We start from the raw sequence: 83,600 nt of genomic DNA on the forward strand, positions 1-83,600 counted from the left end.
ATTTAATTTAAAGGTAAAAATGAATTTCTAGTTAGCACTTTTATCAAGACTTCAAAATTAAAATATTTTAACTAAGTCAATCAACAAGTGCCCACACAGATTGTCTGATAAGTTGTTAAAGAACAAAAAGAAACGACGCACTGCATATCAATTTAAATCATTCACAACAGTGCGTCGTTGTGTGGGGTGCATTATAGAGAAAAATAAAACTCGTGCAAGCACTTTTTACAAAAAATTTTGAAATTCTTATTAAACGAACACATTTAATACAATTCGAACAAAACACTAGCTAAAAATGTCGATTAACTGCTCTTGCAACCCGCTTTGGCGTTGTACTTTCACTTTTATGCTTGACATCCACGTTTTTTCATCTCCAAATAGCGTAAATTTTTCTTTCGCACGCGTAATTGCCGTATACACCAATTCCTTCGTTAATACTGGTGAACTCGCCAATGGCATCACAAATAAAGTATGTTCAAATTCTGAACCTTGTGATTTATGCACCGTCATCACATAAGCAGGTTCATACGCTGGCACACGGCTAATCGACAAACTCAAATAATCGCCATTTACTTTCGTATCAAAATAAACCCGCAATGCACCTGTTCCATCAGGCAGAATAATACCAATATCGCCACTATATATATGATGCTGCGGTGCATTTTCGGTAATCAAAATCGGCTTTCCAACATAACTCTCTCGCGAATGCCCAAATTTGACTAATTTCGCATTTTGCAACGCCTCTGCAACCCTCTGATTTAACCGATTTACCCCCAACTCACTCACACGCAACGCTGCCAAAAATCGAACTTTTTGAAACGCCTTAAATATCTCTTCAATAGAAACAGATTCAGGCTGGCGTTCTCTTGCCTTTGCTTTTTGCAAATAATCGCGATATAACTCCACCGCTTTTTGCACCACCAAATCCGCACAATGTTGTATCCACTGGCTTTTCTCAGTAAATTCAGTAACCACTGGATATGCTACATATTCCAAGTCCTCACACTGACTATTTGCAATAGTTTGCCAAGATTTTACCGCTTGTTGTGCATTCACTTCTTTTGCCAATAAACCAATGCCCGAATTTTCATCAAAACGAAAACTTTTACGTAAATGACAAAGCGAATCACGAATCGCTAAGCCGTCAGATTGAGCCGTTAATCTATATCCCGTTACCGCAGCCACATAATCAGTATGTGCTTGGCTGTAACCTTGCGTAATAAAATAGCCAAGTTGAGCCATAATCGCCCCAGCCTCAACAGAAGCAAGCTGATCTTTATCACCCAACATAATCAAGCGTGTACTTGGCTTAAGTGCACTCATCAATTTTTCCATTAAAAATAGATCGATCATTGAAGCCTCATCTACTACCAAGAGATCCAAATGCAGTGGATTTTGCTGATGATAAAGCGGCTGATCGCATTGAGGACGCATTCCCAACAACCGGTGAATTGTCAAAGCATTAATTTCCAGTTTTTCTTTCATTACCAACGGTAAATCTAGCTCATCCAAGTTCGCAATAATTGACTCTTTTAAGCGAGCAGCCGCTTTCCCTGTTGGAGCAACCAACGCAATATTTAGTAAGCCATTATTTTCTGCTTCTTGTTTTAATTGCAATGCCGCCAACAAGCGAGCTACCGTTCTAGTTTTTCCCGTACCTGGGCCACCAGAAATCACGCAAAAACGTTTACGCAATGCTGTTGCAACCGCCACTTTTTGCCAATCAGTTTCATTTGCTTGAGCCGAACCAAATAAGCGTACCAAAATCGCACGATCTTCTTCCACATTTGCATTTCCTGTCTCCGTTTCAACCGCTTGTTGCAAGTAACGTGCAATTTGCTGCTCCGCTTGCCAATAGCGATAAAAATAAATTAACTCGCCTTGAAACAGCATTGGAGCAATTTGAGTTGCATCACGACTAAACGCAATGTGATCTGCCAAAATTTCTTGCCATCCAAGCGGTGAACTTTGTTCAATTTTTTGCAAAATCTCTACTAACCAAACCGCTTGCTCTGGATGATACTCTTGCAAGCCAAACGGATTTTTTACCGCATTCGAACTTAGTCGCACCGCACTATGCCCTTGCATCACATTAAACGAAACGAGTGCGGCTAAAAACACCGCCAAATTCTGTTGTAATGACGAGTAGTTGTAACCTTTCTGTTTACGATCAATCAATTTAGCAAATTGATAATTGATTTCTGAAATGATTTTTTGCTCTTTAAGCGTATGAAGAAGGGCTAGCATTGCGGTAATCCGTTAAAGATAGAGATTGAAAATGAGTACTTGAATTATCTAATTTTAGCAATCCCTTGTCCAGAAATGAAGTTCAGGCGTATAATGCTTTTATTTTTGAAGTGATAAAAACAAGATGAAACCAGCCATTGCAACCATCAATAGTGCGGCACTTCGCCACAACATTCAGCTCATCAAATCCTTCGCACCTAATCAAAAACTACTTGCTATGATCAAAGCCAATGCCTATGGGCAAGGTCTTCTTCCTGCAGCTCACATTCTAGCCGACCAAGTAGATGGCTTTGGTGTTGCACGGCTACGTGAAGCACTCGAAATTCAAGAAACAGGCTACACAGGCAAAATTTTATTAGTTGAAGGTTTTTTTGATCGTGAAGAGTTGCTCAAAACCCTTTCCCGTCGCTTTGACAGTGTAATTCACTGCTATGAACAGCTCGAATTGCTAGAGCAAGTCGCCAAAGAATGGGAAGAGGAGCAACAAAAAGGCTTTTGGAAACGCAAAACTAAGATCTATTTTCCGATCAATGTTTGGTTAAAAATCGATACAGGAATGCACCGACTAGGTGTGCATTCTGAACAAGTAGATGAATTTTATCAACGCCTTAAAAAATGCCCGTTGGTTGAAAACATCAGCTTTGTCAGCCATTTCAGCCGTGCCGATGAATTAGATTGCGGCTACACCGAAAAACAAATCGCTACCTTTGAACAAGCCACTCAAGCTTACCCCGAACATGCTCGCAGTATTTCCGCCTCTAGTGGTATTCTCTATTGGAAGCAAGCACATTACGAATGGGTACGCCCAGGCATTATTATGCACGGTATTTCCCCCCATTACGAACCCATCACTCATCTTGGCTTCCAACCTGTGATGACACTCTCCTCTTCGCTTATTGCTGTCCGTACGCACAAAGCGGGCGAACCTGTTGGCTATGGAGGCACTTGGGTTAGCTCGAAAGAGACTAAACTTGGCGTTATCGCGATGGGCTATGGCGATGGCTACCCTCGCAACGCCCCTGAAGGTACGCCTGTACTGATTAACGGTCGCAAAGTACCGATTATCGGACGTGTTTCAATGGATATGCTCACTGTCGATCTTGGTGCAAATAGCCAAGACAGAGTGGGCGATGAAGCAATCTTCTGGGGTAAAGACTTACTCATTGAAGAAGTTGCCAAACACATAGGCGTAATTAGCTATGAGCTAATTACCAAACTCACCCCACGCGTGATTTTTGAGTATAAATAACAAATAAAACCCCCTGCAATCTATAAAGTATTCAGGGGCTAAATAAGCGGTCAAATTCGACCTAAACTTTGCAAATTAACGCGTGCTTGTACTTGTGGTTGTACGGCTTGCACGTTTACGTTCAACTTCAGTCAGAAGTTTTTTACGAATACGTACAGAAGTTGGCGTTACTTCCACTAACTCGTCATCATCGATAAATTCTAATGCTTGCTCAAGTGTCATTTTCACAGGAGTAGTGAGCGTTAAGGCATCATCTTTACCTGAAGCACGCATATTGGTGAGTTTTTTACCTTCCAATGGATTTACGGTTAAGTCGTTTGAACGGCTGTGAATACCGATAACTTGACCTTCGTAGATTTCTGCACCATGCTCTACCATCAATTTACCGCGATCTTGTAATGCATAAAGTGAGTATGCTAATGCTTTACCTGTGCCGTTTGAAATTAATACACCGTTGATACGCTGACCAATTTCGCCTGGTTTCACATCATCATAGTGGCTGAAGCTTGAGTAAAGTAAGCCAGTACCTGATGTCATTGTCATAAAGTCATTACGGAAACCGATTAAACCACGACTTGGAATGATGTACTCTAAACGGGTGCGACCTTTACCATCTGGCACCATATCACGCACTTCACCTTTACGGATACCTAATGCTTCCATTACTGCACCTTGGTGTTGTTCTTCGATATCGATAGTCACTTGCTCGTATGGCTCTTGTTTACGACCATCAATCTCTTTGAAGATTACTTTTGGACGAGATACTGCTAATTCATAGCCTTCACGACGCATATTTTCGATTAATACAGATAAGTGTAATTCGCCACGACCTGATACGCTGAATACATCTGAATCATCCGTTTCTTCTACGCGTAATGCCACGTTGTGCACTAACTCTTTTTTCAAGCGTTCTAAAATTTGGCGCGAAGTCACATATTTACCTTCTTGACCACAGAACGGCGAGGTATTTACGCAGAAGAACATCGTTACCGTTGGTTCATCTACGGTTAATGCGGGCAATGCTTCAACATTGTTGATATCACATAATGTATCAGAGATATTGAGTTCGCCTAAACCTGTGATAGCAATGATATCGCCTGCATAAGCTTCTTCTGCTTCATAACGTTGTAAGCCTAAATGACCTAATACTTGACCGACACGACCATTACGAGTATTACCATCTGCATCAATGATAGTTACAGGTTGGTTCGGTTTTACCGTGCCACGTTTGATACGACCGATACCAATTACACCTAAATATTTGCTGTAATCCAATTGCGAAATTTGCATTTGGAAAGGTTCTTCTAAGTGAACATCTGGCGGAGAAACATGTTCTACAATCGCTTCAAATAGCGGATCCATATTTGGTGCTAAATCTTCGTGATCTAAGCCCGCAACACCGTTTAATGCTGAAGCGTAAATGATTGGGAAGTCTAATTGCTCGTCAGTTGCACCAAGGTTTACGAATAAATCGAATACTTGATCCACTACCCAGTCAGGGCGAGCACCTGGGCGGTCTACTTTATTGATAACTACGATTGGTTTTAAGCCGTGCGCAAAAGCTTTTTGGGTTACGAAACGCGTTTGTGGCATCGGACCATCGAACGCATCTACCACTAATAATACTGAATCCACCATTGAAAGCACGCGCTCAACTTCACCACCGAAGTCCGCGTGCCCTGGAGTATCTACGATGTTAATACGATAGTCGTTCCAGTTAATCGCTGTGTTTTTCGCAAGAATGGTAATGCCGCGCTCTTTTTCAAGATCGTTTGAGTCCATCACTCGCTCTTCAGTATCACCGCGAGAAGTATCTAATGTGCCCGAAAGTTTAAGAAGTTTATCAACGAGGGTCGTTTTACCGTGGTCTACGTGTGCGATAATCGCAATATTACGTAGTTTGTTTGTATCTAATTGTTGCATAAATAAAATGATTTTTGCCTATGAAGGAAAATAAAAAGGTGGGACAAGTCCCACCCTACGGAAATTTGAGGTGCTAAATTATACGCTAAATTCCACCTATTGGCTATGAAATAAGCGGTCTAATTTGGAAAAGTTTTGTAAATGCTTAATGTTGAGGATTTTGAAAAACTTTTTTCATTTTGCCGTTATCTTGCACCTTAAACATTGCTTGACACCCTTTTTGCTATAGCATTTTCTTAAGATCAAAACCATTTTTAGGTTTTTGATCAATTTGTTTATTCATATTTTCATTCTAAAAACTAAACATCCAACTCCGCTTCATCGCCACGGTTTTGTAGCCATTGTTTACGATCTTCTGCTCGTTTTTTCGCAAGTAGCATATCCATTGCCTCAATCGTACTTTGCAAATCATCTGATTCATCTTCGATGCTATCCGCTAACGTGAGCTGGATTAAACGACGAGTGCTCGGATCCATTGTGGTTTCTCGCAGTTGGCTTGGATTCATTTCACCTAATCCTTTAAAACGTTGTACATTGGGTTTGCCTTTTTTCTTGGCAAGGCGGGCTAAAATCGCCTCTTTTTCCGCTTCATCTAACGCATAATAGACATCATCTTTACCAATATCAATGCGGTAAAGCGGTGGCATTGCGACATAAACGTGCCCATTTTTAACTAAACTTGGGAAGTGGCGTAGGAACAAGGCACAAAGTAAAGTTGCGATATGTAAACCGTCCGAGTCCGCATCAGCAAGAATACAAATTTTGCCGTAGCGTAGCTCTTCTAAATTATCACTATCTGGATCCATCCCGATGGCAATTGCAATATTGTGCACTTCTTGCGAAGCCAATACTTGATCAGATGAGACTTCCCACGTATTCAAAATTTTCCCACGTAATGGCAAAATCGCTTGGTAATCTTTATCGCGAGCCGATTTTGCAGAACCGCCCGCAGAGTCCCCTTCCACAAGGAAAAGTTCGGTTTGGCTTAAATCTTGAGAGATACAATCCGCCAATTTTCCTGGTAAAGCAGGCCCATTAACCAATTTTTTACGTACCACTTTTTTCGCCGCACGCAAACGAGCCTGAGCTGAGCTAATTGCCATTTCAGCAATCTGTTTCCCCACTTGCACATTTTGATTTAGCCATAAACTAAACGCATCTTTAAGCGTGCTTTCTACGTAGCTTGAGGCTTGGCGAGAAGAGAGGCGTTCTTTCGTCTGTCCCGCAAATTGTGGCTCTTGAATTTTAAGTGAGAGCACATAAGCACAACGGTTCCAAACATCGTCCGCAGTTAATTTCACGCTTTTCGGCAATAAATTATGGATTTCGCAAAATTCTGTCATCGCTTTTAACAAACCGTTACGCAGACCATTAACGTGCGTACCACCTTGAGAAGTCGGGATTAAATTTACGTAACTTTCTGCCAATAATTCGCCTTCTGGCAGCCAAGTTAATGCCCAACTTACCGCTTCGGTTTCATCTACCACATCGCCAATGAACGGCGGATTTGGCAGACATTCATAACCGTCTAAAGCTTCATTTAAATAGTCTGAAAGCCCATCTTCGTAATACCAAGTCTCTTCAGTTTTATTGATATGATCTTTAAAATTGATGGTCAATTTCGGGCAAAGCACCGCTTTGGCTTTAAGCAAATGGCGTAAACGGCTGACCGAAAAATTCGGCGAATCGAAATATTTTGGATTAGGGTAAAAACGAACGGTTGTTCCCGTTTGACGTTTTGGGCAACTACCGACTACTTTCAAATCTTCTACTTTTACACCATTTTCAAACGCAATCGTATACACTTCGCCATTACGTTTAATCGCAATTTCTACACGTTGTGAAAGGGCGTTTACCACTGAAATTCCCACCCCGTGTAGACCACCAGAGAAAGTGTAATTCTTATTCGAAAACTTACCGCCTGCGTGTAGCTTGGTTAAAATTAACTCCACACCTGAAATTTTTTCGGTTGAGTGAATATCCACAGGCATACCACGCCCGTTATCAATCACTTCAAGCGAATTATCTTTGTGTAAAATAACATCAATTTGAGAAGCATAGCCTGCCAGAGCTTCATCCACGCTGTTATCGATAACCTCTTGTCCTAAATGGTTTGGGCGAGTGGTATCAGTGTACATTCCTGGACGCATCTGGACAGGTTCAAGATCTTTTAAAACCGTAATTTCATCCGCATCATAACGTTTCTCTGCCATACTTCTCTTCTCTATTTTTTCTGCTATAAATGGAAATAAAGCCAGTATTTTACACGGAAATAACTGGCTTTTCTATTGCAATTTTTTAGTGAAATTTAACCGCTTGTTTTCTCATTGCTTTCTACCTTCCAAGGTGCAACCTTAAATAACATCAACATTCCTGGAATTGCGACAAAGAAACAGATCCAGAAAAAGTGATAGTAGCCAAAAGCTTCAACCAGATGTCCCGTATAAGCTCCTAAGAATTTACTCGGTAAAGCGGCAAGGCTTGTGAAAATAGCCAATTGCATTGCAGTATAAAGAGGATTAGTTTCACGAGCCATAAAAGCAACAAAAGCGGCAGTGCCTAAGCCTACACCTAAGTATTCTCCCGCCATTACAAGTCCCAATTTTAAAAGCTCATTTGTGCCAATAGAAGCGGTCTCAAAATGCCCAAAACTTGCAAGATAGGCAAAGCCCAAGATGGTAACCAATTGCACGCTACCAAACAGCCACAAAGAACGGTTTACGCCAAGTTTAAGCATAGCTATTCCGCCCACAATACCGCCTCCGATACTACACCAAAGTGAAGTCATTTTTACCACAGCGGCAATATGTGATTTGGTAAATCCCATATCTAAAATAAATTTGGTTTGGAGCGAAGTGGCAAGCGAGTCGCCCAGTTTATAAAGAAAAATAAAGAGGATTAACCCCAAGGCTCCCATCACGCCTTTACGTGTGAAAAACTCCACAAAAGGATCAACAAAAGCGGTATAAAAGGGTTTGCTTTTATCTATGGGAGAATGTTGCGGTTCTTTGGCAAGCAGGGTAATCAACAAACAAGGCAATATAAAACTTGCAGTGATAATAAACACAGTTTGCCAAGGGTAATAATCTGCTAAAAAGAGTGATAATCCGCCAGGTATGAGTCCCGCAATGCGATAAGCATTTACGTGAATGGAGTTGCCCAAACCGAGTTCGTTGTCGCTTAAAATTTCGCGGCGAAACGCATCAATCACAATATCTTGTGTCGCTGAGAGAAATGCCAACACAATCGAGAGCAGTGTGATAACGCCAATATCTTGCACAGGATCAAAAAAGCCGTAGCTGATTAAAATCAGAAATAACCCGATTTGTGAGAGAAAAATCCAACTACGACGACGCCCTAAAAAAGAAGGAAAATAACGATCTAATAAGGCAGCCCAAAGGAATTTCCAGGTGTAAGGGAGTGAAGTTAATGTGAAAGCGGCAATGGTTTTTATATCCAAATTCATTGAAGTAAACCAAGCAGGCAGAAGTTGGATTAACACAAACAGCGGCAAGCCAGAACAGAAGCCTGTATAAAGGCAAAGCAACATATTCTTTGTGAAAATTTGTTGCCAGATAGATGGTTGAGAAGATGGGGAAGCGGTCATTTTTTTCTTCTATTTTGTAAAATTAAATTGGGCGTGTTCAACACGCCCCTACGATATATTAACCCTACTATATTAACCTTTATACCCATTCGGGTTATTTTTTTGCCAATTCCACGTATCACGCATCATTTCATCCAAGCCATGTTGGGTTTTCCAGCCTAGCTCTTCCCATGCTTTTTGCGGATTTGAATAGCAAGTCGCAATATCCCCTGGACGGCGATCGACTAACTTGTATGGCACTTCAATATTGTTCGCTTTTTCGAATGCTTTCACCATATCTAATACAGAGTAGCCTACGCCCGTGCCAAGGTTATAGATGTGACAGCCTGCATCATCTTGGTGTTTTTCTAATGCTTTTAAGTGACCTAACGCTAAATCTACCACGTGAATATAGTCACGCACGCCTGTGCCATCGTGGGTATCGTAATCGCTACCGAATACAGAAAGCTCTTTTAATTTACCCACCGCCACTTGGCTGATGTACGGTAGCAAGTTATTTGGAATGCCGTTTGGATCTTCACCAATTAAGCCGCTTGAATGAGCACCGACTGGGTTGAAGTAACGTAAGATTACTGCACTCAATTGTGGGAATGCTTTCACAGTATCTTCTAAAATACGTTCTACCATATATTTTGACGTGCCGTATGGGTTGGTTGTGCCACCTACTGGGCAAGATTCCACAATTGGGATAATTTGCGGATCGCCATACACCGTTGCTGATGAGCTGAATACAATCGTATTCACGCCTGCTTTAAGCATCTCTTCAACTAATACAATAGAACCAGTTACATTATTTTGATAGTAACGTAATGGCTCACGTACGCTTTCGCCCACTGCTTTTAATCCCGCAAAATGGATCACCGATTCAATTTTATTTTCTACAAAAATTTTGCGTAAAATATCGCGATCTAACACATCACCTTTGTAAAAAGGCACTTTTTTGCCCGTGATTTTTTCAACGCGCTCAAGTGAAATTTCAGATGAATTGCTTAAATTATCCAAAACTACCACTTCTCGGTTTGTATTCAATAATTCAACAATAGTATGCGAGCCGATATAACCTGCACCACCAGTCACTAAAATTGCCATAAAAAACTCCTTGTATGAATAATTTGGCTTATTTTACCCCGATTTTATTAAATAATCTTTGATTTTGTGCTAATTTAGTCACTCATTTTTTCACTCTGAGATCCCTATGTTAAAGCTACTCAAAGCACTCTACCGCGTGTTCCGTTTTATTCGTGAAAGCGTAGTCACACTCTTTTTCCTACTTTTCGTGATGGTCAGCTTTGCTTTTGTTTCATTGCTCAGTTCATTTAACAGCAAGGCTGAAACTGAAGCCATGGCAACCTTTGACCACGGTGCGTTAGTGCTCAATTTAAATGGTTATTTGGCAGATAATCGCGAAGAATACTCCGATTTCTACCGCTTGTTAGAAGCCGAAATGGGCAACGAACAACCGCAAAAATACTCAACTTTTGATGTGGCGAACGCCATTCGCCAAGCGAAAGTAGATGAGAAAATCACAGGTCTTGTATTGGATTTAGCCAAATTCGAAGGTGGAGATTATCCTTCGCTTGATTATCTTGGCAAGCTGCTCGAAGACTTCCAAGCATCAGGCAAACCCGTGATTGCAATTGGTCACAGTTTCAGCCAAAAACAATATTATTTGGCGAGCTTTGCCGATCAAATTTACCTTAACAGTGCAGGCTCGGTGGAGTTAGAAGGCTTGAAATATAGCACACTCTATTTCAAATCGTTATTCGACAAAATTGAAGCAACGCCATATATTTTCCGTGTAGGCACTTATAAATCTGCCGTCGAGCCACTGATTCGCGATGATATGTCTGCAGAAGCCAAGCAAAATGCGACCGCTTGGTTGTATCCAATGTGGCAAAATGTAAAAGAGAAATTGGCAGAAAATCGAAAAATTTCTGCCGAAAATATTGTACCGCCATTAGATAAACTGATTGAGATGCGAAAACAAACCCAAGGCAATGAAGCTGATTTTGCGTTAAAGCAACAATTCGTGACCCATATCAACAGTCAAGCGGAAATTCGCCAAGCTCTAGCGGATAAATTTGGAGCAGACAACAAAAAAGGATTCAAATCTATTGATTACCAAGATTACGCAAGCGGTCTGATTGATCGTTTTAATCGCAAAGGTGAAAACAAAATCGCTGTAGTCAATATTGAGGGCGAAATCACAATGGGTGAAAGCCTAGAAAACACAGCAGGGGCAGACACCATCATTGCTCAACTGCAAAAAGTGAAGCAAGATAAAAGCGTGCGAGGCTTAATACTCCGTATCAACAGCCCTGGTGGCAGTGCTTTAGCTTCGGAGCTGATTCGCCAAGAAGTGGAAGCGATTCAAAAATCAGGCATTCCTGTTGTTACATCAATGGGTGGAATGGCGGCTTCAGGTGGTTATTGGATTGCCGCGACAAGCGATAAAATTTTAGCCGACAAAAACACGCTCACAGGCTCAATTGGCATCTTCGGTGTGATGTTCAATTTAGAAAAAACCGCGAAAAATTTAGGCATACGAGAAGATGGTATCGCCACCTCGCCATTAGCGGAAATCAGCAGTTTAAAACCGTTATCTGAAGAGCAGAAAATGCTGATTCAAATGAGCGTAGAACAAGGCTACCGCGAGTTTTTAGATTTGGTCAGCCGTGGGCGTAATATTGCCAAAGCAGATGTAGATAAAATCGCCCAAGGGCAAGTTTGGTTAGGTGCGGTTGCCAAAGAGCAAGGCTTGGTCGATCAACTTGGCGATTTTGATGATGCATTATATGCAATGAGCGAGTTGCTGAAACAACAACCTTCAGAAGACAAACCAACTTACGAAAAATTAGTGCCACAATGGTTTGGCGACCGTGATGAGTCTCTTTTTGCCGAACTTTCACGTAGCTTAAACAGCAAAATGCAAATGAGTTTTGCCAAATGGTTAAACCTTCCGCTTGCCAAGCAAGCGGACGATTTTACTCAAACTTTTGCAAAATTTAACGATCCACAATATCGTTATTTGTATTGTTTGCAGTGTGGGATAGTTAACTAACTCAAATCTCACTCATCATATAAAAGAGGCTTAAATCTTATTGATTTAAGCCTCTTTTAGGCTTCATCATCTTTGCATTAAATATGCGTTACCACCCAACAATTATGAATATGTGGGTTGCGTTCAAAATCTAGCGGAAGCGTTTTTTTTGAGATATTTTCCGCTTTTAAGCCTAACTCCGCTAAGCCTTCCATATCCATTTTAAAGCCACGTTTATTGTTAGAGAAAATAATCGTGCCGTCTTGGGTAAGAATGCGTTTGAGTTGACTCATTAATTTGATATGGTCGCGTTGCACATCCCAGCTTTCGTTCATTCGTTTTGAGTTAGAGAATGTTGGCGGATCAACAAAAATCACTTCAAAACGTTCACGACATTCCGCCAACCATTGCAAGCAATCAGCTTGGAATAAGCGATGATTTCTTAATGGAATTTCGTTAAGCTCTAAATTCTGCTCTGCCCAATTAAGGTAAGTGTTTGACATATCCACTGTTGTGGTCGCTTTTGCCCCTTGTAATGCTGCATGCACCGTTGCTGAGCCTGTGTAAGCAAATAGATTGAGGAAGGTTTTGCCCTTCGCCATTTCACCCACCATTTTACGCGTTAAGCGGTGATCTAAAAACAAGCCTGTATCAAGGTAATCAGTAAGATTCACCCACAATTTCGCCCCGTATTCATTTACGTAGAAATAGTCGCCTTTATTTGCCAATTTTTCGTATTGGTTCGTACCTTTTTGTTTTTGACGCACTTTAAGCACTAATTTGTTGGTTTCTACGCCTGTCACATAAAGTGTTGCGGAAACCGCATCCAACAAGCGTTGGCGGGCTTTTTGCTCGTCAATATTTTTGGGTGCAGCATATTCTTGTACGACAATGTGATCGCTATATCTGTCCACCGCCAAATTATATTCTGGCAAGTCAGCATCGTATAAACGATAGGCATCTAAGCCTTGTTGTTTCGCCCATTTTTCGATTTTCTTAATGTTTTTAGCTAAGCGATTAGCAAAATCAGTTGCAACTTGCTGTTCTGGCTTAAATTCCAGCTCATTTTGTTCTACACTTTCAAGGCGTTGCGTGATGGAATAGTTTTTTTGCACGCAATCCAGCGGTCCATTTTTCGCTTTAAATTGACGAGCTGAACGCAAACGCAAGCAGTTAAGCAATTCAGGTTCGCCGCTGAAAATGGAGGCATTCCAGGCTGTGAATTGTTGTTTTAAGCGCTGACCAAACACTGAATAAAGAGCGATTAACGCAGGTGTTGTACCTAAACGTTCACCATAAGGCGGGTTACAAATCACAGTACCTATTTGCTCTAGGCAAGGATTCTTGAGGGCGACAATATCGCCTTGTTGCCAGCGAATTGCCTCGCCAACGCCTGCATTGATTGCATTTTGTTTAGCTTTTTGCAGCACGCGATGATCGAGATCAAAACCAAAAAATTGACCGCTTGTCAGTGCTTTTTCGGCTGATTTTGCTTCATTCCAAACCTCATCCCAAAGTGCCATATCATGCCCTTTCCAGGCATGGAAACCCCAATGCTTACGCTGAATCTGCGGGGCAATATTTGCCTGCATTTGCGCTGCTTCAATCAGTAGCGTGCCCGAACCGCACATCGGATCAACCAACGGCGTATCTTGTTGCCAGCCAGAGCGTAATACAATTGCTGCAGCTAAAGTTTCACGCAATGGTGCTTTGCCTGTGTCTGAACGATAACCACGCATATGCAACGCTTCACCACTTAAATCAAGCGAAATCACCATATCATCACGGTTTAAATAGACGTGAATACGCACATCGGGAGCAATTTTATCCACCGCTGGGCGCTCAAAGCCTTTGCGTTCGAAGTAGTCCACAATGCCATCTTTCACACGCATTGCACCGAATTGGGTGTTGCGAATTTCACGGTTTGTGCCGTTGAAATCGATGAAAAATGTATCACGAGGATCGAAAAGTTCCGCCCAGTTGTAGCCCATCACAGAAGCATATAAATCCAAATCGCTAAAGATTTTTGTGGTAACTAACGGCAGTAAAATGCGAGAAGCTAAACGGCTATGAAGCAAGGCTTGATATACGCCTTTTTGCGTGGTAGTAAAATGCACTCCGCCTTGAGCGACTTTACAGCTTGCGCCACAAATTTGTTCTAGCTCAGTTTTGAGCATCTCTTCAAAGCCACGTGCTGCAGTGGCAAAATAGGTTGTTTGAGTGGTCATAAATTCATTCTTTTAATCAAAATTGAGGCTATTATAACGGAACAAGCGGTTAAAAACTTGCAAAGTTTTGCAATTTTTATTGGGCAAGAATATTGCGTTTTTAGCCTAGATCAAAAAGAATGTAATCTACCTAAAATGGGTAACTTGTTTTAGGTAATAAGAGTGAGAGAATAGTCATCTTAATTAGTGTGTAATAAATATGAGGCAAGAAATGACTGAACCTTATAAAATTCTTTTAATTGATGATCACCCTTTAATGCGTAAAGGGATGCGTCAAATTCTTGAGCTCGAAACAGATTTTGTAGTGGTGGGGGAAGCGAGCAATGGCACAGAAGGTATTGCTAAAGCGTTAGACCTGCAGCCAGATTTGATTATTTTGGATCTGAATATGAAAGGTATTTCAGGCTTGGATACTTTGCGTTCATTGCGTACTCACGATGTAGACGCTCGCGTGGTGGTGCTTACTGTGTCAGACGAACAGTCTGATATTTTAGCACTAATGGATGCGGGTGTTGATGGCTATTTATTGAAAGATAGTGATACGGCAGAACTGATTGAAAATATCCAGAAAGCCGCACGTGGTGAAATGGCATTAAGCGAAACCGTGCGTCAGCATTTGCTTCGTCAACCAGAAAGCGATCCGCTTGCACAACTTACCGATCGTGAATTGGACGTTTTACAATGGATTGCAACAGGAATGTCGAACAAACAAATTGCCGCTCAGCTTTTTATTTCTGAAGAAACGGTGAAAGTGCATATCCGTAATTTACTTCGGAAATTAAATGTACATTCACGCGTTGCTGCAACAGTGCTTTACTTAGCTCAACAAAAAGGCTAATATTCGCCTCTTTTTTGAACAAGAGGATGACAGCCAATGGCATTGTTGATTACCGCAAAATGTACCAACTGTGATATGTGTTTACCTGAATGCCCGAATGAGGCAATTTCGGTAGGCGATGAGATTTATGTTATCGATCCGTTGCTTTGTACAGAATGCGTTGGGCATTATGAAAAGCCTACTTGCCAGAAAGTCTGTCCGATTACTAACTGTATTATTATTGATAGCAATCATCAAGAGACCCAAGAAGAGCTTTGGGAGAAGTTTGTGTTGATTCATCATGCAGATCAGCTGTAATTCTCAACCAATTAAACACCGTAAGCAAATGCAAGCGGTGTTTTTTATTGCTCATTTTCCAATATGTATTGAGCATATTTACGGAGGCAAATTTGAAAAAAAGTATTTACGATACGCCCATCTTTTTTGAACGCTATCAGCAGTTACGCCATAACCCTATCAGTATGAATGAAGTCGTTGAAAAACCTACCATGTTTGAAATGTTACCCGAAGTGAAAGGCAAAAAGGTTCTCGATCTTGGTTGCGGAATGGGTGAGCATCTTGCTTATTATTTAGAGCAAGGTGCAAGTCAGGTTGTTGGATTAGATTTATCTGAGTTAATGCTTCAAAAAGCGAAAGAAACGTTGTCTAAGAATTGGCAAGAGGGACATAATTTTAAGCTCTATTGTTCGCCGATGGAATCTCTCGATCAAATAACTGAAAATCAGTTTGACCTCGTTGTGAGTTCTTTTGCATTTCACTATATCGATGATTTTTCGGATTTACTTGCAAAAATCTCAGCAAAAATGGCCGCTTGCGGCACACTTCTTTTTTCACAAGAGCACCCTATTGTGACTTGCTATCGAGAGGGGTATCGTTGGGAGAAAAATGAACAAAAACAACAGGTTGCATATCGCTTAAATTATTATCGCGATGAGGGAGAGCGTAGCCGAAACTGGTTTCAACAATCTTTTAAAACTTATCATCGTACAATGGCAACCATCTTTAACCAACTCATTCGATCCGGCTTTGACATTGCTCAAGTAGAAGAACCTATGCTTGCGGATAAACTAGAATGGCATAACGAGTTTAAAGATTTACAACATCGCCCACCACTTTTATTTGTTAAAGCGGTAAAAAAATAACATTGTTTCGTAAAATCTGACTAGGGTCTATGGCATAATCTCGCTATAACATGTTTATTGATTTTATGCGAAAAAGGACGAGATTATGCCACAACCTCATTCTACTATTCAGTTACCTCTCGAAATCTTGCGTTTCATTCCTAAAAAAGGGGCAATCACTGCCGAGCAAGTTCATCAAAAACTCGCTGAACTCGGCATAAAACGTGAACTTCGAACCATTCAACGCCAAATGAAAAAACTTTGCGAGCAATTTGACATTGAATGCGATGAACGTGATAAGCCTTATGGATACCGCTGGAAACCAAATGCAAAAGGAATTGATTTGCCGATTTTAAACGAGCAGCAATCTCTTGTTTTAATGCTTGCTAAGCAATATCTCAATGGTATTCTCCCCGCCAGCATTATGAGCTCAATGGAGGGGTTCTTCCAACAAGCGGAATATAATCTGGTTTACGATAGCCACAAAAAATCGGGTGCAGAATGGCTTGATAAAGTCGCCATTGCACCAACAAGCCAGCCCCTTTTGCCTGCCAAAATTGAACCGAAGATTTTCACAGAAATTAGCACCGCACTTTATAATAACCGCCTATTAAATGTGCATTATTGCAATCAAACTGGCAAAGAACACAAAGCAGACGTTAAACCGCTCGCCCTTGTGCAGCAAGGGGCTGCACATTATTTAGTGGTGCAATATGAAGATGGCAATATTTTCCATCTTGCCTTGCATCGTTTTCTCAATGCTACTGCAACCACGTTCACTTTTGAACGCCCAAAATTCAACCTAAAACATTATCTCGCTGAACAACATTTTGGCTTTGGTAACGGCAAGAAAATCCGTCTGACTTTCCGAATTGGTAAGCCTTACGGTTTCCATTTAACCGAAACACCGTTGTCCACAGATCAAGAAATCACAGACGAAGGCGAAATTTATTTAGTTCGTGCAACAGTGGTGGAAAGTGAGATGCTAAATTGGTGGATTGCAAAGTTTGGGGAGGAGGTTAAGGAGATTGGAAGGGAATATCTTTAATACGACAGAATTTATCGCTAAATTTCTTATAATTATTTTAAATAGCTAACAGTGAGAAGGAAAATATGAAGGAAACTCTCAAAAATAAACTTAAACCATTGTATAAAAAATTATACCAAAAGTTTGGAAATGAATCCTTTGATAGTGAATTATCAGCTTTTTATGTTCATGTAGGTAGCGAATGGAAGCAAAGAAAAGGCATTCTCTTTGTTGGTAAGGCAACGAATGGTTGGAAAAGTGAAAAAGATCAAGATAAATTATTTGCTCATTTTGTGGAAGATAAAGAACCTATAAAATGGGTTGAAGATCAAATTGGTAGCAAAGATAAATACAATACATCTAAATCTGCTTTTTGGCGTGTAATAAGAAAAATTACTTATTTATATTTTTCTGAAAATTGGTATAAAAATATTGCGTGGTCTAATTTATGTAAAGTTGCACCAATGAATGGAGGTAACCCTTGCAATGAGGATTTTTATAAACAACGAGATATTTGCAAAGAAATACTATTAACAGAAATTGATATCTTAAAACCTAAAGCTGTTATTTTATTTACATCAGATTGGAATATTTTAGATTTACCTAAAGAATCTAAAATTGCTGAAGAGAAATGGGAAAATACATCATCTATTTTATATAAAGTGAACGGAGTTTATTATATTCATAGTATTCACCCTCAGGGGAAAAAAGAGTTACCGCATAAAGAAGCAATTGAAAAACTAATTTCTATGATTGAAGATCTTTAATAGTATTCTAATACGACACAAAATGTCGCTTGCTATCCTAAAATACCTTTCGTCAAAAGACAAAAGGTATTTTTTATGGAGAGATAATATGTCAAACGTAGAAATAGTGCAAAAAGGGTATAAGTTAAATTCGCCAACAGTATCAAATTACACCGAAAAAATGATGCTAAAAGTGTTGTTTGAACATAAAGGATTAGAAACGCTTTTTGAAGAAGCTCGGTGGAAAAGTGATGAGGTGGCACAAGCATTGGGATTACCCAATAAATTGGAGCAAGAAGAAAAATTACCTGAAATCGTAGCGGAGTTATTAAAACCACGCTACGAAATCTTGCAGAAGATGCCTACTTTTTCCGATGAAAATGGAAAACAAGCCGAGGAAAATTTAGCTCAATTAGCCTCATTGTTATCGCTTAATGAGGCTGAAATGAGCGTGCTACGTTTGTCTTTACATTTAAAAATTGAAAGTGATTTTTCCTATATATTTAACTATTTTTCTCCGAAAAGTTTGCCACAAGCGGTCGAATTTTTAGTGGAATTTCTGAATATTAGCCGTGATGAACTTCGCCCCGTCTTGAAGAAAAGCAGTAAATTATTTCAATATGGTTTATTACAACGTAGTTATAGTCCAACTGATGTTGATGATTATGTAGAATGGGGCAATACGCTCGATGCAGATGAATTTACCTTATTGCCTTTTGATGAGGAAAAACTACTTAAAAACAGTGTAATTTTAAGTAATCCGCCTAAATTAAATTTGACGCAATTTGAACATATTTTTGATACCCATTTAATGATGCAAAATTATCTGCAACAAGCGGTCGAAAAACAACAAAAAGGTGTTAATTTTTTAATTTATGGCAAACCTGGTACAGGCAAAACAGAATTAGCAGGATTATTGGCTAAAACATTAAATTTAACGGCTTACAATATTGCTTATATGGATGAGGATGGCGATGTTATTCGGGCAGAAAAGCGTTTAAATCATTGCCGTATGGCACAAACGTTATTAGGTAGGAATAGCAAAAGTCTATTAATTTTTGATGAAATTGAAGATGTATTTGCAAGTTCATTCTTCGAACGTTCGATTGCTCAGAGAAATAAAGCATGGATGAATCAATTACTTGAAAATAATAGTGTGCCGATGATTTGGATTTCTAATTCAGTAAGCGGAATTGATGAGGCATTCTTACGCCGTTTTAATTTTATTTTAGAAATGCCTGATTTGCCAAGTAAGAATAAAGCGGAGCTTATTCAAAATTTAGCAAGCGATAAATTATCGGCAGAATATATCCAACATTTTGCTAAAGAGCAGTCATTAACGCCTGCAATTTTAGATCGCACGATTAAAGTGGCAAATCAAGTTACTCTGCAAAATATTTGGGGTCAGATCAAAAGCGTCCTTTTTTGTTATAACAACATAATGATTTTCTGCTATTAATTAGATATGATAACAACCAGTTTTTCGTAGCCGTAAGCTGGCGCAAACCCATCAATTAACCATCAAAAGTGAATAAAAATAGTTCCGTAAAAGTTGTGATAATAGCAATCAAGATGGCTGTAAGAATTTAAACTTACTTAACAAATAATGAGGATTATGTCATGAAAAAAGAAGAAATGGGAAAAGTAATCAAAAGCGATAGGAAAATTTTTATGAATAAAATACATCTCTGGATTCTACTTTTTTCCTTATCTATGTCTCATAATCTTCCTGCCAAGGATGAATTTTCTTGGCAATTACTTCATTCTGAAAATTTTTCTACTTTGTTTGACACATCAAATTTCCCTTGGGAGCAAGATCCGCTTGATGCCTCTAGCAAATGGAATATTGATATGTTTGATGACAACGGTGAAGTTTGGAAAAATATTTCTAATCCTATGTTTTCTGAGCAAATGAATAAAGTACGCATTTTTCGGCAATCTATTCCTTTTGGTCAAGAAAATTGGCTTACTGCAGAATTAGCTTATTTGGATTATGTTGATAATCACCCAACTTCAAAACCTAGGATGACAACTATTCAGTTAGCTAACCAACAGTATGGTTTGGTATTGCAGGTACCAAGATGGGATGGCGGAGCCATTATTCGTCCAACGAAGCCTTTACCTGCAGAATATCGTGTAGAAATGCGCTTGCGAGCGATTAATTTTGGTGGTAAACGGTATGGTAAATTGGAATATGACGGAAAATATAATGGCTATTTACAAGATAAGGAATGCAAAACAGCATATCCTTGGCTTTCAAACGGCTCACTTATTGGAAAAACGCGCTGTGATTACCACGATGTTCGTAAAGAAAATGGCTTTTATTATTTAACTATTTTAGATCACGCTAATCCTGCACCACATGGTAATCCTGGGATTCATTTTCGCCGAAAAGTAGTGTTAGATGGGTATTATAGTTTTCAATCATGGTCAAAAAAAAATGCGGTGTGTAATCCAAAAAGCAAAGCATTATATCCATTATTTGAGAGCTCACATAATGTAGTGAATGCGATTTTTATTTTAGGTGATCGTTTTAAGAAGGGTAATAATTATCTGAATAATGGTTATGCTTTTAAAACCGAATGTGGTAATTTTGAAGACACTGATTTAGCTGGAAATCTAATTAAAAACGGAGAGTTTGATGGTATTATTAGTAGTGCAGAATTACAACCTGAACTGTTGCCAGAGAAAAGTTATTTATTTGCCGTTGAAAGACATAAAGATAAATACGTAATAGAAATGACAGGGGATTTTAAGCATATTGGAGAAACTACATTACGTGCTGAGCGTAAATTTATTGAAGATGGTAAGCCTATTTGGCATTACAATCAAACGAGTGATGAATATCAAGGTGAATTTAACCGCACTTTATGGCACAAAGGTGTAAGTGGAAAATATAAAAACAAAGATATTTGGAAAAAAGGCTCGGCATATCCTGATAGTTTTATTATTGGAGACCCTCACTTAAATTTTTATGAAGGTGATGCAGTTATTCAGGATATTAAGCTCTTTGTGCCACGAAATTCTAAATAACAACATAATGATTTTCTGCTATTAATTAGATATGATAACAACCTGTTTTTAGTTTCTTTACAGAGACTCATAAAGCATATTGCCAACTAAAATCTTGGCGTTTTTTTAATCAATTTAGAGATGATTCTATGAAACTGACAAAAACACTTTTCACTAGCGCATTGTTAGCTACTTCTATTTTTTCTTTTCAATCTACTGCTTGGGCAGATACGCCAGAACAGCAGTTTCAACAAGGATTTGAATCCTACAATAAACGTGATTATCAAACAGCCTTCAAACTTTTTCTGCCATTGGCTGAACAAGGCAATGAAAGTGCTCAATTTAATTTGGGTCTGATGTATGAAGATGGTAAAGGTGTCAAACAAGATTATACTGAAGCGGTGAAATGGTATCGCAAAGCGGCTGAACAAGGTAATGCAGATGCTCAACTTCGTTTGGGTTTTATGTATTTTAAGGGATATGGCGTAAAACAAGATTATGCGGAAGCGACTAAATGGTATCGCAAAGCGGCTGAACAAGGTGATGCAGGTGCTCAACTTCGTTTGGGTGCGATGTATACCCTTGGAAAAGGCGTAAAAAAAGATCATTCTGAAGCGGCTAAATGGTATAGCAAAGCGGCTGAACAAGGAAAGGCTAACGCTCAATATATAATGGGGGTAGCATATATTGAGGGAAAAGGCGTAAAACCTAACCCTTCAAAAGCTAAAGAATGGTTCCGTAAGGCTTGTGATAACGGTGTTCAAGATGCTTGTGATAAGTTAAAATAGTTTTTAAATTAGGACGCTGAAAAGCGTCCTTTTTTGCATTTATGACTTTAAATTTTGTAAAATAATGCTATTAGTTCTCATCTGTTAAAATCTATGGCCGAAACAATCCCACTAAATCCTATCACGTTGCCTTTAAATCAAATTAGCTTAATCGAAGCGTCCGCTGGTACAGGGAAAACCTACACTATTGGTTCTTTATACCTCCGACTTTTATTAAAGGCGGGAGAAAATAACTTTTCTCGTCCGTTAAATGTGGAAGAAATTCTGGTGGTAACTTTTACGGAAATGGCGACAGAGGAACTTAAGAAAAAAATTCGTGAGCGTATAACAGATGCGATTGATAAACTCACTGCCTTTGCGGAAACTCAAGATAAATCCGTATTTAAAAATGATGAATTTCTTACCGCACTTTTGAACTGCCCCCCCCTAAATATACCCCTAAAATTCTGGGCTGTATAGATATTATGTGAGATACAGAAAGACAATAAAAAGGCTGTAAAGCTAGTAAAATAAAGGCTTCGTAAAGGGTTTTGAGATTTCGTGAGATGTTGAGAAAAATTGAATTGGTGCCAGTGGTCGGACTCGAACCGACACGCTTATTCAGCGGCGGATTTTGAATCCGCTACGTCTACCAATTTCGTCACACTGGCTAAATTTTGAAGGTATTACAAGGTTTGTAATAGCACGAATTATAGAAATTCTTCGCAGTAAATGCAAGCGATTTATTTTGCTTTACGGTTTGTCCGTTCTAAATTTCATCAGTTCTCTCATAAAGTTATTCACATGATCTGTGGATAACCTCGTGAGTAACTCTATGGATAATTTGCTATCCCTATGATTTTTAAAGAATATTTATTTCCATTTAAGTGGCGAACAAAAAAGAAACAATCTTATTTGATTGCGATCACTTCGCTGAGAATTTGTCCACTTACAAGCTGTGTGGTAATTCGATCTCCTTTGGTGATCTGTTTTGTATTTGTAATCACGTGCTGTTGATCATTTTGCGTGATCGAATAACCACGCCCTAAAATTTTAAGCGGGCTTAATCCATCTAACTTCGTGCATAATGCATGGAAGCCTTGCTGCTGTTTAGTGAATTGCTTTTCAATCAAATAGGTTAGTCTATGCGATAATTGCTGCAAGTTCTGGTTTTGGCGACTAATGTTATGCGGTAAAGTGCTGTTATCTAACCGCTGTTTGGCAAAATAGAATTTCTGTCTTTTTGCATTAAAAAGTTGCTCTATTTGCTTGCAAAGTCGCGTTTCTTGCTGTGTTAAATGCAATTTTTGCATTTCTAATTGACGACTTGGATGCTTTGCTTGTACCCGTAAAAAAAGCTGAGCAATTTTCTGCTCTTTTAGCTTCAAAGATTGCCCTAATCTCCCTTGCAAGCGGTCAAAAATCTGAGTTAATTTGAAATGAAGCAACTCAAGCTGTTTTGCTGGGCTTTGGGCATTTAAGCGAAGGTTAAGGTGTTGAAAACGAGAAAGTTTTTCTGCCCAAAGACGATCAAATGCCAAGTTCACCATATTTAAATGATGTTGTAGTTGTCGCACAATTTCTTGCTGATCTCGGCTAACTAATTCCGCTGCAGCAGACGGGGTTGGAGCACGTAAATCCGCTACAAAATCGGCAATCGTTACATCGGTTTCATGCCCAACTGCACTAATAATTGGCAATTCAGATTGATAAATCGCATAGGCTACAGCTTCTTCATTGAAGCACCAAAGATCTTCAAGCGAACCACCGCCACGCCCCACAATCAACACATCACATTCTTTACGTTGATTAGCTAGTCTGATCGTATCGATAATATCTTGCGTTGCCTCTTTTCCTTGCACTAGTGTTGGATAGATTACAACTTGAAGCGATGGATCACGGCGGTTCAAAATATGTAAAATATCCTGCAATGCGGCTCCACTTGGCGATGTAATTATCCCCACTCGTTTTACAAATTTGGGAATTGGCTTTTTATGCTCTTGAGCAAAGAGCCCTTGTGCTGCCAGCTTCATTTTGAGTCCTTCAAACTGCTGTTGAAGTAAACCATCGCCCGCCATTTGCATACTTTCAATAATTAGTTGATAATCACCGCGTGGCTCATAAAGGCTAACACTCGCTCTCACTAACACTTGCATTCCGTTTTGTGGGCGAAAATTCACACGTAGATTTTTCATCTTAAACATAGCACAACGCACTTGAGCATTCTCATCTTTGAGCGTGAGATACCAATGCCCCGAAACAGGCTGACTGAAATTCGAAATTTCGCCCGTAAGCCAAACTTGCCCAAGCTCTACTTCGAGCAAATGACGGACAGAATAGTTAAGCTGAGTCACGGTAAAAATATTGGAATTTGAATTTTGCATAAGTGTTGCTGCAGATAATTAAATAATCTGAGAACAGTTTAAAGCAGAAAGAAATATGGTTGCAAGCGGTTATTTTTGAATGCTACTTTGCAAATAAGAAAAAACCCTTCGATATAAATCGAAGGGTTAAAAATTTGGTTGCGGGGGCCGGATTTGAACCAACGACCTTCGGGTTATGAGCCCGACGAGCTACCAAGCTGCTCCACCCCGCGTCTGATGGGATGCATAATACGCCGAATAGTGAAAATAGCAAGCCTTATTTTCAAAAAAGCGTTTGTTTGACTATTTCTAAAACAAATTCAATATAAAACCACCAAAACCCCGCATTTTGCCGGATAAAATTTTGCTGAATCTTCTACCGTTTTTGCCCAAATTTTGGTAGGCTATATACCTTATTTTCACAAATGATGGATTTATGATGAATTGGAAAGCATATGCTAAATGGGCAGGCGCAACGCTATTTTCCGTCTTAATTATCGGTTGCTCATCAAAACCGACTTCTCAAACAAGCTCAATTGTAGGCATTTATGCCGAAAATGCTAAACTTGGTGCAATTTACCAAAATCGCCAAGTAATGCCTTCTTACATGAATTTTGCTCGCGTGCAAGCGGTTGGAAATAAACAGCCGATTGTTAATGGGCAAGATTTCATTTCGCAACTCAACTATGTGCGTAGCTACTCAAGCCGTATTACAAGCAGTTACGCGGGTGTGTATAGCAAAGTGCAACATTGGGTAGATGCGGGCGCGAACGTGAATGACCTTGCCAAATACGGCATCAATATTAACTTAATGCGTGGTAAAGATGGCTATCAAAATGTCGCATTTACAGGCTATTACGCCCCCGTATTGCAAGCTCGACGTACGCCACAAGGCGAGTTTCAGCATCCATTATACAGCTTACCAAGCGCAAATAAACGCTTTACCCGTGCCCAAATTTACAATGGTGCATTAGCAGGCAGGGGCTTAGAGATCGCTTATTCTAACTCCATGGTAGATAACTTCTTCTTAGGTGTGCAAGGCAGCGGCTTTGTCGATTTTGGCGAAGGTCGTTTAAGCCATGTGGCTTACGCAGGACAAAATGGCTTCAAATATGCCTCTGTTGGGCGCTTGTTAGTTGAAGATGGCGAAATTCCAAAGGAAAAAATGTCAGCTCAAGCCATCAAAGATTGGGCAAAACGCAACCCAAGCCGAGCTCAAAGCTTACTTGAGCGCAATCCATCTTACGTTTTCTTCCGCTTTGATGATACTCACGACGTAAAAGGTTCAGCGGGCGTGCCATTAGTTGCGCTTGCATCCGTTGCCTCAGATAAAAGCATTGTACCATCAGGCAGTGTGCTATTAGTAGAGATGCCATTAATTGACAACCAAGGCAATTGGACAGGCAAACACGAAATGCGTTTGATGGTAGCTTTAGATGTGGGCGGTGCAGTAAAAGGTCATCACTTTGATATCTACCAAGGCATTGAAAACGCTAATAATAAAGCCGCTCAAACTGCGGGATTGCTAAAACACTTTGGGAGAGTTTGGGTGTTAAACTAAAGATAGACCATTTTTTAACCTATCTCGCTTTAATGTTTCAATCCTGTGATCTATTTCACAGATCTTTAACAAATTAACCTCTAAGATTTCCATAATTCAACTCATTTAAGGATGAATTATGGAAGCTTAGTTACAGAACTATACTGCCATAGGTGGCAGTTTATACCTCACGGCAGCGATGGCTTTGCTGCCGATTGTTTTCTTCTTCATTGCCCTCACAGTGCTGAAAATGAAAGGCTATATGGCGGGCCTGATTACGTTGCTTATCACGCTGGGCGTGGCGATTGTTGGCTTTGGTATGCCTGTTTCGATGGCAGCCTCTTCAGCTGTATATGGCTTTGCTTACGGCTTATGGCCGATTGCGTGGATTATCGTCACTGCAGTGTTCCTCTACAAGCTTACCGTTAAAACAGGGCAGTTTGATATTATTCGTGCTTCTGTGATTTCCATTACAGAAGACCAACGTTTGCAACTCTTATTGGTTGGCTTCTCATTCGGGGCATTCCTTGAAGGAGCAGCGGGTTTTGGTGCGCCAGTGGCAATCACTGCGGCTTTGTTGGTTGGCTTAGGTTTTAGACCGCTTTACGCTACGGGCTTGTGCTGGTAGCAAACACCGCACCAGTTGCCTTTGGAGCGATGGGCATTCCTGTGCTAGTCGCTGGGCAAGTATCGAACCTCGATCCGTTCCACATCGGGCAAATTGCAGGTCGTCAGTTACCGATTTTAGCGATTATCGTCCCATTCTGGTTAATGGTGATGATTGACGGCTGGCGTGGCTTAAAACAAACCTTCCCAGCAGCATTAGTGGCGGGTGGTTCATTTGCCTTGACCTTATTCCTCACCACCAACTTTATCGGGCCTGAATTGCCTGATATTACCGCCTCATTAGTGAGTTTGCTAGCATTAACCACATTCTTGAAAAAATGGCAGCCGAAAGAGATCTTCACCTTTGAAGGAACGAAACAGCCGACACGCCAAACCAAATCGGACTACACTTCAGGGCAAGTAATTCTTGCGTGGTCGCCATTTGCGATTTTGACCGTGTGTGTGAGCGTGTGGACGTTAAAAGATGTGAAAGCCGTCCTCTCTTTCGCTACCATTCAATTTGAATGGCCGGCCTTGCACAATCTAGTGTTGAAAGCCGCGCCAATCGTGAACGAACCTACACCTTATGCGGCCATTTTCAAAATCGACTTTCTTGGTGCAGTTGGTACATCCATTTTGTTAGCTGCGATTATTTCCGCGATTTTACTCAAAATGAAACCTGCACAAGTGGTCGAAACTTTTGTGGAAACACTCAAAGAGCTTAAGCTTTCCATCTTAACTATCGGCTTAGTGTTAGGCTTTGCATTTGTGGCAAACTATTCAGGCTTGTCTTCCACCTTGGCGTTAGTGTTAGCGGCAACGGGCGCAACCTTCCCATTCTTCTCTCCATTCTTGGGCTGGTTGGGCGTTTTCTTAACAGGTTCAGACACCTCGGCAAATGCCTTGTTCGGTTCATTACAAGCGAATACTGCAACCCAACTTGGTGTAACACCTGAACTGACAGTTGCAGCCAATACAATTGGTGGGGTAACAGGCAAAATGATTTCACCGCAATCTATTGCGATTGCCTGTGCAGCAGTGGGCTTAGAAGGCAAAGAGTCCGACTTATTCCGCTTTACGATTAAATATAGTTTGATTTTCTGCACGTTCTTAGGCTTACTTACCATACTCCAAGCCTATGTATTGCCGTGGACGATGATTTTCTTTCATAGATAAATGGAATAATATGCAAAATGCCCGCTATAAGCGGGCATTTTCTTTGGATAATTTACCAATTAACCATTATATTTTTGGAACACTAAACAAGCGTTTGTACCACCGAAACCGAAGCTATTTGACATTACGGTTGTCAATGCTTTGTCTTGGCGTTCTGTCACGATGTTTAAACCTTGCGCTTGTTCATCTAATGTTTCAATGTTGATGCTTGGTGCAATGAAGCCATTGTCTAACATCAATAATGAGTAGATTGCTTCGTGTGCACCAGCAGCACCTAATGAGTGACCCGTCATTGATTTAGTTGATGAAATCGCAGGTGTTTTTTCGCCAAATACGTTTTTGATTGCACCTAACTCTTTCACATCACCTACTGGGGTTGAAGTACCGTGTACGTTGATGTATTCAATTTCACCATTTACAGTTGCCATCGCTTGTTTCATACAACGCTCAGCGCCTTCACCGCTTGGGGCAACCATATCGTAACCGTCTGAAGTTGCACCATAGCCTACGATTTCTGCGTAAATTTTCGCACCACGAGCTAAAGCGTGTTCTAACTCTTCAACCACAACAACTGCACCACCGCCTGCGATCACGAAACCATCACGGTTTGCATCATAAGCACGGCTTGCTTTGGTTGGGGTGTCATTATATTTGGTTGAAACTGCACCCATTGCGTCGAATTCAGTTGCACACTCCCAAGAAAGTTCTTCCGCACCACCTGCGAAAACCACATCTTGTTTGCCTAATTGGATTAACTCCATCGCGTGACCGATACAGTGAGCCGAAGTTGCACAAGCAGAGCTGATTGAGTAGTTCACACCACGGATTTTGTAAGGAGTCGCTAAACAAGCTGAAACACTTGAAGCCATGGTTTTAGTTACCGCATAAGGTCCCACTGCTTTCACACCACGTGGGCCACGCACCGCATCACATGCGACTAATTGGCTATGTGCAGAACCTGTGCCTGCACCGATCACTAAACCTGTGCGGTCATTTGAAACCTGTTCTTCGATTAAGCCAGAATCTGCAATCGCTTCTTTCATTGAAAGGTATGCATAAGCTGCCGCATCGCCCATAAAGCGATAAATTTTGCGGTCGATTAACTCGGCAGGATTTAATTTTACGGTACCCGCTACTTGGCTACGCATACCCACTTCTGCAAATTCAGGTACAAATTCAATCCCTGATTTACCTTCTTTTAATGAAGCTAAAACTTCTTCTTTGTTGTTACCAATACTAGAAATAATACCTAAACCTGTAATAACGACTCTTTTCATCTTTTATCCTTTAAGTGCTTGGAAATATAACAAATCGTTCAAACTTTCAACAAAACTGTATGAAAATCTAGAAAAACTTGGCTATTTTACACAATTTTATGCTTTCTCTGAACCACTTTAACGAATTGTTTATGTGATCCGAGCTGTTGTTTGGGCAAAATCAATCTTCTTACTTGAAGCAATTGGCTTTATCTTTACTTTTTTGTTTAAACTGTTAGAGTTATTCCAAATTTTAACCTGTAACTTGGTTCTTAAAATCCACTAGAAGGGATTAGGAAGTGAAAAATCTAACGTCAATCACCACGCATTCAGATCGTTCTCATCATATTGATGCAATGCTGGCTCAAGCAATTGAGAAAATTGATGCGTTAGATCAACATCGTATTCAGCGTGCATTGGCATCAAATAATACCCACTTTAAGCACGTTTTTTATTTATTACCTCTGCTGTTGCATTATAACCTACCCGAACTTCCTGCCTATGTCGAAAATGCCCCACATGGGCTCGCCAAATTTACGTTTAATCCCTATCAGAAACGTTTTTTTAATACTCTTATTTCTGAAACCGAACGCAAAGAAGTTACTGATTACGCCTTTGATGGGCTTTATTCAATGGGAAGTACAGGCTCTATCGTGCAAACAACTAAATCTGATTTAGATTTATGGCTTTGCTATTCTCAAGAGTTGAACCAAGAGGCTTACCAACTTATCGAGCAAAAACTAGCCAAATTAACCCAATGGGCGAAAGGGTTAGGCATTGAAGTCAATTTCTATTTGATGAACCCAGAATGCTTCAAAGATAATCACCATAACTACGGCGTAAGCGAAGAGCACAGTGGCTCAGCACAACATTTTTTCTTACTTGATGAGTTTTATCGTTCAGCAGTTCGCCTGGCGGGTAAACGCCTACTTTGGTTGCATTTACCTGATAATGCCTATAAAAAAGCGATTAAATCAAAAAAAATAGATCTGAACGAATGGATCGATTTCGGTGATTTTTCCTCACTTTCTACCTCCGAATTTTTTGGAGCAAGTTTATGGCAGCTTTATAAAGGGATCGAAAGCCCTTACAAGTCGGCAATCAAAATTTTGTTGTTGGAAAGCTACGCCCAAACCTACCCAGAAACCAAGCTTATTTCAAAACAATTTAAGCAAAAACTATTGGACAACAAAACGGAGCATTATCACTTCGACCCTTATTTGGCAATGCTTGAGCAAGTAACAGATTACCTTAAAGATCGCAAAGAATTATCAAGATTAGACCGCTTGCGTCAATGTTTTTACCTCAAAGCCAAAGAAGGAAAAGTACTATACAACTGGCGTGAGCGTGAATTACAAGCCTTAATTAAGCATTGGGGCTGGAATGCACAACAGATTGCATTATTAAACGATCGCCCAAAGTGGAAGATGAAACAGGCAATCGTGCAAGATAAAATGCTGGTAGAACAGCTTTTACAAAGTTATCGCAATTTAATCAATTTTGCCCGTAAATTCCATATTGATCCAAGCATCATGACGAACGATACCGACATTTTAATGCGTAAGCTCTATTCAGTTTTTGAAATGCTGCCTGGTAAAGTCACCTTGCTAAATCCGCATATTACGCCTGATTTATCGGAACAAAATATTACTTTTATTGAAGCCCAAGAAGGTTCGGCAATGAAAGCGGGTTGGTATTTGATTAACCAATCACCTAAAAGTACCTACGACTCCTCACAGCGCTTTGTGCAATACAACAAAAATTTGCATAAACTGGTGGCGTGGGCATATTTCAACGGCGTGATTACCGTGAGTACCAAATTACACGTGGTTAGCCGACATATTGATTTACAGAAACTTCGTCAATTTATTACCGATCTACGACTCTTTTTCCCCGTTTCTGCTCCGAAAATCAGCGAAAATGAATTATTGCATCCAAACGAAATTCGTAGCCTTATTTTAGCGATTAACCTGACAAACGACCCAACGCAACACTTTGCCGATATTCGCCGCGATTTCCACTCCAGCGACTTATTCAGTTTTAATGCTTTTGAGCAAAATTTGGTGGGCAGCGTGAGCATTATCTACCGCAATATGTGGAATGAAATCCGTACCCAACATTTTGAGGGCGAGCAAGCAGTTTTGAATGCGTTGAAGTTGCTTTCCAACAAAATCTACCGCGATTCAGCACCTCCGCAATCGGTCAATGTGTTCTGTTATAGCAAACAGTTCCGCAGCGAGTTGCGGGAAACCATCGCGGATCTGGTGCATCGCTGCATTTCAGTACAAACAGGATCGATTTATGCGAATACATTTAATACGGTGAAAGTGGCAGGCAGAACTTGGCAGCTCGTGTTTAGCGATAAGAATGTAAAAATTAAACCTGTAGCAGAACAAGCGGTCGAAAAAGTAAAACGTCTTACTACATTAAGCCATTTAAGCAAAAAAGGTGAAAATCGCGTGGTGGTTTACCCAAGTGAAATCAATGATTTCGCCAGCGAAGGCTTCTTACAATTCTTCTTTGAAGATGGCAAAAATGGATGCTTTCACGTCTATATTTTAGACGAAAATAATCATATCGAAAGCTACACTAGCTGCAACGGTACAAAAGAGGAAAAAATTCGAGAAATCAACCGCTTGTATGCCGAGCAATATCTTGAAAATGACCAAAACAGCATTTTTAACTACCCGCAATTCTACCAACTTTTAGAAGAAGGAGAGGAGGTGAAAATCGTGCCATTCCAAAGTAGGCAGCATAGGGAATTTATGCAACAAAAAAAATAGAATTTTCTTTAGAACGTTGTGTTCTCTACAAACTTCAACGCATCTTCCATTACCGAGATATTCGCGCCCGCTTTGCACGCATTTTCGCTTAAATGGCGGCGCCACTGTCTTGCTCCTTTGCAATTTTGGAATGCACCAAGCATATGGCGAACAATGTGATTGAGGTAAACGCCTTTCGCTAATTCCTTTTCAATATAAGGCAACATCTTTTCCACTGCTTCTCGGGCAGTGACAAGCGGTCGATTTTCGCCAAAAATTTGCGAGTCAATTTCTCCCAATAATGAAGGATTTTGATAAGCCTCGCGCCCTACCATCACACCATCAACGAATTGAAGATGATGTTTAATTTCTTCAATGGTCTTAATACCGCCATTGATGGAGATGTTAAGATGTGAAAAATCACGCTTGAGCTGATAAACGCGCTCATAATCAAGCGGTGGAATTTCTCGATTTTCTTTCGGGCTTAAGCCAGAAAGCCATGCTTTACGAGCGTGCACGATAAAATCGTTCGAATAAGGTTGCACTTTTTCGATAAAATCGCAGAGAAATTCGTAGTTGTCTAAATCGTTAATCCCGATGCGATGTTTAACAGTGACAGGGATTTGGACTGCATCTTGCATTGCTTTAATGCAGTCTGCAACTAAATCGGCTTTACCCATCAAACAGGCACCAAACATGCCATTTTGTACGCGATCAGACGGGCAACCTACGTTTAAATTCACTTCCGCATAACCGCGTTCTTCTACCAATTTTGCACAATGTGCCAGCTGTTTTGGATCGCTTCCGCCTAATTGCAATGCTACTGGGTTTTCAGCAGGATTATACTCCAACAGATCATATTTGGCGTGAATGATTGCTGGAGCGGTGATCATTTCGGTATAAAGCAAAGCATGTTGGCTAAATTGGCGATGAAAATAACGACAATGACGCGTGGTCCAATCCAACATAGGGGCAACGGAAAATCGCCCTGAGTAAACATTTTTTTGCATAGTTTTATTGGTTAAAAGCGGTTAAATTTTTTGAGCGCTTTGCAAACGATTTTAGAAATATAACCACTTGTAATAAGTGTGAAAAATGGCGAGATAATACTACAAATCAAATGATTTTGCTTTAATTTCCTATAAAAGTTTGAAAATCCGCATAAGATATCTACAAGATTAAACAACACAATATCTTGTACTTTCACACCAATTCAAACACAAGATATAGAATGAATTTATCTAAAAGATTTTTTCCTTTATAAATCAATAAACTATTAAAAATAGTGATTTGTCAAGACTTGTTCTTACCAAAGAAATTACCTAGAATCCTCGCCCAGTTTCTCCCTCAATTAAATTATGGAAAAGATAGAGCAAAGTATGAAAAGACGTAATCTTTTTGAAAAGCGCTTGAACATCAAGCCATACGAATACCCAGAACTGCTTGAGTTTAAAGATGCTATCCGCCACTCATATTGGTTACACACCGAGTTCAATTTTACAGGTGATATTCAAGATTATCGCGCCACTATTAGCGACCATGAACGCCACGTTTTAACACGCGCAATGCTGGCGATTTCACAGGTAGAAGTGAATGTAAAACGTTTCTGGGGTGAGCTCTATCGTTATTTCCCAAAACCTGAAATGGACGATGTGGGCGGTACTTTTGCTGAATCAGAAGTTCGCCACAAAGATGCTTATTCATTCTTACTCGAAAAACTCGGTTTAAACGAGATGTTTAGCCAAATTCAAGAGATTGAACCACTTATGAACCGTATCCGCTATATGGAAGCGTTTATGAAAGATAAAGACGCGGGCAAAGGCGAGTTTGTGCTTTCATTAGTGCTTTTCTCACTGTTTGTTGAGCATATTTCGCTATTTGGTCAGTTCTTAATTATGATGTCGTTCAATAAACATAAAAACTTGTTTAAAGGCATTTCAAACGCGGTTGAAGCAACTTCAAAAGAAGAAGAAATTCACGGTAAATTTGGAATTGCGTTATACGAAATTTTACGTGATGAGCATTCAGAATTATTTACAGACGAGTTCTTTGTTGAATTAAAAACTTTATCTGATCAAGCATTTGAGGCTGAAAAAGGCATTTTAGATTGGATTTTTGAAGACGGTGATTTGAGCTTTATTAGCAAAGAAACTGTGCTTAATTATATTAAAAGCCGCTATAACAACTCATTAACGACATTAGGTTTAGAGCCTCCATACGACATCAATCCTGAGTTATTAAAAGAAACTGAGTGGTTTGATATTGAAATTCTTTCAACGAAAGAAACAGATTTCTTTAACAAACGTAGTACCGATTATAGTAAAAAAATGAAACAGATTACCGCAGATGATTTATTCTAATTCTCGCCCCGATTTTGCATGGCTAAATGAAGATAGCCGTTTATTCTTACAACGTGGTTACTTGCTTGAGGGCACAACCGCTTTAGACCGTATTCGTTATATTGCTGAACACGCTGAACGTAAACTTGGCATTGAAGGCTATGCGGATAAATTCTATCACTATATGGCTCGAGGCTATTTTTCACTCTCTTCTCCAATTTGGTCTAACTTTGGTTTAGATCGCGGTTTGCCAATTTCTTGTTTTGGTAGCTACATTGGTGACTCAATCCATGAAATTATGGAAACCACTGCAGAAGTGGGGATGATGAGCAAAATTGGCGGCGGTACATCAGGTTATTTTGGTGATATTCGTCCACGTGGTTCTGCTATCAAAAATAATGGTAAATCGGACGGTTCATTTAACTTCAGCAAGCTATTTGATACTGTAATTGATGTGATTTCACAAGGTACATCACGTAAAGGTCAATTTGCGGGCTATATCGACATCGAACACGGCGATATTGATGAGTGGTTAGACATTCACACTGAAGGTAATCCAATCCAATTGATGTACTACGGCGTTTGTGTAGGACACGATTGGTTAGAATCAATGAAATCAGGCGATCCATACAAACGCCAGCTTTGGGCAAAATTACTACAACGCAAAACCGAAACTGGGATTCCATATTTATTCTTTAAAGATAATGCGAACGCAGGTCGCCCTGATGTCTATAAAGATAAAAATATGACGGTTCACGCTTCAAACTTGTGTACTGAAATTATGTTGCCATCCAGCTCAGATGAGAGTTTCGTTTGTTGCTTATCTTCTATGAATTTGCTCTATTTTGATGAGTGGAAGGACACAGATGCTCCTGAAGTATTAACTTATTTCTTAGATGTGGTAATGAGCGAATTTATTGAGAAAAGTAACGAAATTCCATTCTTACATCGTGCGAATAAGTTTGCTCGTCGCCATCGTGCATTAGGCTTAGGCGTATTAGGTTGGCATAGTTACTTGCAAGCGAACAACATTGCGTTTGATAGCTTCCAAGCAATGCAAAAAAACAACGAAGTGTTCCGTACTTTACAAGAGAAAACGTTGAAAGCATCACAAGAACTAGCACAACGTTTTGGTGAGCCTGAAATTTTAAAAGGGTATGGTCGCCGCAATACGACATTGATGTCAATTGCACCAACCAAATCAAGTAGTTTTATTTTGGGCAGCGTGTCACCATCCGTTGAGCCGTTTAAATCAAACTACTATGTGAAAGATTTAGCGAAGATCAAAACTATTTACAAGAATCCATTCTTAGAGAAATTACTCAAAGAAAAAGGCTTAGATAACGAAGAAATTTGGGAATCTATCTTACATAATGATGGCTCTGTGCAACATTTAGCACAATTAACCGATGAAGAGAAGGAGGTATTCAAAACCTTCTCTGAAATCAGCCAGTTAAGCGTTATTCAACAAGCAGCACAACGCCAAAAATACATCGACCAAGGCCAAAGTATTAACATTATGGTTCATCCTGCAACACCTGCAAAAGATTTGAACCAGTTATACTTAACCGCAGAAGAGTTAGGTTTAAAATCAATTTACTACCAATACTCAATGAGTGCAGCACAGGTATTTAACCGCAACTTGTTAAGTTGCTCAAGCTGTGAAGGTTAAATAAATACAGATATAAAAATGGCTAAAAGATTAAATTCTTTTAGCCATTTTTGTTATCTATTTGCTTGCTTAGATTCACATTGATTATCGATAACATCTTGTTCAGACATATAGGCATAACGACATAGACTTTTATAATATCGAATCTCATCTTTAGTTAATGGTCTCTGAGCGCCTACCCTCAACTCTTCTTCTGTAAAGTTACTAACTAAATGACTATTCTCATATGTTCCATCATTATTGGATTTATTATCTACTAAGCTTACTTTCTGATTCTCTATTACAGAAGTTAAATTATGCTCATCTTTTGATTTAATATTTTTTGCAGCTCTTTTTTTTACTACCACATTTTTTTGAGATAATTGAGTTGGCTTAGAGACATTTTTCTCTAACGCACTAACTCTAGTGTTCGATTTTATTTCTGATTTAACAGAAAGTTTTGTTTCTGGCTGAGCGGCTTTCTTCGAGTTTTCTTTTTTTATTTCGGAAGCTTTTTTTACAGGTGCAATATTCGTTTCGGATGTTATTTGGGGTTCTTTTTCTGATATTGGTTGATTAACAGAGATCAACTCATTCACTATTTCTTTATGAATGACCTCTTTTGGAAGTTCAGTCTCTTTTATACTCTTAATTTCTTTAGGCAAAAGATCTTTTTCAGGTTTTGCAGTTTCTTCGTTTTTTTCTACCGCTTGCACTGGTTTTTCTTCTGCATTCGTTGTTGCAGATTGCTTCATATTATCTGAAGGATTTTGTTGTAATCTTGATTCAATTGAACGATCACAAGCAACAAGAAAGGCAATACCAACCCCACCTAAAACCAACATCTTTTTCATTTTATATCCTTATAAACCGTTAAAAATAAAATGAGCCAAAACGGCTCATTTTATAATATTTTTTAACGCATTGTAACAAATTCTTCTGAACCTGTTGGGTGAATCGCCACCGTGTTATCAAAGTCTGCTTTGGTTGCCCCCATTTTGATTGCTACCGCAAATCCTTGAATCATCTCATCAACCCCAAAGCCGATACCATGTAAACCGACAACTTTCTCTTCTGGTCCAACACACACTAACTTCATTCGGCAAGGTTGGCGATGTTGTGTTACTGCAGTATACATTGCCGTGAACGAAGATTTGTACACTTTCACGTTTGCTTCGCCATATTGTTCAATCGCTTGAGGTTCGGTTAAGCCAACAGCGCCAATTGGCGGATGGCTGAATATGACAGTTGGCACAAGGTTGTAATCTAAATGTTCATTTGGTTTATTATTGAATAGGCGCTCAGATAAACGGCGACCCGCAGCTACTGCAACCGGCGTTAATTCAATACCACCTTCGATAATATCACCCACAGCGTAAATACCTTCTACATTGGTGTTTTGGAATTTATCGACGATGATTTGACCACGCTCGTTTGTTTTTACACCTGTTACTTCAAGATTGATCACATCTGTTGCAGGCTCACGACCGATTGCCCAAATAAGGCTATCTACTATCGTTTCTCGACCATCTTTGAGTTTTAATGTGAGTGAGCCATCGGCATTTTTCACTACTTTTTCTGGCAGTGCATGTGTGTGTAAATGAATGCTATCTTGTTCCATCACTTGCATCAAGGCTTCTAAAATATAAGGATCTTGATTACGTAATGGTGCATGTTGGCGGACAAACAAATGCGTTTCTGTTCCTAAGCTATTAAACACGCCCGCGATTTCTACCGCAATGTAACCCGCACCTACAACCGCTACGCGTTTTGGCAATGCATTTAATGCAAACACACCATCTGAAGTGATACCATACTCAGCCCCTTCAATTGCTGGAATGCTTGGACGACCGCCTGTCGCGATTAAAATGTGATCTGCGGTGACTAATTCAGTTGAGCCATCTGCATAAGTCACTTCAATCGTTTTCGCATCTTTAAAACGTGCAAAACCATTTAAGACATCGACATTATTTTTCGCTAATACATTATTGTATGAAGTATGAATACGACCGATATACGCTTGGCGGCTTTCTACCAATTTTGCGTAATCAAAGCCTTTCACTTCTACATCAAAACCGTAATCCGGCGCATATTGATTGATTGCATCCGCAATATGAGCACCGTAGAACATCACTTTTTTCGGCACACAGCCTACGTTTACACAAGTTCCGCCTAAATGTTTTGCTTCAATAATCGCACATTTTTTACCATAGCTTGCTGCACGGTTAATAGAAGCAATACCGCCTGAACCGCCGCCGATAGCAACGTAGTCGTAATGTTTAGTCATTTGTTATTCCTTAATTGATAAAATAAAAGCGGTCTGATTTTAACCACTTTTTGCAAAAATGTATTGAATTATTGTGATAGGTTACAAGCCTAAATATTTTGGCGAGGTACCGCATTTGCGTAGCCGAATTGTCGCCACGCTTCATAAACGACCACAGCAACTGAGTTCGATAAATTCATACTGCGACTATCTTTACACATCGGAATACGAATTTTTTGTGATATTGGTAATGTGTCCAAAATATCTTTGGGGATGCCTCGGCTTTCAGGGCCGAACATCAAAAAATCACCCAGTTCATAGTGCACATCGCTATGATTCGGTTCCCCTTTTGTAGTTAAAGCAAAGAGACGTTTTGGCTTCGCCGTTGCTAAAAAATCCTCGAAATTCTTATATTTTTTAATGTCCACAAACTCGTGATAATCCAAGCCAGAACGTTTTAATTTTTTATCGTCCCACGTAAATCCAAGTGGCTCAATCATATGTAAACGGAAACCACAGTTTGCACAAAGTCGGATAATATTGCCACTATTTTGCGGAATTTCAGGTTCATATAACACAATATCTAACATATTTTCCTCTACTTAATCTGGGTTTCAATAATGCCACCACCTAAGCAAATTTCGCCTAAGTAGAACACGGCGGATTGTCCTGGCGTAACTGCAATTTGTGGCTCATCAAAAATCACTTTGATGGTATTGTCATCAAGCGGTTGAATTTCACACGGAATATCCGCTTGGCGGTAGCGGGTTTTCACCGTGCAACGCAAATTTTCACGCAACGGTTGCATATCCACCCAAGTGAGTTGCGAGGCGATTAAACCAGTCGAAAGCAAGGCGGAATTGTCGTGCCCTTGTGCGACTACTAACACATTGTTGATTAAATCTTTTTCCACCACATAGAACGGATCTTCGCTTAAACCTTTCACACCGCCAATACCTAAACCTTTACGCTGACCGAGGGTGTGATACATCAAGCCATCGTGACGACCAATTACTTTACCGTCCACTGTGCAAATTTCACCGGGTTGAGCAGGCAAGAAGCGGGCTAGAAAGTCTTTAAATTTGCGTTCGCCGATAAAGCAGATCCCCGTAGAATCTTTTTTCTTTGCCGTAGCTAAACCAAGATCTTCAGCAATTTTACGTACAATCGGCTTTTTAATTTCGCCCACTGGGAACAAACTCTGCCCGATTTGCTTTTTATTTAACGCATAGAGGAAGTAACTTTGGTCTTTATTTTCATCTAAACCACGTAATAATTGTGCATTGACATCGTCCCCACTACGGCGAACATAATGCCCAGTGGCAATATAATTTGCCCCTAAATCTTCAGCCGCATACTCTAAAAAGGCTTTGAATTTAATCTCTTTGTTGCACAAAATATCAGGGTTCGGCGTGCGGCCTGCTTTATATTCACTTAAAAAATGCTCGAACACATTATCCCAGTATTCCGCCGCAAAGTTAATTTTATGCAGCTTCATCCCCAATTTATCCGCGACCGCTTGAGCATCGGCTAAATCCGCTGCTGCAGTGCAATGATCTGTATCGTCATCCTCTTCCCAGTTTTTCATAAACAAGCCTTCTACTTGGTAGCCTTGTTGTTGAAGAATAAACGCAGAAACAGAGGAATCCACACCGCCCGACATACCGATAATCACTTTTTTCTTAGCGTTTTCAGCAAGTTGTTCAGGGGAAAGTTGAGGAAAGTGTTGATTGTAAGTGTTTGAATTTAACATAGTTCTCCCGTAACTTCGGTTAAGGCGAAGCACATTTGGTTATATGGAAAATGCTCGGAAAACCGAGCATTTACGTTATTTTTGATAAAAGATTTTACCTATACTATCTTAATTGGCTATAGATGGACAGATCAAACAAATATGGACTATTAGATTCATCAAGATCTAACCAAATTTTAGTTAAAATCGTTTGTATTAGATTTATACCTTTTAAAGTTAAATCAATATCAGAGCTTTCACGATAGCTTACCTTAGTACGAGAACCATAAATAATCGCTTTCTCTACTTCGGGATATTTACACAAAATATCAGTAATGATTTTTTGCTGTTTAACATCTAATCCAAACTGTTCTAACACTTTGTTTTCATCTTCTCTTATAATTGCAAGAATAAAGGATAATAAACATCATAAATTTTGCTAAGAATTTTTTTCAGCTGTCACTTTATAATAAGTATGAACAGATAGAATGTGATTTTGTACTATTTCAAGCCATAAAGCTCCATCACTAATCAAATTGCGATTAAAAGCATAGCGTATTGCATCTCAACTACCACCAATCTCAACATAGCCTTGATATTCCAAATAATCTCTTACATTATTTTACTTCATAAAACTGCGGTTCGCCTTTGTTAAAACGCGCCACTTCTTCAGGATCCGCACTACCATCTGCAATTTTCGCTTTGAGGTTATCGCAAGGCTCTTCGCAATCACACATTTTTTTCATACCAAGGGCAGTAATACCACCGCAGCTACCTTTAATGGTTTTGCCTTTGATGATAAAGCCGATAGACATCGCGAAAATCACAGCGATGAAAAAACCAAAAGTAATTAAAAGGATTTCCATTATTCACTCCAATTTATTTAGGACAAATCAAACACAAAACTAATACTTCGACAAGCTCGGTAACCGTTTTGTATTATCTGGTTATTTCTGTTCGATTAATTTTTTAAATTTGCTCGACATTTGAGTTTCAAAATTATCGCCTTTTTTGATAATCAAGAATACCGCCAATTTCTCTTTTTCAGCAATTGATAATGCCTTTTCTGCACCAAGGACAAATAAGCCAGTCGATAAGCCATCGGCAGTCATGGTGGTTGGTGCAAGCACGGTAATTGAGGCAAGATTGTGGCTTACCGGGCTTAATTTACTTGGGTCGATAATATGCGACATACGGTTGCCATTTTCATCTTCGAAATAGTTACGGTAGTTGCCAGAGGTTGCCATCCCTAAATTATGTAATGGGGCAATCATTTGCACCGATTCACCTTGAGCGAAGTTTGGTTGTTCAATTGCAATTCGCCACGGCTCATTTTGTAAATTGTTACCCTTGCCACGCAATTCTCCGCCAATTTCGACTAAGTAATTAGTTACACCGAGTTGTTCTAAGCGTTCAGCAAGTTTATCTACGCCAAAACCTTTCGCAATAGAAGAAAGATCAAGATAAAGCCCTTTTACGCTTTTAGTGAGCGTTGGCTTTTCGCCCGTCATATCAAGGCTAAACTTATCAATCCCCACTACAGCTGCACGTTCTGCAATTTGTGCTTCGCTAGGTACTTTATTTAAGCGTTTATCTGGCCCGAAACCCCATAAATTGACAAGAGGACCAACGGTCACATCTAAAGCACCATCAGTCACTTTATTCAAGTGAATCGCTTCTTGCACGACTTTGGCAAAGTCTTTAGAAATCGTAAAAGGTTGGTTAGCTTCAGTATTGTGATTAAACTGACTGATCTCTGAATCTTTTTGGTAAGTGGACATTTCGTCATTTACCGTTTTGAGCAAGCCATCAAGCTGCTTTTGCACTTCTTCTGCTTTTGGAAGCTGCACCTTACCATCATCAATATATTTGACATGGTAGGTCGTTCCCATCGTTTTACCTTCAAAAGAAATTTGTTCAGGCGCTTTTTCGCAAGCGGTCAAAAAAAGTGAGCCGATTGCAAGAAATAAAAGAGATTTAAGTTTCATTATTCTACTATTTGGGTTGATAAAGGTTCATCCAGCAAAGGAAAATCTTCGTAACGAGTTAGGATGATCTGTTTAAAATTGTCACTACAACTTGCCCAATCAATCAGATCCACTTTAAACGGTAAATCCGAATCTGAAAAGGCTTCTTCCAATTCTCTCTGCTGACGAATAGTAAGCGGTGCTTCCGTAAGCAAAACCAAATCTAAGTCAGAATAGGGCTTCGCAGTTCCTTTAATCCGAGAACCAAACACCCATACCTTGGTAGTAGGTAGTTGCTTTGCTAAGATTTTTTGCACAATCGCTAACTGGTTCACACTAAGATCAATCATCTTGATTACGTTGTTGTAATTGTTTAAGTAAAAAACGGCTACTTTCTAAAAAATCAAAAATGCCGTTATAAACTTGCTGTGCCTTGCTTTCATCATAAGTATGAGAAGTGATGTTTCGCATTTTACGGTAATCTAGCCAGTCTTCCATTCGTTCAATTAAGCCATATTGCACGGAAAGGCGTAGCACATCGCGAAATTCAGCACCATCAATATCTAAATCATTTGAGGCAATACGTCTTAATTGCCGTTTAAGCATTTTTATGTCTAATTCATAGACAAATTCAAATTTTTGAATCGCTCCCACGATCAAGGTATCTTGTATGATCGGCTGCTGAGCGTTAAACCATTCTTGATTTTCAAGACTTTTTAAAGTTTCTTCTAAGGAAATAAAAGCCTTTTCAAGTGCAGTTGTATCTAATATCTCTGTCATTGCTTATATGTAACAAGCGGTACGATTTGCAAAATATTTTACAAATCGAACCGCTTTTATTGATTAAGTGAGATTAACCACCGAAGTCATCTAATAAAATGTTTTCGTCTTCTACACCTAAATCTTTCAGCATCTTAATTACCGATGCATTCATGATTGGAGGTCCACACATATAGTATTCACAATCTTCTGGGGCTTCATGATCTTTTAAGTAGTTTTCATAAAGCACGTTGTGAATAAAGCCTGTGTAACCTGTCCAGTTATCTTCTGGTAATGCATCTGACAACGCTACATGCCATACGAAGTTATCGTTTTCAGCTTGGAGTTGGTCGAAGTCTTCTTGATAGAAGATTTCACGTTTAGAACGCGCACCATACCAGAATGACATTTTACGTTTTGAATGTAAACGTTTTAACTGGTCGAAGATGTGTGAACGCATTGGCGCCATACCTGCACCACCACCGATAAATACCATTTCTGCATCGGTTTCTTTCGCGAAGAATTCACCGAATGGACCAGAAATCGTGACTTTATCGCCCTCTTTTAATGACCAAATATATGAAGACATTTGACCTGGAGGTGCATCTGGGTTGCTTGGTGGTGGTGTTGCGATACGCACATTAAGCATAATAATGCCTTTCTCTTCAGGGTATGAAGCCATCGAGTAAGCACGAATGATATGCTCATCCACTTTAGAAACATAACGCCAGAGGTTATATTTGTCCCAGTCCTCGTGATACTCTTTTGGAATATCGAAATCTTTATAATTAACTGTGTGAGGATCGGCTTCAATTTGGATATAACCACCTGCACGGAATGGCACTTCTTCACCCTCAGGAATCGCTAATTTAAGCTCTTTGATGAAGGTTGCTTTATTATCATTAGAGATAACAGTACATTGCCATTTTTTCACGCCGAAGATTTCTTCTGGAAGTTCAACGTCCATATTGCCTTTTACGTTTACTTGGCAAGATAAACGGTAACCTTCTTTGGCTTCACGTTTGGTGATATGAGAAAGTTCAGTTGGAAGGATTTCGCCACCGCCTGATTTTACTTTCACAATACATTGACCACATGAGCCACCGCCACCACAAGCGGATGATACGAAAATCCCTTTGCTTGCTAAAGCACCAAGTAATTTTCCGCCCGCTGGAAGTGTGATTGATTTTTCAGGATCGTCATTAATGGTAATAGTGATATCACCAGAATCCACTAACTTCGATTTTGCTAAAAGGATAAATACTGCAAGCACTAATACAAGGGCAGTAAATACCACGATACCGAAAATAAAATTACTATCCACGATATGCTCCTTATAATTGAATGCCTGAGAATGACATAAAGCCTAATGCCATTAAACCTGCAGTGATGAAGGTGATACCTAAACCACGTAAGCCTGCTGGCACATCTGAGTATTTCATTTTCTCAGTTAAACCCGCAAGGGCAACGATAGCCAGCATCCAACCTGTTCCTGCACCAATACCATACACGATAGATTCACCGAAGTTATATTCACGTTGAACCATAAATGATACGCCACCGAAGATCGCACAGTTTACAGTAATCAACGGTAAGAAAATACCTAAGGCACTATAAAGTGCAGGGAAGTATTTATCTAATACCATCTCAAGAATTTGTACGATACCCGCAATCACACCAATGAAAGTGATGAAGTTTAAGAAGGTTAAATCTACGCCTTCTACTAACGCACCATCTTTTAAAACGTGTTCGTAAACTAATTGGTTTGCAGGTACAGAAATACCTAATACAACGATTACCGCAACACCTAAACCAAAAGCAGTCGAAACTTTCTTAGACACCGCAAGGAATGTACACATACCAAGGAAGAAAGAAAGTGCCATATTCTCAATGAATACAGATTTTACAAAAATACTGAGTAATTCTTGCATCTTATTTCTCCACTTGTTCTGGTTTCCATGTTCTGATTGCCCAGATCACAAAACCAATGATAAAGAATGCACTTGGTGCTAAAAGGAATAAACCGTTCGCTTGATACCAACCACCATCTTGGATAGTTTGGAAGATAGTCACACCGAAAAGTTTACCTGAACCAATTAGCTCACGTAAGAATGCAACGATAACTAACATCGCACCATAACCTAAACCGTTACCAATACCATCTACGAAACTTTCAACTGGACCAGATTTCATTGCGAATGCTTCCGCACGTCCCATTACGATACAGTTAGTAATGATCAAACCAACGAAGACCGATAACTGTTTTGAAAGTTCATAAGCATAAGCACGTAAAATTTGGTCAACCAAGATTACTAATGATGCAATAATCGCCATTTGCACAATGATACGGATACTATTTGGAATGTAGTTACGGATCATTGAGATGAACATACTCGAGAAAGCGGTTACTAAACTTACCGCAATCGCCATTACCACCGCAGTTTTTAACTGTGTAGTTACCGCCAATGCAGAACAAATACCTAAAATTTGTAATGCAATTGGGTTGTTATCTACGATTGGAGATAACAGTAGATTTTTAAGGTTGTTGCCTGCCATTAGTTAGCTCCTGCTGTTGCTTTAAATTTCGCTAAGAATGGACCAAAACCATTTTGACCGAACCAGTATTTGAATGAACCATCAACACCGTTTGAAGTTAAGGTTGCACCTGAAAGACCATCAATACCGTGATCTTTATTTGCTGATGCCCCTTTACCCACGGTTAAAGCAACATTGCCTTGTTCGTCAAATAATTTTTTGCCTACAAAGTGTTTTTGCCAAACAGGGTTTGCAATCTCACCACCAAGACCAGCGGTTTCACCTTGTTCATAGTAGGTAATACCGTTAATGGTATTGGCATCAGATTGCACTGCCACTAAGCCGTACATAATTGACCATAAGCCGTTACCATACATTGGCAATACCGCTTGGACAACTTTGCCGTTGTCATCTTTTACAAGATAAACTTCAGCATATTTTGCACGCACTTTAATGTTTGCTCTGTCATCTGCTTGTGCAATTTGGATACTTTGAGCAGGATCTTTCGCTGCTGCTTTTGCGTCAAAGTTAGTAATACCATCCACATAGTCACCTGTTGCTAAATCCACGATTTTTGGCTCGATGAATTTTGCGTAAGTGTCTTGGACATTAGTATTTTCTTGCATTAAACCAGCCGCTTGTAAGATGTTTTTCTGTTTATCAAGCTGTTTTTGGATCTCTTGTGTTGGTTTTAATAACACCGCAGCACCTGCTACGATAAGAGAACACACTAAGCTCAACAACACAACGACGGTTAAAGTACCACCAACGCTATCTTTATTAAATTTAGCCATTATGCAGTCTCCCCCGTTTTTACAGCAGTTCTCACTTTTCTGCGTTTAATGTTACCTTGAACTACTAAGTAGTCGAAGATTGGTGCAAATAAGTTAGCGAATAAGATTGCTAACATCATACCTTCTGGATACGCCGGGTTTACCACGCGAACAAGCACTGCCATGAAACCGATTAAAATACCGTACCACCACTTACCTTTATTGGTAAATGATGCAGATACTGGGTCGGTTGCCATAAAGAACATACCGATTGCAAAGCCACCTAACACGAAGTGCCAATGCCATGGCATTGAGAACATTGGGTTAGTGTCTGAACCGATGATGTTAAACATCGTTGCAGTCGCAGCCATACCGATCATTACACCTGCAATGATACGCCATGAAGCAATGCGTGCGAACACGATAATTGCAGCACCGACAATTAACGCAAGAGTTGAAACCTCACCCATTGAACCAGGTAAGTTGCCTAAGAACGCATCCATCCAAGTAATTGGTTCACCTGTTGCAACGTGTTTAAGTGCTGCTTCGCCGCCTTGTGCCCATTGTGAAAGTGCAGTTGCACCTGAGAAACCGTCCGCTGCCGTCCAAACTAAGTCACCCGAAATTTGAGCTGGGTATGCGAAGAATAAGAATGCACGACCGGCTAACGCTGGGTTCATAAAGTTTTTACCTACACCACCGAAAACTTCTTTCGCAACAACCAAACCGAAAGTGATACCAAGAGCAGCTTGCCATAATGGTAATGTTGGTGGAACGATTAACGCAAATAAAATGGTTGTTACGAAAAAACCTTCATTTACTTCGTGTCCACGCACGATAGCAAATAATAATTCCCAGAACATGCCGACTGCGAACGCAACGATATAGATAGGTAAGAAGAAAATTGCACCGAGTGCCATTTTGTTTCCCCAACCTGCTGCAGAAGTTAAGTCAATTCCGACCGCTTGTGCTAAAGCGTAGTGCCAGTCAGCTTCCACTAATTGTGATAAGTTACCTAAGCTGGTAATCGCTTGAATTGATTGATGACCCACGTTATACATACCGTAGAATAACGCTGGGAACAATGCTAACCAAACGATGATCATCATACGTTTTGAGTCTAAAGCATCACGTACGTGAGTCGTTTTTTGCGTTGCTGTACCTGGTGTATAGAACAAAGTAAATACCGATTCAAATAACGGGTATAATTTTGCGTATTTACCACCAGGAAGAAACGCGGGTTCCATTTTTTCAAAAAGATTTTTCAAACCCATTTCTAACCTTCCTTCTCAATCTTGTCTAATGCTTGACGCAAGAAGAAACCGTAATCGGTTTTACCTGGACAGACGAAAGTACATAACGCCAAATCTTCTTCATCTAACTCTAATGCACCTAATAATTGTGCTGAGTCTGTATCACCCACTTCTAAATCACGAAGCAAGTGTGATGGAAGAATATCTAACGGCATTACACGCTCATAGTTACCGATTGGCACCATTGCACGATGACCACCATTTTCAGCCGTAGTAAAGTTAAATAACTCACGACCAAAGTGCCCTAACACCGTACGCGTAATTGAGAATTTGTTTACTTGTGGAGAAATCCAGCCCATAAATTCTTTTGTTGTATCTTCTGCAATCACAGACACTTGTAATGCATAACGCCCTAAATAATCGTGAGCACCTTCCGCTTTCGCACCATAAAGTACAGAACCTGAAATCACACGATTATTACCTGCATTTAGTTCATTTGCAGTTAATTGTGAAAGGTTCGCACCAATGCGAGTACGGATTAAACGAGGATTTTTCACTTGTGGACCTGCAAGAGCAACTACGCGATCTGTAAATAATTCGCCTGTTGTGAATAATTTACCGATAGCGATCACATCTTCATAGTTTAAGTGCCACACTTGTTTATTGATGCCAACTGGATCGATAAAGTGGATATGCGTACCCACAAGACCTGCAGGGTGAACACCAGCAAACTCGTGAACATTTACACCGTTTACAGAAGGCACATTTGAGCCCGCTTTTTTCACTAAATTGATTTTACCTAATTTAGTTAAAACGGTTAAACCGTGCTCAAAGTCTGCTTTATATTCGTTAATAATCACAGTTGGATCTGCCGCTAATGGGCTTGTGTCCATCGCATTCACGAAAATAGAAGATGGCACAGCATCTAATGCAGGGACCTTGCTAAATGGACGAGTGCGTAACGCAGTCCATAAGCCAGATTCCACTAAATTTTGTTTTACTTGCTCAGCTGTTAAAGAAGCTAATTGAGCCACTTCATAGCGAGTAAAGGTAACTTGCTCATCACCCTCAACTTTGATCACTACTGACTGAAGAACACGCTTCTCACCACGGTTGATTGCAACCACAGTACCACTTGCAGGAGCAGTGAACACCACGCCAGCGTTCTTTTTATCTTCAAAAAGTACCTGACCTTTCTTCACTACATCGCCTTCACGCACTTTCATTGAAGGACGCATACCTACATATTCTTCGCCAAGGATCGCAACTTCCGTCACGGTATTGCCGTTATGGATTACTTGTGCTGGAGCACCTGCAATAGGTAAATCCAAGCCTTTTTTGATTGTAATCATATTATTTGCACTACTTCTCTTGGGTTTAAAAAATGATTGCGAACAATCGCAACCGCGTATTGAGTTGTAACGAGTTTAACCACAAACGAACTCCCCCACTTATGATTAAAGGTTACAAAAAGCTCTCAAATCGTATCTACAGCATCAAAACATGTGTAAAATAAAACAGCTCATTTTACCTAAAATGCTAAAAAATTTCCATAAAATCCCGACTTTTTTACATTTTACTCTTGAAAAGTTTGAACTTTATCAACATTTAGGCAAGAGCATTTTAACAAATACCCATAACGAGTTACCCTACCTTAATGAGATAGAAAGCACAACAAGAAAAATGTAAAACTATCGAAGAAATCGACCGCTTATCTAGCCTAAAAGCAGAATTAGGCGTAAAATACCCAACAAATTTAGTCAAATATTTAGCCAAATAGAGAGAAAAAATGGAACAAGAACAACTTATTCACATCACTATTTCTGACGATGCACAAGCTCATTTCCGTCGTCTATTAGAACAACAAGAAGAAGGTACAAATATCCGTATTTTCGTTGTAAACCCAGGCACACCAGGTGCAGAATGCGGGGTTTCCTACTGCCCACCAAATGCTGTTGAAGAGACTGACAGTCAATTCGACTACAACGGTTTTTCCGCGTTTGTGGACGAAATCAGTTTACCATTCTTAGATGAAGCAGAAATTGATTACATCACCGATCCAATGGGCTCACAACTCACTTTAAAAGCACCAAACGCAAAAATGCGTAAAGTGGCAGACGACGCACCATTTATTGAACGCTTAGATTATGTGATTCAAACCCAAATCAACCCTCAGCTTGCAAGCCATGGCGGTAAAATTACTCTGATTGAAGTGACTGATGATAAAATCGCTATTCTTCAATTCGGCGGTGGCTGTAATGGTTGCTCAATGGTGGATGTGACCTTAAAAGAAGGCATCGAAAAACAACTGCTTGCAATGTTCCCAGAAGAGCTGGTAGGAGTGAAAGATGTGACCGAACACCAGCGCGGTGAGCATTCTTATTACTAAAAACAAAGGCTACGAAAATACCTATTTTCGTAGCCTTTCGACATTTCTTTCATAAAGTAATAATCGATCAAATTTTTATTTTTTATGAATTATTACTCTCTTTTTTCTCTTTTTTCATTCGATTTTCTGGCTCAGGATCAAATTTCGCAACAGGCACACAACCTCGGCAAGCACCGCGATTAACGCCAAGTTCTTCGCAAAATTGGTCATATTTTTCTAATGTTTTTTTAAACCAGCTTTTTTTCTCATCACTCATTTTTCTTTCCTCCAGTTTGAAAAAAAACGGTAAGATTTCTCTGCTATTTTGCAAATTTGAGAGAAAATTTCACCGCTTGTTATTAATCTCGGAAGTTATTGAATTGGAACGGCTGTCCTAATTCTGCACCTTTCACCAGTTGAATAACAGATTGAAGGTCATCACGAGATTTACCTGTAACACGCACCTGATCGCCTTGAATCTGTGCCTGCACTTTAATTTTTGCATCTTTGATCAGCTTCGTGATTTTTTTCGCCATTTCGGTTTCAATCCCTTGTTTTAGTTTAATCTCTTTACTGTAAAGTTTGCCGTGATGTTCGTTTTCAGATAGAATATCAAGAGAGTTATGCTCAATACCACGTTTTACGCAAGAGCCAATTAAAATCTCAATCAATTGATCTAATTGGAAATCCGACTCAGTAGTAATTTTGATGATTTCGTTTTTCTCATTTAATTCGATAACCGCCTCTACACCGCGGAAATCGTAGCGTGTGCTTAATACGCGATTTGCATTTTCCACCGCATTACGCACTTCGTGTAAGGTAATTTCTGAAACAATGTCAAAAGATGGCATTTTACTTTCCTCTTAATTTATCAAAAATAGTTTTTGCGTTTAACAACAGCAAAATCGCTGTTAAGTCTGCAGAGTTTACCACAAATTTCGCTTGTTCTTGCACTTTTGGTTTAGCGTGCAGTGCTACACCTAAAGTGGCGGTTTTGAGCATCAGTACATCGTTCGCACCATCACCTGCTGCAACCCATTGGCTGGCTGGAATTTGGTATTTTTCGCCCAACATTTCAAGTGTCTCTTTTTTATATTGTGCATCCACCACTTTGCCAAGCACTTTACCTGTGAGCTTGCCATCAATAATTTCCAGCTGGTTTGACACCGCATAATCCAAGCCGTAAGTCTCTTTGAGGTAATCCGCAAAATAATCAAAACCACCAGAAGCAATGGCAATCTTCCAGCCTTGTTGTTTGAGCGTTTGCACCAACAGTTCAAAGCCATCCATAAGCGGTAGATTTTCTCGCACTTTTTGCAAAATACTTTCTGGGGCATTTTCAAGCGTGCCCACGCGTTTACGTAAACTCTGCTCAAAATCTAACTCGCCACGCATCGCACTGGCTGTAATCGCAGAAACCACTTCGCCTGTGCCTGCCAATTTTGCAATCTCATCAATACACTCAATTTTGATTGCGGTCGAATCCATATCCATAAGCAATAAACCTTGTTGATTGAAATTAGGCATTTCTGTTAAATCAGCAAGATCGATATTCAATTGGCGAGCTATTTCTTTGTATTTACAAGCGGTCGATTCTGTTTTAAAAAATGCAACTTGGTAGTCTAAATAGACCGCTTGTCCAACACATTCTGCTGAAATCTGTTGGCTAAATTCGTTAATTTGGGTTTGAGTGAATTGTTTTGCGTAAATAAAAATTGTGTTTGGCATAAAATATATTGGCAAATTAAGAGGATTATATTGTTATATCTAAATCTAAACCCCGAGCCATGTACGTACAGGACCTGTATCAACATGCACAAAATTACTGCGAGGATAATAACCTACACCGCCATTGCTTAAACTTTCCGCCGCTTGCTTCACTTTAACTAATGGTACACCAGAGAATTGAATATCAACTGCCTGCCCACGAATATGGAAGCTGTTGCTTGCAACGCCGTGATGCTCGCGTTTTAATTTTGCATTAGTTTTAGCTGAGCGATAACCACTAATCACTATCACTTCTGCATTACGTAAGCCAAGGCGTTGCTGGAGTTGGTTGAGTTTCACAAAAAGATTAGGATCAATGCGTCTTACTTCTCCCGTACGACGATCACGCATTAGATAATTGAGCTGTTTTAGATCATTTGCGACTAAATTATTGCCGTTGAATTTGACGGCGTAGGTATCGCCCGTGTTGATATTGCGAAAACGTAGTGCAAGCGGCTTCACCGTAGACAGGCTTGCCAACACCTGTTGGGGGAGTAAACTCGCCCCTAATACAATACCGCCTAGCGAAAGCCATTTGCGGCGTTGAAGATTAATTGGATTCATGAATCACCTCATTCATTGAGTTGAATAAAATTAAATTGTCTGAAATCAAAGAGATAACTTAATTTTATTAAACATAAATTATTACATTTGAGATTATTATAAAAACAAAAGTTCCGAGAAGCGGTTAATTCTTCTCGGAATTTTTCATTTTTGCAAATTAGATCACATTTTTAACCGCTTGCCAGTTAAGATTTGGCTTTGGCTGATTTTGATCGAGCTTGTAAATATCTGGCAAGGTAAACACTTTCCCTCCTTCTACCCACGTAGTAACGTAGTAGAGATATACAGGGTTTTCAGAGTTAATTCTTGCAGATGTTGTTTTTTTGCTGTCTAGCACTTTTTGCTGTTTATCGGCAGACCAACCCGCTTCACGCAATAATACGGTCGCTAATTCATCCGCTTTTGCCACACGCACACAGCCCGAACTTAACGCACGATCTGTTTTTCCGAATAATCCACGGTTTGGCGTATCGTGTAAGTAAATCGCATCTGAACTTGGCATATTGAATTTATAACGACCTAATGCACTATCATCGCCCGCTTTTTGGCGGATACGATATGGAATGCTTTTCGTGTTGAGATATTTTGACCAGTTCACGCTATATGGATTCACTTTGTTACCACTGCCATCTAAGATTTCGTAGTTGCGCGTATCGGCAATGCCTGGATTTTTCGCCAACGCAGGAATGATGTCTTTGCTTAAAATCGTTGGTGGTACATTCCAAGGTGGATTTACCACTACATTGCTTAATTTGCTATACATCACAGGCGTACGGCGATCTTCTCGACCAACAATTACTTTCGATTGCAGCACAGGTTTGCCATCAAGGAAATAGTAAAGCTGATAGCTTGGAATATTCACGAAAATGCCATTATTAAAACTTGGGATAATACGCAGACGCTGAGCATTCAATGCTAATTTATAGAAAGTCGTTGCGTTTGAATCGATCGATTTTTCTCCGCCTTTTGCAGGTTTCCCTTTTGTCGCTTTTTTCTCACCGCTTGCAGCAGTACCATTTGGCGACATTGCCAATAAGCGGGCTGTCGTTTCTTGATATAAATGGTTGCTAGGCACAAGATTATTCACAAACTGAGCTGCATTGCCATTTTTTACGGCGCTTGCCCAGCTTGAGATATTGTCCAAACTTGGTGCTGAAGTGCGGTATGAACCTAAGTTGTAGAGCCAATTATTAGCATTACGTGCGACATTTTTGTTGTAGTAAAGATAATCTAAAAAAGCATCAGTAAGCAAAATATCACGAGCTAAAAACTCTTCTGGCTGATTTAAAATTTGTTGTAATGTACCCACTGCTTTATTTGATACACCACTTGCAGCAAAAAGAGCATACTCTTTTAAAAAAGTACGCGTTGCTGTTGCATCCGACCACATTGGTGCGAAATCGTTATCTAAATAAACTTTAGCCGTTGTTGAGCTTAATAATAAGGCATTATTGCCCACTTCTTGCTTCACACGCGTTTCTGCTTCAGCAAGTTTACGCACTTGCTCTTGGCGAATTTGCTCCTGTTCTACTGCATAATTTGCATCTTTTGCCAACTCTGTTGCTCGCTCTTGCTGAGCTTCAAAACTTAACAGAGGTAAGATTTTATCTTGTTGCGTCTGTAGGCCATGTTGCTGATTCGTTTGTTGAATAGGTAAAGTTGCCTGCTCAACAGTTGTCGTTTCCGCCATTGCAATTGCCGAAAGGCTCATCACTAATGGCAATAATTTAAATTTTTTCATCATGAAATCTCTAACCTAAAAATTAAGCCGCTTGTTGGTTTTACCTCAGCGGCTTAGTAAGATTACAATATTATAAAGAGTTTACGCTTTTTTATCAATTTCTAACCAATCAACCATCATTTGCTCGGTTTCTTTTAAATAGAAATCAGGTGCTTCGTAATCTTTTGGTAATGCATCAATATCTTTGAGCGTTTTTTTACCTTCACGTTTAAAGCGTTCGTTTAAGTTTTTCAAACGGCGATCTTCGTCCTCTTTATTCTCTTTTTGGCGTTCAGCTAAATTAAGCGACATAAATTTACGCTCATCACGCTCTTTACGAATCGTAATATCTTCATTCACCACGATAAATTCTGGATTTTTCGCTACACGTTCCTCGTGTTTTTGGGTTAAAGTCTCAACCGCATCCCGAGCGTGCCCTGCTTCTTGATAATTTGCAGCAGGAATTTTATCCCAAGGCAAGGCGTTATCTTCAAAGCTTTCACCCGTTTTCGCGGCATTGATGATTTCAGGGAATTTAATATCCGCATCTACCCCTTTTAATTGCGTACTGCCACCGTTAATGCGGTAAAATTTTTGGATGGTATATTGAATATAACCTAACGGATCTTTATCCAAATCATATACAAAATTCAATGAGCGGCTTTGTTGCACCGTCCCTTTGCCGAAAGTTTGTTGCCCTACGATGATTGCACGGTTATAATCTTGCATCGCTGCCGCAAAAATTTCTGAAGCGGAAGCACTATGGCGGTTGATCATCACCATCAACTTGCCGTCATAGATCGATTTATCCGCCTCAGGATCTTCGTGCACTTTAATGCGATTGAAAGCATCACGCACCTGCACAACAGGTCCTTCTTTAATAAATAAACCAGATAATTCAATTACTTCCGTTAAAGAACCACCGCCATTTTCGCGTAAATCAATGATGAGAGCGTCCGCTTTTTTCTCTTTCATTTGTGCCAATAATTTACGCACATCGCTGGTTAAGCCAATATAGAAAGAAGGAATTTTAATCACAGCGATATTTTTACCATCAACTTTATCCATGCTAAGTTTAGCCGCACTGTCTTCAATACGAACTTTATCACGAGTTAAAGAGATAATTTTGGTTTTCCCCCCTTTCTCTGGTTCAATTTCTAAACGAACCACCGAGCCTTTTTTACCTTTGATCTTATCAACCACATCATCTAATCGCCAGCCAATAACATCTTCAATCTCTCCTTTTTCGCCTTGACCCACACCCACGATTTTATCACCCACTGAGATTTTTTTACTGCGAGCAGCAGGTGCACCAGGTACAAGTGAACGGATAGAAGTAATATCATCTTCCATTGAAAGCGTTGCTCCAATGCCCTCAAGTGAGAGGTTCATACTCTCTTGGAACGCTTTAGCTGCACGAGGTGATAAATAGCTCGTATGCGGATCGATTTCACGTGCAAACGCATTCAAATAAGTTTGTAAAATATCATCAGCCTTAATTTGCGTGAGACGTTTAATCGCTAAATCATAGCGTTTCACCAAAGTTTTCTTGATTTCAGGCCATTTTTTCTCTTTGAGATAGAGATTGATAATGTCATTTTTGACACGTTCTTCCCAAAGTTTATCTGCCTCTGCCGTTGTTTTCGGGAATGGTGCTTTATCACGCTCAACTTCAATTTGATCGTTAACTTTTAAATCAGGTTCTTTATCCAATAAAGAAAGAGCATATTTATAGCGTTCATAACGACGTTTAGTCATTAAATCATACATATCAAAAGCAGCACTCAATTCGCCTGCATAGAGCTGATCATCTAACTTAGTTCCATATTTTGCACGCATCTCTTCAACATCTGATTGCAAGAAAGTATTGTGTGCAGGATCTAAAAAGTCGATATAGCGATTAAAAATCTTGCTGGCAAATTCATCGTCTAATTTGAATTTTTCGTAATGAGATTGGGTTAAACGAGCGGTAACACGTTTGGTAGAAATGCTATGCTGATCGTTAGGTTTTGGAATCACTAACGCATTTTCTTTGATTTGAGGTTCAACCGCAAAGCTACTATTCACAAAAAGTCCCATTGTGAATAACGCCATCAAACGGCTTACTTTATTGAGTTTCATGCTTGTCCTGATATGCTATAAAGATGCTATTTAAATAATAATTCTCTCCCACAAGGGGAGAGGGAAATAATAAAATTATCGACCAAATTTTGTTGCTAATGCAGCTAAACTTTCTGCTGATGCTGCAGGAGCATTAGAGGCTGGTTTCTTCGCTTTTGGCGTAAATTTACGAGCCGTTTTATTTTGCTCATCTCTCTGTTTTTTGAAGAACTCTTTACGTTGTGCTTTACGCTGTTCTGCTTTACGAGCTGCCACCGATTCACGAGATTGTGCTAAAGTTTGTGCTGCGTGTTCTGCTTGTTGTTCATCAACAATACCTGCTTCTTCGCCTTGTAAACCTACACGTACTGCATTTGGTTTACACGCTGCAAGATAGCGCCAACTCATTGTATAACCGCGTAATGCTTGACGAAGCTGTGTTTTGCTTACGGTTTCATCGTCAGCTAATGCTGCGGACAAATCTTCAAATAAACCGATTTTAACTGGTTTTGCCTCACCTTCCACACTAAAACAAAGCGGGAATTTTTCTGCTAAATAGGCAATAACTTCTTTAACAGGTGGATTTACTTTATTCGTGTTTGAAGCTTTTTCACTAGTTTCAACTGCTGCTTGTACTTCTTGTTCAGACATAATTTCTTCCGTTTTTAACTGAAAATAAGGGGTTAGATAGCATAAGACTTAAGGTGGTAACTATATTTTATTTAACCCGCTTCGTCCATAGATTTACCTAATTTTTCGTGTAAATAGGTCAATCATTTTAACGGAAAAGTTCAGATTATTTTCCACGCTCTTTCCTATCTCAAAAATAACATTTGCTTTCTTAGTGAATAAATGGTCTAATCAACACGCTTTTGCGACTTAATGTGATCGCTTTTCTTCTCAAAAATGAGAGTGTTTTAGTTGTCCATCATCTCTCTTTAGCAATTTTGATTTATTTTTAGAAGGAAAACACTATGTCAGCATTAATCGGCACAGTAAAATGGTTCAATGCAACCAAAGGTTTCGGCTTTATCGCACCAGAGCAAGGCGGTGAAGATATTTTTGTACACTTCTCAGCAATTGAAAACAACGGCGGTTACCGCACATTAGAAGAAGGTGCCAAAGTACAATACGAAGTGCAAAAATCAGATCGTGGTTTATCTGCAGTAAATGTAAAAAAAATCTAAACATCATTAACAAATGAGGCTGATATTTACTACAAATATCAGCCTCTTTGTCTATTTGAGAAAACGCCTGTGGTTACAAGCGGTATTATTTTTCCTCTTCTTTGCGAATTTCCTTTTTCTCTTCTTCCAAAATCTCTGCAGCCTCTTCATTCAAGGCTTTAGCATCACAATGCGGTTTGATGAAGGGTTTTGGTGTCCAATATTTTTTCACAATTTCGGAGGAAAAGCCGTGCAGAACCTCTTCATTTAAACGATCTTGGTCAAGTGAACGAACTTCAGCAATCACTTCATCCGCTTCCACTTGGTTAATACCCAGTTTCATTAAGGTCGCACGGCTTAGGGTTAAGGCAGATTCAAACGTTTCACGTACGATAAAATCCACATCTTTCTTAATAAGGCTTACCGTCGTTTGGCGGTCGTAAGTTCGGGTTAAAATGGGTAATTTTGGGTAAGCCTCTTTTAACTGGCTTACAATTGCTTCAATGCGGTCGGTATCGTTGATCCCGATAACCACGCATTTGGCTTTTTCAATGCCCGCGGCGTGGAGCACATCTAATCGAATACCATCACCGTAGTACACTTTAAAACCGAATTTTGCGGCAGCTCGGATATTTTCAATATTGCGGTCAATCACAGCAACATTGATACCACGAAGTAGTAAAGTTTGGCAGACAATTTGGCTGAAACGACCAAATCCAAGCACCAACACGGTGTCTTCTAAATCCACAATCGGGTCGAGATCGCTGGTATCTTGTGCAATATTCTGTCTATTTTCTGCTCGTTGAGCCATCTTGCGAGCAAGCTGGGTGATCAAGGGTGAAAAGAGCATAGAGAGAATCACCGCTGCCGTAAAAGTCGCATTTTCGTGAGCTGACATTACGCCAGCCGAAGTTGCTGCGGAAAAGAGTACAAACGCAAATTCGCCTCCGTGTGCAAGCAATGCCATACGTCCAAAGGCTTCGCGATGTTTTAAACGCGTTAAACGTGCAACTAAATAAACCGCTAAGCCTTTGCCTAAAATGTAGAGGCAGACGATACCGAGCAATAAAAAGAGATGGTTAAATACAAGGCTTAAATCAAGCGACATACCCACGCCCATAAAGAAAAGCCCGAGCAATAAGCCACGGAATGGCTCAATATCTGCTTCTAATTGGCGACGGAATGCTGATTCTGACAACATTACACCTGCAACAAATGCCCCCATTGCCATTGAAAGCCCGCCAAGCTCCATTGCTAGCGCTGCACCAAGTACAACGAGCAACGCCCCTGCAGTCATCATTTCTCGCACGTGAGCTTTAGAAATTAAGCGGAATAGTGGGTTCATCAACCATTTGCCCGAAACGATTAAACCTACAACCGCCGCAAGAGCAATGCCAATTGAAGTCCAATCAGTTGCGTGTTCCGCATTGGCTGAGTTCGGCACTAAAAAGGCAACGGATGCTAAAAGTGGCACAATAGCTAAGTCTTCAAAAATGAGGGTAGAAATCACACGCTGCCCTTTCGGCGTGCTAGTAATACAGCGATCTTCGAGTGTTTGCATAACAATAGCAGTAGAAGAGAGGGTAAAGCCCATTCCCGCAATAAAAGCAACTTCTTTGGAAAGATTAAGCAGATAAATGCCAGCAAAGGTCAGCAAACAGCCACAAAATCCCACTTGCAAGAGACCGCGTCCGAAAATGGCTTTTCTCATCGCCCAAAGGCGTTCGAGGTGCATTTCTAGCCCAATAATAAAGAGGAACATCACCACACCTAATTCGGCTAAATGCACGACAGCCGCAGGATCTTGGATAATGCCAAAGACAGATGGACCAATCAAACAACCTGCCACCAAATAGCCCAATACGCTACCTAGCCCAAGACGTTTAAAAAGTGGTACGATAGTGACGCTTGAGGCAAGCAGAATCACCGTTTTAATCAGATCAGGACTGGCAACACTCGACATAACATTCCTCAAAAATAATCAATCAATTTCTCTTTATTTTATCGTTTTCGTCGGAAATAAAAAACACACTAATTGGATAAATTGCTATAATTTATCCCCTTATTTTTCACATCTGGAATGATTATGTCATTACAATTTAATATGATTGCCCTCTTGCTCATTGTGTTGCTGATTTTAGGCGTAATTAGTCACAATAATGCGATTACCATTTCTGCGGCGGTGTTATTGATTATGCAACAAACGCTCCTTTCAAAATATATTCCTTGGATTGACCAATACGGTTTAAAAATCGGGATTATTATCCTCACACTTGGCGTATTAAGCCCGCTTGTTTCTGGCAAAATTCAACTGCCTGAACTTTCTTATTTTGTGCATTGGAAAATGTTTGCCTCGATTGCTATCGGCGTACTCGTCGCTTGGATTGCCGGCAAAGGCGTTGATTTAATGGCAACCCAACCGGTTCTAGTTACGGGATTAATGATTGGCACGGTCATTGGTGTTTCATTTTTCGGTGGGATTCCTGTTGGACCGTTAATTGCCGCAGGGATTTTGGCATTGGTGATTGGGAAGGTTTAGGATAGAATATCGAATAAAACATAAATAGAATGATCTGCCCCCAAAAAGTTGGACAGGTTAGTTAACTTAAATATTGAGCTCGGTATTGTACTGGGCTCAATCCTTTTAAACCAAGTTTAATTCGGTTTTGGTTGTAATACACTACATATTCTTCAATTTCAGCCTGTAATTCAGCAATTAAAAAACAGCAAGTTAAGGTTTCATCAGCTGCGGCTGTAGGTGGTGGAACTGTTGCTTGTGGTTTAATGCGTTGGGGGTGTAAATACCATGATTTTTCTACTCCTCCAAAGTTGATAAAACAATTTGAGCCTACTGAGAGTACTGAATTAAATTAAATAATAGGATAAGACTACATTAAAGGTTAAAAATGGCAAAAAGGAAAAAATCATCTAGCGATAGTAGTGGCGTAATGTTAATTGCTTTCATTCTAATTATTTTTATTACCCCTATTATTTTGTTTATTGTTCTTGTGTATTCACTATGCAAATTTTTTAAAAATACCAAGCATCTTAGACCATTAAAAGGTACTTATGATGATTTTTGGCTTGATTCTCGTACAATAGATACTTGGAAGTTTTATGATGAAATTTGGAGAGTAAACTATCATAAGCTTAGAAATATTGAAGAGACTGTTAAAGAGTTAGATATCTCTGTAAATAAAGATGGTTCAATTAGTACAAGAAGTAAAGCGGGGAAAAAACTTAAGGCTGATTTTGATAAGGCTACACTGGAAAAAAATAATGCTTGGGATCAATTATATGAATTAATATATTTGCCTCAAGAACGTTGGAAAAGTGTAAATAAAAGCTTGCAATATAGCATTGCTTCTTTTTGGGGCTTGGTGATTTATGGGCTGGGTTACGTGTATTTACAATTAACATATCAGGTTAGAATTGAATGGGCTACACTCGGAGCAAATTTAGATTCATTGAAAGAATTGTTTAATGCTGTATCTCAAATAGAATGGCTAAAATTTGATGGATGGTATTTATTTTTGCTTTCAATCGGTGTAGCTATTATCACAGCATTAATAGCTTTTATTTATTCAACTCCACTGAATAGAATTACTCCTTATCCACCAGAAGTTGAAACAAATAATGTAGATTTATATGAAGGAAAATATTAATTGGTGATTACGTATGAAAAGAGATATTCATAAAGTTATTGCTTTATTTGATAATGAATCGCAAGATATGCATCACCGCTATTATAGCTTTGATTTTTGTTATTCATATTTTCGTTTATCAAAAGAAAATGGTGAGTTTGATGTAGAAAAGAGCTGTCAAGTGCTATGGAGTTATTTAGCAAGTTGGGGAATGTTGCGTGGTTCTAGCTTCTTACTACAGAAAAACCCTGCTTATTTAAAGGATTTAGTTAACTGGATTTATGCTCAACCGTTAGATATTTGGATAATTGATGTTGAGCACTATGACAGTAAGAAAAAAGAGATTTTGAATTTATATGCTAATGCTAAAAAATATCTTTTAAAAAATGAGAAACATCAAGCTACTACATTAGTAACAAAGGTATTATTAGGTGTTTTTGCTATCATTCCGGCGTATGATCGTTTTTTTAAAGAAACGTTTAGTGATATAGCCGGAAAAGATTGTGGCTTTAGTATCCCAAATGAAAAATCTTTAGATATTATCTCTAAATTTTATAAAGAAAATAAAGAGGATATAGATCAATTAAGCAAAGAACGTAAGGTATTTGATTTTGATGGTAATGAAACAAAATATTATTATTCAAAAGCGAAGTTGATTGATATGTATGGCTTTCAGTTTGGACGTAGTAAAACTAAAATGCTAAAAGCTTGATTTTCTAGCTTGGAGCGTTATGTGCGATATATAAAGCTTAAATTTACAAGCGGAAGTTGTCTTCCGCTTTTTTATCCTTTGAAATCCTTCATTAATTTTCTCAATGTGCCACAATTTCGTTGAAATTTACGACAATGTGTACAAATGGAAAGATGAAGATTGAGCCCAATTTTTTCTTTGGTCATTAATTGGCGTTCTTGAGCATCTGATATGAGGCGAGTTGCTTGGCGACATTTCATAAAGTCACTCCTTAAAGTTTATGAGATAAGCAGTTTTGAAGTTGTAAGCGGGCACGATAGAGTGTCGTGTGCAAGTTACTTATACTTAGTTGATTTTCTTGGCAAATTTCTTCGGAAGATAATTCCAAAAACTCTCTTATCATAAAAATCTTGGCTTGTTTGGCCGGTAGGCAAGTCAAACAAGTTTCAAAAATCAGCCAAAACTCTTCAGAATAGACCGCACTCTCGCTCTGTTCAAGATCAAGTGAGGAATGTTCAGCTTTCCAGTGTCCACCTTCATCAAAGAAATGATTGGTTTGTTCTTCATCTTCAATTTCGGTTTCTAGCATTAATTTGCCTTTCTGGCGAAGAAAATCAATGATTTTATTTTTTAAGATAACAAAGACTCAGGTTTTAAATGCCGCTTGTCGCTTAAAGTGCTCGAGATTGTTAAATGCACTCAAAAAACTTTTTTGAACTAAATCTTCAGCTAATACAGGATTATTCACCTGTAATGTGGCAAATTTCAGCATTTGCTCTCTAATTTGTGTCAGTTCTTTATCGGAAATTCCGGTTTCCATAGTTTTTTCTTGGAATGAAAGGGGAAGACCTTTCTAGATAACGTTAATTATTCACAAATTAAGGAAGATTCAAAATGAAAAATATTACTGCAAAACAACCTTTACTGCTATTGCTGCACTTTTCTTCGCAAACAGTCTTTATGCGACCGATATGAAATCTAATGAAATGTCGATGGCAAAAGATCCCATGCCGATGACAAAAGACGCTATGCCAATGCAAAACGACAAAATGGCATCTGATGGAATGATGAAATCTCATGATATGAAATCTCATGATATGAAATCTCACGACATGAAAATGGATAATATGAAATCAGAAGGAATGCAATCTGATGATATGAAAACAAAAGAAATGAAGAAAAAAGCAAAAACAATGGAAAACCCGAAAATGTAATGCTTTCTTCTTAAAAGAAAAACTGATCTGCCCCCCAAAAGTTGGACAGGTTAGTTAACTTAAATATTGAGCTCGGTATTGTACTGGGCTCAATCCTTTTAAACCAAGTTTAATTCGGTTTTGGTTGTAATACACTACATATTCTTCAATTTCAGCCTGTAATTCAGCAATTGAATGATAACTCCGTGAGTAAAAACACTCTGATTTTAGTATCGAAAAAAAGCTTTCAATCACCGCATTATCGTAGCAATTTCCTCGGCGGCTCATACTTTGCACTGCTTTACCCTCCAACATTTTCCTCCATTCTGCCGAGTTATACAATACACCTTGGTCGCTATGAATAATCGGGCATTCTGTCGGTTTAAGCCGACTAAGCCCTTGTTCTAACATCTTTTTTACCAATGAAAACTTCGGGCGTGTCGCAAAGTTATAGGCAATAATTTCTCGGTTAGCCAAGTCCATCAACGGTGAAAAATAAAGCTTTTCTTGCCCAACATGAAATTTCGTGACATCTGTTACCCATTTTTGATTGAGTGCCGTTGCGGTAAAATCACGATTCAGCAAATTCAGGACAATATGCGATGTTTTTCCTTGTTTTCCATGTCTTTGCTTGCGTAAAATGGAATGAATACCTAACTCGTTCATCAGCTTTAACACCGTTTTATGATTCAAATGAAAACCCATTTGGCGTAATTTACACGTCATAGGGCGATAACCATCTCGTTTTCTGTTCTTTTTATACAGCGATAAGATAGCCTCTTTTACCTCGTGATAATCTCGCTTAATCTCTTTATAGTAAAAGCTTGAGCGAGGCATTTTAGCCACACGAAGTAAATCATTTAACGCGCGGTCTGGCTTCAAGCTTTCAATGATTTTTCTTTTTTCTGTCGCTGTTTTTGACGGTCGAGCGCCTCCAGCTCCTTTAGGTAAGCAATCTCCGCTCGAGCTAAGGCGAGCTCTCTCTGTAACTTTTTAAACGCTTTAGGTGAAAAGTCTGTGGTCTCTGGAGTTTCAATGTCTTTCTTTTTCATTTTTGGCTTCACTATTTTCGGGGTTTGAAGGTTTGTATGAGGCGATTTTACGCCATCAAGCCCTCTTTCCCGAAATGCTTTTAGCCAATAAATGACGAGAGCGTGGGAAATTTGATGAAGTTTAGCCACCTCACGGATACCATAATCCTGTTCGATGACGAGTTTGATAATTTTCAAACGAAATTGATAAGAGTAGGACATAATCTGCACCTCAAATTAGGTATCCAGGTTTTGGGGTGCAGATCAAATAGCGGTCAAAAATTGGCAAAAGTTTACCAAAATTCAATGCGTTATTGTAGTTTATGAATAAGAGCGTGATTCTATTACCTTATTTTTCCATGAAAAATGGAGCGTTAAAAATTAACGCTCCATCTAGATTTTGCTATATTATCAGTTATAGAAAAGGGTCATTATTGAACCATCAAGAAGAAATTCGCGCCATCACGCACAATGTTTAAGTAAACCACCGATGGTTTTTCACCTAATACTTTTCGTAATTCACTCATATTTTCAACACGATGACGGTTTACCCCCACGATTAAATCGCCTTTTTTCAGCCCGCGTGCTTCGGCTAATGATCCTTTTTCAACTTTGGTAATTGCAACGCCTTTCACGCCTTTTTCATCTTGGTTTGTGTATTCCGCACCTTTCAATTCTGGCAATAAATCTGTTACAGAACCTGTGCTGCCAATTTCAGATTGAAGCGTCACTTTTGTTTTTGCAATTTTGCCATCGCGTAAATAGGTTAGCTCAATATCTTTGCCTACACCTGCGGTTGCGATTTTCGCACGCAATTCGCTGAAACTATGTAATTTTTGACCATTAAGTTCGGTAATCACATCGCCTGCTTTTAAGCCTGCCTTATCTGCTGCTGATTTCGGGAATACTTCGCTAACAAACGCACCTTGTTGCGCATCTACACCAAACTCTTTGGCTAAGTCTGCGTTTAATTCACCCCCTTTAATACCAAGCATACCGCGTTTTACTTCGCCAAATTCAATAATTTGTTGCACAAGGCTGTTTGCCATATTAGATGGGATTGCAAAAGCAATACCTGCGTTACCACCACTTGGTGAAATAATCGCGGTGTTGATACCAATCAATTCGCCTTTTAAGTTGATTAACGGGCCGCCAGAGTTACCTTGGTTTACTGCTGCATCGGTTTGAATATAGTTTTGATAGCCTTCATCTGCATTACCTGTTGAGCGACCTAATGCAGAAATAATCCCTGAAGTTACGGTTTGACCTAAACCGAATGGGTTACCGATTGCCACGCTAAAATCACCCACGCGTAATTTATCAGAGTCAGCAAATTTTAATGCAGTTAAATTTTTGGGATTTTCGATTTGCACTAAAGCGACATCAGACTGCGGATCAGCGCCTACCAATTTTGCTTTAAACTCACGACCATCATCTAATTGGATGGTGATTTTATCAGCATCTTTAATCACATGATTGTTGGTAATCACATAACCTTTTTCTGCGTTAATAATCACACCAGAACCTAAACCACGGAATTGACGAGGAGCTGCATCGTCGCCAAAACGGTCGCCAAACATATCGCCAAAGAAGAATTGAAATTCTTCGGGTAAATCACGCATACGGCTGCGACCTTGAGATTGTCCATCTTTCGCTTTGCCTTCCACAGAAATACTCACCACCGCTGGGCGTACTTTGTCTAACATATCTGCTAAAGATGGCATTGCTTGGTTGTTATTAGTTTGACCTGCAACTGCTGAAATAAATGGAAGGTTGATTTCTGCTTTAGCGGGCATTGATGCTATGCCTAATGCTAAAATTGATGCTGTGATAATTGATTTTTTTAATGTTTTCATATTTGCTTTGTTTCCTAATTATTCGTAGGGTGGGCAAAAATACCGTGCTACGAGAGTGAATCCCACAAACAAGGCGAAATGAACTCTCACGCCTTGCTCGTGTCTGATAGGACAGAAAAATTTTTAGAGAGTTCTAAACATTGCAAAATTTTCTAAAAATTTGACCGCTATTTGAAAAATAAAAAGCATTTTGGCTTTATTTCGTTGGGTGGAGTATAATCCACCTTTATTTTTGTATTTAAGAAAGGTATTAAATTCAATGCAACACACTGAAAACCTGGTTGAAGTAAACAACCTCACCTTTAAACGAGGGGAGAGGGTGATTTACGACAATCTCAATCTGCAAGTGCAGAAAGGTAAGGTGACAGCAATTATGGGTCCTTCTGGTATTGGTAAAACCACCTTATTACGCTTAATTGGTGGGCAGCTAGTGCCAAAATCGGGCAAGATTTTATTTGATGGGCAAAATGTTTGCACCGCATCAAATAAAACGCTTTATCAAATCCGCCAACGAATGGGAATGCTTTTCCAATCGGGGGCGTTATTTACGGATTTATCCACTTTCGACAATGTTGCGTATCCTATTCGTGAACATACCAATTTACCCGAAGAGCTTATTCGAAAATTGGTGTTAATGAAATTGGAATCGGTCGGCTTGCGCGGTGCAGCGCAGTTAATGCCATCAGAACTCTCTGGCGGTATGGCTCGCCGTGCGGCGCTCGCACGTGCAATTGCCTTAGATCCCGATTTAATTATGTATGATGAGCCTTTTACAGGGCAGGATCCGATCAGTATGGGCGTGATTGTTGAGCTAATTAAAAAACTCAACCAAGCGCTAAATTTAACCTCGATTGTGGTTTCGCACGATGTGACCGAAGTGCTAAGTATTGCCGATTACGCCTACATTGTGGCAAACAAAACCGTGATTGCACAAGGCACGCCAGCACAATTGATGCAAAGCCAAGATCCGCAAGTGGTGCAATTCTTAGCAGGTAAAGCCGATGGTCCTGTGCATTTTCATTATCCAGCCAAAGATTATGTAGAGGATTTGTTTAATGATTAACTTTATTACTCAAATTGGGGCTTCAACTATCCAATTTATCCGTGCATTCGGGCGTGCTGCTTTTATGCTATGGGGTGCATTGATTGGTAAGCCACAATTTCGCAAACATACGCCACTTTTAATCAAGCAACTGCACGTAGTCGGTGTACAATCCTTGCTGATTATTATGCTTTCAGGCTTATTTATCGGAATGGTGTTAGGCTTACAAGGCTATGTGGTATTAGTCGATTTCGCGGCAGAAAGTAGCTTAGGTACGTTAGTTTCGCTCTCTTTACTACGCGAACTTGGACCAGTCGTCACCGCCTTACTTTTCGCAGGGCGAGCAGGATCGGCATTAACCGCAGAAATTGGCTTAATGAAAGCGACCGAACAGCTTTCTAGCCTTGAAATGATGGCAGTTGATCCACTTCGCCGAATTATCGCACCGCGTTTTTGGGCTGGGGTGATTTCTATGCCAATCCTTGCCGTGATTTTCACCGCAATTGGTATTTGGGGCGGTTCGCTTGTGGGTGTCGATTGGAAAGGTGTCGATTCAGGCAGCTTCTGGGCGGTAATGCAAAATTCTGTTCACGTAAGCGACCTAGTTAATGGCTTTGTAAAAAGCGTGATTTTTGCTTTGGCCGTGGTTTGGATTGCGTTGTTTAATGGCTACGATTCCACACCAACCTCGGAAGGTATTAGCCAAGCAACAACTAAAACTGTAGTGCACGCCTCATTAGTGATTCTAGGCTTAGATTTTATTTTAACTGCCATTATGTTTGGTGGTTAATCCATTTGAATAAAAGGAAATACAATGCGTCAATCAATTAAATATGAATTTTGGGTAGGCTTATTTGTGCTACTCGGCTTATTAGGCTTGGCATTTTTAGGGCTTAGAGTTGCCAACGTGCAAGGTTTTAGCTCAGAAAAAACTTACACTCTTTACGCAACTTTCGATAATATCGGCGGACTAAAAGTGCGAGCACCAATTAAGGTAGGTGGCGTAGTGGTTGGTCGTGTCTCAGATATTCAGCTAGACGAACAAAGCTACACCCCAAAAGTAACCTTAGCGGTTAATGAAGAATTTAACAAAATTCCAGACACCAGCTCACTCTCTATCAAAACCTCAGGTTTATTAGGCGAACAATACATTGCCTTAAACGTTGGCTTTATGATGGAAGGCGAAACGGAATATATGAAATCAGGCGACAGCTTTGCTGATACAAACTCGGCAATGGTGTTAGAAGATTTAATCGGTCAGTTCCTGTATGGCGACAAAAAATCATCAGATGCTGAACCAAAAACTGAAGGTGAAAAAGCAGAAACACCTGCTACACCTTAATTTTTATCTTACAAGCGGTAAAATATTTACAAAAATTTACCGCTTGCAAATAAATTAACTTTCTCTATGGAGTGTTTTTAATGTTAAAACAAATCAAAAAAATCATCGTTGCAGGTTTTCTTTCTGTAGCAACTTTGTTCTCAAGCCAAGCATTTGCAGAAACGAGCCCTTATGTATTGATGCAGCAAACAGCAGATAAACTGTTTAGTGACATCAAAGCTAACCAAGGAAAAATTAAATCAAACCCTGAATATTTGCGTACCATCGTACGCAACGACTTAATGCCACACGTACACGTAAAATACGCAGGTCAATTAGTCTTAGGTAAATCGCTTTCATCTGCAAGCGAAGCACAACGCGAAAAATTCTTTGATGCGTTTGGTCAATTCATTGAACAATCTTATGCACAAGTATTAACGCAATATAGCGATCAAAAAGTAGAAATCGAAAGCGAAAAACCGACGGATGGAAAATCTATTGTGACTATTCGCGTCAATGTGATTTCAGCTAACAATGCGCCACCAATCAAACTTGATTTCAAATGGCGCAAAAACAGCCGTACTGGCGAATGGCAAGCGTATGATATGGCTGCAGAAAACGTAAGTATGGTAGCAACCAAACAAAATGAGTGGAGTGGCATTTTGCGTCAGCAAGGTATTGATGCATTAACCGCTCAAGTTGCACAATCTGCAAAACAACCGATTACACTTTCTAAAAAATAATAGTATGAAGCCCGAAAAAACATTACAATGGAGTGTTTTTCAGAACAATGAAAGCCAAGTAGTGCAATTAAAAGGCGAATTAACTCGTGCCACGTTGCGCCCATTATGGGAGCAACGTGCTTCTTTTTTACAAACCAATGCTAATCAAGCCCTTTATTGGGATTTAGCTCAACTTGCACGTATTGATTCGGCTGGCTTTGCTTTCCTCACTGAATTATTAAACCATTACGGAAAACAGACAAAGAATGGCTTAATTCACTTGCCTGAAGTGATTAAAACACTTGCTGAACTTTACGGTTTAAGCGACTGGATTAAGCCATATATCCCAAACGAGAATCAAAATGTTATTAATGCCTAAGGATCCCGATCAACTTATGGAACTCACTCAAATCGAAAATCTACTAAAAGAACACCTCACTGATGCAACCGAAATCCACATTCAAGGTGAAAACTCACACTTCGGCGTGATTGTGGTAAGCGATACCCTTGCTGCACTTTCTCGGGTAAAACAGCAACAAGCGGTTTATGCACCACTTGGCGAGCTTTTCTCAAGCAACATTATTCACGCCTTAACCATCAAAGTGTTCTCAACCGAGCAATGGAAAAAAGAACGCTTGTTGAATATGGCGGGATAATTATCTAATCATCTGTTTTTTGCATCGCATTATTGTAGAAACGTGTTTCACACGTCTGAAAAAATTAAGTGATGTCAATGGGCGTGTGCAACACGCACCTACATAAAAATAAAAATAACGCACTTGCCACAAAAATCAATTATTAAGGAAAAACAATGGAAAAATTCCGTGTTACTGGACCTGCTACACTGAGCGGCTCAGTCAATATTTCAGGAGCTAAAAATGCTGCGCTACCGATCCTTTTTGCAGCAATCCTTGCTACTGAACCCGTCACCTTAACCAACGTTCCCGTATTAAAAGATGTGGATACGACATTTAAAATATTACGTAAATTAGGCGTTGTGGCTGAGCGTGCAGAAAATGGCGATGTACATATTGATGCAAGCAATATCGATCACTACATCGCACCTTACGAATTAGTGAAAACAATGCGTGCCTCTATCTGGGCATTAGCACCGTTAGTTGCTCGCTTCCACGAGGGTCAAGTGTCATTACCAGGCGGCTGTACTATCGGTGCTCGTCCTGTTGATATGCACATTGCAGGCTTAGAAAAAATGGGCGCAACCATTGAATTAGACGAAGGCTATGTGAAAGCGACCTCAAATGGACGCCTACATGGTGCTCAAATCTATATGGATAAAGTCAGCGTGGGGGCGACCTTATCTGTGATGATGGCGGGCACACTTGCAGAAGGGACAACGGTTATCGAAAATGCAGCACACGAGCCAGAAATTGTGGATACTGCAATTTTCTTAAATGCAATGGGGGCAAAAATCTCAGGTGCAGGCACAGGCACAATTACCATTGAAGGGGTTGAACGCTTAACAGGCTGCACACATCGCATTGTTGCTGACCGTATCGAAACGGGTACATTCTTAATCGCCGCAGCGGTTTCTGGCGGTAAAATCACGTGCCATGGCACTAAAGCAGATACGCTTGAAGCTGTAATTGAAAAATTACGCGAAGCTGGAATGGAAGTGACGGTAACAGAAGATACCATTACGCTTGATTCAAAAGGACAGCGTCCAAAAGCGGTGAATATTCGCACAATGCCACATCCTGGTTTCCCAACCGATATGCAAGCGCAATTTACCCTGTTAAATGCGATTGCTGAAGGCACAAGCCGCATTACCGAAACTATTTTTGAGAACCGCTTTATGCACATCCCGGAGCTTAACCGAATGGGTGCAAAAGGCGAAATTGAAGGTAATACCGCTATTTGCCACGGTGTAGAAAAATTAAAACCCGCTGAAGTGATGGCAACCGACTTACGTGCTTCAATCAGCTTAGTGTTAGCAGGCTGTATCGCTGAAGGCGAAACCATCGTGGATCGTATCTACCACATCGACCGCGGCTACGAACACATTGAAGAAAAATTACGTGGTTTAGGTGCAACCATCGAGCGTTTTTCTGAAAGTTCCGAAGAAGCGTAAGAGCATAAAACAACACAAAGGCGAGATATTCTCGCCTTTTATTTATCTGTTACCGATGACAGGCTTCATAAAGCGGTAATAATTCTTGAATAGTTTGCAAAATAAATTCTGCCACATCAATTTTAGCCAAATCTTTCCGCTCAACATTTTTACCGATGCACCAATAAGCCTCTAGATCTTCTAGCATTAAATCATCAAGTTCTTTCAACTTTTTGAAATCAGCATATTCACTTTCATTACCTTGCCAAATCTCAAAATCTTGATATTTTTCTCGATCCAAATTTTCCCACCATTGCTGATATTGTGGCAATTTAACTTGGGAACGATCCGCACGATAACAATGCCAATCAAGACTAACTTGCAACCGTCTGCGGTTCAAAATAACCGATAAAATTACCGCTGAATTTTGGTTAAATTCATACTTATAAAAGGTAAAAAAATGAGCACGAACTTGCCAACCATTGCACCAACGCTCAATATGGGGCTCGGCAAATGGCATTCCCAATTTTCGATAAACATCAAGGCTCAACGCTTTCCACACTTCCCAATTCGCCTTGTATTTTGCTTTGATGCTCGGAATATCCTCAGGGCAATATTTTTTCATTTGGGCAAATTGAAAGAAGGGAATATCAAAAATTTCGCAAAATTGACTATTTAACATTTGCATTTTTTCCTATTAAAAAGACCGCTCGCAAGCAGTCTTCTTTTTCATCTAATTTACCAATTATCGATTAGTATAAACGAACTCGACACCTTCTTCGTCTTCTTCTGACCAATCGTCATCGAAGTCGTCCCAGTCGTCTTCTTCAATCACGTTTTGCATCGCTTCTTGATGGTAGTCGTCCCATTTGAACTTCACTTCATCAGCTTCTTTATTTTCTTCTTCCACTTCACGTGGGTTGGCTTCAATAAAGTCCATAATATCGCGCGTTAATACAGGCACATTTTGACCTGTTGCAGCCGAAATAAGGTAATAATCCCCATCCCAGCCTAAGCGTTCAACAATCTCTTTAGCACGCTCTTGAGCTTCTTCTTCGCTCATCGTATCAATTTTATTGAACACTAGCCAAGTCGGTTTTTCTGCTAATTTTTCGCTATATTTGAACAATTCGCTCTCGATAATCGCCACGTTATCAGCTGGATCGCTCTCATCAATCGGCATAATATCCACAAGGTGAATCAAGATACGGCAACGCTCTAAGTGTTTTAAGAAGCGAATACCTAAGCCTGCACCGTCGGCTGCCCCCTCGATCAAGCCAGGAATATCTGCCACCACGAAGCTTCGGTCTGAACCGATACGAGCCACGCCTAAACTTGGCACAAGCGTAGTAAACGGATAATCCGCCACTTTTGGTTTCGCCGCAGAAACGCTGCGAATAAAAGTCGATTTACCTGCGTTTGGTAAGCCAAGCATCCCGACGTCTGCCAAGAGCATTAACTCAAGCAATAAATCACGTTTTTCGCCTGGGGTGCCGTTGGTTTTTTGGCGAGGTGCACGGTTTACAGAGGATTTAAAACGGGTGTTACCTAAGCCGTGATAGCCACCTTTTGCTACCAACATTTTCATTCCGTGTTTGGTTAAATCGCCAATCACTTCCTGGGTATCGTTATCAATCGCACGCGTTCCGACTGGTACGCGTAATGTGATGTCGTTACCACGATGCCCCGTACAACCTGCACTGCGCCCATTCTCTCCACGCCCTGCGGCATAGCGTTTTTCAAAGCGGTAGTCGATCAGGGTGTTTAAGTTTTCGTCTGCGATTAAATAAACATCACCGCCATCTCCACCATCCCCCCCGTCTGGCCCGCCTTTCGGGATATATTTTTCACGGCGGAAGCTCACACAGCCATTCCCACCGTCGCCTGCTTCAACACGAATCAGGGCTTCATCAATAAATTTCATTTTGTTTCCTTTTCTTGATCCCCCCCTCTTTAGTAAAGAAGGGAGGAGGAGATTTGTTGGATATCGCATTTACAAATGTCAGTGAAAAAATCACCGCTTGCAAAATCTCCCCTAACCCCTCTTTGCAAAAGAGAGGGATCTCTAATTACATTTTCTCTACAGTCTTAATCCCTAACAGATCCAAACCTTGTTTTAACGTTTTCGCCGTTAATGCCGCCAAACGTAAACGGCTGTTTTTCACCGCCTCTTCCGCATTCAAAATTGGGCAAGCCTCGTAGAAGCCCGAGAATGCCCCCGCCAATTCGTATAAGTATTGGCAAAGAATATGCGGCATACCATCTTTTGCTACGCCGTTTAAGGCTTCTTCAAATTGCAATAATTTTACCGCCAGTTCGCGCTCTTTTTCTTCGGTTAACACGATTTCTCCCGTTAATTGGTCTGCATCAATGCTACTACGGGCGAAAATCGAACAAATACGGGTGTAAGCGTATTGCATATAAGGTGCGGTGTTGCCTTCGAAAGTCAGCATATTGTCCCAGTCGAACACATAGTCGGTAGTACGGTTTTTCGAGAGATCTGAGTATTTCACCGAGCCGATTGCCACGGCTTCTACTACTGCTTCTTTTTCTTCCACACTCAATTCTTGGCTGCGTTCAGAGATGAGCTTGTCTGCACGTTCTACCGCTTCATCAAGCAAATCTTTCAGTTTCACCGTGCCGCCTGAACGGGTTTTGAATGGCTTACCATCTTTGCCTAACATCATACCGAAGAATGGGTGTTCAAGGCTGAAAGAGTCTGGCACATAGCCCGCCTTGCGGGTAATCAACCATGCTTGTTGCATATGTTGTGCCTGGCGGCTGTCGGAGAACACCAAAACGCGGTCGGCATTCAAGGTTTCGTAGCGATATTTTGCTGCCGCAATATCGGTTGTGGTGTATAAAAAACCGCCATCTTTTTTCTGCACGATAACGCCCATTGGATCGCCATCTTTGTTTTTAAATTCCTCTAAGAACACCACCAATGCACCGTCATCTTCGACCGCCAAACCTTTCTCTTTTAAGTCTGCTACGATTTCTGGCAGCATCGGGTTGTAAAGGCTTTCACCCATCACATCTTTTTCGGTCAAAGTCACGTTCAAGCGGTCGTAATTTTCTTGGTTGTGGCGCATCGTAATATCGACTAATTTTTTCCACATTGTGCGGCAATATTTGTCTCCACTTTGTAGTTTCACCACATAGTTACGCGCTTTTTCTGCGAATGCTTCATCACTATCGTAATGCTCTTTTGCTGCACGGTAGAAGGCTTCAAGGTCGCTTAATTCCATCGCCGTGGCATTTTCGTTTTCCATTTTTTCAAGGTAAGCGATAAGCATACCGAACTGCGTTCCCCAATCGCCAACGTGGTTCGCACGAATCACATTGTTGCCTAAAAACTCAAGGGTACGCACCACCGCATCGCCAATAATGGTCGAACGTAAATGCCCAACGTGCATCTCTTTCGCCACGTTTGGCGATGAATAGTCAATCACGATCGTTTGCGGATTTGCAGTTTGAATACCAAAATTGACCGCTTGCAATGCAGAATTTGCATTCGCTGCCAACCAATCTTTATCCAAGAAAATGTTGATAAAGCCTGGCCCTGCGATTTCTAATTTTTCCGCAATGCCGTCTAAATTTACGTTATCCAAAATTTTCTGAGCAAACTCACGAGGGTTCACCCCTAATTTTTTTGCAGTACCCATCGCACCGTTCGCTTGGTAATCGCCAAACTCTGGCTTACCCGATTGACGCACTAACGGCTCAACATTCTCGTCTGCTCCCGCAAGAATCATTGCTTGCTTGATTTTATCTGATAAAATTTGCTGAATATTCACTTTTTAACCTATTGCATATACATTCAAAAAATGGACAAAATTATACCTGAAAATGCAAACTTTTACGAGAAAATGACCGCTTGTTTTGGTGATTTATCTCAATTCGAGCAAAAAATTCAGCAAATTGCAGAAATCGCAGGGATTGATCTCAGCCGATATGAAATCGATCATCTTGCAGTTCGAATGAATACACTTGAAACTGCTAAAAAATGGCGAAATCTTTTGGTGGAAAATGTAAAGATTCTTAAAGAAAGTAAAGTTAATGGTCGTCCAATTGGACTGTTTGAGCTAACGCAAGCGGTTGATTTTTGTGGACAAAAAGTCAAAATCATAGAACTTCCCTTCCCTAAAGGCAAAATTTATCCACAAGAGGGGTGGGAACATATTGAAGCTGTAATCCCGATGCAACAAGGCGAGAGCGTAGTTTTATGGATTGAACGTGTGCTAAAAATGTTTGCACTTAATGAGAATCCTAAACTTAATATTAAAATTAGTCAGCCTGAAGTGGAAGGTGAACAACTACCTAATCCAACTATTGCGATAAATGTAAAGAATGCAACTTTAGGTAATCATTCTTGTCTAAAACTACATCCTTATGGTATAAATGATATTATTTGTTCAGAAAATTATTTCTGAACTTTCTCTTATTGGGGTACAATATGAAAAGAATTAGATTAGCTATTGCATTATTCTCTAGCTTTGTGATGGTAGGTTGTGCAAACACCGATATTTATAGCGGAAGCGTCTATTCAGCTTCACAAGCCAAAGAAGCTCGAGCAATTAGCTACGGTACGATTGTATCTGTGCGTGATGTAAAAATCCAAGCAGATAATCAAGGTGTAATCGGCACAGTCGGTGGCGGTGTATTAGGTGGTATTGCTGGTTCTGCTATCGGTGGCGGTAGAGGGCAAGCGATTGCAACTGCTGTAGGAGCTATTGCAGGTGCGATGGCAGGCAATACAATCGAAGAAAAGGCGAGTCAAGTTTCTTCATTAGAAATGACGATTCGTAAAGATGATGGTCAAGAAATCGTAGTTGTTCAGAAAAAAGAAGACGGTTTCGTACCAGGTAAACGCGTAAGACTCGTTGGTTCTAACTCGAATTTAAACGTTTCTTTACTTTAATTTTCAATTTTAAGGATTCATAATGAAAAAACTTTCGTTAGCCGTATTAGTTAGTATGGTTCTTGCAGCTTGTACAGCTGAAGTTTACTCTAACCGTGGTGATGCAACTATTTTAAGTAGCAAAGACATCTCAAAAGATGTTGTTGAGTTAACCGTTCAAAAAGACAACGGTGAAATCGTGACTTTAAAACGTCAATACGATTCACACGCAACTGTTGGAGCACGTGTCACTGTTGCTGACCAAGAAAACAAACAAGATTCAGATTTAAAAACAATTCATCGTTACGAATTTAAATAATCTGGATAGATAAAGAAAACCCGACATAACCTTGTTGGGTTTTCTTCTACTTAAATTCAGTCTATTTTCGATAATCATTCGCCTGCTGCAACAATACTTGGCTCTCTTTTAAAAACTGTTCGGAATAATCACCAAACCAGTGATGTACCTTTTCAAAAACTTGAATAAAGCCCGCTTTATCTTTTTCTTCAAAGAATTTTAAGCTCTGTTCAAAGGTTGCTTTTAACGATTGAATCGTCGTGAGATTTTCAGGTTTATCCGAAATAATATCTGCATACAACGCCCCATCTTGAGCAAATAACCGCCCTATCATCGCGAGTTCTAAACGGTAAATAGGAGAAGAAAGCGCTAATAGCTGTTCAAGTTTTATCGGCTGTTCTGATAAATGCAAACCAAACATAAAAGTCGAAAAGTGGCGAAGAGCTTGAATATAAGTCATTGCGTGATCGTGCTCTATAGCATCAATCACTTCAATTTTTGCCCCCCAAATTTTGATCTGCTCTAATAACCATTCATATTGCTCTGCCCCACGTCCGTGGCAACAAACCACTATTTGCTTTGCCAAACTTGGCGTATCTGGACCAAACATCGGGTGAAACCCAACCACTGCCCCTTGATGTACTTGCAACATTTTTTTCAATGGCTGTGCTTTCACCGAAGTGAGATCCGCCAAAATCATCTTTTCCGTCAAAAACGGTTGTAAGCGCTCAATCATTTCCAGCGTTTTATTTATCGGTACACAAACAAGCACAAGATCTGCGTCCGCCAAAATGATGTCAGCCTGTACCCAATCATTTTGATCGAGGCTTACCACTTGGTAGCCCGATAAACTTAGAAAGCGGTTAAATAATCGCCCTAGTTTACCAAGCCCACCCACAATCACGATCTTTTGAATATCCGGATTCACTTTCTTAAAGCCGTGTTTATTCTCATTTGCGTAAGATTCTCGCATCACACGCCTAAGCACATCTTCAATCAAATCAGCAGGTACACCTTGCGTTTGTGCTTCAGTTCTGCGAGCTTCAATCATCGCTTTTTCACGCTCTGGTGCATAGACGGGAATACCGTGTTCTGATTTTACTTTTCCCACTTTCGCCACTAATCTTAAGCGTTCGGAAAGTAAGGCTATCAACTCACGATCAACCTGATCAATTTTTTCACGTAAAGGGTTTAATGGCATAATTCATCCTTGATGTTGTGTTTATTATTATTTACTTATTGTAAACTTAAAATTACAGATAAATTACCGATTTCTTGCCAAGATTTCAACTACTTTTTGCTTCACGCTTTCCACCGAAATACTAGCCATTAAATTCTCGCCCGTTTTCGATTTAGCTTTGGTCGCCCAAGAAAGCTCTTGCCACGGTTTACCGTAATAAGTTCGCACCGCTTCATCATAAACAGAAATCACATTTTGCTGATCATTGTAAGGTGAGGTACGGCGAGGATTGTGAATCGCATAAAGCCCAATCACAGGTGTACCTTGAATACTCGCAATATGGGCTGAACCAGTGTCAGGCGAAATCACTAAGTCTGCTAATTTTAAGAGAGCAGCAAGCTCTTTTAGCGACGTTTTTCCTACCAAATTCTGCACATTTGGGGCAATTTGCTGAATACAAGCGGTCATTTCCAGTTCACGTTTTGTAGGAGAACCGACCAAAATTACGTTGATATTTTGTGCTATCAACCAATTGGCAATGTCGGCATAACGATCTATTAACCAATCTTTTTCTGCCTTGCTGGAACAAGGGGAAATCACCACATTTTTACGCATTGGATCAAGCCATTGTTTCGCTTTTTCAACCGTTTCCGCAGGAATTGGCAATTGCCATTTTGGGGTTAAATCAGTCACGCCAATCGCTTTGGCAAACATCATCTGTCCATCTAACACGTGCAGAGAGGCAGTTTGTTCTACCTTTTGATTGGTAAAAAGCCACTGCATTTCACGGGCTCGATCTTTGTTAAATCCCATTTTTTTATCCGCTTTAATGCCAAGTGAAAGAATAGAAGCTCGAAATGCAGTTTGCATATTAAGCAGAAAATCGAACCGCTTGTGGGCAAGCTGTTTCCAAATTGTAAAGATACCTTTCCAACCAGATTTTTTATCAAACGGAATTAACGTCACATTAGGGAGATCTTGCATTAGCATTGCTTCAGTTTTACCGATAATCCAAATAATTTCCGCATCGGGATATTGGCGTTGAATAGCTTGCACAACAGCAAGGGTATGGCAAACATCACCAATCGCAGAGAGGCGAAGAATGCAGAGGGATAGGGGATTTTTCATATAGTATAAATTATATTTACATAGAGAATAAGACTCTCTCCGAAAATTCTAAGAATTTTCTCTACCCTCTCCCACAAGGGGAGAGGGAGTATAGTGATTACTCCACAACAAAACACGCAATTTTTCTACCATCTGGGTAGTTTTTCAATTGCGGTTGTTCCACTCGGCAGCGGTCGGTTGCAAAGCGGCAGCGGGCGTGGAAGGCACAGCCCTTTGGTGGATTAAGTGGACTTGGCAGCTCGCCTGTGAGTTTAATTCTCTCACGGCGATCAGCTTCGTTTAATCTTGGCGTTGCTGAAAGAAGCGCTTGCGTGTATGGATGTTTTGGCTCAGCAAAAATCTGTTTTACCTCACCTTGCTCCACGCAACGTCCTAAATACATCACCATCACTTCGTCTGCAATATGTTCCACGACTGAAAGATCGTGTGAGATAAAGACATAAGAAAGCCCCATTTCTTCTTGCAGATCCATCATCAGATTGAGCACTTGAGCGCGTACAGAAACATCCAGTGCAGAAACAGGTTCATCCGCCACAACAATATCAGGCTCAAGCATCAACCCGCGAGCAATCGCAATACGCTGACGTTGTCCGCCCGAAAACATATGTGGATAGCGGTCATAAAACTCTGGTTTTAAGCCCACTTTTGCCATCATATCCAACACTTTTGCCTTGCGCTCTTTTACCGAAAGCGAAGTGTTAATAAGCAATGGCTCTTCTAAGATTGAGCCCACTTTTTTACGTGGGTTAAGTGAGCTGTACGGATTTTGGAAGACGATTTGAATTTTACGACGACGAAGCGTTGCCATCTCTTTATCATTTTCCAAAAAGTTTTGTCCATTGTAGAAAAGCTCGCCTTCAGTCGGCTGCTCAATCATTGTAAGCATTCGCCCAAGCGTCGATTTCCCACATCCAGACTCCCCCACCACTGCCAAGGTTTTGCCCCGTTCAAGCGTGAAAGAAACACCATCTACCGCTTTTACCATTTTTGGTTTTGCGAATAACCCTTTCTTCACTGGGTAATATTTTTTCAGGTTAATCGCATCAAGAAGCGGTGCGTTTTCGTAATTTTTTTGCATATTGTCCTCTCCTTGATTAGCTCGGTAAGCCTTGATTATTTAATGGTGTATGGCATTTGACTTGACGGCCGTTGATTTGCACCAACGCAGGCTCAACGCTACGGCATTTCTCCGTCGCATACGGGCAACGCGGGTTAAGCAAGCAGCCTTGAGGACGGTCATATTTACCAGGTACAACACCAGGGAGCGATTGCAAGCGAGATTTACCTTCCGCAAACTCTGGCAATGCTTTCAACAGCGCTTGTGTATAAGGGTGCAACGGCGATTTGAAAATCTCTTCTGCCTTCCCTTCTTCCACCACTTGCCCTGCGTACATCACAATAATGCGATGTGCTGATTCTGCCACCAACGCCAGATCGTGCGTAATTAAAATCAACGCCATATTTTCTTTACGTTGTAATTCAAGCAGTAAATCAATAATTTGGGCTTGAATGGTTACATCAAGCGCCGTTGTCGGTTCATCAGCAATCAACAGCTTCGGGTTACACGCAATTGCCATTGCGATCATTACACGCTGGCTCATCCCGCCAGAAAGCTGGTGTGGATAAACCTCTAAACGAGATTTAGGATCAGGAATGCCCACCAGTGAAAGCAATTCAATTGTTCGCTCACGGCGTGCTGATTTGCTCCCGCCTTGATGCACTTTTAAGGCTTCCATAATTTGATAGCCCACGGTATAGCTTGGGTTGAGGCTTGTCATCGCATCTTGGAAGATCATCGCAATATCTGCTCCAACAATTTTCTGCTTCTCTTTTGGCTTTAACGCTAGCAGATCATTCTGGTTAAAATGCAATTTCTCTGCAGTCACACGACCTGGGAAGTCTATCAAGCCCATAATCGCCAAAGAACTAACCGATTTACCCGAACCAGATTCGCCTACAATACCTAACACTTCACCTTCATTCACGGTGTAGCTAACACGATCAACCGCTTTAAAAGGGGCTTTTTCATCGCCGAACGAAACGGAAAGATTTTCAACTGTTAGTAAACTCATTTCGCCCCCTATTGTTTTAATTTTGGATCGAGAGCATCACGTAAGCCGTCGCCCATCAAGTTAAAGGCTAATACAAGCGATAAAATCGCTAAGCCTGGAATGGTCACAAGCCAGTTCGCTGATTGCATAAAACCGCGTGATTCTGCCAACATTGTACCCAGTTCTGGTGTAGGTGGTTGAGCACCAATGCCCAAGAAGCCAAGTGCGGCAAGTTCTAAAATCGCATTAGAAATCCCCATCGTCATTTGCACAATCAATGGCGCAAGGCAGTTTGGCAAAATCACAATAAACATCAATCGCCACACATTTGCCCCTGCTACGCGGCTTGCCACGACATAATCACGATTTTTCTCATTCATCACCGAAGCACGGGTTAAACGCACATAACTTGGAATGGAAACAATCGCAATTGCAATCGCCGCATTAATTAAGGAAGGTCCGAGAATAGTTACTACACCAATCGTTAAAAGCAAACTTGGAATGGCAAGCATAATATCGACCAAACGCATAATTAAAATATCAAGCGTGCCACCGTAGTAGCCTGCAAGCAAGCCTAAAATAACACCGAGTACGCAAGACATTACGACAATCAGCAAGCCAATAAAAACAGAAAGTCTCGCCCCATAAATAATGCGCGAAAGCATATCCCGACCAATGTCGTCTGTGCCTAAAATATAAGCTGAATTCCCCCCCTCAAACCACATTGGTGGTAAAAGCAAGGATGAGCGGTTTTGTTCGATTGGGTCGAAAGGTGCAACCCAATCTGCAAAAATCGCAGCAAAAAGCACGATTAAAATAAAGATAAACCCAATTACCGCTCCACGGTTTTGACTAAAATAATAGACAAACTCTTGGAAAGGTGTTTTCGGTATTGGGGCTGTTACTGTCGTTGAAGACATTCTTCACTCCTCTATTAGCTATGGCGAATTCGTGGATTCACCACACCATAAATCAAATCAACCAGTAAATTCAGAAGGATGATGATAGTTGCAATAATCAGCACTGAACCTTGTAGCACAGGATAATCTCGGGCATTAATCGCCTCAATTACCCATTTACCAATACCTGGCCAAGAGAAAATATTTTCGGTTAATACCGCCCCAGAGAGCAACTGCCCCACAATTAAACCTACCACCGTCACGACAGGAATTAACGCATTACGCAATGCGTGTACAAACACGATACGCGTAGTATTTAAGCCTTTTGCTTTTGCGGTGCGGATGTAATCTTCGCCCAATACTTCAAGCATTGAAGAACGCGTCATTCGGGTAATTACTGCGAGAGGAATCGTACCTAATACAATTGAAGGTAAAATTAAAGATTTAATGGCTGCTAAAAATGCCCCTGGTTCATCAGATTGCCAAGTGTCAATCAGCATAAAACCCGTGTTAGCTTCAATCCAAAACTCAGACGACAAACGCCCCGAAGCAGGCAAGCCAAGCGGAGTGGACACATAGAGAATTAAAATCAAGCCCCACCAGAAAATCGGCATTGAATAACCTGTCAGAGAAAGTGTGGTTACAATATGTGAAATCCAAGAATTTTTCTTCACTGCAGCAATCACACCAAGAAAAATGCCGATCACTAAAGACCAAAGCAAGGCAAAAAATGCAAGCTCAACCGTAGCAGGGAAAAGAGTAAAAAATTCCTTGAGCACTGGCTCATTATTACGGAATGAGTTACCTAAATCGCCTTGAAAAATTCCTTTGATGTAATTGAAATATTGTTCAGGTAAGGGTAAATCCAAGCCGAGTTGCGACATCATTTGGGCGTGTACAGCTGGATCCAGCCCACGTTCGCCCATTCGAATTTCGATTGGATCTCCTGGAATCAGATGCACAAGGGCAAAAGTAATTAAGGTAATCGCAATAAAGGTAGGAATCACCATTAAAATACGTTTTAAAATAAATGAAAACATAAATAGATAATAATAGATAAATTTTTGGAAAATTTTGACCGCTTGTAGTCAATGCCAAAATTGAAATAACAGTTGCTGAGCCTGTCGAAGCATAAGGTATTTCAATATGCCGATTCGACAATGGTTTGACAAACTCACCAACCGTCTCAATAACTACTTATCTGCTAAATCCACGTGGTAGAAATTATGCAAGCTAAACGGGCTGATAGTATAACCAGTTACTTCTTTACGCACAGGGAAGTAAGTGGTTGAGTGAGCAATGGTTACCCACGGAGCTTGTTCTTTGAACAACACTTGAGCTTTTTTGTAGAGCTCTGTGCGTTTAGCTTTATCGCTCTCTTTTGCAGCATCATCAATCAACTTGTCAAACTCTTTATTACAGAACTTCGCATAGTTTGCTCCTGCTTCCACCCCTGCACAGCTTAATAGCGTATTTAAGAAGTTATCTGGATCACCATTATCGCCATTCCACCCCATCATTCCTGTTTGATGTTCGCCATTGCGCAAGCGTTTGATATATTCACCCCATTCATAGCTTACAATTTTGGCATTCACACCAACTTTTTTCCAGTCTTCTTGGATAAGCTCAGCCATACGGCGAGCATTTGGATTGTAAGGACGAGAAACTGGCATTGCCCACAAATCAGCATCAAAGCCATTTTCAAAACCTGCTTCTTTTAACAAAGCTTTAGCTTTTTCTGGATTATAGTCATAATCTACTACATCATTGTTATAGCTCCACATTGTTGGAGGAATTGGATTCTTCGCTTTTTCGCCAGCACCTTGGTAAACCGATTGAATTATTGCGTCTTTGTTAATCGCATAATTCAATGCCTGACGCACTTTCACATTATCAAACGGTTTTTTCTGTGTATTCAGTGCAAGATAACCCACATTCAAGCCTGCTTGGCTCATCACATTGATATTAGGATCTTTCTGTAATGCAGGTAAATCTGCAGGGTTGACATAAGGTGCTGCATGACATTCACCTTTTTGTAATTTTGCCATACGTACTGAAGCATCAGGCGTAATTGAGAATACCAAGCGGTCTAATTTTGCTTTACCAGCCCAATAATCATCAAATGCTTTATAACGAAGCTGGGAATCTTTTTGGTAATCAACAAATTGAAATGGCCCAGTACCAATAGGATTTTGATCTAATTTCTCAGGGGTTCCTACTTTTAATAATTGGTCTGCATATTCTGCTGACATAATAGAAGTAAAATCCATTCCAAGATTAGATAAGAATGGCGCATTTGGTGTTTTTAAAGTCATTTTGACCGTATAATCATCCACCTTTTCAACCTTATCAAGGATATTTTGCATATCCATACTGGTAAAGTACTCATAATTGCCACCAGAAATTTTATGATATGGATGATTTGGATCTAACTGACGATTAAATGAAAAAATAACATCATCAGCATTAAAATCTCGGGTTGGTTTGAAATCTTTAGTAGTATGGAATTTCACGCCTTGACGAAGATGAAAAGTATAAGTTTTGCCATCTTCAGAGATATCCCATTTTTCAGCTAAGGCAGGAGTTACATTTGTTGTTCCAGGTTCAAAAGAAACTAGGCGATCAAATATTGTCTGTGCAATCGCATCCATCGTTCCTCCATCCGTCACAAACTGAGGATTAAAATAGGTTGGTGATGCTTCTAAGCAATAAACAAAGGTTTTCGGTGCAGCAAAAGCCGCTGTTGAGGCAAAAGCAAGGCTCAATAAAGAGAGTTTAGCGAGTTTTTTCATAAAAGACTCCTGATGTTGTGAGTTGTTGTTTTAGTAGAAGTCTTTGAATATACAAGTTTTTGAAGGAACATCAAGAGGGAAAGTGGAAAAAAGCGGTAATATTTTAAGGATTTTTTGCAATTTACCCTTAGCTCGATAAAAAGCAAAAAACCCCGGACCTTACGATACGGGGTTATTCACTTTCGCTTTAAATTCAATCTGGCGATGCCCTACTCTCACATGGGGAAACCCCACACTACCATCGGCATTACGGCATTTTACTTCTGAGTTCGGAATGGAGTCAGGTAGAACTACCGCACTATGGTCGCCAGAATAT

The 83,600-nt window shown here is 40.0% G+C and carries 74 protein-coding genes, 2 tRNA genes, 1 rRNA gene and 6 pseudogenes; 32 read left to right on the forward strand and 51 right to left on the reverse strand.

Annotated elements, in window-relative coordinates; genetic code table 11:
* Positions 1–285: 285 nt before the first annotated feature.
* Positions 286–2,247, reverse strand: a complete 1,962-nt coding sequence (gene recD, locus DPV92_RS08215; protein WP_111354448.1) for an exodeoxyribonuclease V subunit alpha — start codon at positions 2,245–2,247, stop codon at positions 286–288.
* Between the two features lie 124 nt (positions 2,248–2,371).
* Between recD and alr the strand changes: the two genes are divergently transcribed.
* Entirely contained in the window at positions 2,372–3,496 is a 1,125-nt protein-coding gene (gene alr / locus DPV92_RS08220; protein WP_111354449.1) for an alanine racemase, read from the forward strand.
* A 75-nt stretch (positions 3,497–3,571) separates the two neighbouring features.
* Here the strand turns inward: alr and typA are convergent, their stop codons facing one another.
* The 4 genes from typA to galE form a co-directional block, all read right to left on the reverse strand.
* A complete protein-coding gene (gene typA, locus DPV92_RS08225) occupies positions 3,572–5,419 on the reverse strand; it encodes a translational GTPase TypA (protein WP_005709642.1) in 1,848 nt (615 codons plus the stop codon).
* A gap of 299 nt (positions 5,420–5,718) precedes the next feature.
* Positions 5,719–7,632, reverse strand: coding sequence for a DNA topoisomerase IV subunit B (gene parE, locus DPV92_RS08230; RefSeq protein ID WP_111354450.1), 1,914 nt, complete (start codon positions 7,630–7,632; stop codon positions 5,719–5,721).
* A gap of 95 nt (positions 7,633–7,727) precedes the next feature.
* Entirely contained in the window at positions 7,728–9,026 is a 1,299-nt protein-coding gene (locus DPV92_RS08235; RefSeq protein WP_111354451.1) for an AmpG family muropeptide MFS transporter, read from the reverse strand.
* Between the two features lie 72 nt (positions 9,027–9,098).
* A complete protein-coding gene (galE, locus tag DPV92_RS08240) occupies positions 9,099–10,115 on the reverse strand; it encodes a UDP-glucose 4-epimerase GalE (RefSeq protein ID WP_111354452.1) in 1,017 nt (338 codons plus the stop codon).
* Positions 10,116–10,221: 106 nt separating this feature from the next.
* Here galE and sppA point away from each other — a divergent pair, with 106 nt between their 5' ends.
* Complete coding sequence (gene sppA, locus DPV92_RS08245) at positions 10,222–12,087, forward strand: signal peptide peptidase SppA (protein WP_111354453.1); 1,866 nt, start codon at positions 10,222–10,224, stop codon at positions 12,085–12,087.
* A gap of 77 nt (positions 12,088–12,164) precedes the next feature.
* On the opposite strand, the gene rlmKL is transcribed toward sppA, so the two are convergent.
* The gene (gene rlmKL / locus DPV92_RS08250; RefSeq protein ID WP_111354454.1) at positions 12,165–14,294 is read right to left on the reverse strand and encodes a bifunctional 23S rRNA (guanine(2069)-N(7))-methyltransferase RlmK/23S rRNA (guanine(2445)-N(2))-methyltransferase RlmL; all 2,130 of its coding nucleotides are present in this window, start codon (positions 14,292–14,294) and stop codon (positions 12,165–12,167) included.
* A gap of 211 nt (positions 14,295–14,505) precedes the next feature.
* Between rlmKL and DPV92_RS08255 the strand changes: the two genes are divergently transcribed.
* The 9 genes and pseudogenes from DPV92_RS08255 to DPV92_RS08295 form a co-directional block, all read left to right on the forward strand.
* On the forward strand, positions 14,506–15,132 hold the full coding sequence (locus DPV92_RS08255; RefSeq protein ID WP_111354455.1) for a response regulator: 627 nt from the start codon (positions 14,506–14,508) through the stop codon (positions 15,130–15,132).
* A gap of 36 nt (positions 15,133–15,168) precedes the next feature.
* Positions 15,169–15,429: a YfhL family 4Fe-4S dicluster ferredoxin gene (locus tag DPV92_RS08260; protein WP_111354456.1), complete on the forward strand. Its 261-nt coding sequence runs from the start codon at positions 15,169–15,171 to the stop codon at positions 15,427–15,429.
* A gap of 92 nt (positions 15,430–15,521) precedes the next feature.
* Positions 15,522–16,274, forward strand: coding sequence for a class I SAM-dependent methyltransferase (locus DPV92_RS08265; protein WP_111354457.1), 753 nt, complete (start codon positions 15,522–15,524; stop codon positions 16,272–16,274).
* Positions 16,275–16,359: 85 nt separating this feature from the next.
* Entirely contained in the window at positions 16,360–17,301 is a 942-nt protein-coding gene (locus DPV92_RS08270; RefSeq protein WP_111354458.1) for a helix-turn-helix transcriptional regulator, read from the forward strand.
* Between the two features lie 65 nt (positions 17,302–17,366).
* Positions 17,367–18,047: a uracil-DNA glycosylase family protein gene (locus DPV92_RS08275; RefSeq protein WP_111354459.1), complete on the forward strand. Its 681-nt coding sequence runs from the start codon at positions 17,367–17,369 to the stop codon at positions 18,045–18,047.
* A gap of 88 nt (positions 18,048–18,135) precedes the next feature.
* Positions 18,136–19,402: pseudogene (locus DPV92_RS08280) on the forward strand (AAA family ATPase); the annotation flags it as partial.
* A gap of 244 nt (positions 19,403–19,646) precedes the next feature.
* Positions 19,647–21,059: a hypothetical protein gene (locus DPV92_RS08285; RefSeq protein ID WP_111354460.1), complete on the forward strand. Its 1,413-nt coding sequence runs from the start codon at positions 19,647–19,649 to the stop codon at positions 21,057–21,059.
* A gap of 128 nt (positions 21,060–21,187) precedes the next feature.
* A complete protein-coding gene (locus DPV92_RS08290) occupies positions 21,188–21,826 on the forward strand; it encodes a tetratricopeptide repeat protein (protein ID WP_111354461.1) in 639 nt (212 codons plus the stop codon).
* A gap of 93 nt (positions 21,827–21,919) precedes the next feature.
* Positions 21,920–22,261: pseudogene (locus DPV92_RS08295) on the forward strand (UvrD-helicase domain-containing protein); the annotation flags it as partial.
* A gap of 129 nt (positions 22,262–22,390) precedes the next feature.
* On the opposite strand, the gene DPV92_RS08300 reads toward DPV92_RS08295, so the two are convergent.
* The 3 genes from DPV92_RS08300 to DPV92_RS08310 all read right to left on the reverse strand — a co-directional run bounded on the left by DPV92_RS08300 (position 22,391) and on the right by DPV92_RS08310 (position 24,401).
* Positions 22,391–22,476 (reverse strand) — tRNA-Leu (locus tag DPV92_RS08300).
* A 240-nt stretch (positions 22,477–22,716) separates the two neighbouring features.
* Entirely contained in the window at positions 22,717–24,189 is a 1,473-nt protein-coding gene (xseA, locus tag DPV92_RS08305) for an exodeoxyribonuclease VII large subunit (protein WP_111354462.1), read from the reverse strand.
* 135 nt (positions 24,190–24,324) lie between these two features.
* Positions 24,325–24,401 (reverse strand) — tRNA-Met (locus DPV92_RS08310).
* A 206-nt stretch (positions 24,402–24,607) separates the two neighbouring features.
* On the opposite strand from DPV92_RS08310, the gene mltA reads away from it, so the two are divergent.
* Positions 24,608–25,729 carry a murein transglycosylase A gene (gene mltA, locus DPV92_RS08315; RefSeq protein ID WP_111354463.1) on the forward strand — a complete coding sequence of 374 codons (1,122 nt, stop codon included), beginning with the start codon at positions 24,608–24,610 and terminating at the stop codon, positions 25,727–25,729.
* A gap of 229 nt (positions 25,730–25,958) precedes the next feature.
* A pseudogene (locus DPV92_RS08320) lies at positions 25,959–27,490 on the forward strand (lactate permease LctP family transporter).
* Between the two features lie 59 nt (positions 27,491–27,549).
* Here DPV92_RS08320 and fabB read toward each other — a convergent pair.
* A complete protein-coding gene (gene fabB / locus DPV92_RS08325; RefSeq protein WP_005709644.1) occupies positions 27,550–28,767 on the reverse strand; it encodes a beta-ketoacyl-ACP synthase I in 1,218 nt (405 codons plus the stop codon).
* Between the two features lie 335 nt (positions 28,768–29,102).
* On the opposite strand from fabB, the gene DPV92_RS08330 reads away from it, so the two are divergent.
* A complete protein-coding gene (locus tag DPV92_RS08330) occupies positions 29,103–31,529 on the forward strand; it encodes a class I adenylate cyclase (RefSeq protein ID WP_111354515.1) in 2,427 nt (808 codons plus the stop codon).
* 8 nt (positions 31,530–31,537) lie between these two features.
* On the opposite strand, the gene dusA is transcribed toward DPV92_RS08330, so the two are convergent.
* On the reverse strand, positions 31,538–32,518 hold the full coding sequence (gene dusA / locus DPV92_RS08335) for a tRNA dihydrouridine(20/20a) synthase DusA (protein ID WP_111354464.1): 981 nt from the start codon (positions 32,516–32,518) through the stop codon (positions 31,538–31,540).
* A 369-nt stretch (positions 32,519–32,887) separates the two neighbouring features.
* Here dusA and DPV92_RS08340 point away from each other — a divergent pair, with 369 nt between their 5' ends.
* Together DPV92_RS08340 and DPV92_RS08345 are read left to right on the forward strand one after the other, a co-directional pair.
* Entirely contained in the window at positions 32,888–33,868 is a 981-nt protein-coding gene (locus DPV92_RS08340; protein WP_111354465.1) for a ribonucleotide-diphosphate reductase subunit beta, read from the forward strand.
* Positions 33,855–35,519 carry a ribonucleoside-diphosphate reductase subunit alpha gene (locus DPV92_RS08345; protein ID WP_111354466.1) on the forward strand — a complete coding sequence of 555 codons (1,665 nt, stop codon included), beginning with the start codon at positions 33,855–33,857 and terminating at the stop codon, positions 35,517–35,519. The genes DPV92_RS08340 and DPV92_RS08345 overlap by 14 nt, the downstream gene beginning before the upstream one ends.
* Positions 35,520–35,572: 53 nt before the next feature.
* Here DPV92_RS08345 and DPV92_RS08350 read toward each other — a convergent pair whose 3' ends face one another.
* The 15 genes from DPV92_RS08350 to DPV92_RS08420 all read right to left on the reverse strand — a co-directional run bounded on the left by DPV92_RS08350 (position 35,573) and on the right by DPV92_RS08420 (position 48,135).
* Positions 35,573–36,352 (reverse strand): hypothetical protein, encoded by a 780-nt coding sequence (locus DPV92_RS08350; RefSeq protein ID WP_111354467.1) that lies wholly within the window; start codon positions 36,350–36,352, stop codon positions 35,573–35,575.
* Positions 36,353–36,414: 62 nt separating this feature from the next.
* Positions 36,415–37,785, reverse strand: a complete 1,371-nt coding sequence (gene gorA / locus DPV92_RS08355) for a glutathione-disulfide reductase (RefSeq protein WP_111354468.1) — start codon at positions 37,783–37,785, stop codon at positions 36,415–36,417.
* A gap of 89 nt (positions 37,786–37,874) precedes the next feature.
* Positions 37,875–38,354 carry a tRNA (uridine(34)/cytosine(34)/5-carboxymethylaminomethyluridine(34)-2'-O)-methyltransferase TrmL gene (gene trmL, locus DPV92_RS08360; RefSeq protein ID WP_111354469.1) on the reverse strand — a complete coding sequence of 160 codons (480 nt, stop codon included), beginning with the start codon at positions 38,352–38,354 and terminating at the stop codon, positions 37,875–37,877.
* An 8-nt stretch (positions 38,355–38,362) separates the two neighbouring features.
* Positions 38,363–39,517 (reverse strand): tRNA 2-thiouridine(34) synthase MnmA, encoded by a 1,155-nt coding sequence (gene mnmA, locus DPV92_RS08365; protein WP_111354470.1) that lies wholly within the window; start codon positions 39,515–39,517, stop codon positions 38,363–38,365.
* A gap of 103 nt (positions 39,518–39,620) precedes the next feature.
* Positions 39,621–39,875, reverse strand: coding sequence for a nucleotidyltransferase domain-containing protein (locus DPV92_RS08370; protein ID WP_111354471.1), 255 nt, complete (start codon positions 39,873–39,875; stop codon positions 39,621–39,623).
* 238 nt (positions 39,876–40,113) lie between these two features.
* Complete coding sequence (gene nqrM, locus DPV92_RS08375; RefSeq protein ID WP_111354472.1) at positions 40,114–40,362, reverse strand: (Na+)-NQR maturation NqrM; 249 nt, start codon at positions 40,360–40,362, stop codon at positions 40,114–40,116.
* Between the two features lie 81 nt (positions 40,363–40,443).
* The gene (locus tag DPV92_RS08380) at positions 40,444–41,484 is read right to left on the reverse strand and encodes an FAD:protein FMN transferase (protein ID WP_111354473.1); all 1,041 of its coding nucleotides are present in this window, start codon (positions 41,482–41,484) and stop codon (positions 40,444–40,446) included.
* Positions 41,484–41,813: a nucleotidyltransferase family protein gene (locus tag DPV92_RS08385; protein WP_111354474.1), complete on the reverse strand. Its 330-nt coding sequence runs from the start codon at positions 41,811–41,813 to the stop codon at positions 41,484–41,486. The genes DPV92_RS08380 and DPV92_RS08385 overlap by 1 nt, the downstream gene beginning before the upstream one ends.
* A complete protein-coding gene (locus DPV92_RS08390) occupies positions 41,806–42,243 on the reverse strand; it encodes an HI0074 family nucleotidyltransferase substrate-binding subunit (RefSeq protein ID WP_111354475.1) in 438 nt (145 codons plus the stop codon). The genes DPV92_RS08385 and DPV92_RS08390 overlap by 8 nt, the downstream gene beginning before the upstream one ends.
* A 73-nt stretch (positions 42,244–42,316) precedes the next feature.
* Positions 42,317–43,546 (reverse strand): NADH:ubiquinone reductase (Na(+)-transporting) subunit F, encoded by a 1,230-nt coding sequence (gene nqrF / locus DPV92_RS08395; RefSeq protein WP_005709621.1) that lies wholly within the window; start codon positions 43,544–43,546, stop codon positions 42,317–42,319.
* 10 nt (positions 43,547–43,556) lie between these two features.
* Positions 43,557–44,153, reverse strand: coding sequence for an NADH:ubiquinone reductase (Na(+)-transporting) subunit E (gene nqrE, locus DPV92_RS08400; RefSeq protein ID WP_111354476.1), 597 nt, complete (start codon positions 44,151–44,153; stop codon positions 43,557–43,559).
* Position 44,154: 1 nt separating this feature from the next.
* Complete coding sequence (locus DPV92_RS08405) at positions 44,155–44,778, reverse strand: NADH:ubiquinone reductase (Na(+)-transporting) subunit D (RefSeq protein WP_111354477.1); 624 nt, start codon at positions 44,776–44,778, stop codon at positions 44,155–44,157.
* Positions 44,778–45,551 (reverse strand): Na(+)-translocating NADH-quinone reductase subunit C, encoded by a 774-nt coding sequence (locus tag DPV92_RS08410; protein WP_111354478.1) that lies wholly within the window; start codon positions 45,549–45,551, stop codon positions 44,778–44,780. The genes DPV92_RS08405 and DPV92_RS08410 overlap by 1 nt, the downstream gene beginning before the upstream one ends.
* Positions 45,551–46,804, reverse strand: coding sequence for an NADH:ubiquinone reductase (Na(+)-transporting) subunit B (locus DPV92_RS08415; RefSeq protein ID WP_111354479.1), 1,254 nt, complete (start codon positions 46,802–46,804; stop codon positions 45,551–45,553). The genes DPV92_RS08410 and DPV92_RS08415 overlap by 1 nt, the downstream gene beginning before the upstream one ends.
* A 2-nt stretch (positions 46,805–46,806) precedes the next feature.
* Positions 46,807–48,135 (reverse strand): Na(+)-translocating NADH-quinone reductase subunit A, encoded by a 1,329-nt coding sequence (locus DPV92_RS08420; protein WP_111354480.1) that lies wholly within the window; start codon positions 48,133–48,135, stop codon positions 46,807–46,809.
* Between the two features lie 437 nt (positions 48,136–48,572).
* On the opposite strand from DPV92_RS08420, the gene nfuA reads away from it, so the two are divergent.
* On the forward strand, positions 48,573–49,172 hold the full coding sequence (gene nfuA / locus DPV92_RS08425) for a Fe-S biogenesis protein NfuA (RefSeq protein WP_111354481.1): 600 nt from the start codon (positions 48,573–48,575) through the stop codon (positions 49,170–49,172).
* An 82-nt stretch (positions 49,173–49,254) separates the two neighbouring features.
* Here nfuA and DPV92_RS09865 read toward each other — a convergent pair whose 3' ends face one another.
* From DPV92_RS09865 to proQ, 7 genes are all read right to left on the reverse strand, one after another.
* Positions 49,255–49,428: a DUF5363 domain-containing protein gene (locus DPV92_RS09865; RefSeq protein WP_192574191.1), complete on the reverse strand. Its 174-nt coding sequence runs from the start codon at positions 49,426–49,428 to the stop codon at positions 49,255–49,257.
* Between the two features lie 82 nt (positions 49,429–49,510).
* Positions 49,511–50,002, reverse strand: coding sequence for a YajQ family cyclic di-GMP-binding protein (locus tag DPV92_RS08430; protein WP_111354482.1), 492 nt, complete (start codon positions 50,000–50,002; stop codon positions 49,511–49,513).
* Position 50,003: 1 nt separating this feature from the next.
* Positions 50,004–50,879 (reverse strand): phosphoserine phosphatase SerB, encoded by an 876-nt coding sequence (serB, locus tag DPV92_RS08435; protein WP_111354483.1) that lies wholly within the window; start codon positions 50,877–50,879, stop codon positions 50,004–50,006.
* A gap of 45 nt (positions 50,880–50,924) precedes the next feature.
* Entirely contained in the window at positions 50,925–51,482 is a 558-nt protein-coding gene (locus DPV92_RS08440; protein ID WP_111354484.1) for a YcbK family protein, read from the reverse strand.
* A 157-nt stretch (positions 51,483–51,639) separates the two neighbouring features.
* The gene (locus DPV92_RS08445; RefSeq protein ID WP_111354485.1) at positions 51,640–53,223 is read right to left on the reverse strand and encodes a L,D-transpeptidase family protein; all 1,584 of its coding nucleotides are present in this window, start codon (positions 53,221–53,223) and stop codon (positions 51,640–51,642) included.
* 81 nt (positions 53,224–53,304) lie between these two features.
* Positions 53,305–55,323 carry a carboxy terminal-processing peptidase gene (gene prc, locus DPV92_RS08450; protein WP_111354486.1) on the reverse strand — a complete coding sequence of 673 codons (2,019 nt, stop codon included), beginning with the start codon at positions 55,321–55,323 and terminating at the stop codon, positions 53,305–53,307.
* A 75-nt stretch (positions 55,324–55,398) separates the two neighbouring features.
* Positions 55,399–55,953, reverse strand: coding sequence for an RNA chaperone ProQ (proQ, locus tag DPV92_RS08455; RefSeq protein WP_111354487.1), 555 nt, complete (start codon positions 55,951–55,953; stop codon positions 55,399–55,401).
* A gap of 323 nt (positions 55,954–56,276) precedes the next feature.
* Here proQ and DPV92_RS08460 point away from each other — a divergent pair, with 323 nt between their 5' ends.
* Positions 56,277–56,489: a cold-shock protein gene (locus tag DPV92_RS08460; RefSeq protein ID WP_005709600.1), complete on the forward strand. Its 213-nt coding sequence runs from the start codon at positions 56,277–56,279 to the stop codon at positions 56,487–56,489.
* Positions 56,490–56,574: 85 nt separating this feature from the next.
* Here the strand turns inward: DPV92_RS08460 and DPV92_RS08465 are convergent, their stop codons facing one another.
* The gene (locus DPV92_RS08465; protein WP_111354488.1) at positions 56,575–58,431 is read right to left on the reverse strand and encodes a monovalent cation:proton antiporter-2 (CPA2) family protein; all 1,857 of its coding nucleotides are present in this window, start codon (positions 58,429–58,431) and stop codon (positions 56,575–56,577) included.
* A gap of 123 nt (positions 58,432–58,554) precedes the next feature.
* On the opposite strand from DPV92_RS08465, the gene DPV92_RS08470 reads away from it, so the two are divergent.
* On the forward strand, positions 58,555–59,007 hold the full coding sequence (locus tag DPV92_RS08470; RefSeq protein WP_111354489.1) for a DUF441 domain-containing protein: 453 nt from the start codon (positions 58,555–58,557) through the stop codon (positions 59,005–59,007).
* 61 nt (positions 59,008–59,068) lie between these two features.
* On the opposite strand, the pseudogene DPV92_RS09950 reads toward DPV92_RS08470, so the two are convergent.
* Positions 59,069–59,176 (reverse strand): annotated as a pseudogene (locus DPV92_RS09950) (IS3 family transposase); the annotation flags it as partial.
* Between the two features lie 198 nt (positions 59,177–59,374).
* Here DPV92_RS09950 and DPV92_RS08480 point away from each other — a divergent pair.
* On the forward strand, positions 59,375–60,133 hold the full coding sequence (locus DPV92_RS08480; RefSeq protein WP_111354491.1) for a hypothetical protein: 759 nt from the start codon (positions 59,375–59,377) through the stop codon (positions 60,131–60,133).
* A gap of 13 nt (positions 60,134–60,146) precedes the next feature.
* Complete coding sequence (locus DPV92_RS08485) at positions 60,147–60,824, forward strand: hypothetical protein (RefSeq protein WP_111354492.1); 678 nt, start codon at positions 60,147–60,149, stop codon at positions 60,822–60,824.
* Between the two features lie 71 nt (positions 60,825–60,895).
* On the opposite strand, the gene DPV92_RS08490 is transcribed toward DPV92_RS08485, so the two are convergent.
* Positions 60,896–61,063: an anti-sigma factor family protein gene (locus DPV92_RS08490; RefSeq protein WP_111354493.1), complete on the reverse strand. Its 168-nt coding sequence runs from the start codon at positions 61,061–61,063 to the stop codon at positions 60,896–60,898.
* 11 nt (positions 61,064–61,074) lie between these two features.
* A pseudogene (locus tag DPV92_RS08495) lies at positions 61,075–61,623 on the reverse strand (sigma-70 family RNA polymerase sigma factor).
* Positions 61,624–61,774: 151 nt separating this feature from the next.
* Here DPV92_RS08495 and DPV92_RS08500 point away from each other — a divergent pair.
* On the forward strand, positions 61,775–62,017 hold the full coding sequence (locus tag DPV92_RS08500; RefSeq protein WP_225791980.1) for a hypothetical protein: 243 nt from the start codon (positions 61,775–61,777) through the stop codon (positions 62,015–62,017).
* A gap of 54 nt (positions 62,018–62,071) precedes the next feature.
* Here the strand turns inward: DPV92_RS08500 and DPV92_RS08505 are convergent.
* The 3 genes and pseudogenes from DPV92_RS08505 to DPV92_RS08515 all read right to left on the reverse strand — a co-directional run.
* Positions 62,072–62,911, reverse strand: a pseudogene (locus DPV92_RS08505) (IS3 family transposase); the annotation flags it as partial.
* Complete coding sequence (locus DPV92_RS08510; RefSeq protein WP_111354496.1) at positions 62,875–63,249, reverse strand: helix-turn-helix domain-containing protein; 375 nt, start codon at positions 63,247–63,249, stop codon at positions 62,875–62,877. The gene DPV92_RS08510 and the pseudogene DPV92_RS08505, both read right to left, overlap by 37 nt.
* Positions 63,250–63,458: 209 nt before the next feature.
* On the reverse strand, positions 63,459–64,883 hold the full coding sequence (locus DPV92_RS08515) for a DegQ family serine endoprotease (protein ID WP_111354497.1): 1,425 nt from the start codon (positions 64,881–64,883) through the stop codon (positions 63,459–63,461).
* 259 nt (positions 64,884–65,142) lie between these two features.
* Between DPV92_RS08515 and mlaF the strand changes: the two genes are divergently transcribed.
* The 7 genes from mlaF to murA all read left to right on the forward strand — a co-directional run bounded on the left by mlaF (position 65,143) and on the right by murA (position 70,057).
* Positions 65,143–65,946: a phospholipid ABC transporter ATP-binding protein MlaF gene (gene mlaF, locus DPV92_RS08520; protein WP_111354498.1), complete on the forward strand. Its 804-nt coding sequence runs from the start codon at positions 65,143–65,145 to the stop codon at positions 65,944–65,946.
* Positions 65,939–66,715, forward strand: coding sequence for a lipid asymmetry maintenance ABC transporter permease subunit MlaE (gene mlaE / locus DPV92_RS08525; protein WP_005707442.1), 777 nt, complete (start codon positions 65,939–65,941; stop codon positions 66,713–66,715). Before mlaF ends, mlaE begins: the two co-directional genes overlap by 8 nt.
* A 24-nt stretch (positions 66,716–66,739) precedes the next feature.
* Positions 66,740–67,267 carry an outer membrane lipid asymmetry maintenance protein MlaD gene (mlaD, locus tag DPV92_RS08530; protein WP_111354499.1) on the forward strand — a complete coding sequence of 176 codons (528 nt, stop codon included), beginning with the start codon at positions 66,740–66,742 and terminating at the stop codon, positions 67,265–67,267.
* 80 nt (positions 67,268–67,347) lie between these two features.
* Entirely contained in the window at positions 67,348–67,989 is a 642-nt protein-coding gene (gene mlaC, locus DPV92_RS08535; RefSeq protein ID WP_111354500.1) for a phospholipid-binding protein MlaC, read from the forward strand.
* A gap of 4 nt (positions 67,990–67,993) precedes the next feature.
* Entirely contained in the window at positions 67,994–68,347 is a 354-nt protein-coding gene (locus tag DPV92_RS08540; protein ID WP_111354501.1) for an STAS domain-containing protein, read from the forward strand.
* A 16-nt stretch (positions 68,348–68,363) separates the two neighbouring features.
* The gene (locus tag DPV92_RS08545) at positions 68,364–68,624 is read left to right on the forward strand and encodes a BolA family protein (RefSeq protein ID WP_005709627.1); all 261 of its coding nucleotides are present in this window, start codon (positions 68,364–68,366) and stop codon (positions 68,622–68,624) included.
* 155 nt (positions 68,625–68,779) lie between these two features.
* Positions 68,780–70,057 carry a UDP-N-acetylglucosamine 1-carboxyvinyltransferase gene (murA, locus tag DPV92_RS08550; RefSeq protein WP_111354502.1) on the forward strand — a complete coding sequence of 426 codons (1,278 nt, stop codon included), beginning with the start codon at positions 68,780–68,782 and terminating at the stop codon, positions 70,055–70,057.
* Between the two features lie 49 nt (positions 70,058–70,106).
* Here murA and DPV92_RS08555 read toward each other — a convergent pair whose 3' ends face one another.
* The 3 genes from DPV92_RS08555 to argS all read right to left on the reverse strand — a co-directional run bounded on the left by DPV92_RS08555 (position 70,107) and on the right by argS (position 73,833).
* Positions 70,107–70,718 (reverse strand): HI_0552 family protein, encoded by a 612-nt coding sequence (locus DPV92_RS08555; RefSeq protein ID WP_111354516.1) that lies wholly within the window; start codon positions 70,716–70,718, stop codon positions 70,107–70,109.
* A gap of 63 nt (positions 70,719–70,781) precedes the next feature.
* Complete coding sequence (gene cgtA / locus DPV92_RS08560) at positions 70,782–71,960, reverse strand: Obg family GTPase CgtA (RefSeq protein WP_111354503.1); 1,179 nt, start codon at positions 71,958–71,960, stop codon at positions 70,782–70,784.
* Between the two features lie 145 nt (positions 71,961–72,105).
* Entirely contained in the window at positions 72,106–73,833 is a 1,728-nt protein-coding gene (argS, locus tag DPV92_RS08565; protein WP_111354504.1) for an arginine--tRNA ligase, read from the reverse strand.
* 30 nt (positions 73,834–73,863) lie between these two features.
* Between argS and DPV92_RS08570 the strand changes: the two genes are divergently transcribed.
* The 3 genes from DPV92_RS08570 to DPV92_RS08580 are packed head-to-tail and all read left to right on the forward strand — an operon-like array spanning position 73,864 to position 75,255.
* On the forward strand, positions 73,864–74,469 hold the full coding sequence (locus DPV92_RS08570) for a VOC family protein (protein WP_111354505.1): 606 nt from the start codon (positions 73,864–73,866) through the stop codon (positions 74,467–74,469).
* A 23-nt stretch (positions 74,470–74,492) separates the two neighbouring features.
* Positions 74,493–74,957 carry an outer membrane lipoprotein gene (locus DPV92_RS08575; protein WP_111354506.1) on the forward strand — a complete coding sequence of 155 codons (465 nt, stop codon included), beginning with the start codon at positions 74,493–74,495 and terminating at the stop codon, positions 74,955–74,957.
* 22 nt (positions 74,958–74,979) lie between these two features.
* The gene (locus DPV92_RS08580; protein WP_111354507.1) at positions 74,980–75,255 is read left to right on the forward strand and encodes a deoxyribose-phosphate aldolase; all 276 of its coding nucleotides are present in this window, start codon (positions 74,980–74,982) and stop codon (positions 75,253–75,255) included.
* Positions 75,256–75,316: 61 nt separating this feature from the next.
* Here the strand turns inward: DPV92_RS08580 and tyrA are convergent, their stop codons facing one another.
* From tyrA to rrf, 8 genes are all read right to left on the reverse strand, one after another.
* Complete coding sequence (gene tyrA, locus DPV92_RS08585; protein WP_111354508.1) at positions 75,317–76,438, reverse strand: bifunctional chorismate mutase/prephenate dehydrogenase; 1,122 nt, start codon at positions 76,436–76,438, stop codon at positions 75,317–75,319.
* Between the two features lie 60 nt (positions 76,439–76,498).
* A complete protein-coding gene (locus DPV92_RS08590) occupies positions 76,499–77,542 on the reverse strand; it encodes a glycosyltransferase family 9 protein (RefSeq protein ID WP_111354509.1) in 1,044 nt (347 codons plus the stop codon).
* A 97-nt stretch (positions 77,543–77,639) separates the two neighbouring features.
* A complete protein-coding gene (locus DPV92_RS08595; RefSeq protein ID WP_111354510.1) occupies positions 77,640–78,620 on the reverse strand; it encodes a peptide ABC transporter ATP-binding protein in 981 nt (326 codons plus the stop codon).
* A 16-nt stretch (positions 78,621–78,636) separates the two neighbouring features.
* On the reverse strand, positions 78,637–79,614 hold the full coding sequence (gene dppD, locus DPV92_RS08600; protein ID WP_111354511.1) for a dipeptide ABC transporter ATP-binding protein: 978 nt from the start codon (positions 79,612–79,614) through the stop codon (positions 78,637–78,639).
* 8 nt (positions 79,615–79,622) lie between these two features.
* On the reverse strand, positions 79,623–80,513 hold the full coding sequence (locus DPV92_RS08605; RefSeq protein ID WP_111354512.1) for an ABC transporter permease subunit: 891 nt from the start codon (positions 80,511–80,513) through the stop codon (positions 79,623–79,625).
* Between the two features lie 14 nt (positions 80,514–80,527).
* The gene (locus DPV92_RS08610; RefSeq protein WP_111354513.1) at positions 80,528–81,532 is read right to left on the reverse strand and encodes an ABC transporter permease subunit; all 1,005 of its coding nucleotides are present in this window, start codon (positions 81,530–81,532) and stop codon (positions 80,528–80,530) included.
* Between the two features lie 153 nt (positions 81,533–81,685).
* A complete protein-coding gene (locus DPV92_RS08615) occupies positions 81,686–83,284 on the reverse strand; it encodes an ABC transporter substrate-binding protein (protein ID WP_111354514.1) in 1,599 nt (532 codons plus the stop codon).
* 196 nt (positions 83,285–83,480) lie between these two features.
* Positions 83,481–83,596: ribosomal RNA gene (gene rrf, locus DPV92_RS08620) — 5S ribosomal RNA — on the reverse strand.
* Positions 83,597–83,600 lie beyond the last annotated feature (4 nt).

This window comes from Pseudohaemophilus paraphrohaemolyticus, from assembly GCF_003253115.1.
GTDB classification, from domain to species: domain Bacteria; phylum Pseudomonadota; class Gammaproteobacteria; order Enterobacterales; family Pasteurellaceae; genus Haemophilus_A; species Haemophilus_A paraphrohaemolyticus_A.

What these genes read in the sequence shown, in the direction of transcription:
- recD (WP_111354448.1), bottom strand. Translation starts at nt 2,247, where the DNA reads ATGCTAGCCCTTCTTCATACGCTTAAAGAGCAAAAAATCATTTCAGAA.
- alr (WP_111354449.1), top strand. Translation starts at nt 2,372, where the DNA reads ATGAAACCAGCCATTGCAACCATCAATAGTGCGGCACTTCGCCACAAC.
- typA (WP_005709642.1), bottom strand. Translation starts at nt 5,419, where the DNA reads ATGCAACAATTAGATACAAACAAACTACGTAATATTGCGATTATCGCA.
- parE (WP_111354450.1), bottom strand. Translation starts at nt 7,632, where the DNA reads ATGGCAGAGAAACGTTATGATGCGGATGAAATTACGGTTTTAAAAGAT.
- DPV92_RS08235 (WP_111354451.1), bottom strand. Translation starts at nt 9,026, where the DNA reads ATGACCGCTTCCCCATCTTCTCAACCATCTATCTGGCAACAAATTTTC.
- galE (WP_111354452.1), bottom strand. Translation starts at nt 10,115, where the DNA reads ATGGCAATTTTAGTGACTGGTGGTGCAGGTTATATCGGCTCGCATACT.
- sppA (WP_111354453.1), top strand. Translation starts at nt 10,222, where the DNA reads ATGTTAAAGCTACTCAAAGCACTCTACCGCGTGTTCCGTTTTATTCGT.
- rlmKL (WP_111354454.1), bottom strand. Translation starts at nt 14,294, where the DNA reads ATGACCACTCAAACAACCTATTTTGCCACTGCAGCACGTGGCTTTGAA.
- DPV92_RS08255 (WP_111354455.1), top strand. Translation starts at nt 14,506, where the DNA reads ATGACTGAACCTTATAAAATTCTTTTAATTGATGATCACCCTTTAATG.
- DPV92_RS08260 (WP_111354456.1), top strand. Translation starts at nt 15,169, where the DNA reads ATGGCATTGTTGATTACCGCAAAATGTACCAACTGTGATATGTGTTTA.
- DPV92_RS08270 (WP_111354458.1), top strand. Translation starts at nt 16,360, where the DNA reads ATGCCACAACCTCATTCTACTATTCAGTTACCTCTCGAAATCTTGCGT.
- DPV92_RS08275 (WP_111354459.1), top strand. Translation starts at nt 17,367, where the DNA reads ATGAAGGAAACTCTCAAAAATAAACTTAAACCATTGTATAAAAAATTA.
- DPV92_RS08285 (WP_111354460.1), top strand. Translation starts at nt 19,647, where the DNA reads ATGAAAAAAGAAGAAATGGGAAAAGTAATCAAAAGCGATAGGAAAATT.
- DPV92_RS08290 (WP_111354461.1), top strand. Translation starts at nt 21,188, where the DNA reads ATGAAACTGACAAAAACACTTTTCACTAGCGCATTGTTAGCTACTTCT.
- xseA (WP_111354462.1), bottom strand. Translation starts at nt 24,189, where the DNA reads ATGCAAAATTCAAATTCCAATATTTTTACCGTGACTCAGCTTAACTAT.
- mltA (WP_111354463.1), top strand. Translation starts at nt 24,608, where the DNA reads ATGAATTGGAAAGCATATGCTAAATGGGCAGGCGCAACGCTATTTTCC.
- fabB (WP_005709644.1), bottom strand. Translation starts at nt 28,767, where the DNA reads ATGAAAAGAGTCGTTATTACAGGTTTAGGTATTATTTCTAGTATTGGT.
- DPV92_RS08330 (WP_111354515.1), top strand. Translation starts at nt 29,103, where the DNA reads ATGCTGGCTCAAGCAATTGAGAAAATTGATGCGTTAGATCAACATCGT.
- dusA (WP_111354464.1), bottom strand. Translation starts at nt 32,518, where the DNA reads ATGCAAAAAAATGTTTACTCAGGGCGATTTTCCGTTGCCCCTATGTTG.
- DPV92_RS08340 (WP_111354465.1), top strand. Translation starts at nt 32,888, where the DNA reads ATGAAAAGACGTAATCTTTTTGAAAAGCGCTTGAACATCAAGCCATAC.
- DPV92_RS08345 (WP_111354466.1), top strand. Translation starts at nt 33,855, where the DNA reads ATGATTTATTCTAATTCTCGCCCCGATTTTGCATGGCTAAATGAAGAT.
- DPV92_RS08350 (WP_111354467.1), bottom strand. Translation starts at nt 36,352, where the DNA reads ATGAAAAAGATGTTGGTTTTAGGTGGGGTTGGTATTGCCTTTCTTGTT.
- gorA (WP_111354468.1), bottom strand. Translation starts at nt 37,785, where the DNA reads ATGACTAAACATTACGACTACGTTGCTATCGGCGGCGGTTCAGGCGGT.
- trmL (WP_111354469.1), bottom strand. Translation starts at nt 38,354, where the DNA reads ATGTTAGATATTGTGTTATATGAACCTGAAATTCCGCAAAATAGTGGC.
- mnmA (WP_111354470.1), bottom strand. Translation starts at nt 39,517, where the DNA reads ATGTTAAATTCAAACACTTACAATCAACACTTTCCTCAACTTTCCCCT.
- nqrM (WP_111354472.1), bottom strand. Translation starts at nt 40,362, where the DNA reads ATGGAAATCCTTTTAATTACTTTTGGTTTTTTCATCGCTGTGATTTTC.
- DPV92_RS08380 (WP_111354473.1), bottom strand. Translation starts at nt 41,484, where the DNA reads ATGAAACTTAAATCTCTTTTATTTCTTGCAATCGGCTCACTTTTTTTG.
- DPV92_RS08385 (WP_111354474.1), bottom strand. Translation starts at nt 41,813, where the DNA reads ATGATTGATCTTAGTGTGAACCAGTTAGCGATTGTGCAAAAAATCTTA.
- DPV92_RS08390 (WP_111354475.1), bottom strand. Translation starts at nt 42,243, where the DNA reads ATGACAGAGATATTAGATACAACTGCACTTGAAAAGGCTTTTATTTCC.
- nqrE (WP_111354476.1), bottom strand. Translation starts at nt 44,153, where the DNA reads ATGCAAGAATTACTCAGTATTTTTGTAAAATCTGTATTCATTGAGAAT.
- DPV92_RS08405 (WP_111354477.1), bottom strand. Translation starts at nt 44,778, where the DNA reads ATGGCAGGCAACAACCTTAAAAATCTACTGTTATCTCCAATCGTAGAT.
- DPV92_RS08410 (WP_111354478.1), bottom strand. Translation starts at nt 45,551, where the DNA reads ATGGCTAAATTTAATAAAGATAGCGTTGGTGGTACTTTAACCGTCGTT.
- DPV92_RS08415 (WP_111354479.1), bottom strand. Translation starts at nt 46,804, where the DNA reads ATGGGTTTGAAAAATCTTTTTGAAAAAATGGAACCCGCGTTTCTTCCT.
- DPV92_RS08420 (WP_111354480.1), bottom strand. Translation starts at nt 48,135, where the DNA reads ATGATTACAATCAAAAAAGGCTTGGATTTACCTATTGCAGGTGCTCCA.
- nfuA (WP_111354481.1), top strand. Translation starts at nt 48,573, where the DNA reads ATGGAACAAGAACAACTTATTCACATCACTATTTCTGACGATGCACAA.
- DPV92_RS09865 (WP_192574191.1), bottom strand. Translation starts at nt 49,428, where the DNA reads ATGAGTGATGAGAAAAAAAGCTGGTTTAAAAAAACATTAGAAAAATAT.
- DPV92_RS08430 (WP_111354482.1), bottom strand. Translation starts at nt 50,002, where the DNA reads ATGCCATCTTTTGACATTGTTTCAGAAATTACCTTACACGAAGTGCGT.
- serB (WP_111354483.1), bottom strand. Translation starts at nt 50,879, where the DNA reads ATGCCAAACACAATTTTTATTTACGCAAAACAATTCACTCAAACCCAA.
- DPV92_RS08440 (WP_111354484.1), bottom strand. Translation starts at nt 51,482, where the DNA reads ATGAATCCAATTAATCTTCAACGCCGCAAATGGCTTTCGCTAGGCGGT.
- DPV92_RS08445 (WP_111354485.1), bottom strand. Translation starts at nt 53,223, where the DNA reads ATGAAAAAATTTAAATTATTGCCATTAGTGATGAGCCTTTCGGCAATT.
- prc (WP_111354486.1), bottom strand. Translation starts at nt 55,323, where the DNA reads ATGAAACTCAATAAAGTAAGCCGTTTGATGGCGTTATTCACAATGGGA.
- proQ (WP_111354487.1), bottom strand. Translation starts at nt 55,953, where the DNA reads ATGTCTGAACAAGAAGTACAAGCAGCAGTTGAAACTAGTGAAAAAGCT.
- DPV92_RS08460 (WP_005709600.1), top strand. Translation starts at nt 56,277, where the DNA reads ATGTCAGCATTAATCGGCACAGTAAAATGGTTCAATGCAACCAAAGGT.
- DPV92_RS08465 (WP_111354488.1), bottom strand. Translation starts at nt 58,431, where the DNA reads ATGTCGAGTGTTGCCAGTCCTGATCTGATTAAAACGGTGATTCTGCTT.
- DPV92_RS08470 (WP_111354489.1), top strand. Translation starts at nt 58,555, where the DNA reads ATGTCATTACAATTTAATATGATTGCCCTCTTGCTCATTGTGTTGCTG.
- DPV92_RS08480 (WP_111354491.1), top strand. Translation starts at nt 59,375, where the DNA reads ATGGCAAAAAGGAAAAAATCATCTAGCGATAGTAGTGGCGTAATGTTA.
- DPV92_RS08485 (WP_111354492.1), top strand. Translation starts at nt 60,147, where the DNA reads ATGAAAAGAGATATTCATAAAGTTATTGCTTTATTTGATAATGAATCG.
- DPV92_RS08490 (WP_111354493.1), bottom strand. Translation starts at nt 61,063, where the DNA reads ATGAAATGTCGCCAAGCAACTCGCCTCATATCAGATGCTCAAGAACGC.
- DPV92_RS08500 (WP_225791980.1), top strand. Translation starts at nt 61,775, where the DNA reads ATGAAATCTAATGAAATGTCGATGGCAAAAGATCCCATGCCGATGACA.
- DPV92_RS08510 (WP_111354496.1), bottom strand. Translation starts at nt 63,249, where the DNA reads ATGTCCTACTCTTATCAATTTCGTTTGAAAATTATCAAACTCGTCATC.
- DPV92_RS08515 (WP_111354497.1), bottom strand. Translation starts at nt 64,883, where the DNA reads ATGAAAACATTAAAAAAATCAATTATCACAGCATCAATTTTAGCATTA.
- mlaF (WP_111354498.1), top strand. Translation starts at nt 65,143, where the DNA reads ATGCAACACACTGAAAACCTGGTTGAAGTAAACAACCTCACCTTTAAA.
- mlaE (WP_005707442.1), top strand. Translation starts at nt 65,939, where the DNA reads ATGATTAACTTTATTACTCAAATTGGGGCTTCAACTATCCAATTTATC.
- mlaD (WP_111354499.1), top strand. Translation starts at nt 66,740, where the DNA reads ATGCGTCAATCAATTAAATATGAATTTTGGGTAGGCTTATTTGTGCTA.
- mlaC (WP_111354500.1), top strand. Translation starts at nt 67,348, where the DNA reads ATGTTAAAACAAATCAAAAAAATCATCGTTGCAGGTTTTCTTTCTGTA.
- DPV92_RS08540 (WP_111354501.1), top strand. Translation starts at nt 67,994, where the DNA reads ATGAAGCCCGAAAAAACATTACAATGGAGTGTTTTTCAGAACAATGAA.
- DPV92_RS08545 (WP_005709627.1), top strand. Translation starts at nt 68,364, where the DNA reads ATGGAACTCACTCAAATCGAAAATCTACTAAAAGAACACCTCACTGAT.
- murA (WP_111354502.1), top strand. Translation starts at nt 68,780, where the DNA reads ATGGAAAAATTCCGTGTTACTGGACCTGCTACACTGAGCGGCTCAGTC.
- DPV92_RS08555 (WP_111354516.1), bottom strand. Translation starts at nt 70,718, where the DNA reads ATGTTAAATAGTCAATTTTGCGAAATTTTTGATATTCCCTTCTTTCAA.
- cgtA (WP_111354503.1), bottom strand. Translation starts at nt 71,960, where the DNA reads ATGAAATTTATTGATGAAGCCCTGATTCGTGTTGAAGCAGGCGACGGT.
- DPV92_RS08570 (WP_111354505.1), top strand. Translation starts at nt 73,864, where the DNA reads ATGGACAAAATTATACCTGAAAATGCAAACTTTTACGAGAAAATGACC.
- DPV92_RS08575 (WP_111354506.1), top strand. Translation starts at nt 74,493, where the DNA reads ATGAAAAGAATTAGATTAGCTATTGCATTATTCTCTAGCTTTGTGATG.
- DPV92_RS08580 (WP_111354507.1), top strand. Translation starts at nt 74,980, where the DNA reads ATGAAAAAACTTTCGTTAGCCGTATTAGTTAGTATGGTTCTTGCAGCT.
- DPV92_RS08590 (WP_111354509.1), bottom strand. Translation starts at nt 77,542, where the DNA reads ATGAAAAATCCCCTATCCCTCTGCATTCTTCGCCTCTCTGCGATTGGT.
- DPV92_RS08595 (WP_111354510.1), bottom strand. Translation starts at nt 78,620, where the DNA reads ATGCAAAAAAATTACGAAAACGCACCGCTTCTTGATGCGATTAACCTG.
- dppD (WP_111354511.1), bottom strand. Translation starts at nt 79,614, where the DNA reads ATGAGTTTACTAACAGTTGAAAATCTTTCCGTTTCGTTCGGCGATGAA.
- DPV92_RS08605 (WP_111354512.1), bottom strand. Translation starts at nt 80,513, where the DNA reads ATGTCTTCAACGACAGTAACAGCCCCAATACCGAAAACACCTTTCCAA.
- DPV92_RS08610 (WP_111354513.1), bottom strand. Translation starts at nt 81,532, where the DNA reads ATGTTTTCATTTATTTTAAAACGTATTTTAATGGTGATTCCTACCTTT.
- DPV92_RS08615 (WP_111354514.1), bottom strand. Translation starts at nt 83,284, where the DNA reads ATGAAAAAACTCGCTAAACTCTCTTTATTGAGCCTTGCTTTTGCCTCA.